Genomic DNA, 99,817 nt, shown 5'->3' with positions numbered 1-99,817 from the left:
CCGGTGGTCGCCGTACCCGCCGGCTGGACACCGCAGCCGGACGGCGAAGTGGTCGTCGGGGTCGACGGTTCGGAACGGTCCACCGCAGCGATCGACTTCGCGTTTCGGCACGTCGACCGGAGCGGCGCGCGGCTGACCGCCCTGCTGGCCTGGCACGACCCGGTGAGCATCGGCCCGGGCGACATGGTCCCCGTGGTCTTCGACCTCGATGCCCTCGAAAAGGAGAGCGCAGTGGTGCTCGCCGAGGCGCTCGGCGGCCACCTGGCCGACTACCCGGACATCAGAGTGACGCAGAAGCTTGTCCACGCGGCCGCGGCCGACGCGCTGCTGGATGCGTCCAGGTCCGCCCAGTTGGTGATCGTCGGGTCGCGCGGACGCGGGGCGGTCCGCGGCCTGCTGCTCGGGTCGGTCAGTCGCGCTGTCCTCCACCACGCCCACTGCCCGGTCGCCGTCGTCCGCTGACCGGGGCCGAGAGTCCCTGTGTTTCAAGGCCATCCAGCCCCAGCGGACAACGCGACGACGTGCCCACGATGAACTAGGAGCACTGTGCCGCGGAGAGGATACAGATGATGTCCGGGAAGGTGCTGGTGGCGTACGCCACCAGGATGGGCGCGACCGCCACCATCGCGGCGGCGATCGGCGCCGAACTGCGAAGAGCCGGTCACCAGGTGGAGGTCCACGAGGTCACCGACGTCAAGGCCGTCAGCGAGTACGGCGCCGTCGTACTGGGAAGCGCCATCTACTTCGGCCGCTGGCGCCCCGAGGCCGTAAGGTTCCTCCGGGACCACGCGCGCCAGCTACGCAGCCGGCCGGTCTGGTTGTTCCACAGCGGCCCGATCGGGCCTGGCCGGGATGTGCCCCAGACGGTCCCGGCCGACGTCGCGCGGCTGGCCGCGAAGCTCGGCGCGCCGCCCGTGAAGACCTTCTCCGGAAACCTCCAGCCGGACACCGCTGCCGGACGCCTCGCGCACCGGGCCCGGGTCGACACCATGGTCGGCGACGCCCGCGACTGGCCCCAGATCCGCATCTGGGCCGACGAGATCGCAGCCGCCTTGTCATGACCGACGTGCTGGTGGTCGGTGCTGGGCCGACCGGGCTCACCACCGCTCTGCAGGCTGCCGCGCACGGAGCCACTGTTCGCGTGGTGGAACGACGACCGGACGCATTCCGTCCGTCGCGGGCCCTCATCGTGCACCCGCGGACACTCGAGTGTCTCCGGCCGCTCGGCGTGACTGGCGAACTGCTCGACCGCGGCGACAGCTCTCCGCGCGCCGAGCTCCACCTGGGCCACCGGCGGGTGTCGGTCGAGCTGTCCGGCCTCGACCTGCCCGACACCTCCTTCCCGCATCTCACGTTGGTACGGCAGGCCGATGTCGAGGCAGTCCTGGCGCAGGCGTTGACCCTGCGGGGCGTGGAGATCGAGCGCGGAGTCGAGCTGACCGACGCCGCGTTCGACGGCGACGGCCTGGTACGGGCCACGCTCTGCTCGGCGGCCGGCACCGAGGAGACCACGTGCCGGTTCGTGGCGGGCTGCGACGGCCCGGACAGCACGGTACGGGGCCTGGCCGGGATCGGCTGGCGTGGTGCGTCGTACCGGCAGGAGGTCGTGCTCGCCGACGTCGAACTGACCGGCGGCCTCTCCCCCGGCGTCGTCCATGTCGCCGCCGGACGCAATGGGCTGCTGTTCGTGTTCTCGCTCGGCGAAGGCGCGACGTGGCGGCTGCTCGCAACCCGCCCGGTCCGCGGCGCACCCGATGCCGCGTTCGGGCAGCCAGGTGGGGACGTCCCGGCGACAGAGCTCCAGCACGTGATCGCCGACTCAGGTCTGCCTGCCACCATCGAGGAGCTCAGGTGGTCCGCCAAGATCCGGCTACAGCACCGGCTGGCCGCGGCGTACCGGTACCGGCGGCTCTTCCTGGCCGGTGACGCCGCGCACACGCACTCGCCGGCCGGCGGGCAGGGCATGAACACCGGGATCCAGGACGCGGTCAACCTCGGCTGGAAGCTCGCGTACGCCGCCGGTAGCGAACCATCCTCCCAGTTGCTGGACTCGTACGACCGGGAGCGCAGACCGGTCGCCCGCAAGGTGCTGGCGATGACGCATCTCATCTTCTTCGCGGAGGCCTCGACGCACCCGCTGCCGGCCTTCCTCCGAGGGACATTGGCTCCGTTGGCCGCGCCGGCGGCGCCTGTGCTGATGCGGCAGCGGCGGCTCCTGGCCGAAGGCGTCCGCACACTGTCCCAGCTCCGGGTGAACTACCACGGCAGCCCTCTGTCGCGGACCGGTACAGCGCCGGCGGACCGGCACCTCCAGCCGGGCGATCGATTGCCGGACGCAACGGTGACCTGTGACGGCCGGACAGTCCGGTTGCACGAACTGACAGCCACTCCCGGAGTCCACCTCCTGCTCTCCCGCGACGCCCAGCAGCCCGATCCTCTCGGCCCGCGGGTCCACGTTCATCGTCTGACCAGCCGAGCGGGTCACGACGTCGTCGCGGTCCGCCCCGACGGGTACGTCGGCCTGCACACCGGGCCGGCCGATCCCGCCGTCCTCCGGTCCTGGCTCCAGCTCGTCGGAGCGAGCTCGCGCTGACCGACGCCGGTCAGGTCGGCCGGCGTCGGAAGTCCCGGTCCGCTCCGGGACCAACCGCCCTTGCGGGCACCCGGGACCGCGGCGGATCGTCGTACTGACCGATGACTCGTAGGCAGGCACCTTGGGGAGGCGCGGATGACCTCGGCGATCGCGGTGACCGGGTTGGTGAAAACGTTCGGGCCCACGCGGGCGCTGGACGGGCTGGACCTGGAGGTGACGACCGGCGAGGTGCACGGATTCCTCGGGCCCAACGGTTCGGGCAAGACGACCACGATCCGGATCCTGCTCGGGCTGCTGCGCGCGGACGCCGGCACGGTCCGGCTGCTCGGCGGCGATCCCTGGACAGAAGGCGTCGCGCTGCGGGCCCGGCTCGCGTACGTGCCGGGTGACGTGACCCTGTGGCCCGGGATCACCGGCGGCGAGGTGATCGACCTGATGGGAAAGCTGCGCGGCCGGCTGGACCGGCGCCGGCGCGACGACCTGCTCGAGCGGTTCGACCTGGATCCGCGGAAGAAGGCCGGCACCTACTCCAAGGGCAACCGGCAGAAGGTCGGGCTGATCGCCGCGCTCACCTCGGACGCGGAGCTGCTGCTGCTCGACGAGCCCACCTCCGGCCTGGACCCGCTGATGGCGGCGGAGTTCCAGCGCTGCATCGAGGAAGTGAAAGCCGAAGGGCGCACCGTGCTGCTGTCCAGCCACATCCTGGCCGAGGTCGAGGCGCTGTGCGACCGGGTCAGCCTGATCAGACTCGGCCGGACCGTGGAAAGCGGCACGTTGACCGAGCTCCGGCACCTGACCCGAACCTCGATCTCGGTCGAGACGATGCGTCCGCTCGACGGGATCACGACGCTGCCGGGTGTGCACGACCTGGCCGTCGATGGCAACCGGGCGGCGTTCGACGTGGACACCGCGCACCTCGACGAGACCATCCGACATCTGTCTGCCCTGGGCGTCCGCAGCCTGACCAGTACGCCGCCGACGCTGGAAGAACTCTTCCTCCGGCACTACGACAGCCAGGCCACGTCGTGAGTGCGGCCGCGGGGACCGGCACTCTGCTGCGCTTCATGCTGTGGCAAGAACGCCGGAGCCTCCCGTGGTGGCTGCTCGGAGCGGGCCTGCTGCTGGGGTTCCAGTCGGTCGGCAGCCAGGACCTGTACGACACACCCGAGAAGCTCGCCGCCCTGCGGCAGACGATGACCGGGAACACGGCGCTGCTCGCGATGAGCGGTCCCGAACGGCTGCTCGGCACGATCGGTGGCGAAGTCGTCTTCGAGGTGTTCGCGTTCCTCGCGATCGTGATTGCGTTGATGAACATGTTCCTGGTCGGGCGGCACACCCGGACCGACGAGGAGACCGGCCGTGGCGAGCTGATCAGATCGACCCGGATCGGCCGGCGCGCACCGCTGGCGTCCGCGCTCTGTCTCGCCGTACTCGCCGACCTGGCCGTCGCGCTGGTGCTCTTCGGCGCGGCCGCCGGCACCGGTCTGCCACTGTCCGGTTCCGTGGTGGTCGCCGCCGCGGGCGCAGGGGTCGGCATCGCCTTCGCCGGCCTGACCGCGGTGGCCGTGCAAGTGTTCGAGAATCCCCGGTCGGTGTACGGCGCGGTCGGCGTCGCGATCGGCGTCGCCTTCGTGCTGCGAGCCGCCGGCGACGTCGGCAATCCTTTCTGGTCATGGTTGTCTCCCATCGGCTGGGGTCAGCGCACCTTTCCCTACACCGGCGACCGGTGGTGGCCGCTGGTGGTGCCGGTGGCCGTCGCCGCCGTCCTCGTGACGGTCGCGGTGGCGTTGCTGGAACGGCGCGACTTCGGCGACGGCTTGCTGCCGTACCGGCGCGGCCGGGCCACGGCCTCCTGGGCACTGGGCTCCCCGCTCGGACTGGCCTGGCGCCTCCAGCGCGGTTCGATCATCGGCTGGACGGCGGGCCTGCTCGTGCTCGGCGTCGCGTACGGCTCGTTCACCGACTCCATCCAGGACTACGTCGCCGACAATCCCGAGATCGCCGACTTCCTGCCCGGCGGCGCCGCCGACGTGGTGAACTCCTACCTCGCCCTGGTCATCCTGTTCTGCGCGCTGCTCGCGTCGGCGTCTGCCGTGGCCGGCGCGATGCGGGCCCGGCACGAGGAGACGTCCGGACGGGCCGAGCCGGTCCTGGCTACCAAGGTCAGCCGCTGGTCCTGGCTCGGCGGACACGTCGTCGTCGCGCTGGCCGGCAGCGCACTCGCCCTGGCCGCTGCAGGCTTCGGCCACGGCCTGGCGTACGGCGTCGCCATCTCCGACCCTGGCCAGCTCGCCCGGCTGACCGGAGTCGCCCTCGTTCACCTGCCTGCCGTTTGGCTGGTGGTCGCGATCGCCGTGCTGGCGATCGGCTGGCTACCGCGAGCCGCCGGAGTGGTGGCCTGGACAGTGGTCGGCTACTGCGGTGTGGTCGCGGTCTTCGCCGAGTCCTTCCATCTGCCTGCCTGGTCACGCCAGGCCTCGCCGTTCGTCCACCTCCCGAACGCCCCACTGGACAACGTCACAGCCACTCCCCTTGTGGCCGTGGGCGCCTTGGCAGCGGCCGTCCTCCTCGCCGGCTTCCTGGGCCTCGCCCGCCGCGATTTCGGATACTGATCAGAGCACCCGGCGTTCAGGGCAGGAAGTCCCGGTGGCGGCGGGTTGTTCGGCACTGCTGGATGTCGTTGTCCTGCGGTGTAGTTGACTCATGACGGACGCTGCCGGGTGGATCGAGGTCTCCGCCCTGACCAAGGAGTTCGGGACGGTGCGCGCCGTCGACGACCTCAGCTTCGCTGTCGCTCCGGGCACGATCACCGGGTTTCTCGGGCCGAACGGCGCCGGCAAGACCACGACTTTGCGCTGCCTGCTCGGGCTGGTGGCCCCGACCGCCGGCACCGCCACCATCGGTGGTCTGCGGTACGCCGAGCTTCCGGATCCGTCCGGCACGGTGGGCGCCGTACTCGAGGCATCCGGCTTCCACCCGGGGCGCACGGCCAGGAACCACCTGCGGATCCTCTGCGCCGCGAACGGGTATCCGGTACGGCGAGCCGACGAGGTGCTGGACCTGGTCGGACTGCAGCCGGCCGCGCGACGCAAGACCGGGGAGTACTCCGCCGGTATGCGGCAACGGCTCGGACTCGCGGCCGCACTGCTCGGTGAGCCTCAGGTGCTCCTGCTGGACGAGCCCGCGAACGGTCTGGACCCGGAGGGGATCGCCTGGCTGCGCAAGTTCCTCCGGCGGATGGCGGCCGAGGGCCGCACGATCCTGATCTCGAGCCATGTGCTCAGTGAAGTCGAGCAGACGGTCGACGACGTCGTGATCATCGACAAGGGCTCGCTGGTCCGCCAAGGCGGCCTCGCCGAGCTGGCCGCCGGGCAGGCACGACCTGTCGTGGTCCGCGGGCCGGAGCTCGACCGGTTGGCCGCGGCGCTGCCCGATCGGGCGGCCCTGGCGCGCCGCGACGGCGCGTTGGTCGTCACCGGTCTGCGCCCCGAAGAGATCGGGCACGTCGCCTTCACCGAGCACGTCGAGCTGCACGAGCTGACCGCCGAGCGCAGCGACCTGGAAGACATCTTCTTCGCCCTGACCGGTGGCGGTGGGTCCCGATGACGAAACTCGTTCGTGCCGAGTTCACGAAGCTGTTCAGCACCCGGCTGTGGCTCTGGATGCTCGTCGGCGCGGTCGGCCTGACCGCGTTGTTCATCGGCCTGACCATCGGGCTGGAAGGGCGGCCCGAGAACCCCGGCCCGCCGCTCGACTCGGCGCAAGGACAGCAGTCGCTGTTCAGCTCGGCCGGCGCCGCGACGGTCTTCACCGTCGTCCTGGGCATCATCGCGATGACCGGTGAGTACAGGCATCAGACCATCACCGCCACGTTCCTGGTCACTCCGCGACGCGGCCGGGTGGTGGCCGCGAAGGTGATCGCGTACGCGCTGGCCGGCCTCGGGATCGGCCTCGTCAACGTCCTGGTGGCCGTCGCGATCGCCGTACCCTGGCTGCGGGCCAAGGACATCGGCATCTCGCTCACCACGAACGGCATCCCCGCGACCCTGCTGGGGGTCCTGCTCGGCTTGGCGATCTTCACCGTGATCGGCGTCGGTATCGGCGCCCTCGTTCGCAATCAGGTCGCCGCGGTGACCGCAACGCTGGTGTACTCGCTCGTCGTCGAGTCCTTCGTCGCGTTGCTGCCGACGATCCGCGACTACTTCAAGTACTTCCCCGGCGGCGCCTTCAGCGGGCTGACCAACAGCTACCAGCCGGACGTGAGCTTCCTCGGCGCGTGGCAGTCCGGCCTGCTCCTGCTCGGGTACGGCGTCGTGTTCGCGGTGCTCGGCGGCGTCCTGACAACGCGCCGAGACATCAGCTGAACAGCACCGGCCCGGCCGGGGCGCCCCGGCCGGGCGGGTTCGGGTGGAGTCACTCGGTCCGGTCGATGGTGATCGTGCGCGCCTCGGCGGGCTTCGCCGTGATCGGCACAGTCACCTCGAGGATGCCGGCCGCGTACTTGGCCGCCACCGCGTCCTCGTCGGCTCCGTCGGGCAGCATCACCCGGCGGGTCAGCGAGCCGTAGTGGAACTCGGACCGGGATCCGTCGCGCTCCTCCTGTTGACGAGTCGCCGCGATGGTCAGAATGCCGTTCGCGACCTCGACCTTGATGTCCTTGTCCGGGTCCATCCCGGGCAGCTCGGCGCGGACGACGTACTTGCCGTCCTCGGTGAACTCCTCGATCCGGACGCCACGCAGCGTGGCCGGCCAGGTGAACATGCTCGGCAGGCTCTCGGCCCAGTCGAACAGGTCCACGAACTGGCGCCGGTTGTCCCGGTGCTGGAGTGTCGTCATAGTCTCTCCTCTCCGCTGTACCTCCTCCTGCTTCCACCACAGCGCGCCGGCCCGTCCTGCCCCAGGGGCCTAGGCACCGTGCGAAACGGACCTTCGGCCCTGACCGGGCGCTCGCCCGACTCCTACCGTCGGAGATGACGGAAGGGGTGGAGATGCGGGTCAGGCTGCGGGATCTGCTGGCCACGGGACTGATCGTCGCCCTCGTCCTGCCCTATCTCGCCTTTCTGGCGGTGGGGGAACTGCCGTTGATCGACACCACCCGGGACATGACCGCCGTCGCGCTGATACTCGGCGGAGCCGTCATCTACATGCTGGTGAGCGCCGAGCAGTACGACGCACTGGGCTGGTTCGTCATGGCCCTGGCCGGTGCGGGCGCGCTGGCAGGCCTGCTGGCGCTCGGCCTCACCGGTTCGCCGGTCGCCGGCGTCCTGCTCGCCGTCTTCGTTGCCCTGGTCATCGTGATCTGGGCGGTCGAGCTCGCCGAGCACACCACGTTCCCGGCCCAGCCCGGCGGTCGGCTGGAAAGGGGTTCGAGACGGAACACGATCCCGGCGAGGAGGACGTGATGACCAGCAAGGAGCCCACCATGAAGGCCCAACCGAACACGACACCGGAGCAGACCGGCAGTCGAGTGCAGCTCACCGTGCGCGGCCCGGTGCCGCGCACGGTCGCGGCCTACGCCACCACGAAGATCGACCACGTCCTGAACTGGACGCCGGACCGCGTCCAGCACCTGCACGTCGTCGTCACCCTGGCGAACGAGGAGCACGACGAGGCAGCCGGGATCGAGGTCGAGGCCGTCGTCGACGGGACGCCGATCCACGTGCACGCGAAAGCCCCGACTCTGACCGAAGCCACCGACGCGGCCAGTGACCGGCTCCGCCGCCAACTCACCGACCGCCGCGAGCGCGCGCGGTCACGGCGCCGGCGCGGCGTGCCCAAGCACGCCGTCACGACAAACCTCGCCGACTGAGGAGCTTGGCGGTCGTGTCGGTGAGCAGGAGAACGATCGCGGCGCCGCCGGCGAACAGCCAGCCCTGGTACGACGGCCAGTCGCCGCCGAGCAAGCCGGACAGTTGTGGTACGCCAAGGAAGGCGGTCAGCAGGGCCAGCTCGGCGAGCACGGCGACGAGCAGGGCGCGGTTGTGGGTCGGCGGGATCTCGAACACGGTGTTTCGCTCGCTCCGGCAGGCGAACGCGTTGCCCAGTTGCGCGAGGCCGATCACGGCGAACGCCGTACCGGACGCGATCGCGAGTCCGGCGCTGGTCGGCTCCGCGCCCAGCTGCCAGCCGTGGCCCGTCAGCACCACCAGGAAGGCCGTCATCGCGAGCAGGGCCTCGACTGGGCCGAGGAGACCGAACGCCCGCACGAGCAACGCCCGGTCGACGATCCGGCGATGTCTTGCCGGGCCGTCCAAGGTACGCCGGCCCGGCGGTTCCACACCGAGCCCGAGGGCCGGCAGCATGTCGGTCCCGATGTCCAGCGCGAGCACCTGCAGCACACCGATTGCCAACGGAATCGACCCACCGGACAGCGCCCACACCGCGAACGGCGCCAGCTCGGCGACGTTGTCGGTGAGCTGGTAGGTGAGGAAGCGCCGTACGTTCGAGAACGTGGCCCGGCCCAGCCGGATCGCGGTGACGATGCTGGCGAAGTGGTCGTCGAGCAGCACCAGGTCGGCCGCGGCCCGGGCCACATCGCTGCCCGAGGCGCCCATCGCCACACCGACGTCCGCTTCGCGCAGCGCGGGCGCGTCGTTGACCCCGTCACCGGTCATCGCCACGACATGACCGCGGGTCCGCAACGACCGCGCGATCCGCAGCTTGTCCGCAGGTGTCACCCTGGCGACCACCACCCCGTCGGCACGGTCGAGCAGCTCGCCGAGTTTCTCGTCGTCTGCCGGCAGGTCCTCGCCTGTGACCACCAGTCCGCCGGAGCCGAGCAATCCGACCTCACGGGCGATCACCTCCGCGGTGGCCGCGTGGTCGCCGGTCACCATCGCAATCCGGACACCCGCCCGGCGACAGGTGGTGAGCGCCTCGTGCACGTCCGTCCGTGGTGGGTCCTCGAGACCCACCACGGCCAGCAGCTCCAGAGTGTCCGGGCCGAGCTCCAGCCGACCGTCTCGAACCAGTATGCCGCTCGCCTCGGCCACCGCGAGCACTCGACGCCCCCGCCTCGCCAACTCCTCGACGGCGCCGGCTGCGTCCGGCCCACGCTCGACTCTGCAGTACGGAAGCAACGCATCGGGGGCGCCGATCACCGCTGTGTTGCCGTTGACAACTACCGCGCTGTACCTGGTTTCACTGGTGAAGGTGACCCGGTGGCTGACGGTGGCGCGGTCGACGGGCGGTACTGCGAGGCGCCGGGCGAGCACGTCGAGGGCGACCTCCATCGGATCGCCCTCGGCGACCCAGCGATCGCCTGCACGCACCGCACGGCCGCGAATGCAGGCGCCCGCGGACGCGGCGGCTCTGGCAGCGGCACTCATCGCCCTCGGATCGCCCGCGGCCGCGCCGGACGGGTCGTAGCCGTCACCAGTCATCGACACTGTCCCGCTCGGGGTCCAGACGTCCAGCACCTCCATCTGGTTCTTCGTCAGGGTCCCCGTCTTGTCCGTGCAGACGAACGTCGTCGCGCCGAGCGTCTCGACCGCGTCCAGACGACGGACCAGGGCGTTTCCGTGCGCCATCCGCTGCGCGCCGCGCGCCAGCGACAGCGTCACAGTCGGCAGCAATCCCTCCGGAACCAGCGCGACCATCACCCCGACGCCGAACAGCAACGCCTCGGTGAAGCCCAGGCCGAGGGCCAGCGACACGGCGGCGAGTGAGACACCGACTGCCACCGCGATCGTCGCGATGATCCGGATCAGCCGATGGAGCTCGAGGGTCAGTGGGCTCGGCGGCCGGTCCGCACTCTCGGTCAGCGACTGGATCCCGGCGAGCCGGGTGTTGCCGGCCACCCCGGTCACGACCGCCTCACCCTCGCCCTGCACGACGTACGTCCCGGCGAAGACGCCGGCCCCGGCCGACGGGCGCACCGGGACCGATTCGCCGGTCAGCATCGACTCGTCGACGGCCAGCCCGTGGACCGTGGTGAGGCGCAGATCGGCGGAGATCCGGTCGCCCGCGGTCAGCAACACGAAGTCGTCCCGCACCAGCTCGGCGGCCCCGATACTCGTGACCTGCTCGTCACGGATCACCTGGACCCGGGTGGGGAGGAGGTCGCGCAACCGTTCAGCGGCGCGGTCCGCGCGGTACTCCTGGGCGAACGCGAAGACGCCGTTCAGGACGACGATCACCACGATCGCCGCGGCCAACGGCGCAAGGCCGGCAGCCAACGCCAACGCGGCGGCGACCCACAGCATCACGGCGAACAGATGCGTCAGCTGCCCCGCCAGCAGCCGCCACGCCGGCACGCGCCGGGCCGGCGGCAACTCGTTCGGCCCCTCGGCCGCTAGTCGCCGGGCGGCCTCGGCCGACGACAGGCCTCGGGCACTCAGGGTCTTCTGCGAGCTGGGCATCACCACCTCCGCGTCGAGCATCCCGGTCCGGGGACTGCCGGCAGCAGGGCCCAACGTCCCGATTTCGGAGCCGAACGGATCTGCACCGCGACCGCCCGGGATGCCAGCCTGCAAGTGAGAGAAAGGAAACCGCCATGCGAGCATCACCAGGCGACTGGCTGGTCGTTCCCGGACCGGGCGCCCACATCCTGACCGCGGAGCAGATGCACCACCTGCGCGACCGCTGAGCCGGGCAGCCGTGCTGACCCCGTCGGCCCCGCGGACGAGGTGGCCCACCCTGCTGCGGTCGGCCGCTTCGTTGCTGATCCTGGTCGTCCTGGTGAAGTACGTGGTGCTGCCGAAGCTCGCCGGTGCGGAGGACTCGCTGCACCTGCTCGCCGAGATCCGGCCCGGATGGGTGGCTCTGGGTGTCGGGCTGGAGGCCTTGAGCCTGCTGTGCTACTCACTGTTCACCCGCGCCCTGCTGCGGACCAGCCCGATCCGGTTCTCCTGGATCCTGCGCTCCGACCTGACCGGCTTCGGAGCCAGTCATGTCCTGCCCGGAGGCGGAGCGACCGCGACCGCCATCCGCTTCCAGTTGCTCGTGTCCGGCGGCGCTCGCACACCCCAGGTGACCGCCACCATCGCGGCGGAAGGAGTCGGAACCTGGCTCGCGCTGGTCCTCGTGACCTGGCTGACCGCAGGCGCCGCCCTGCTACTGCTCGATGCGGCAGCCGGCTATCTCGCGGTGGTCCTGATCGGCACGTTCGCTATCGCCTGCGGGCTGCTCGCCGTACGGGAGCGGTCGATGGTCGAGCGACTCGCGGGCCGGCTGCTGCGCTGGACGCTCCGCCGGCTCCCCCAGCGGGTTCGGCCGTGGACCGTGTCCGTTGCGCTGCGCCTGCGGGAGCTGCTCGCCGATCGCGAGGTGCGGAAGGCCTTCCTGGTGTGGGCCACGGCCAACTGGCTGATCGACGCTGCCGCACTGTGGGTCTTCCTCGCCGCGTACGGCGAGCGAGTCCAGCCCGTCGTCCTGCTGCTCGCCTACTGCGCGGCGAGCCTGGCCGCAATCCTCCCGATCACTCCGGGCGGCCTCGGCGTGGTGGAAGGCGTGCTGATCTCCACGCTGCTCGGCTTCGGGGTGCCGGCCGACGCCGCGGTACTCGGGGTCCTCTCCTGGCGACTCGTCCAGTTCTGGGTGCCCGTTCCGGTGGCCGGCCTCTGCTACCTCTCGCTCCGCGCGGAGTCCCACACGCGCTGGTTCCGGCGCCGCACCCGTTGAGCACGGCGCCGGGTGCCCGTCAGGGGACTTGGACAGGAGCGGTGTCGTCGAAGACCCAGGACAGGCGGTTGACGACCCCGACCACACCGTCGACCTCGGTGGTCAGTTTCTCGGCGACCTCGGCCATGCTACGGCGATCCACCTCTCCGGAGAGCGTGACGACACCGTCCTGCACGCTGATCTCGAGTCCGATCGGGTCCTCCCACAGCGCGTGCTGGACGACGTCACGCCGAACCCGCTGCTCGATCCGCTCGTCCGGCGCCAGGAACGCCTTCAGCAGGTCCGACCGGGTGACGATGCCGGTCAGGAAGTCGCCGTCAGCGTCGGTCACGATCAGCCGGGTGATCCCCCGCGCCGCCATCAGCCGCGCCGCCTCGGGAATCGTCGCTCCCTGCTCGATCATCACAGCGGGATGCGACATCAGGTCGGCCGCCCGCAGGCCGGCGGCCTTGGACCGGGCCCGGTGCCGCCACCACCGCAGCGCCCAGGGCGGGCGTACGGAACGCTGGAACTCCTCCTTGCGCAGCAGGTCCGTCTCGGAGACGACCCCGCCAACGCCGCCGAACCGGTTGATCACCGGCACTGCGCTGATGTGGTGCTCGGCCATCAAGGTCACGATGACCTTGTACGGCGTGTCCTCGGGGACCGTGACGACGTCGGGCGTCATCACGTCAGCGACGGTCAGCAGATGCCTCATCGCCCGCTCCCATCGACTCAGCCATGTCCTGCTGGCGCATCAGGCCACCGCCGATACCGGGACCACTGTCGTCTGCCATCACCAGCGTGTAGTCCGGGCCCGCGGGCTGCAGCCGCCAGCCGAACAACTGGCCGTAGAACGACGTCATCCGCGCGAGATCGCGGCCGCCGATTTCGAAGTGGATCACCGGATTGGTCATTCTCCTCACCTCCACGGTTCCTCTCACTTCCACCGAACGCCCGCGTCCGTCGCCGGCCCAGGGCCGAAGTCCTTCCAGCAGGCAGCGAAGGTCCTGCCGCAGGCTCAGGGGCGGGGCTCGGTCTGCTCGCGGAACGCCTCGACCGCGGTCGGGAGGGTGTAGAAGATGCGTTCCGGACCGAGGCGGTCGACGAAGCCGACGGCGGTCAGGACGTCGCGGAGGTCCTGCTTGACCCGGGCCATGGCAAGGACGATGCCGCGCTCGGCGAGCTCCTCGCGCAGCGAGTCGAGGGCGTCGATGGCGGTGATGTCGACCTCGACGTTCGCCTCGGCGTTCAGCAGGAGCCACCGGACCGGGTCCTCGGCGGCGTCGACCGCGGCCAGGGCCCGGCGGCGGAAGTCCTCGGCGTTGGCGAAGAACAGCGGCGAGTCGTACCGGTAGACGACCAGCCCCGGCACGGGGCGCGCGTCGGGGTAGTCGTCGATGTCGTGCATCCCGGCGATCCCCGGGACGTAGCCCAGGATCCCGTCGTGCGGCCGGGCGACGCGGCGCAGGAGGTCCACGACGGACAAGGCGACCGCGACGAGCACGCCGTACAGGACGTCCAAGGCGATCACACCGGCTGTGGTTGCCAGCGCCAGTACCAACTCGCTGAGCCGGAAGGTGGCGATGCGCCGGAACTCGGCCAGGTCGATCAGCCGCAGCGCCGCGAAGACCACGAGCGCGCCGAGGGCGGCGGCCGGGAATGTCGACAGCAGCGGGCCGGCGAAGAGCAGCGTGGCGACGATGCAGGCCGCGGTGACGAGGGAGTACACCTGGCTCTTTGCGCCGGAGGCTTCCGCGACCGCGGTCCGGCTGCCGCTGCTGCTGAGCGGGAACCCGCGGACCAGCCCGGCCGAGACGTTGGCCAGCCCAAGGACCAGGAACTCGCGATCCGGGTCGATTCGCTCGCCACCTCTCGTGGCGAACGCACGGCCGGTCAGGACCGTGTCGGTGTAGCCGACCAGGGCGATCCCCACCGCCGGCAGCGCCAGCAGGCCCACGTCGTGCGCGCTGATGTCCGGAAAGGCAGGCACCGGCAGCCCGCTCGGCACCTCGCCGACCAGGGCCACACCCTTGTCCGCCAACCCGGCTGCCCAGGTGACCAGGGCGGCCAGCGCCACCATGATCAGGGGACCCGGGAGCCGCGGCGTCCAGCGCGCCATCACCAGCAGCAGAACCAGCGCGGCTGCCGACAGCACGACCGGCGCCAGCTGCCACTCACCGAACAGGCGGACCGCTGACACCACCTCCGCAACCGGCGTGTCACCACTCACCGGAGCGCCGGTGAGGCGTTTGAGCTGGCTCGTCATCATGATCACCGCAATGCCGGCCATGTACCCGACCAGCACCGGTTTCGACAGCAGATCTGCCAGGAAGCCGAGTCGGGCGAGCCAGCCGATCACGCAGATGACTCCGACCAGCAGTGCCAGTACGGCGGCCAGCGTCGCGTAGCGCGCAGGATCGCCGGCGGCCAGCGGGCCGATCGTCGCGGCGGTCAGCAGCGCGGTCGTCGACTCCGGCCCCAGCGACAACAGGCGCGACGTACCGAGCAGGAAGTACAGCACCAGTGGAGCCAGCGCGACCCACAGCCCGGTCACCGGAGGCAGACCGGCCAACTGCGCATAGGCCATCACCTGCGGCACGAAGTACGCCGCTACCGTGACGCCCGCGACCACGTCCGACCGCAGCCACTCCCGCTTGTACTGCCGAAGCAGCGCGACTCCGGGAGCCGACAACGTCCAACCGGCCACTCGTCCCTCCCCCTCGCCGAACCGTCCCTGTCCACAGTCTCCAGAGTCAGGGACCTTCGACCCTACTGACGCGCCCGTCCGGAAGCGATTGTGAACACATGGACGCCCCGTCCACCGTCCGGAGGATTCGATGACCACGATCAGCCTGTTCGACCACTCACGCCTGGAGATCATCAGTACGGCGGAGTGCTTGCGCTTGCTGAGCTCCGTCCCGCTCGGGCGGCTCGTCTACACGTACGGCGGCCTCCCGGCGATTCGCCTGGTCAACTTCGTCGTCGACGACGACACGCTCGTGTTCAGCACGGGCCCCGGCGACAAGCTCCGGGCCGCCGAGCGGGGCGACGTGGTGGCATTCGAGGCAGACGACGTGGATCTGGAGCGCCACCTCGGCTGGACGGTGACCGCGGTCGGCCACCTCTCGGTCGTCACCCCGGACGAATCCACCGCGCTCCGCCGTACTCTGCCCCTGCACTCGTGGCTGCCGATGGACGACCCGCACCTGGTCCGGCTCGGCATCGAGTCCCTCCACGGCCGCCGCCTCGTCCCCTGGGGCAAGCGCCCACGCACCGGCTGACCGCCGCTCGACGCTGCGGTGGGCACACGGTCGGCTTCGCACCGCGACCGTTCACAATCGGCCCGGACCTTTCGTATGGTGGACCCGTGGCTCAAGACGCGCGGCCGGGGCGGGGCAGCTGGGACGAGGGGGCGCTGGAGTTCGCAGGGCTCTCCCGTGTACGGCTCGATGCCCTGCTACAGGAACTGCTCGGCCGGGTCGACGAGATCATGGAGTCCCAAGAGCGGCTCCGCGCCCTCCTGGACGCCGTCGTCGGCATCGGCGCGGACCTCGACCTGAACAGCACGCTGGACCGGATCGTCACCGCCGCCTGCGAGCTCGCGAACTCCCGGTACGGCGCGCTCGGCGTCGTCGGGCCGGACGGCAAACGACTCGTCCGGTTCATCACGCACGGTGTCACCGACGAGCAGATCGCCGCGATCGGCCCGTACCCCGAGGGGCACGGCATCCTCGGCCTTCTGATCGACCACCCCGAACCGATCCGCCTGGCCGACCTGGCCGAGCATTCGCGGTCGTACGGCTTCCCGGCCAACCACCCGCCGATGAAGACGTTCCTCGGCGTGCCGATCCGCACCAGGGAACATGCCTTCGGCAACCTGTACCTGACCGAGAAGACCGGCGGCGCCGAGTTCACCGAGGACGACGAACGCACCGTCACCGCACTGGCGGCCGCGGCCGGCGTGGTGATCGACAACGCCCGGCTGTACGCCGACACCGAGCAGCGCCGCCGGTGGCACGAGGCGAACGCCGAGATCACGCAACTGATGCTGGGCCAGTTCGACTCCGACGAGGCACTCCACCTGATCACGCGGAGATCCCGCGAGGTGTCCGGCGCACACGTCGCGGCCGTCCTGCTCGCCGATGCGGAGCAGGACCTCGTGGTGCGCGCCGTCGACGGCCCACCCGAGTTCCAGCGCTTCCGCGGCCGCCGCGTCCCCGCCGACGGCATTCCGGTGATCAGCCGGGCCGCCTCGGGCAGCGGCGAGCAGGTGGTGATCGAGGACCTCGCCCAACTCCTCAAGGACACCGGCGGCGTGACCGAGTTCCCGGAAGGCGCCAATCTCGGCCGTACGACGATCGCGCCGCTGCCGCCCGGCTCCTCCGGCACCGGCGGCCTACTCGTGGTGGCGGCCGAGCAGGGGGCGAACTTCCGGGTGACCGAGGGCGCCGACCTGGTCCAGTTGTTCGCCGGCCAGGCCACCCTCGCACTCGAACGCGCCCAGGCGCAGCGTGACCGCGACATGCTCGCCGTCCTCGAAGACCGCGACCGGATCGCCCGGGACCTGCACGACCTCGTGATCCAGCGCCTGTTCGCTACCGGGCTGCAACTGCAAGGCATGCAGCGGCTCGCCCGGCCCGAGCACCAGCAACGACTCCACCGCGCGGTCGAGGACATCGACACCACCATCCACGACCTGCGCGCCGCGATCTTCGAGCTCCAGCAGGCACCGGACACCAGCTCGCTGCGGGGTGACCTCCACGCCCTGGTCGCGGAGTACACCGAGCCGCTCGGGTTCCGGCCGCAGCTCACCTGCACCGGGCCCATCGACACCGTCGTGCCGGCCGCCGTCCGGCCGCAGATCCTCGCCACCGTCCGCGAATCCCTGTCCAACGTGGTCCGGCACGCTCAGGCGTCGCACGTCACCGTCGAGATCGTGGTCGACTCCGAACTGGTCGTTGCCCGGATCGCCGACGACGGCGTGGGCATCGGAGGCAGCCGCCGGTCGAGTGGTCTGCGCAACCTGACCGAGCGCGCTCAGGCACTGAACGGGACCGTGCAGGTCACCGACAACGAGCCACACGGCACTGTGGTCGAGCTCCGAGCGCCCGTCAGCGACGACTGACCGCCGAACGGCCTCCCAAGTCGGGACTCTTGACCGCAGCGAGGCCCTCTTCCGAGGGGTCAGGCTGGGGTAAGAGCCAGTGGGAGGAGCCTCCGGTGTCTGACCAGCAACTGCCGGCGAAGGACGTCGACATCCTGCTCGCCGCGGCCGTCGCCGCGCCGAGTATGCACAACACCCAGCCGTGGCGGTTCGCGGTGAAGGGCCGCGTGATCGACGTCTTCCTCGACGACTCACGCACCCTGCCGGCCGAGGACCCGACCGGCCGGGCGATGCGGATCGCGGCCGGCGCCGCGACGTTCAACCTGCGCTGCGCGGCCGAGTCGCTGGGCTACGGGACCTGGCTCGGACTCGCGCCGTACCCGGAGGAACCCGACCTGCTCGCCCGGATCGTCGTCGAGCCCACCGGCACGCCCGACGAGGAACTGCGCGACCTCGCCGAACAGATTCCGAAGCGCCACACCGGTAGGGGCCCGTCCGGCGCCGATCCGTTGCCGCAGAGCATCCGGGTGGCGCTCGTGCGGGCGGCGTACGCCGAGGGCGCCGAGCTGACCTGGCTCGACGAGCCGGAGGTCCGCGCCGTCCTCGAGATGGTCGTCGACACCGACCTGCGCGAGATCCACGACTGGCGTCGGCGCGCCGAACGCGCCCGCTGGGTCGGCGGCGAGCGCCCGGACGACGGCGTGCCCAGTACGGCGCTCGGACCACGGTCCACCAGCTACCCGGCAGCCGTCCGCGACATGGGTACCCGACCGGTCGACCGGATGCGTCAGGAGACGAGCTTCGAGGCTCATCCGGACCTCGCCGTACTGTCCACCAGAGGCGACGAACCCGCCGACCAGGTCGCGGCCGGACTGGCGCTCGAGCGCGTGCTGCTCACCGCGACCCGGGACGGTGTCACCGCGTCCTTCCTCAACCAGCCGCTCGAGTTCGACGACCTGCGCAGAAAGGTGCAGCGCCTCACCCAGCAGCCGGGACACGCCCACATGATCATCCGCTTCGGCCATGGCCGTCCGTCCGAAGGGACCGCGCGCCGGCCTGTCGCCGACTTCCTCGACAAGGAGCAGTCATGACCACCTCACTGCAGCACGAGATCGAGCACTGGGAGGCCGAGCTCGACCGCCTCGCCGAGACCAGCGCTTCCGAGAGCTGGCTGGTCGAGGAGCGCCGCCTGGCCGAAGCGCAGTACACCCTCACCGCGTACCGCAGCCGCATCCTGCCGCTGTTCGCCTGCCGGCAGCAATACGACGCGATCGTCGCCGACGAGATGATTCACCTGCTCGACCGGCTCGAGGACCTCCGCGACGACCTCTTCAGGACCGTTCACCCGGTCGACTCGCACGAGCACGTCGCCGAGACCGTCGCGGCTCTCCGCGTCCTCGGCCACATCGCCTACCGCTTCGACCAAACCCTCGAAGCCGCCCGATGACCAGCCTCACCTTTCTCGGCGCCGCCGGGACGGTGACCGGCAGCAAGTTCCTGCTCGAGCACGACCGGCACCGGGTGCTGGTCGACTGCGGCCTCTTCCAGGGCGACGCGCGCTGGCGCCGGCGCAACTGGGACCCGTTCCCGGTCGATCCGGCCACCATCTCCGCCGTCGTCCTGACGCACGCCCACCTGGACCACTGTGGGTACCTGCCCGGCCTGGTCAGGCAGGGCTTCCGCGGCCCGGTGATCTGCACACCGGGTACGGCGGAGGTGGCAGCGATCGTGCTCCGCGACGCAGCCCACCTCCAGGTGGAGGATGCGCAGCACGCGCGGCTCGAAGGCTACTCGCGGCACGATCCGCCGCTGCCGTTGTTCGACACCGACGACGCCGAACGGGCGATCCACCTGTTCCGGCCGGCCACCGACCGGGTCGAGCTGCCTGGTGGCATCACGGTCGCCCTGCACCGGGCCGGCCACATCCTCGGCTCCGCGTTCGCCGTACTCGAGCTGGACGGTCGCCGGCTCCTGGTCAGTGGGGACCTCGGCCGCCAGGACCACCCGTTGCTGCTGCCGCCCGCGACTCCTCCGGCGGTCGACACGGTCCTGATCGAGGCGACGTACGGCGACCGCCGCCACCAGCCGCTCGACCACGCCCGGCTCGGACGGCTGATCAGGACGACAGCAGAACGCGGCGGCGTGGTGCTGATCCCGGCCTTCGCCATCGACCGTACGGCGGTCCTGCTGCACGAGCTGACCGCACTCGCCCGAGACGGCCTGATGCCCAGGCTCCCCGTCTACGTCAACAGCCCGATGGCACTCGCCGCGCTGAACGTCTACCGCTCGGCCGTCAGCAACAAGGCTCCCGAGCTGCGGCCGGAGGTCGTCGGCGGCCCGGATCCGTTCGATCCCGGCGATCTGCGCCTGGTCCACTCGGTGGAGGAATCCATCCGGATCAGTGACCCCGGTCGCCCGTCGGTGGTGATCTCGGCCTCCGGGATGGCGACCGGTGGCCGCGTCCTGCACCACCTCGCCCGACTGTTGCCCGGGGCGCGCAACACCGTCGTGCTCCCCGGCTTCCAGGTCCCCGGAACCCGCGGCCGGGCGCTCCTCGACGGTGCCCGCTCGGTCAAGATCCACGGCCGGTACGTCCCGGTGCGGGCCCGCATCGTCGGGCTGTCCGAGTTCTCCGCGCACGCCGACTCCGGCGAACTGGTGCAGTGGCTCTCCGCAGCTCCGCAGCCGCCCGAGCTGGTGTACGTCGTCCACGGTGAGGACCACGCCCGCGCCGAGCTCGCCGCGCGGATCCAGGACGAGCTCGACTGGACCGCCGTGACGCCCGGCCACCTGGAGCGGGTCAGGCTCTGATCAGGGGCGCATCCGGCGCGCGTACCAATCCGGCTCGGGAGTTGCCGGGGTGAGGCGCATCCGGACGTCGACCGCGAACGCGCCGGCTGCGCCGGCGATCAGCGGGTTGATGTCCAGCTCGGCCAGCTCGGGGACCAGCTCGGCCAGCCACGCGATCCGATGGATCACGTCCAGCACAGCCGCCTGGTCCGCGGCTTCCGCACCTCGGTAGCCGGCCAGCAGCACCGCACACCGCAGTGATCGCACCATGTCGGCCGCGTCCAGGTCCGTCAGCGGGAGGCCTCGCCACTGGCGATCGGCCAGCAAGTCTGTCAGGACACCACCGCTTCCGGCCATGACCAGCGGGCCGAACAGCGGGTCTCGCACCACACCGACGAGCAGTTCGGTCCCACTCGGGGCCATCGCCTGGATCACGACGTTCGGGTCCTGGGCCGCCGCGGTGACTTCGTCGTACGCGGCCGCCAGTTGCAACTGGTCGGCCAGCCCGATCCGCACTCCCCCGATGTCGGTCTTGTGCAGGGCTGTCGGTGACGCGGTCTTCAGCGCGACCGGGTAGCCGATCGACTTCGCCACCCGGATCGCCTCCGCGCGGGTCGACACCCCGGTGACCGGGATCGCGGCAACGCCTGCGCACTGAAGCAGCCGACCGACCTCCACCTGGTCCACCCAGCCGCCCTCAGGACGATTCCCGAGGAAGTCCCGAACCACCGCTCGCGCGCCGGCTGCATCGACCCGGGCAAGCTCCGGTACGGCGCCCTGCGGACGAGCCCGCCACTCGGCGTACCGGACGGCATGGGCCAACGCCCGAACCGCGCTCTCCGGGAACGGGAACACCGGCAGCCGCCGCCCACCCACCACCACGATCTCCGGAGCAGCGTCGAGCGCACCGACGCAGTTCACCAGGATCGGCAGCCCGGAACCGGCGGCCGACTGGGCGATCGCGTCGTAGATCTCGTCGACATGCCCGGCGCGGGTGGCCGCATAGTTGACCAGCACCGCGTCGACCTCACCGCTGTCTGCGATGAGGTGCAAGGCCCGGCCAAGGCTGCTCGGTGACGCAGCCGCACCGAGGTCGACGGGATTCACACTGCCGACCGCGCCGAGCCCCATGAGCTCCCGCTGTACCGCATCGCTCAGCTCGGGCAGGTCCAGACCCAGCCGTCCGGCCGCGTCCGCGGCCAGCACCCCGGCACCGCCGGCGTTGCCGACCACAGCCAGCCGGCGGCCGCGCGGCAGCGGCAAGGCAGCCAGGACGCGAGCCGTCTCGACCAACTCCTCGAGGGTGTCCATCCGCAGTACGCCGGACTGCGCGAACAACGCATCGACCGCGGTCTCCGGGGTCGCCGCGGCGGCGGTGTGCGAGGCACCAGCCCGCCGGCCCCCCGCGGAACGGCCGCCCTTGACGACGAGGATCGGCTTCGTCCGGCCGACCAGCCGCGCCAGCCCGCCGAACTTCCGCGGGTTGCCGAACGACTCCAGGTACAGCCCGATCACCGCGGTCCGTGGATCACCCCACCAGTGCAGCAGCAGATCGTTGCCGCTCACATCGACCTTGTTGCCGAGCGAGACGAACTCCGAGACGCCGAGCCCGCTCCGGCCGGCCTGGTCCAGCACCGCGACTCCGACCGCTCCGGATTGTGCCGCGATCGCCAGCGCGCCGGGCGTCGGCGACACCTCCGCGAAGGTCGCGTTCAGGTTCACGGCCGGGTCGGTGTTCACCAAGCCGATGCAGTTCGGGCCGATCAACCGGATACTGTGCCGGCGCGCGACCTCCAGGATCTCCTGCTGGGCCGCATGACCCGCCGTCCCCAGCTCGGAGAACCCGGCGGTCAGGACCACGGCCCCGGCGACGCCCTTGGCTCCGCAAGAGCCCAGGACGTGTCGCACCTGCTCGGCCGGAACCGCGATCACCGCGAGGTCGACGAACCCCGGCACATCCTCGACCGAGGGGTACGACGGCAGGCCGGCAACCCGGTCGGTGTGCGGATTCACGGCGTACACCGGTCCGGTGAAGTTGCCTCGGACAAGGTTCTGGAGCACTTCGTGACCGATCCCACCGGGTGTGCGGCCGGCCCCGATCACCGCGACCGCGCGCGGGGCGAAGACCCGGTGCAGCGATCTGTCCTCGGCCGCACGTTCACGATCGGCCATCCGCTCCAGCGTCGACGGCCGGTACGCCGTGTCCAGCACCAGTTCGACGACGCCACTCTCCAGGCGCCGTACCTGCTCGAAGCCCGAGTCGGCGAACACCCGCAGCATGCCGGCGTTCTCGGCCAGGGTGTCGGCGCGGAGCCGCTGGACCCCGTTCTCCCGCGCGGTCGCGGCGAGCTGCTCCAGCAGCAGTGTCCCGATCCCCCGTCCCTGCACCGAGTCCTCCAGCAGGAAGGCCATCTCGGCCTCGCCCGGCCGCAGCGGCTCGTAGCTCGCCACACCCACCACTCGGTCGTCGTACTCGGCCACCAGCGCGACGTGACCGTCGTGGTCGGCCACCAGGTGGTGCATGTGCTCGTCGGCCATCGACCGGCTGATCCCGAAGAACCGCAGGTACATCGACCGATCCGACACCCGCTCGTTCATCGCTCCCAGCGCCGGTTCGTCGTCCGCCCGCACCGGCCGGATCCGCACCACCGACCCGTCCGAGGCCAGCACGTCCCATCCCGCCAGGAGCCGGGCACCCGGCCGCTCGACCGTCGTCATGACGTCTCCTTCCGATACCCCACCAGCTCACCCCGGCCGGGCAGGTCCGGGCCAGAGCCGTAGGGACCCGCCGGGGCGGGACCTTCGACTCTGGGGGCGGGCGCCGGCCGGCCGTCAGGCTGAGGGCCATGGATGCGATCGACCTCGCCCGGTGGCAGTTCGGGCTGCGGTACGCCGAACGGCTGGTCAGGCACGACGCCGCCGTTCGGGTTCTCGGCAGAACCCGGGTCCAGGCCTGGATCGACATCGACCGTGCCGCGCCCTCCGGCCTCGGCAGGACCCGCGCCCGGGGACCTGCTGAGCCGGACGACCCGCGACAATCTCCTGATCGGCACACCGGACGCCACCGACGACGAACTGCTGGCGGTCCTCGACCGGGTCCGGCTCGGCGCCTGGGTACGGCGGCAGCCGGCCGGCCTGACCACAACGGTCGGCGAGCTCGGAGTCTCCGGCGGCGAACGGCAACGACTGGCGCTTGCCCGGGCGTTGCTCGCCGATCCGGCCGTGCTCGTGCTCGACGAGCCCACCGCCCATTTGGACACCGCGACCGCGGACGCGCTGATCGACGACATCACCGCGGCGACCGACGGGCGCACGACCCTGCTCATCACCCATCGCCTGCGTGACCTGGCCGCCGTCGACGACGTCCTCGAACTCGCCGACGGCCGCCTTCGCCCACCCCGGAAGAGGAGAAACCATGCATGAGCTGACCGGCAAGCCGCTGGCCGACGACGAGATCGCCGGACTCGACGCGTACTGGCGCGCCGCCAACTACCTGTCCGCCGGCCAGATCTACCTGCTCGGCAATCCACTGCTCGCCGAGCCGCTGCGCCCAGAGCACGTGAAGCCGCGCCTGCTCGGGCACTGGGGCACGACCCCCGGCCTGAACATGCTCTACGCCCACCTCAACCGGGTGATCCGCCGTCGCGAACTCACCATGATGTACGTCATCGGTCCCGGGCACGGCGGACCCGCGATCGCCGCCAACACCTGGCTCGAAGGGAGCTACAGCGACACCTACCCGGACGTCTCCCGCGACGCCGCCGGTATGGCGCGTCTGTTCCGCCAGTTCTCCTTCCCCGGTGGCATCCCCAGCCACGTTGCGCCCGAGCTGCCCGGATCGATTCACGAAGGCGGTGAGCTCGGCTACTCCCTCAGCCACGCGTACGGCGCCGTGCTCGACAACCCGGATCTGGTCGTCGCCTGTGTCATCGGTGACGGCGAGGCCGAGACCGGCCCGCTGGCCACCTCCTGGCACTCGAACAAGTTCCTCGATCCGCGCACCGACGGCGCCGTGCTGCCGATCCTGCACCTCAACGGCTACAAGATCGCCAACCCCGCGGTGCTGGCCAGGATCGGCGACCACGAGCTCACCCGGCTCTTCGAGGGCTACGGCTACCGCCCGTACCTTGTCGAGGGCAACGATCCGGCACACGTCCACCAGGCGCTCGCGCTGACCCTGGACCGGGCCCTCGACGAGATCGCCGAGATCCAGGCCGAGGCCCGGACCGGGCCAGGAGCACCACGCCGCGCCTGGCCGATGATCGTGCTGCGCACCCCCAAGGGCTGGACCGGTCCGCAGGAGGTGGACGGCGTGCCGGTCGAGGGCACCTGGCGTTCGCACCAGGTGCCGCTGACCCAGGTCCGGACGTCACCTGACCATCTGCGCCTGCTCGAGAACTGGCTGCGCAGCTACCGGCCGGAGGATTTGTTCGACGCCGACGGCCGGCCGGTCCGGCAAGTGCTCGCCCAGGTCCCGTCCCCGCACCACCGAATGGGCTCCAGCCCGCACAGCAACGGTGGCCTGCTCAGCCAGGACCTGAACCTGCCGGACCTTCGCGAGTACTTCGTGGACGTGCCGAGCCCGGGCGGCACCGACCACGAGCCGACCCGGGTGCTGGGGACTTATCTGCGCGATGTCATGCGCGACAACCTCACCCAGCGGAACTTCCGGGTCTTCGGTCCGGACGAGACCGCCTCCAACCGGCTGGACGCGCTCTTCGAAGTCACCGGCAAGGCATGGCACGCCGAGGTACTGCCGACCGACGAACACCTGAGCACCGACGGCAGGGTGATGGAGATCCTCAGCGAGCACACCTGCCAGGGCTGGCTGGAGGGGTACCTGCTGACCGGGCGGCACGGCTGGTTCTCGTGCTACGAGGCCTTCGTGCACATCGTCGACTCGATGGTCAACCAGCACGCCAAGTGGCTCAAGGTCACTCGTACGCTGCCTTGGCGACGGCCGATCCCGTCGCTCAACTACCTGCTCACCTCCCACGTCTGGCGGCAGGACCACAACGGCTTCTCCCACCAGGACCCCGGCTTCATCGACCACGTGGTGAACAAGAAGGCCGAGGTCATCCGGGTCTATCTGCCGCCGGACACCAACACCCTGCTGTCGACCGCCGAGCACTGCCTACGCAGTCACGACTACATCAACGTCGTTGTCGCAGGCAAACAGCCGCAGGCGGACTGGCTCGCCCCTGAGGCCGCCGCCCTGCACTGCGCCCGGGGCCTGGGCATCTGGGACTTCGCGAGCAACGACGACGGTACGCCGGACGTCGTGATGGCCTGTGCCGGCGACGTACCCACCCTGGAGACCCTCGCAGCCGTGAGTCTGCTGCGCGAACACCTCCCGTCGTTGAAGATCCGCGTCGTCAACGTGGTGGACCTGATGCGCCTCCAGCCGCAGTCGGAGCACCCGCACGGCTTGCCGGACGCGGACTTCGACGCGCTGTTCACGACGGACCGGCCGATCATCTTCGCGTACCACGGCTACCCGTGGCTGATCCACCGGCTCACCTACCGGCGGACCAACCACCGCAACCTGCACGTCCGGGGCTACAAGGAGGAGGGCACGACGACGACTCCGTTCGACATGGTGGTGCGCAACGACCTGGACCGGTTCCACCTGGCCCTGGATGTGATCGACCGGGTCCCCGGCCTCGGTCAGCAGGCCGCCGCCGTCCGGCAGTGGCTCATCGACCAGCGGGCCCGGCACCACGCCCACATCCTCGCGTACGGCGAGGACCTGCCCGAGATCCGCGACTGGAGCTGGAAAGGTGGCTCGTCATGACCGCTGGAAGAGTCGTCGTCGGCATCGACGGCGCCGAGGACTGTGAGAACGCGATCCGCTGGGGTGCGGCCGAAGCCACTGCCCGGGGCGCCGGACTGCAGCTCGTCCACGCGTTCGTGTGGGCCGAGTTCCGGGTGCCGCTGGGGCCGGGCGCGTTCGCTCCCGGCCTGCGGGCGGCTGCCGACAAGATCGTCGCCGACGCGGTGGAGCTGGCCCGCAAGTTCGAGCCCGGCGTGGCCGTCACGGCCCGCCGGGTCGACGGGTTTCCCGCGCCGGTGCTGCTGGTCGAGTCGATCGATGCCGAGCTGGTCGTGATCGGCAGCCGGAACGCCGGCCGGGCGCTGGGGCTCTTCGTCGGCTCGACCGGCCTCGAGCTCGCCGCGCACGGACGCTGCCCGGTGGTCGTGGTCCGGCCGGGAGAAGATGCACTGGTCGGCGGCACCGTCGTGATCGGGTACGACGGCTCCCCGGCGGCGGACGCCGCGGTCGGCTTCGGCCTCGGCTACGCGCGGCGGCACGGACTGGTCGCCCGGATCGTCACGGTCCAGCGGGAGGACCAGGACGACCATCACGACGTCACCGCGGCACTTCGGGCGCACGACCTGCGCACGGCCGAGGTCGTCGAGGTCACCGGGCACCCCGCAGAGCTCCTGCTCGAATGGGCGGCCGACGCCCGCCTCGTGGTCGTCGGATCCCGCGGCCGCGGCGGCTTTACCGGCCTCCTGCTCGGCTCGGTGAGCCAGACGCTGCTGAGCCAGTCGCCGTGTCCGGTCGCCGTCATTCCGCACGCCGCGGTCGAAGGCCGTCCGGCCCGTTAGCCGGGGTCGTTGGGCACTGCCGCGGACCGCCTGACGGCTGGTGTGCTGGAGCTGACCAAGAGGGAGGAACCCATGTCCAGGAAGGTACTGGTCGCCTACGCCAGCAAGATGGGCGCGACTGCCGAAATCGCCGAGGCCATCGGCGCCGAACTGCGCGCCCACGGTCATCAGGTGGACGTTGCCGACGTCACGTCAGTCGGCAGCATCGAGTCGTACGACGCCGTCGTGCTCGGCAGCGCGCTCTACATCCGGCGCTGGCGGCCGGAGGCCGTCCGGTTCCTTCGCCGGAACGCCGGCCAACTCGGCGGCCGCCCGGTCTGGCTCTTCCACAGTGGACCTGTCGGCCCGGACAAGGACCAGGCCCAGGACCTGCCGCCCGCCGTACGGCGCCTCGCCGAAGAGATCGGCGCCGAGCCGGTGGTGACCTTCGCCGGCCGGCTCGAGCGCGACACCGCGAAGGGATTCCTCGCCCGGCGCCTTGCCACCGGCAACCTGGCGGGCGACTCCCGCGACTGGGACCGGATCCGCACCTGGTCCGCCGAGATCGGCGCGGCGCTCTCCTCGACCCCGGACGGTCCGCAGAGTCCTCCGGACGGCCGCTACTTCGGCTGAGAGTTCTTCGCGTGTTCGAGGGCGAAGATGGCGGCCTCGGTGCGCCGTTCGACGTTGAGCTTGCGCAGCAGGGAGGAGACGTAGTTCTTGACCGTCTTCTCGGCCAGGTAGAGGGACTGGGCGATCTGGCGGTTGGTCTTGCCCTCGGCGATCTCGGCGAGGATGCGGCGTTCCTGCTCGGTGAGCGAGGCGTACCGGGGATCCTCCTCGACCACTGGGTGCCGGAGGCGTTCGAGGACCTTCCTCGTCATGGCCGGGTCGAGCAGCGACTCGCCGGCGGCCAGTCGCCGTACCGCGCCCACCAGGTCGCTCGCGTGCACCTGCTTCAGCAGGTAGCCCGACGCGCCGGCCATGATCGCCGTGAACAGGGCGTTGTCGTCGGAGTACGACGTCAGCATCAGGCAGGCGGGCGGCTGGTCCATGATCGAGCGGATCTCCCGGCAGACGGTGATGCCGTCGCCGTCGGGCAGCCGGACGTCCAGCAGCGCCACATCCGGCCGTACGGCGGGAATCCGGGCGATCGCCTCCGCGGCCGTGGACGCATCCCCGACCACCTCGATATCGGGCTCGTCCTCGAGCAACTGGTGCAGTCCCAACCGGACCACCTCGTGGTCGTCGAGCAGAAACACCCTGATCGTCATCACCATCTCCTTCGGTTTCACCTGCCAGCCTGCATGTCTCGCGCGCCGTGCGGAAGGGGCAAACGGTCCCGGCCCGGCCGGGACCTTCGGCACTGCGCGCCCCGATCAAGCAGGGCGGCTGTCGGGTCCTCGTGCCCTGCCGCCCCAGGCCGGTTGATGGTTGCCTGGAGTTACCGGAACAAGGGAAGGGAAGACCGATGGACGCCAGGACGCAGTCCGTGGAAGTGCCGGGTGACCTCGGCAACCGGGTCAGGCACCGCCGAACCGAGCTCGGCCTGACGACGTCGGAGGTCGCCGAGCGCACCGGGATGAGCACCCGTCGTATCGAGCGGATCGAGACCAGCCCGATCGCGTTGACCGCCGGCGAGCTGGCCAGGCTGGCCCACGCGCTCAACACCACGATCAGCGAGCTGAACGCACCGCTGCAGCACCGGACGACTCGACGGTCCCGGATGATGCCGCTGCTCGAACCGATGCGCTGGGACGAGTGCGTCAAGCTCCTGGAGTCGGCCGTCGTCGGCCGGATCGCCTTCACCGGCGCCGACGGCCTGATCGTGATCCCGGTCAACTACTGCCGCGTGAACGACCTGATCGTCTTCCGGACGGCGGCCGACAGCGCCGTCGCCCAGTACGACCTGGCCCCGGTCGCGTTCGAGGTCGACTCCGTCGACGAGGGCCTGCGGGACGGGTGGAGCATCCTGGTGAACGGCATGGTCCGCCCGGCCACCGGACCGGAGGCCGCGGCCGCCCAGGACCGGGTCGAGCCGTGGGCCGGCGGAGTCCGCGAGACGTACATCGCCATCGAGCCGCAGCGCATCACCGGTCGGCGCATCCGCTCTTGGTGAGCCGAAGGGCGAGGGGCTCACCGTCGATCGGTGAGCCCCTCGTCGTGTGGTCAGACATCCAGTTCGTGCTCCCGGAGCCGGGCCCGGGCTTCGTCGAAGTCCTCGCGAGTGAGCTGCCCCGCGGCGAACCGGCGCTCGAGAATGTCGAGCGGCGACGGAAGTCCGGCCGGCCTCGGCGGCGGCCGGTGGATCAGCCGGACCGTGCCCCACACCGCGATGCCGACGGCCAGCACCCACAGCGCGAGCCCGAACACCATCCAGCCCATCCCGGCGCCCATCGAATGCATCATGGCTCCTCCCCGGTCAGGACGCGGTCACGGAACCGCTGACCATCCGGCCGAGCTCCTCGCCCCACGCGCGGGCACGCTCGATCTCGTCCGCGCCGATGGGACCGGTGGTCTCGTCCAGGTAGAAGCTTGCCGGAGCAGTCAGCAACTTGAAGCCGTGGTGCCGCAGCACCTTCGCGGCGGACTTCGCCGCCGAACCGGGCAGCCGCCGTACCTTGGTGATCCGGGTGTCGAAGGTGGCCGCGTCGAGCCGCTTGCCGTCAGCAAGCGTCTCCAGCCACTCGCGGATCCCGGCCTCGACGGGCATCACCACCTCATGCTGGTTACGGGCGTCCCGGCGGGTCGACGCGCGGCTCATCGAGAACGCGTGCGTCGGTCCCCCGACGACGAGCAACCGCACGTCGCCCGGAATCTCCTCGGGGGCCCGGTAGGCCGGCACGGTCTCGGTGGGCAGCGTCCGCCGCAGCCCGTCGCGGATCGCGGTCGCGATCTTCTCCGTGTTCCCGTACATCGACTCGTACACGATCAGTGCACGTGTGGCCTCGGACATCATCAACCTCCGTTCAGGTTCAGTACGTCGGAGCCACGAGCTCACGACGCCGCGCGTCGCGCTGCTGCTGCAGGCGCTCGTGCTCCTCGGCCGTAAGGTGGTGCGGCACGATCGCGACCGGGCAGGTCATCGCGGCGACCGAGCGGCGCGCCACCGGATCGATCGGCAACGGACCGCTGTGCGAGCCGACGACGACCAGACCGACCTCCCCGCTCTCGTGCACCAGCGCCGCGGCCGGCGGCCGGCTGCTCAGGAAGCGAGTCACCGGCACGTCGCCGTACAGTCTCGTCCACGGTGCGAGCGACTCCGACAACAAGTGATCGGCCCGGCTGATCCACGAGTGCTCCGGATCCTCGTCGTTGAACGCGCGGTCCGCCGGCAGGCCGGCGTGCACCACGATCAGGTTCGCCTTCCGTCCGGCCGCGACCGTGAAGGCGAACTCCAGCGCCTCCGCGGACAGCGCCGTACCGTCGATGCCGACAGCAACCTTCCGGTCGGTCAGGGACGGCCTCCAGGTGGCGGGTACGACGACCAGCGGGCAACCGGCCCGGGCGGCCAGGGTCAGGTTCGCGTGCGTGTTCACCAGGCGCTGCGGACCGCGGTTGCGGGTTCTGCCGACCACCAGCATCCGCGCGTGCCGCGCCGCGTGGGCGAGCACGCGCACGCGCGGGCCTTCGGCGGTGACCGCGGCCATGTCCATCGCGTAGCCGTTGTGATGCCGTACGTGCGCCACCGCCACGCGCAACGCGTCGTCCGCGAGCTCGGCCGGAGACTTCGGCGAATAGGCAGGCATCATCGGCGAGAACGACCCGTGCAGCGCGTACGGCGCCACCAGCACGAGTTCGGCTCCGGATCGCAGCGCCTCCCCGCACGCGTAGTCCACCACGTGCAGGTTCTCGACGCTTCCGTCGACCTCGACCACGACCGGCCCGCCCCGGTTCCAGGTACTCATCTCTGCCAACCTCTCCTGTTGTCTTGCTAAGCCCGTGCCGCCGGGACGATGGCGAGCGGGCAGGGTGCGTGGTGCAGGACGCCACGCGTGACGGGGCCGAGCAGGAACGACGCCAGCCGCGTGTGGTGGCGGGTGCCGACGACCAGCAGTTGCGCGTCGGCTTCCTCGGCAGCGGTCACGACGCCGTCGACCACATGGCCGCGCCGGACGTCGACCTGAATGGTCGCCTCCGGGTGCTTCGCGCGCGACTCGGCCGCCACGTTCTCGAAATGCCGCTCGGCGTTGTCCATCCACTCGCCACCCACGCCGGCGACGTTCATCGCGTCCCAGCTGTAGATCACCGGCAGGTCCCAGACGTGCACGAACCGGACCGGCAGCTGCCGCTCGGCCGCTGCGGCGATCGCGAACTCGATCACCGCGGCGTTCTCGTCGGAGTCGTCCAGCGCGACGAGCACCGGACCGGCGTGATCGGACGGCTTCCAGCGCTCCGGCACGATCACGACCGGCACCTTCGCCTCGACCGCGACCGCCTCCGAGGTGGAGCCGATCAGCAGCCGCCGGAACGTCCCCACTCCACGGCGGCCGACCACCAGCATCCGGCTGTCGGCAGCGACGTCGGCCAGGGTCCGGGCCGGCGGCCCGACCACGAGCCCGGTGCCGTGCTCGAACGGGCCCGGACTCGCGTCCAGGTACTTCTGGACGTCATCGACCAGATCCCTCGACGCGGAGTCGACTGCGTCCGGCTCCCAGCCCGGCGCGTGCCGGGCCTTCTCCTCGATCACGTGCACCGCCTGGAGGGGCGCCTGCAGGAGCGTGGACTCCTGCAGGGCCCACTCCAGGGCGCCGGTGTCCCGCCAGGAGCCGTCGACTCCCACGTGGATGACCGGCTTCCTGGTCATCGAAATCACCGCAGCCACGGGTACCGGCGGACCGGGTTCAGGCCGCTCCACCACTTGCCGAGTCCCCACACGTTGCCAGCGGCAACCAGCGCGAGGACGACGAGGGTGATGGCGCCGAGGATGTGGTCGTCCAGCACCGGGTTGTTCTCCGGCGGCAGGACAGCGGTCCACATCAGCACGTACAGCAGGGCGCCGGCGCCGGCCGCGATTCGCATCCCGATCCCCAGGGTCAGCGCGAGACCGATCCCGGCCAGGCCGACCATGAACAGCGGAGTGACCCACCAGTCACCGACCAGCGACTGGTAGAAGTCGGCGAACGGGCCGCTGGTGCCCTTGCCCAGGAATCCGGCGGTCGGGTCGCCACCGTCGATCCAGCCCTTGCCGGACGGGGTGGCGTAGCCGAAGCCGAACAACTTGTCGAAGAAGGCCCACAGGAACGTGAGCCCGTAGGCGACCCGGAGTACGGCGATCGCCCGTCCCGCCATCGTGGTGATGACCGGGTACTGGCCGCCGTCAGGTTGCATCGTTGGCGCCGGCAGGTCCCGCCGGTGCGGCGTGGTGGTCATGGTGTCGTCCTTTCCTTGTGATCCGACACCTTGATCGTCGATCCGTGGCCCCGAAACGGTCAGGGCCGTTCTCACCTCAGCCCGAAGAGTCGAAGGGCCCGCCTGCTCGGGACCCTTGGCGCTGGGCGCCGCGCGCTGCCGGAGCGACTCTGTGAAGGGACGAAGTCCGTGCCGTGTCCGGCCGAGGAGGCCCTGATGCTCGACGAGCAGCTGACGACCGAGGCGCTCGGCGTCCTGCTCGACGCCGCCGCTCCGGCTTGCGGTGCGCACCCGTGGCGGCTCGAGGCCAACGGTCATCTGATCGACGTCTACCTCGACGGCTCACACGCGCTGCCGGCTCACGATCCGGCAGCGCGCGCACTGCGGATCACCACCGGCGCCGCGGTCTTCGACCTGCGCTGTGCAGCAGCGTCGCTGAGCTTCGACAGCTGGGTCAGTCTCTGCCCCTACCGGCAGGACCCCGACCTGCTCGCTCGCATGGTGATCGAGCCGACCGGCATCCCCGACGAGGAACTGCGGCGGCTGTACGTCGCGATCCGCTCTCGCCACCACCTCCGCCCGCGGCCGGCAAGTTCGAACCACGCAGTCCGGTTCGCCCTGACCCGGGCAGCTGAGCTCGAGAACACCGCGCTGAGCTGGCTCCCCGACCCGGTGCTGCCGCTGGCGGTGCTGACCACCGATCGCGACGACCCCGCAGACCAAGTCGCGGCGGGTATGGCCCTCGAACGCGTCCTCCTGACCGCGGCCACCCACGACGTCGCGGCGCCGTACCTCCTTCACCTGCCGAGGACGGACCTCTCGTGAACATCACCCTGACCGACGACGAGGTGGGCATCCTGCTCACCGCGGCGGTGCACGCGCCGTCGCTGCACAACATCCAGCCGTGGCGTTTCGAGGTGCACGGACCGGTCGTCGACGTACTGCTCGACGCCGAACGCACGCTCCCGGCCACCGACCCATTGGACCGGGCGGCCCGGATCGGCATCGGCGCGGCGGTGTTCAACATCCGGGTCGCGGCAGCCGTGCTCGGCCACGACGCCCGGGTCGTGGCAGAACCCGATCCAGGACGTCCAGACATCGCGGCGCGCGTCTTCCTCGGTGCCCGAAGTACCCCGGTGCCGAGGCTGGGCGGCCTGTACGGCGATCTGACCCGGCGCCGCACCTATCGCGGACCGCTGCTCGACCAGCCCGTCCCGCCCCGCGTGCAGGCACGGCTTGACGATGCCGCACGGGCCGAGGGCGCGACGCTGCGGTGGCTCGACCAGGACGCGAAGACCGGGCTGGCCTCGCTGCTGCGGCGTACCGACGCCGAAGACCTCCAGGACGAGGATCGCCTGCACGAGCGGCTGACCTGGATCGGCGGCGACCGGCGGAGCGAAGGCGTCCAGGAAAGCGCGCTCGGCCCGATTCCGGTCAAGCCCGCGCTGGTCCGCAACCTGTCCGCCGGCTTCGACAGCACGCACCGGACCCAGGCGGTCTTCGAGCACGACCCCGCCATCGCGGTGCTCTGCACCCGGCACGAGGACGCGGAGGCCTGGCTCAAGGCGGGCATGGCTCTGCAGCGCATCCTGCTTGTCGCGACGTCGTACGACCTCGCCGCCTCGTTCCTCAACCAGGTGCTGGAGCGCCCCAGCCGTCGCACGCAACTCCGCGAGCTGCTCGGCGGCCGGTCCTGGCCGCAGACAGTCATCCGCATCGGCTACCCGGCACAACCCCACCCCGTCACGTCCCGGCGGGACTGGCACGACTCCTACGACCACTGGTTCTGATCTCAGACAAGGAGACCGAGATGTCCACACAGCTAGCCCCGATCGTCGTCGGGTACGACGGCTCGCCGTCGAGTCTCGACGCGTTGCGCTGGGCGACCACCGCGGCCGCCCGCGCGATGGCCCCGCTGAGGATCGTCGAGGCGTTCGAACTCGTCGTCTACTCACGGCCGTCGCCGGGACAGGTCGTGCCGCTCGAGGCCCTGCGCACCGCTCGCGAGAAGGGGCTCAGCGCACTCGCCGAGGGCATCCGCCTGCAACAGCGCGGACTGACGGTCGACACAGTTCTGGCCGGCGGCCCTGCGGCCGAAGCGCTGCTCGCCGAAGCCGAGCAGGCGCGGCTCGTCGTCCTCGGCTCCCGTGGGCTCGGCGGCTGGAGCGGGCTGCTGGTCGGTTCGGTCGCAGTACAGGTCACCACGCACGCGCAGTGCCCGGTGGTCGTCATTCCGCCCGATCTGCGGCCGCACGCGCACGAGGGCCCCACGGTGGTCGTCGGTGTCGACGGGTCGAAGGCTTCGGCGCGGGCGATCGAGTTCGCGTTCGACCAGGCCGAGGCGATGCACGCCCAGGTCGTTGCCCTGCACATCTGGACGAGCCCGTTCCTCACCTACGCCAACGGAGCGTCCATGCTCCAGTTCGATGCGCACAAGGTCGAGGACGAGAGCCGGCTGCTGGTCGCCGAGTCCGTCGCCGGCGCCGCCGCAGACCATCCGGACGTCGTTTGGACGACCGAGCTCGCCAGCGGCTCCGCCGCCCAGGCACTCGTCCGCCGCTCGGAGTCCGCCGATCTGGTCGTCGTCGGCTCCCGCGGCCGCGGCGGGTTCACCGGACTGCTCCTGGGCTCGGTCAGCCAGAGCGTCCTCCACCACACCCAGTGCCCGATCGCCATCGTCCGCTGACGCCATGTTCACCTGGCAGACGACGTTCGCTGACCAGACGACTGCTGTCCGGCGCGCGGTCGTGTCTACGGACCGGTTGACCGAGTGGATCCCCGGCGCCTGCGCGGAGGTCGGCGGCTATCTGTATCGCCATGGGATCGCGCCGGGTGGCTACCCGTTCGCCCGATGCCACCCGCTGCTCGGCGGACTGGTCGACGTGGAGGCGGGCTTTCCGGTCGCCGTACCCATCACTGCTCACGGGCTGATCGAGCCGTCGGCGCTGCCCGGCGGCCCGGTCCTGGTCGTGCGGTACGCCGGGCCCTACGAAAAGATCGGCATCGTCCAGCAGACCATCGACGACTGGCTGCACGAGGAGGGCGCGGACCGGGCGGGTGACAGCTGGGAGGTGTACCGCCAGTTGCCGGCCTCCGAGCGGCTCGGCCGGCGGATCGAGGTCGTCCAGCCGGTCACGTTCGCACCCGTGCTGGTCTGACCCACAGCAAGTCCGCGGCCCCGCACCGATCGATCGGTGCGGGGCCGCGGATCTCGTCGAGCTACTCGATGCCCTGCTCGCTGAACAAGGCAACCTTCAGGGCCCCGGTTTCGGCCGGGCGGGAGAAGACGTCGTACGCGTCCTGCATCTCGTCGATGCCGAACCGATGGGTGATCAGACCGGGCAGCTGCAGCTTGCCGGCCGACAGCATCGACAGCAGCCGTGGGGTCGTCGACGTGTCGACCAAGCCGGTGGTGATCGTGACGTTCTTGATCCACAGGTCTTCCAGGTGCAACGTCGCCGGCGCACCATGGACACCGACGTTGGCAACCGTGCCGCCGGGACGGACCACCCGGGTGCACAGCTCGAACGTGGCCGGGATGCCGACCGCCTCGATCGCGACCTCCGCGCCCAGACCGCCGGTCAGCTCGCGCACCGTCGCCTCGACGTTCTCCTCCGGGCCGAGGGCGAGGTCGGCGCCGCGCTCCATGGCAGCCTTGCGCCGCGAGTCGGCGGCGTCGACCACGATGATCCGCGCCGGGCTGAACAGCTTCGCCGTGGCGATCGCGGCCAGGCCGATCGGCCCGGCGCCCACGATGACCACCGTGTCGCCCGGCGAGACCCGGCCGTTGAGCACGCCGACCTCGTACGACGTCGGCAGGATGTCGGCCAGCAGCACCGCCGCCTCGTCGGAGACGTTGTCCGGCAGCTTGTGCACCGACCGGTCCGCGAACGGCACCCGGACCTGCTCGGCCTGGACGCCGTCGATCAGGTGACCGAGGATCCATCCGCCGCCGCCGAGGCACTGCCCGTAGTGACCCTGCCTGCAGTACTCGCAGCGGCCACACGACGTGATGCAGGAGATCAGCACCCGGTCCCCCACCGCCACGCCTCGAACACCGGAGCCGATCGCCGTGATCGTGCCGACCGCCTCGTGTCCCAGGATGCGGCCCTTCTGCACCGTCGGCACGTCACCTTTGAGAATGTGCAGATCGGTGCCGCAGATGGTGACCGCGTCGACGCGGACGATCGCGTCCTCGGGGTCCTGGATCACCGGGTCCGGCACCTCGTGCCAGCTCCGCTGACCCGGACCGTTGTAGACCAATGCCTTCATCGCAGACCTCCCTCGGCGAGACTTTCCACTCTCGACGATGGCCCTCCGGACGCGCGCCGGCTGCGGCCGAACCACCCCAGCCGGCGGGACCTTCGGAACCCGCGGCCCGGGACCTTCCACCCTCCCGGCAGCGTCCGCGGGTGGCTTGACTGGAACTGCGGAACCGCGAGCCCGGAAGGTGTCACGATGTCAGCGCAGAGCCCGGTCCTGGTCGGAATCGACGGATCACAAGACGGCCTGATCGCCCTGCCGTGGGCGGCGCGCTTCGCAACGCTGCACCACGCATCTCTGCATGCGGTCTACGTGCTCGACGACGACTCCGGACTCGTGGCGGTCGCGCCGCCGACCGGGCCGGACGACGGCAGCGAGGTACTGGCCGCCGCGGCCCGCGAGCTCGATCGGATCGGCTTCGGGAACGCCTCGCTCGAGGTATGCCACGGCCACCCCGGCAAGGTGCTGCCGGAGCAGTCGGAGCGCGCCCAGGCCCTCGTCGTCGGTCGCCGTGGCCTCGGTGGCTTCGCAGAGCTCGTGCTGGGGTCGTCGCCCCAGGTCAGTGCGGCGCTGAGCACCGACGTGCCGCTGATCGTCGTACCCGGCAGCTGGGATGCCGCCGCTCCCCAGCACGGGCGGATCGTCGTCGGTGTCGACGGGTCACTGGAGGGCCGAGACGCGGTCCGCTTCGCCTTCGAGCTGGCGGAGGCGACCGAGGCCGAGGTGCACGGCGTACACGCGGCAGACGTCCCGGATCCCGGCCGGCCGGCGCGGACCGCCGCAGCCGACGAACTGCTGACCCATAGCCTCGGCCGGTGGCGGGCCAAGTACCCGCAGGTCGTCACGCGCCAGCGAAGTGTGGTCGAGCATCCGGTCCGCCTCCTCGCGCGGGAGTCCGAGCACGCCGATCTGCTCGTGGTCGGCGGACTCGGCGAGACCGCGTTCTCCGAACTGCGGATGGGATCGGTGGCCCGCGGCCTGCTGTACCACTCCCGTTGCCCGGTCGCCGTCGTCCGTCCTGGCTGAGGACTCGTCGCCATGGAGAACATCGTCGTCCGGACCCGGCGCCTGACCAAGCGGTTCGGCCGCCGGACCGCGCTCGACGACCTCGACCTGGACGTCCCGGCCGGCACCGTCCTCGGGTACGTCGGCCCGACCGGCGCCGGCAAGACCACCACGATCCGGCTGCTCGCCGGACTGCTCCGCCCGACGTCGGGATCGGCGATGGTCTTCGGCTTCGACGCCGCCGACCAGTACGACGCGGTGCAACGGCGGATCGGCTACCTGCCCGGTGAGTTCGTCGCCTATCCCGAGCTGACCGGGACGCAGTACCTGAGCTACTTCGCCCACTTGTACGGCGGGGTCGCCCGGGAGCGGATCGACTTGCTGGCCAAGCGGTTCGACCTGGATCTCGGCGTCCGCATCGGCGCCCTGTCCCGCGGCGACCGACAGAAGGTCGGCATCGTCCAGGCGTTCATGCACGACGCCGACCTGCTGATCCTGGACGAACCGACCAGCGGCCTCGACCCGATCATGCAGCGCGAGTTCCGCGACCTGCTGCGCGAGACCCGGAACGCCGGGCGAACCGTCTTCCTCTCCTCGCACGTGCTGTCCGAGGTGGAGACCGTCGCCGACACCGTGGCCATCTTGCGCGCCGGGCGCCTGGTGTCGATCCAGTCCGTCCAGGACGTCACCGTCGACGGTCGCACCGCGCTCGTGTTGTCGCCCGATGAAGGGTGAACAACATGTTTCGCAACGTCTTCCTGAAGTCGCTCTACGACGCCCGCCGGGGGCTGACCGGCTGGTCGATCGCCATCGGAACGCTCGTGCTGCTCGTGTGCGCGTTGTGGCCGTCGGTCCGGGACATGCCGGACCTGACCGAGCTGTACCGGTCCTTCCCGGAGGAGTTGCGCAAGTTCTTCGACGTCGAGGCAATGACCACTGGAACCGGCTTTCTCAACGCCGCGCTGTTCACGCTGATGCTCCCCGGGCTGTTCCTCGTCTACGGCATCGACCGCGGCGCCCGCGCGATCGCCGGCGAGGAGGAGCGCGGAACGCTCGAAATGCTGCTCGTCACACCGGTCTCGGGCGCCCGGATCGTTGTCGACAAAGCCCTCGCGCTGGCGGTGTCGATCGCCGTACTCGGGATCGCGCTCTTCGCGGCCACCATCCTCGGCAGCCTGGTCTTCGGCCTCGGCATCAGCGTCCCGGACGCGGCCAGTGGCGCCCTCGCGATGACGCTGCTCAGCACGGAGTACGGCGTACTCTCACTGGCCGTCGGCGCACTCACCGGACGACGGGCCGTCGCGATCGCCGCGGCTTCGGTGGCCGCCGCGGCCGCCTACGTCGTCTATGCAGCAGGCCTCATCCTGCCGCGCTTCGAGTCGTGGCAGCCGTACTCCCCCATCCACCAGGCCTTCGACGGCGGCCCACTCGGCGCCGGCCTCCAGCCCGGCTACCTCTGGCTGCTGACCGGATCGGCAGTCCTGGTCGCAATCGCGCTGCCCACCCTCGACGGCCGCGACATCTCCACGGCCCACGGCGGCTGACTCCGGCTAGCGATGCAGTCCCGTGGCGCCTGGGGCGGGAGCGGTGTCGTCGAAGGTCCAGGTGAGGCCGTTGTGGACTCCGACGACGCCGTCGACGTCGCGGACGGAGCGCTCGATCAGGGCGACCGTGCTGCGGTTGTCGACCTGCCCGGCCAGCGTGACGACGCCCTCGGTCACACTGACCTCCACCGCGTACGGATCGTCCCAGAGACCGCGGTCGACCACAGCACGCCGTACCCGGGCGAGCACCTCTTGGTCCGGGGACAGGAACGCGCTGAGCAGATCCGACCGCGTGACGATGCCGACGGGCTCGTCTCCGGCCACGACGATCAGCCGGGTGATGTCCCGGTCTGCCATCAGGCGCGCCGCCCGGTCCAGCGTGCAGGTGCTGTCCACGGTCACCGCAGGACGACTCATCAACTGTTCCGCGGTGAGCGCCTCGGCCTTCGACCGGCCGCGGGAACGCAACCACGGGTACAGACGCCGCCGCTGGAACTCCTCCTTGCGCATCAGGTCCGTCTCCGACACGATGCCGGCGAGTCCACCGAAGGCGCTGCGCACCGGAACCGCGCTGATGTGGTGATCCGCCAAAGTGGCGACCACCGCCTTGTACGGCGTGTCTTCGGCCACGGTGACGACGTCGGTCGTCATCACGTCCGCGACCGTCAGATAGTGCTTCATCATCGCTCCTCACTCCTTCGTACGATGGCGACCGGACAGGCCGCCTTGGCCGAGACCGACGTCGCCACCGAACCGAGCACCGCGGCGGACAGCCGGTTCCGCAACCTGGCGTGTCCCTTCACTTGCTCGGATGCTGGGCGAGAATCCTCTGCAGCGAGTCGACGAACCGCATCGACTCGTCGTACCCGCGCTGCCACACGTTGCGGCCGAAGATCAGGCCGAGGCCGCCGGCGTCCATCGCCTGCTCGGCCTTGCGCAGCATCGCCTCGTCGCCGGCCTTCTCACCGCCGGACACCAGCACCAGCGTGCGGTTGGCCGAGCGGACGACCGCGTCGATGGCCTGCTGCGGAGTGAACACCTCGCGGTACTGCGGCTTCACGCCGTCGCGCTTGTCCGGGTGCGGGAAGTTCACCTTCACCACGTCGGCACCCAGTTCACTGGCGACCCGGGCCGCGTAGTCGACCGCGTAGAACGAGTCCTTGCCGCCCTTCGCCTCGATCGCGGCACCGCGCGGGTACGCCCAGACGACCAGCGGCATGCCGAGCCGTTCGGCGTCGGCGCGAATCCGCCGGTACTGCGCGAAATCCGCTTCCTGCGCCGGAGATCCGACGTACAAGGTGTAGCCGACAGCGTCCGCGCCCAGCCGGACGGCGTCCTCGACACTCGCGTGCACCGGCGACAGCGCAGCCTCGTCGGACGGGACGTCGGTCTTGCCGTTCAGCTTCAGGATCAGCGGGATCTCGCCGGCGTAGTCCCAGTAGAACTTCTCCGCCAGACCGATCTGGATCGCGATGCCGTTGAACTGCCCGGCGATCGCGAGGTTCACGATGTACGCCGGGTCGGCCGCCTGCGGGTTCGCGAAGAAGTCCCGCGGGCCGTGTTCGAGACCCTGGTCGTACGGCAGGAAGAACGCAGTGCCGTTGCGCAGGCCGTGGTCGAACAGGATCCGCCGCAACCTCGTCTTCTTGCCACTGCTCAGACCGAGCTCACTCAACGCCGGCCGTGTCTGCATGAAGATCACCTCCTGCTGGAACTCGAACTGCCGGCCGCCTGTCGGCGACCGCAGGCTCACTGGGCAGCTCCGGCGTCAGGTGGACGAAGCCGTTGGTGCGCTCCGCCTCGGCGACGTTGGTCTTCACCGCCAGGAAGCTGTCCGGGGTGACCGAGATCGAGTCGATCCCGCTGTGCACGAGGAAGGTCGCGAACCCGGGGTCGTCACTCGGCCGCTGGCCGCACAGGCCCACCTTGCGGCCGGCCCGGTGCGCGGTCCGGATCAGGTGCTCGATGCTGCGGGCAACGGCCGGGTCGCGCTCGTCGAACAGCGGCGCGAGGATGTCGGAGTCGCGGTCGACGCCCAGCGTCAGCTGGGTCAGGTCGTTGCTGCCGATCGAGAACCCGTCGAAGTTCTCGGCGAACTCGTCGGCCAGGACGATGTTCGACGGGATCTCCGCCATCACGTAGACCTGCAGGCCGTTGTCACCTCGGCGCAGGCCTTCGGCCTCCATCACGGCGAGCACCCGGTGGGCCTCGCCGAGGGTCCGGCAGAACGGGATCATCACCACGACGTTGGTCAGGCCCAGCTCGTCGCGGACCCTGCGCAGGGCCCGGCACTCCAGCGCGAAGCCCTCCTGGTAGCCCGGGCTGTAGTAGCGGCTCGCGCCGCGCCAGCCGATCATCGGGTTCTCCTCGGCCGGCTCGAACCGCCGGCCGCCGACCAGCCGTGCGTACTCGTTGGTCTTGAAGTCGCTGGTCCGGACGATCACCGGATCCGGCCAGCGAGCTGCCGCGATCCGCGCGACACCTTGCGCCAGCCGATCCACCAGGTACGCCTCGCGGTCGGTGGACCCTCCGGTGAGCGCGTCGACCTGCTGCTGCTCGCCGGGGTCCAGGTCGTCGTAGCGCACCAGGGCCATCGGGTGCACCTTGATGTGGTTGCTCACCACGAACTCGATCCGGACCAGGCCCACGCCGTCCGCCGGCAGTCGCCACCACCGGAAGGCCGCGGAGGGATCGGCGAGATTCAGCATCACCTTGGTCCTGGTCTCGGGCAGGCCGGCCAGGTCGAGGTCCTTCACCTCGTACCGCAACTGTCCGTCGTACACCTTGCCGCGCTCGCCCTGGGCACAGGACACCGTGATGTGCTGCCCGTCGCGGAGTTCCGCCGTCGCCGAGCCGGTGCCGACGATGGCCGGCACGCCGAGCTCGCGGCTGACGATGGCCGCGTGCGAGGTCCGGCCGCCGTGGTCGGTGACGATCGCGGCCGCGCGCCGCATGATCGGCTCCCAGTCCGGATCGGTGATCCGGGTGACCAGAATCGAACCGTCGACGAACCGGGCGATGTCGGCGGCCGATTCCAGCCGGCAGACCCGGCCGTCGGCGATCGCCTCGCCGACCGCGAGTCCGGTGACCAGCTCCGAGCCGGTTTCGAGCAGCCGGTACGAGCGCAGCGAGCTGGCCTCGCGCCGGGTCTGTACGGTCTCCGGCCGTGCCTGCACGAGGAACAGCTCCCCGGTCCGGCCGTCCTTGGCCCACTCGATGTCCATCGGCCGGCCGTAGTGCTCCTCGACCGCGACCGCCCACCGAGCCAGCCGCAGGACGTCGTCGTCGTCCAGGACCAGCCGGTTGCGCTCCTCCTCGCTGGTCGGGACCGACGTGGTGCCGCCGGCCTCGGCGTACACGATCTTCAGCTCCTTGGCGCCGCAGCGGCGCGACAGGATCGGACGCAGGCCGTCCTCGACCAGCTTCGGTTTGAAGACCACGTACTCGTCGGGGTCGACCTGGCCGCTGACCACGGACTCCCCCAGCCCCCAGGCCGCGCTGAGCTGCACGACCCCCGGGAAGCCGCTGTCACTGTCCAGGGTGAACATCACCCCGGCACTGCCGAGGTCCGAGCGCACCATGCGCTGGACACCGATCGACAGCGCGACGGCCTGGTGGTCGAATCCGCGCTCCTCGCGATAGCTGATGGCGCGGTCGGTGAACAGCGACGCGTAGCAGCGCCGGCAGGCGGTCAGCAGCTCGTCCAGGCTCCGGACGTTCAGGAACGTCTCCTGCTGTCCGGCGAAGCTCGCGTCGGGCAGGTCCTCGGCCGTCGCGCTGCTCCGTACGGCGACCTCGGTGCCGTCACCGCCGAGCTCGGCGTACGCCGTGGCGAGTTCCGTCACCAGCGGCGGCGGCAGCTCCGCCTCGAGGAACGCGGCCCGGATGGCCGAGCCGACGGACGCCAGGTCGGCCTTGCCCCGGTAGCGCCGGATCTGCCGGGCGATCACCGGGTCGATGCCGGCGGACCGGACGAACTCCCGGTATGCGGCCGCGGTCGTCGCGAAGCCGTCCGGGACTTTGATGCCCTCGGCCCCGAGCTCACGCAGCATGACGCCGAGCGAGGCGTTCTTGCCGCCGACACTGGCCAGGTCGGTGCCGGCCTCGTCTTTCAGCCAGGCGATCCTCGCCTGATCCATGGCAGTCTCCTTCGTCGTTGGCTCAGTAGCGTTCACGGACCATCGAGATGGCGCCGCTCGGGCACTCGGCCGCGCACAACCCACACCCCTTGCAGAAGTCGAGATCGATCTCGTAGCCCTCGCCGGGACCGCGTTTGATGACCGCGTTGTCCGGGCAGACGCCGAAGCAGTTGTCGCACTCCAGGCAGTTCCCGCACGACATGCAGCGACGGGCCTCGAACACCGCGGTCTCCGCGGTCAGCCCACCGGTCACCTCGTCGAACGTCGTGATCCGCCGGGCGACGTCGAGCTGCGGCCGCACGGTCGCCGGGGCATCCGCGTAGTACCAGGTGTTCAGCCGGTCCAAGGTCGCGAGCCCGGGCCGATCCGCCTGCCGGTACGCCGTACCGCGCAGCCAGGCGTCGATGTTCCGGGCGGCCTTCTTGCCGTGGCCGACCGCCACGGTGACGGTCCGCTCGCCGGGCACCAGGTCGCCACCGGCGAACAGGCCGGCGCGGCCGGTCATCATCGTCTGGTCGACCTCGACGACACCGTCGGTGATCCGGACCTCCGCAAGGTCCTGAACCAGCGCCAGATCGGCCTGCTGGCCGAGCGCGAGCACGACCGAGTCGACGTCCAGCTCCTCGAACTCGCCTGTCGGCTGTGGGGAGCCGGTGTCGTCCAGCCGCATCTTCTCGATCAGCACCTGGTCGGCGCCGGCGTAGGCGATCGTCGACAGCCACCGCATCCGGACGCCCTCCTCGAGCGCCTCCTGCACCTCGATCTCGTGCGCCGGCATCCGGTCCCGGGTCCGGCGGTAGACCACCACGGCATCGGTCGCGCCGAGCCGGCGAGCGGTCCGGGCCACGTCCATCGCGGTGTTCCCACCGCCGTAGACGGCGACCCGGCGCCCGAGCAGCGGCTCCTCGCCGTCCTCCAGCCCGGCGAGCAACGACACCGCGTCGACGATCCGCGCCGAGTCGCCGGCCGGGATGTCCGCACGCCGGCCGATGTGCGCGCCGACCGCCAGGAAGACGGCGTCGAAGTCTTCCAGTGCCGCGGAGAGGTCGGTGACCGGGGTGCCGAGCTCCAGCCGCACGCCGAGATCGACGACGCGCTGGATCTCGGCGTCCACCACGTCCCTGGGCAAGCGGTACGACGGGATGCCGTAGCGCATCATGCCGCCCGCCTGCGCGGAATCGTCCCGCACCGTCACCTGGTGACCGAGCCGGCGCAGGTGGTAGGCCGCGGACAGCCCGGAGGGACCGGCGCCGACGACCAGCACATGCTTGCCGGTGGGCGATGCCCCGACCGAGATCGACCAGCCCTGCCTGATCGCCTCGTCACCCAGGAACCGCTCGACGGAGTTGATCCCGACCGGCTGGTCGAGCGCGGCCCGGTTGCACGCGGTCTCGCACGGCCGGTAGCAGACTCGGCCCATGATCGCCGGGAACGGGTTGTCGGCCATGATCTGCCGCCAGGCCGCCTCGTAGTTGCCTTCCTCGGCGTCGGACAGCCACTGCTGGATGTTCTCGCCGGCCGGACACGCGTCGTTGCACGGCGGCATCCGGTCGAGGTACACCGGGCGCTCGGTGCGCCACGAGCCGGTCTTGTTCGCCAGGCTCGATCCGACGTCGAGCGTGATCGCGAACGGCCGCGGTGCGGGCTTGTTTGCCTCAGGCATCTAACTCACCTCGTCGGGTTCGGTCAGGCCGAACGTGCGGATGTTGCGGTCCGCCTCCGCCTGGATCCGGGTGATCAGGTCCGCGCGCGGACGGTCGCCGTACAGGTGGCCGAAGCGGCCCTGCGGCCGCAGGTAGTCCGTCACCGGGAGAAGCCTGCGGATCCGGGTCACGTCGGTCACCTCGCCGTCGACCGCCTCGAACACCGGGAAGATTCCGGTCTCGGTGGCCAGCCTGGCCATCCGGATCGTCTCCGCCGGGCCGAAACGCCAGCCGAGCGGACACGGCACGAGGACGTGCAGGTACCGCGCGCCGTGGAACTCCATCGCCCGGCGGGCCTTGTACTCGAGGTCGCGCAGGTCCGCGACGGTCGCGGTGGCGACGTACGGGATCCGGTGGGCCATCGCGATCAGCGGCACGCTCTTGCCCTGCCCGAACGAACTGCCCGCCGGTGTGGTCGTGGTGGCCGCTCCATGGGGGGTCGCTCCGGACCGCTGGACGCCGGTGTTCATGTAGCCGCCGTTGTCGTAGCACACGAACAGGACGTCGTCGTTCCGCTCGAACATCCCCGACAGGCAGGCGAGCCCGATGTCGACCGTACCGCCGTCGCCGCCCTGGCCCAGCACGCGAACACCGGCGCGGCCCTTGGCCTTCAACGCCGCCGCGACACCGGTCGCGACCGCGGGCGCGTTGCCGAACAGCGAGTGCAGCCACGGCACCCGCCACGAGGACTCCGGGTACGGCGTGGAGAACACCTCCAGGCAGCCGGTCGAGTTCACCGCCACCATCTGGTTGCCGGTGGCACGCATCACCGTGTCGAGCACGTACCGGGCGCCGAGCGCCTCACCACAGCCCTGGCAGGCGCGGTGCCCCGAGTTCAGCGAGTTCGTGCGCCCGCTGTCGGCCTGGATCGATCGCCGCTCGGGATCGAGCAGGCGGTTGCCCACCGCGAAACTTCCGGTCTGGTAGAACTTCACGCGCTCGGCCGGCATGGTCGACTCCTCTCAGCCCGTCCGCCGCAGCTCGCGCTCGACGAGGTCCTGCTTCAGATCGAGGAACGTCAGTGGTTCCAGCCGGTCCGCGACGGCGTCGGCGAACAGCGCGCGCAACGACTTCTTGGTCACCGGCCGGCCACCGAGTCCGGCGATGACCGTGAACGGCTCACCGGACCAGGCCGTCCGGACGTCGGCGGTCACGATCCCGCCGATGCCGACCGCGAGCGCCCGTTCCAGTACGACGACCCGCCGCACCCCGCGCAGCGCCGTACGCAGCGCTTCGGCCGGGAAGGGCCGGAAGGTGGTGACGCCGACGACGCCGATACTGACGCCTTCGTCGCGCAACTCGTCGACGGTGTCCTTGATCGTGCCCAGCACCGAGCCGAGCGCGACGACGACGGTCTCGGCGTCGCCGCACCGGTACGGCCGGATCAGCCCGCCGGAATCACGGCCGAACGCCGCGGTGAAGTCCGCCGCCACCTGAGGAATCACCTCGAGGGCGCGCAGCTGCCGCCGATGCGCCAGGTAGCGGACCTCGGTGAAGGCTTCCGGCCCGACCATCGCGCCGATCGTCATCGGATCGGCGGGATCGAGCACCTGGCGGGGCACATAGGGCGGCAGGAAGTCGTCCACCTGGTCCTGACTCGGCAGATCCACACCTTCGACCGCGTGGGTGAGCACGAACCCGTCCATACACACCATCACCGGCAGCGACAGCTCCTCGGCGATCCGGAACGCCTGGACGTGCAGGTCGGCCGCTTCCTGGTTGCTCTCCGCGTACAGCTGCAGCCAGCCGGAGTCGCGCTGGGACATCGAGTCGCTGTGGTCGTTCCAGATGTTGATCGGGGCGCCGATCGCGCGGTTGGCGACCGTCATCACGATCGGCAGGCCGAGCCCGGAGGCGTTGTAGAGTGCTTCGGCCATGTACAGCAGGCCTTGACTCGCGGTCGCGGTGTAGGCGCGGGCGCCGGTGGCGGACGCCCCGATGGCGACCGACATCGCGGCGAACTCCGACTCGACGTTGACGAACTCACACGGTGACAGCTCGCCCGAAGCCACCAACGCGCTGAGCGCTTCGACGATGTGTGTCTGCGGCGAGATCGGATAAGCACAGACCACCTCGGGCCGGCTTCGCGCGACCGCCTCCGCCACTGCGCGGGACCCCTCAACCTGCTTGAGCACGACAAACCCCCTCGAGTTGCCGGCTGACCCGGGCGTACGCGTCCTCGACCGCGGAGATGTTGCCAGCGGCAACCGAGCCGGCGAACCGCTCCCGGACCGCCGCGACCACGGACTCGAGCCGGAGCCGGCCCGTGAGCGCCGCGAAGGCGCCCAGCAGCACGGCGCCCGGCAACGGGCGGCCCAGATGGGTCAACGCCAGTTCGGTGGCGGGAACCGCCATCACCCGCTCCGGCCGGAACCGCCCGACGACCGAGTCCAGGCCGAGCTTGGGCAGGGACCGGGAGGTGTTCACCAGCAGGTAGCCGTCGTCCTGCAATCCGCTGAAGACGTCGACCTGGTGCACCAGACTCGCATCCTGAACGATCACGGCGTCGGGTTTCGCCACCGGTTCGTGGGATCGGATCGGCAGGTCGTCGAACCGGCAGAACCCGACCACCGGAGCTCCGGTCCGCTCCGAACCGAACGTGGGAAACGCCTGCGCCCGCCGGCCTTCGGCGAAGGCGGCGACCGACAGCAACTCCGCGGTCGTGACGACCCCCTGGCCGCCGCGGCCGTGAATCCGCACCTCGAACATCGCAGCCTCTCAGTGCCGGGGCACCCGGACACCCGGGGCCGGTCTCGGGATGGTCACCCTGGGCATCGCCCGGTGCCGGACCTCGACCAGGTAGAGGTCGCCGGAGCACCCGTCCTTGGCCCACTCCAGCTCCATCGGGCGCTTGAAGTGCTTGTCGACCTCGACCGACCAGCGGGCGAGCTCCTGGAGCTCGTCATCGTTCAGCACCAGCTGCGAGCGCTCCTGCGGAGTCGTCGGAATCGTCTTTGTTCCGTGCGGATCGGCGTACACGGTCTTGGTGCGCTTGGCGCCACGGTGCCGGACGATCATCGGAACGGCGCCCGGGTGCACCGAGTACTGGTCCGGATCCTCGGCGGGCGGCTCGCCCAGGCCCCAGGCCGCACGGACGCGCACGAAGGTGTTCTCACCGCGGGCCGTCCCGGACGCGCCGAGGTCGGAGCGCACCATCCGCTGCACGGCAACCGGCATCGCCGCGGCCAGGTGGTCCGGTCCGCGCAGCTCACGATTGCCGACGGCCACCGAGCTGAACAGCGAGGCGAAGCAGCGGCGGCAGGCCGCGAGGACGTCCGCGCCACTCCGGAGATGCAGGAAGACTTCGTCGCGGATGTCGTCGTGCGAGTCGACCGGGCTGCAGCGAACGGCGACTTCGGTGCCGTCACCGCCGAGCTCCTGATACGCGTCGAGGATCTCGGCGGCCAGGGCCGGAGGCAACGAGGCTTCGCGGAACGCGGTCCGGATCGCGGCCGCGACAGCGACCACGTCCCGGCCGGCCCGGTACCTGCGCAGCTCACTCGCGATGACCGGTCCGAGGCGGGACTCGCGGACGTACTCCTGGTAGGCGGCCGCCGAGACCACGAAACCGGCCGGCACCCGGATGCCTTTGCGCGACAGCTCGGACAAGCCGGCACTCTTCGCGCCGGCCTGCGCCGGGTCGGTTCCGCCGGCGTCCTCGGGCCGCAGGACCCACTCGCCGTTCATCTCGCACTCCCGTCAGAGTGAGCGGGCCACGAGCTCGGTCAGGTCGACCAGACGGCTCGTGTAGCCCCACTCGTTGTCGTACCAGCCGAAGACCTTCACCAGGTGGTCCTGGACCTGCGTCAGCGGCGCGTCGAAGATGCAGGACGCCGGATCGCCGACGATGTCGCGGGACACGATCGGATCGGTCGTGTAGCGCAGGATGCCCTTCAGAGGACCGGCTGCCGCGTCGGCGAAGGCCTGGTTGACCTGTTCGACGGTCACCGGTCCGGACAGCTCGACCGACAGATCGGTCAGCGAGCCGTCCTCGACCGGGACCCGCACCGCCACGCCGTCGATCTTCCCCGCCAGTTCCGGGATGACCAGGCCGACCGCTCGCGCCGCACCGGTGCTGGTCGGGATCAGGTTGGCCGCGCCGGAGCGCCCCCGGCGCAGGTCCTTGTGCGGCGAGTCGAGCAGCACCTGGTCGTTGGTGTAACTGTGGATCGTCGTCATCAGCCCGCGCTCGATGCCGAAGGCCCGGTGCAGCACGGACACCATGGGCGCCACGCAGTTCGTCGTACACGAGGCGTTCGAGATCACGTGGTGAACGGCCGGGTCGTAGTCGTCCTCGTTGACTCCGAGGACGACGGTCGCGTCGACGTCCTTGCCGGGCACGGACAGGATCACCTTGCGGGCGCCCGCGGTGAGGTGCGCGCCCGCCGCCTCACGGGTGCGGAACTTGCCGGTCGACTCGATCACGATGTCCGCGCCGACCGCTGCCCAGTCGAGCCGGGCGGGGTCACGCTCGGCGGTCGCACGCAGGGTGCGGCCGCCGACCGTGATCGTGTCGTCGGAGTAGCCGACTTCCTCCTTCAGCGGGCCGTACGTCGAGTCGTAGCGCAGCAGGTGCGCGAGTGTCGCCGGTGCCGCGACATCGTTGATCGCGACCACGTCGATGCCGCTCGATCCGCGGTCCAGCACGCAGCGCAGGTAGTCCCGCCCGATGCGCCCGAATCCGTTGATCCCCACTCGTACGCTCATGATCGGCCCCTCCGGTCAGTGGATGTCGTCCCCTTCATTCGACCGGCCGGGCGAGGCCGGCTCCAGGGTCGAAGGTCCCGGGCCGGACCGCCGTACGACCGCCAGGACGACGGCCAGCGTGCCGAGCAGGAGAACCAGGCCGGAGGTGGCCAGCACCGCGATCCACACCTCGGTCAGGGCCGGCGCGGTCGCGCCGAAGTCGGCCTGGACGGCGACTTGGCCGGAGGCGTCCGCCGCCATCACCACGAGCATCCAGTCGCCGTTCTCGACCGGCCACGTGATGGTCTGCTCACCGGGGCCGACCGCCTGGGTCCGCCAGATCGCCAGCTCGGTCGGCGGCGTCGATGGCGCGCTCCCGGCGTGGTCGTCGTACGTCGTGCTGTACGGACCGGCCGAGGTCACCGTGGTGTACGCCACGCCGGCCAGGTACGCACGTACGTCGGCGCTGGCGGCGATACCGACGAACACCGGGACGCCGTCGTCGGGCAGCACCCGCACCCGGGCGTCACCGAACAACTTGCGCGGCAAGTTCGCACCATCGGCGTGGATCGTCAGCTCCTCGCTGGCCAAGGCGTAGCCGGAGGTCTGCAACGTCACCTTGTCCGTGGTGACGTACCCCGCGGAGTCGCGCATGCCGAGATCGAGCCACGCGAGCCCGCCGCCGACGGCCAGGCCGACGATCGACGCCAGCGTCGCGACGATCCCGAGCAGCATCGTGATCGTCCGTCCCGCGGACATCCGCAGCGTGGGCTCGCGCGGCGGTGGCGGCGGCAGGGCCGCTGAGGACGAGGGCTCGGGCGAACGCTGCTCGAGTCTGGTCGACCCAGGGTCGTCACCGCCCATGTCGAGCCGGAACGGCGGGTACTGGTCGACCATCAGCCCGGCGTACGCCGCGACCCGCAAGGCCCACCGGTCCATGCCGAGCACCAGGTCGAAGATCGGCCGCGGGTAGCGTCCGGTGAACAGCAACGCCACCGCCGCGAACAGCACCAGCAGTCCGACCAGACCGGAGCCCCACTCCCACGCATCGTCCTGGGTCGCGAACCACGCGCCCCCGCCGATGAAGAAGGCGAGCACGATGTAGTGCGGGATCGCGAGCAGCCACCACTTCACCAGCACCAGGCCGCGCGACAGGTGCTGCGGGTACTCCACCTCCAGGTGGGCGGGGTACGACGGCACGTCCCGCAGCGTGAACGGTGGGTACTTGTCGGTGCCGAGTGCGCCGTACGCGTAGAACTGCACCCGCCACGTCCAGCGCAGTACCCCGACGTTGAACTCGAAGAACGAGCGCGGGTAGTGCCCGCTGAACAGGATCGCGAAGAACGCCACGAAGCTCAGCACCGCGAACGCGATCCACAAGAACGCGAGAACGAACAGGTGCGGGATCACCAGCACCCATTTCACCAGCCACAACCAGCGATTCAGCCGGTCGTCGAGGGCCCCGTCGACTCTGACGGGGTACGTCGTCGTAGTCATCACAAGCCTCCTCTGTCACCGCCAGCCTCTGCCCGGGGCGACCTGACCTGCAGAGCCAAAGGTCCTGCACTCGGCACCCGCAGGACGGGACCGACGGCTCTAGGGGGCCGCAGAGCGCCGCACGACGGTGGAAGTGACGAAGAAGGAGGCAGTCATGGACGAGCAACCACTGGATCCGATCCAGACCAAGGACTCGTTGCGCGAGCAGGCGGTGGGGGAGCTCCGGCGGCGCCGGGAGTTCACCGGACATCTCCTCGCCTACCTGACGGTGAACACCTTCCTGGTGGTCATCTGGTTCATGACCGGCGTGGAGTTCTTCTGGCCGGTCTTCCCGATCTTCGGCTGGGGGATCGGCGTGGCCTTCCACGCCTGGGACGTGTTCTCGCCGCAACCGACCGAGACCGACGTACGGGCCGCGATGGACCGCATCGCCCACCGCAGGTGAACACGCAATCCAAGAGCCGGCCCGTCCGCGGGCCGGCTCCGGCGGTCTAGCGCATCCAGCGCGGGGCGACCGAGTCCCACTCGCTCGCCCAGTCCCGGGCCCGGCGGCGGTCCAGCGGAATCCGGGCCAGCCGGACCAGACCCCACAGCGCCAGCCAGGATCCGGCGATGACGAACATGCCGATCATGCTGCCGACCGCGGCGCTGTCCAGACCGGAGCGCGGCGCGGGGACGACGTCACCTTCCTTGTCGAGCCAGACCGGTACCTCGTCTCCGGCCTTCGTACCGATCACGACACTCGTGATGCCTTCACGCTCGACACCGCGCTGGTCGACGTAGGCGATCCGCACGTGCGAGAGCGTGTCACCGGGCGCGGACGGCACGTGGCGTTCGGTTCCCTCCACGGCCCGCGCCGTCACCTCGTGCAGCACCGCCCGCTTCGCGGCTGCCGCCGCGTCGCTGGAGTTCCGGTACGACGTCCCGGCGGCCGCGCCGACCGGGATCAGCAGCAGCCCGGCGATCAGCGCGCACCACAGCACGACGGACTCGACCCGGTCGACCGGGCGTCGCAGCGGGTTCCGGCCGAACCCCAGCCGGCGTGCCTGCATGAGCACCCACTGCTCTCCCGAACGCTCCTTCACGGCGCTCATGGAATCCTCCTCGGTCCTGGTTCGACGATGCAGAGGACCGGCCCGCCGGACCGGATCCGTCTTGATGACGGCGGATCTTGTGACGCTGTGGTCACCTGTTCTCAGTCCGATCCCGGCGAGCCGGTCTCTTCCCCGCAGCTCCAGACTCCTGCGTCGCGCCGGTGCCGGTCAGGGTCGAAGGTCCTGCTGCTCGGGACCACCCGTCCCGTCTGCGCCGGCTCGATCGTCCGGTACGACGACGTCGTCGAGCGGACGCCGTGGCGTGGCCGCAACCGCCTCGCCATAGCCGAAGCGAATGACCGCCTGGGGACGCAGCCAGGGCCCGAGCGGATCGATGACCTGGCGACGCAACTGCTCGTGCTCGATCGCCTGATTGAGCAGCGACGTGGACACGCCTCGGGCGGTTGCCTCCAGGAGCACCCGCTCCAGCGCCTGTCCGGCGCGCAACCATTCGATCGGTCCGTCGTGCCGGGTCACCAGCACCGCAAGTTGCGGCTCGGGCTCGAAGTCGGCCACCGGACGGGCCAGGTCGGCCTCAGTGGCGGCCAGCTCGCGCACCACCGCGTTGCCGCCGGCGACCCGTGGACCGAGCGCACTCGACGGAACCCCGTCGGCGGCCCGGTCGCCACCGACCCACCGCCGCCGCTCCGCCGTCCGCGCCTGGTCCTCGTCGTCGGCCGCCATCGCGTCATTGGTTGCCAGGCGCAACCACCACCGCCGGCCCGGCTTGTCGATCCACTGCAGTTCGGCGCCCTCGACCCGGGCGCTCAGGCCGAGCTCGGCCCGCAGCTGGGCCGGCAGGCGCTCCGCGCTGAACGGCCCTCGGTTCGACCGCCGATGGATCACGTACGGCGCCAGCAGCCCGAGCCGGTCGCTGCGCACCGGAGCGAGTTCCACCACCGCGACCAGATCCGGCCGGCGCAGATCCATCAGGTGCCGGACCCGGGAGCCGTAGCCGCGGGCCGCCGCCTCGACGCGCAGGTTCAGGATCGCCGCACCCAGCGACACGAACAGCATCCGCCGGTCCGGGTCCTCCGCCGGAAGCTCGCGCGACCGGTCCCGGTACACCTCGACCGCCCCGCCGTGGAAGCGGAACCGCCAGGGCTGTGTGTTGTGCATCGAAGGAGCAGCCACCGCCGCCCGCAGCAGCGCACCCCGATCCCCCGCCGACAGCTCAACCATCGAACTCACCGCCTTCGCCTCCACACCACGCTGACTCTCGACCCTGTCCGACGCACGGCTGGTCGGGCAGGGGCGACGTACCCGATCTCTCGGGACCTTCAGCACAACCAGCGGCCTACTGACGCCTCCGGTCCGGCTGCCCGAGCCCGGGCAGACTCAGTACTGGGAGTCGATATGGCTGGAACCTTGGTGCGGTGGCGGGACCGAATGGTGCTGCGGCTGATGAACAGCCCACTCGCGCCGGCGCTGCCCGCAAGCCTGATCGCGATCCGCTACACAGCCCGTAGTGGTGCAAGCGTCGTACTGCCGGTACAGGCAGTGCGGCATGGCCATCGCCTCGCCGTGCTCGTCGGCGACGCCGACGCCAAGCGCTGGTGGCATCATTTCGTCGGACCCGCAGCGCTCGACGTCCTCGTCGACCGTCGCTGGACCAGCGGCCACGCCGCGGTCAAGGTGGGCCCGTTGACTGCCCCGGCGCGGCTCTATCGCAGTGCCCACCCTGACCGGGTCCTCGACCACAACAGCGTGTTGCTCGGCATCGCCCTCGACCAAGCCCGGCCGGACGAAGCCGTCAGAACTGGAACACCACTCGCGCCGGGATTGCGCCGGACAGGACATCGCTGATCGACTGGTTGACCTCGTCGAGCTTGCGGTCGACCGCGATGATCCGCGTCCGCCCGGCGGCATGCAGCGCGAAGACGTCCGCGAGGTCGTTGCGAGTGCCGACGATCGAGCCGATCACGCTCTTGCCGCTCAGGACGGTGTCGAAGATCGGCAGGTTCAGGGCACCGTCGTCAGCGGGCAGCGCCACGCAGACGAGCCGGCCGCCGCGACGCAGCGAACGGAAGGCCTGGTCGAACGACCGCGGACTCGCCGCCAGCGCGACCGCGACGTCGGCCCCACCGAGCGCCTGAATCGCCTCGACCGGATCGGTCGTGGCGGCGTTCACGACGTGGTCCGCACCGAGCTCGGTGGCCATCTCGAGCTTCGAGTCCTCGATGTCGACGCCGATCGTGATCCCACCCGCGATCCGCGCGTACTGCAAGGCCAGGTGACCGAGACCGCCGACGCCGAAGATCGCCACCGTCTCGGCCGGCGCAACGCCGGCGACCCGGATCGCCTTGTACGTCGTCACGCCGGCGCACGTCAGCGGCGCGGCGTCCCGCGAGGACACCCCGTCGGGAACCGGGGTCGCGAAGGCGGCCGACACCACCGCGTACTCGGCGAAGCTCCCGTTGACCGAGTAACCGGAGTTGTGCTGCTCCAGACACAGCGTCTCCCAGCCGCCGATGCAGTACCGGCACTTCCCACAGGCGTACCCGAGCCACGCGATCGCGACCCGGTCTCCGACCGCGCGCGCCGTCACCCCGGCCCCCAGCTTCGTCACCACGCCAATGCCTTCGTGACCGGGAACGAACGGCGGAGTGGGCTTCACGGGCCAGTCGCCGTGCGCCGCGTGGATGTCGGTGTGGCAGAGACCACTGGTCACCATCCGCACCAGCACCTCGCCGGCGCCAGGCTCGGGAACGGGCAACTCCTGGATCTCCAGCGGGGCCTCGAAGTCGGTTACGACTGCTGCTTTCATGGCATGCCTCTCTCGGTTCGGGTGTGCCTGTCGAGCAAACCCCGGCCACAGCAGCGGTCCGTAGAGCCGAAAGTCCCGGCCCGCAGGGACCGATCGGCCGGTGCGGCGGGTGTCACACCGCACCGATGCTCGAAGCAGGTCGGTAGTGGAGGTGGACGGATGGCGCACTCGGACTCGAAGGTCGTCCGCAGGCCTTGGGTCCGGCGACTAGTCATCGACGCCGGACGCGCGGCGGGACGACGCCACGCCGTACACGGCCTCGTCGAGGTCGACGTCACGTCGGCACGGTCGGCGTTGCGTTCGCACAAGGTCTCGACCGGCGAGGACCTGTCGTTCACGGCGTTCGTCATCGCCTGCATCGCCCGTGCGGTCGCCGCCGACCCAAGTGTCCAGGCTTATCGCGATCTGCGTGGTCGCGAAGTGATCTTCGACCAGGTCGACATCGGCCTGCCGATCGAGGTCGACGTGGACGGCAGCCTGTTCGCCTTCACTCATGTCCTCCGCGACGCCGGGGCACGCGACGTGCGGGACCTGCAGGACGAGATTCACGCGGTCAAGGCGGATCCACACCTCAGCCCGTCGGTCGGCAAGGCGCCCTGGGTGCACGCCTACCTGCTCTTGCCCGCCTTCGTCCGGACGCGCCTGCTGGGATCATTGCATCGCTTCCCGCGTCGCCAACGGGCGCTCGCCGGGACCGTGGGCGTCACGGCTGTCGGCATGTTCGGCGCCGGCGGCGGCTGGGGTATCGCCTTCCAGCTGCACACGCTGAGCATCGTCATCGGCGGCATCACCCGCCGCCCCGTGCTGTGCCAGGGGCGCCTGGTCGACCGCGAGTGGCTGCACCTCACCGTCAGCGTCGACCACGACATCGTCGACGGCGCGCCGACCGCCCGCTTCGTCGGCCGCCTCCGCACCCTCCTGACCTCCGGCGACGGGCTCGCCGGTCTCACCGCCTCGACGAAGGCTTCATGACGACTACCGGCTACGCGTTCGAAGGAGGACATCATGGGCAGGCTTGACGGTCGGGTCGCGCTGATCACCGGCGCGGCCAGCGGAATCGGCAAGGCGACCGCTTGGCGGCTCGCCGCGGAAGGCGCCGCGGTACTGCTGACGGACATCGCGGTGGACGCCGGTGAAGCGGTGGCCGAGGCGCTTCGCGACTCCGGCGCGCGGGCGCTCTTCGCCCGGCACGACGTCGCGAGCGAGGTGGACTGGGAGACGGTGTGCAGCCTCGCCGTCGAGCAGTTCGGCGGCATCGACATCCTGGTGAACAACGCCGGCCTGGGCGACCTGGCGACCATCGAGGAGACCACGCTCAAGGACTGGCAGCACACGATCGACGTCGACCAGACCGGTGTCTTCCTCGGCATGCGCACGGCGGCGCCGTACCTGAAAGCCTCCGGGCACGCGTCGGTGATCAACATCAGCTCGATCTTCGGCACCAGCGGCGGCTTCGGCACCTCACCGGCGTACCACGCCGCGAAGGGCGCGGTGCGGACGCTGACCAAGAACGCCGCGCTGCACTGGGCGACCGAAGGTGTCCGGGTGAACTCGATCCACCCCGGCTTCATCGACACCCCGATCCTGGACGCGGCGCGCGGCACGCCGTTCTGGGACGTGATGACCCAGCTCACGCCGATGGGCCGGCTCGGACGCACGGAAGAGGTCGCAGCCGGAGTGGCGTACCTCGCCAGCGACGACGCCTCGTTCGTCACCGGCCTCGAGCTGTACATCGACGGCGGCTACCTGGCCCGCTGACCTGCGCGACCACTGCCACCCACCGGCGGGCCGGCGCAGGCGGGGCTCAGATGAACAGCAGCTGGGCGCCCGCGGTCTTCTCGATGAAGTCGGCGGCGCTGATGATGCCCTCGACGTCGTCGTACAGGTCGGACTCGTCCAGGTGCATCATGTCGGCGGACATCCGGCAGGCCCACAGGTGGCCGCCGGAGGCGACGATCTGCTCCAGGAACTCCGGTACGTCGGGAACTCCGGCCTCGTGGATCTGCTTCTTCATCTGGTGCGTGGCCATCGCGGTCATCCCCGGCAGGCCGCCGAGGCCCTGCGGGAGATGCGTCGCGGTGTTGCCGAGCATCGTGAACTTCAGGTCGCGCATCCGCGACTTGGTGATCATGTCGAACCCCCAGAAGGTGAAGAACAGATGCGTCTCCACCCCCTCGCCGAGGGCGGCGTTCGCCAGGATCAGGCCCGGGTAGGCCATGTCCAGGTTGCCCTTCGAGCAGATGATCGCCAGCTTGCGCCCTTCGGCCAGCTCGTCGCCGAAGTCCGGGACGAACAGCGGCGCGGTCTCGGCAGTGGTCATGACGGTGCTCCTCTCACACGCAGCCACGAGGTTTCGGCAGGCCGGCGATGTAGGCCATCTTCTTGGCCGGCTTGCTGGGGAACAGGGCGAAGAGCCGTTTGATCGGGATGCCGGCCAGGGTCGACACCCGCCGCAGCGTCGCGGTCTCCCCGTGGGCCGGGTAGTCCTCGCGCAGGAAGCGGATCGCCTGCCAGTGCTCGTCGGTGAGCTCGATGCCGATGTTCGCTGCCAGTTGTCCGGCGAGCTCCTCGGTCCACTCGCCGTACTCGGTGAGGAAACCCTCCGAGTCGACGTGGATGCGGGTGTCGCCAACGCTGACGACGGTCATGGTCGGACCTCCTCGTCCGGTCGGTGTTTGCCGCTCATGGACATCCGGGCCGGCACCGGCAGCGGGCGGCCGCGCACGAGCAGGTGCCAGTAGATCCAGCGGAACGCCACCTTGGCCCAGTGGTTCGCCCGCGTCTCCCGCAGCAGCGCCAACGGGCCGAAGCGGCCGAGCGGGAAGCGGCCGGGCAGCGGCTCGGTGTCGTAGTTGAAGTCGATCAGCAGTCCCTTGCCGCCGCCAGTCTCGACGAAGCAGTTCGCGTGCCCGTCGAAATGGTGGGTCATCGCGCACCCCTCGACGTACTGGCAGAAGTTCGCCACGAAGATCTCGCTGGAGAAGTGCGCGACCGAGCCGGCCTTGGAGGTCGGCAGGTCGTTGGCGTCGCCAACGGCGAAGATGTCCGGATGGGCGAGCGACTGCAGGGTGTGCTTGTCGACCGGCACGTAGTTCAGCTCGTCGCCCAGCCCGGACGCGCCGACGAAGGCGGCGCCCATGTTCAGCGGCACGGTGACCAGCAGGTCGTACCCGATCTCGCGCTCGTCGTAGCTGACCAGCGTCTTGCGCTCGGCGTCGACTCGCTCGACCAGGAAGTCGGTCTCGACAACGATCTTCCGCTCCGTCAGCAGCCGGCCGAGGTACCGCGCCGCGATCGGTTTGGTGAACGCGGCGTCGAGCGGCGTGACGTAGACGAGCTCGACCTGGTCGCGCATCGCGTTGGCACGGAAGTAGGACTCGGCCAGGAACGTGAACTCCAGCGGCGCGACCGGGCACTTGATCGGCTGGTCGACGACGTGCACCAGGAGCCGCCCGCCCGGGAAGGCGTCCAGCGCCTCTCGGAGCGCGAGCGCGCCCTCGTAGGTGTAGAAGTCGTGGATGCTCTTGCGCCACTCGGTCCCGAGCAGCCCGGGAGTCTGGTCAGGACGGGAACTGGTGCCGGTCGCGATGACGAGGTAGTCGTACGCCACCGCTCCCCCGTCGCTCAGCTGGACGACCTTGCGCTCCGGATCCACCGCCGCGATCTCCGCGGTCAGCAACTGGACGCCCCTCGGCAACAGACTCCGGCGCGGTCTCAGCACATCGGCGGCCGTGCCCTGGCCGAACGGTATGAACAAAAGCCCCGGCTGGTACAGGTGCTCGCTGTCGCGGTCGATCACGGTGATCTGCCACTCGCCGAACGCCAGCCGCCGCCGGAGCTTGTTGGCGATCGTCGTACCGGCGGTGCCGGCTCCCAGGATCACCACGCGTCTCATCACGGTTCTTCCCCTCCTCGTTGCGAACCGGCTCGGCCGGGCGCGCGCCCGGCCGGACCGGTCTCGGGGAGTCGGCCGGCACCGCGGGGGGCGGCGCCGTTCCTTCTCCACCTCCACGACACCGCAAACCCACGTCCGCGCAGCAGGGGCCTACGAATCGGAACGAGCGGACCTTCGACTCTCGGCGGTGGACAAGAAGCCCTTGGTACGGCCGCACGCGATCAGCAGGCCCAGCAGGGCGATGACGCCGCCGGCGAGGCCGTCGAAGAGGTAGTGGTTCGCGGTCAGGACGATCGAGGCGAACATGGCCAGCGGCATCAACCAGCCGAACAGGCGCATGACCCAGTGGCCGGCCAGGGTGGCGATCGCGATCCCCATCAGCAGGTTCCAGCCGAAGTGCAGGCTCGGTACGGCGGCGTACTGGTTCACGAACGCGGGCGGCTGCAACACCCGGTACGCCGACGTCTGCTCGGTCACCGTGTCGACGAAGCCGTAGGCCGGTAGGAAACGCGGCGGCGCGACCGGGAAGGTCGCGAAGATCACCAGCCCGATCGCCCCGGAGATGAGGATCGCGTTGCGGACCGTCCGATACGCCTGCCGATGCCTGATCAGCAGCCACACCAATGTGGTCAGCACCACCGGCCAGTGCCCGTAGATGTAGAAGTAGCTGGCCGCGTCGACCAGCCACCCGTGCCCGGCGACGGCGGCCTGCAGCTCCGGCTCGATGAACAGTCCCCCGAGACGCTCGAGCTCCACGACGTACTCGGCATTCCGGAAGGCGGCATCGATCCGAGTGTGAATCAGCCCACGGACAACGAAGTACAGCACGATCGCAGTCGTGATCAGCGCCACCTCAGTGGCGAACTGCGCGGTCCGGCGGGCAACGCGGACCTGGAACGTTCGGCTCTCGACGGCCATACCCGCACCCCCTCGTCATCCCAGCGTCGCCGAGCTGCCCGGATTCGCCAATGGGCAATGTCCCCCCACGACCGGGACCAAGGTCCACAGGACGAGCGTCGAGATGCGCACGTTGCGTACGGCGGTTACCGTCGAGGCAAGCGGTCGATCGGCACAGCCCCCGGTGCCGGCACCGATCGCTGTGGTGGAAGGACCCTCTCGTGCACCAACTCCCAGGGCACATAGCGCGCGTCGCGCACACAATCGTCACACATCGTGCACTTCAGATCACTGCTCTCGTGGCCGCGGTTGCTTTCTCACTGTGGAACGTCGATCGCGTTCCGCACACAGCAGTGCTGCCTGCCCTCGCCGGCCTGCTGCCATTCGCCATCGGCAAGTACGTGTTGTGCCCGCTGCGCTGGCACGCTCTGTCGGCCGGCGGACAGTCGCGGCGCTGGCATCTGCGCGCGTACGCGGAGAGTGAGGTTCTCGGCCTCATCTCGCCATGGCACGCGGGCGCTGACCTCTGGCGCGTGCACCGCCTGGAGACGGTCGGCCTGCGGCGGACGTCGGCCGTTGCCGAGGTCGCCCTCGACAGATTCGTCGGAGCGGTCGGACTCGTCGCCGCGGTGGTGGTCACCGGAGTGACGCTCCCCCCACTGGTGCTGGCGATCGCTCTCGGCGCGGCGGCTCTCGTGCTCGCGGTCGCGATCATCGTACGCCGCCGACGCCCCGGTCTGGCCGGTCGCTGGCCTTGGCCGTCACCGAGGGTGTTCGCGATCGGCGTTCTGCTGTCGATCGGTTACCAGGCCACGATCCTCGCTCTCCTGGTCGGAGCCATCCACGCGGTGGGCGGGACCGTGTCTGCGATCCAACTGGTCGCGATCTTCGGAGCCAGCCAGCTCGCCGGCGTGCTGCCCGGCGTCCACGGCGCAAGTCCACGTGACGGCGCCCTGGTCGCCGGACTGGCGTCGATCGGCGTGTCGTGGACCGCCGCGTTCGGCGCCGTCGCGCTGACCGCCTTGCTGTACTGGGTTCCCGCCCTCCTCGTGGGCGGCAGCTGCCTCTTCCTGCGCTGGCGTGGCTGGTTCACCGAACCCCGGCCAGGTACGTCGTGAACCGCCGGCTGCTGATCGCGCACCGCGCGGGCAACGACCTCGAGACCCTCCGCTCGGCACTCGACCTCGGCGCCGATCTGGTCGAGGCCGACATCCACGCGTACCGCGGCCGCCTCGAGGTGCGGCACCACAAGACCTTCGGTCCGTGGTGGCTGTGGGACCGCGGCGAGTTCGTCCGCCGGAACGCGCCGCTACTGGAGATCCGCGAGGTGCTGGCAGCGGCCGACGGCGATCCCCGGCTGCTGCTCGACCTCAAGGGCGTTCATCCCCGCCTCGCCGCCCGGCTCGCGACCGTCCTCGCCGAGGTCGCGCCAGACCTCCCGGTCACCGTCTGCACTCAGCACTGGTGGATGCTCGCCGCGTTCCGCGACCTCGCCAACGTCCGGCTGGTCCTGTCAGCCGGGAGCCGTCGCGGCCTGCGCCGGTTACGATCCCGCCTGCGTGTCCGGCCGGCGTACGGCGTCTGCGTCCACCGGCGCCTCCTGACGCCGGACATCGTCACCGAGCTACGGCAGCATGCCGAAGTGGTCTTCACCTGGCCGGTGGACACCGGCGCCGACCTCGCCGACGCGCACCGCCTCGGCGTCGACGGCGTCATCGGAAAGGACCTTCGCGTCCTGTCCGCCTGACAAGATCCTCCCACTTCGGGACGTACGGCCCATGTGCGCTGATCCCGGCCGACCGACGCTGAAGGCGACCGTGGCGGCACCTGCCGCCGCACTCCAGTTGCTGGGAGGCATCATGTCCAACCAAGTGACGACATCGCCCGACACTGCCGAACACCGGGCAACCACCACCGGCTCGAGGCTCTGGCTGCTCTTGATGGTCGGCCTGTGGATGGCGTTCTACCTGTTCCTCGGGGCGGACCGGCTGGACGACGTCGAGACCTGGATCCGCGACCTGCCGCTCGTCATGGAGCTGGGTGTCTGGCTGCTCGGCTTCCCCTGGGTGCTGGCCACCGCGGTGTGGACGAGCGACCTGTCCGAGACCGTCCGAGTCACCCTCGTGGTGCTCTTCACCGCCGCCTGGACGATCGTCTCGATCCCGCGGACCAAGCACACTCGGCAGGATCGGAACTGCGACGCGTGACGCATCACACCTAGGGACCTTGGGCCCTACTCGGGCCCGTGGGCCGACTGCTCTGCCCGCCTGCGGTACGACGGCGACTGCGTATTGCTGAGCCCCGCCGTGTGGGCGACGGGCTGGTGCGGTCAACTCGTCAGTCGGCGTTGGTGGACGGCGGAGGCCAGGGCGAGCATGGCGAAGGCGAAGCCGGCGAGAACGGCGAGCTCGGAGGCGATGTCCGCGACGCCGCCGTCCCGGGACAGCACGGTGATCCAGGCGTCCACCGCCCAGGCGTGCGGGGTCACGTGGCCGAGCGCGCGGACCGCGTTCGGGACGATCTCGAGCGGCCACATGCAGCCGCCGAGCATGGCGAACGCGATCCCGATGACCGGACCGATCGCGCCCGCCTGGTCCGGCGTCTTGAAGAGCGCACCGCTGAGCATGCCCGCTCCCGTTCCGACCAGCGCCCACGTCCCGATCAGTACGACGGCCGCCAGCGGGTCGCCCCAGCTCACCCCGAACAGCAGCGCGCCGACCGCGACGATCAGGACCGACTGCAGCAACGAGAACACCAGGTAGCACAAGGTCTCACCCAGCACGAGGCTCCGGGTCCGGATCGGCGCTGCCTGCGCCCGGTGATAGATCCCGAGCTGTCGCGTCTGCACGATCGAGGCCCCGCCCGCCAGCGCGTTGATGAAGACGAACAGGACGAGCATCGTCGGCGCGCTGTAGCTGAAGCCGAGCGGCAGGTAGTCGCTCCCGGTCGCGACGTTCTCACTGGTGATCACGATCCGCGGCGTGACGGCCTGCACCGCCGTTGCCCGGGGCAACTGCTGTGCGGTCGTCGTCCCCGTCTCGCGGGCGGCGAAGGCCGCTGCCTGGATCCGTTCGGCGTGCCGGGCCACCGCCGCGGCCACCGCCGACCGTACGGCGGCCTGCGTCGACTCGGCGCCGCCGGCCAGCACCGGGATCGCCACCTCGTCGCCGTTCAGCAAGCGGGCGTCGAGGCCCGCAGGGATCAGCACGACCGCATCGAGCTCGGCACGGCGCAGCGCCGTACGGGCGGTCGGCTCGTCGGTCATCGTGTGCAGTGGGCCGACCGTCTTCAGCTCGTCCACCAGACTCGAGCTGAGCGGCTCACCCGACAGATTCCCGGCCGGCACGCCGATTCGGAACCCGCCTGGATTCTGCACCACCGTCCCGATCACAGTGATGATCAGGACAGGCAGCACCACGATGAAGAACAGCGCGGTGCGGTCGCGCAGCATCCGGCGCAGCGACGCGCCGGCCACTGCCAAGGCGGCGGTCATGGTGCCCTCCAGCGCCCGACGACGGCGGCCAGCGCGGCGAATGCCGCCGCCATCCCGAGGATGACGAGGACCGGTACCACGGCACTGGTCGCCGTGGCGCCGGTGGCGAGGTCGGTGAATCCGCGCAGCGCCCAGCCGTTGGGCGTCAGCAGAGCGAGCCTGCGCAACACCTCCGGCGCCTGACTCAGCAGAACGAAGTTGCCGCCGAGCAGGAGCAGGACGAAGGTGACGATCGTCGCCAGCCCCTCTGCCTGCCGCTCGGTCCGCGCGGCGGCCACGACCAGCGCCGTCAGCGCCACCAGGACCGCTGACATCGCCAGGATCAACGCCGCGGCCGGAATCGGCGGTCCCCATTCGGCGTCGAACGCCACCGATGTCACGACTGCGAGGGTTCCCAGACTCACCACGCTGTAGACGAAGGCCGCGAGGGACTTGCCCAGCAGGACAACGCCCCGGCCCAGCGGCGCGGCGCCGATCCGTTCGAGGGTTCCCGTCCGTTGCTCGGTGAAGTAGCTTCGCGCGGTGAACCCGACCGCGAACAGGACGAACATGATCCCCATCGCCGGCGCGTAGTAACTCGCGGTCGTGAGCTGCCGGTAACCCGTCGGCTGTTCCTGGACCGACTCGGGCAGCTCGAGGCCCGCCACCGCGGTTGCCAGCTCCGCCGCGCGGCTGCGAGGTACGCCTGCCGCGAGAGCGGTGTGCACCGCGAGCCGGTCGGCGTTGAGCTGCGCGACGTACGCGTCGGCGATTGCCCGGGCCACCTGCGCCTGCAGCGGCTCGTCCGGATTCGCCAGCACCAGCAGACCGATCGGCTCGTCGCCGACTGCCGCGGCGCTGAAGCCCGCCGGCACGACAAGGCCGGCGCCGACGTCGCCGTCGTCCACCATCCTCCGGGCCGTCCCCTCATCGGGTACCTCCCGGATCGTCAGGATGTCGGAGACCTCGGGGCTGGTCAGCGCCGTGCGCAGGGCCACAGCGATCTGGCCCCGGTCGTTGTCGGCCAGCGCGAGGTCGGCGTGGAAGGACTCCACGGAGGAGAAGGCGAAACTCATCAGCGCCGCCACTGCCACCGGTGCGACGAACCCCAGGATCAGGGCGGACCGGTCCCGGAAGCGCTGGCGAAGATCCTTCGCGGCGATCACGACGGCGGCGAGCATGATCACTCCCGCAACGCCGTACCGGTCAGATGGAGGAAGACCGCCTCGAGATCAGGCTCGTCGACCTCCACCGACCGCACCGACAGACCGGACCGTTCGGCCGTCTCCAGGACGCCGGGCAGCAGCCGGCGAGCCTCACCGGCGAGCACCTGGACCTGGCCGTCCTTCACGTCGGCGCGGTCCACGCCGTCCAGCCTGCGGAGGCGATCGGCCAGCACGGCCAGGTCACCGGCCGCGGACAGCGTGATCCGATCGCGCTCGCCGAGCTCGGCGACCAGCTCCCGACGGGTGCCCTCGGCAATCAACCGGCCATGGTCGATGATGCCGACCCGATCGCACAGCCGCTCGGCCTCCTCCATGTAGTGCGTGGTGTAGAGCACCGCCATGCCGGCGGCGCCGAACGACCGCACGCTCTCCATCACGGCGTGGCGACTCTGCGGATCCACGCCCACGGTGGGCTCGTCGAGCACCAGCAGGGTCGGCTCGTGCAACAGCCCGGCGCCGATGTTGAGGCGCCGCTTCATCCCGCCGGAGAACGACTCGACCCGGTCGCCGCCGCGTTCCGAGAGCCCGATCAGGTCGAGCACCTTACCCACCCGACGACTGAGTGCCCGGCCCCGCAGGCCGTACAGGCGGCCGAAGAAGCTGAGGTTCTCGCGGGCGGTCAGATCCGGGTAGAGCGCGATGTCCTGCGGGACGTACCCGATGTACCTCTTGGCCGAGGTCGCGGTCGTCCCGAGCGGACGGCCGGCGACCCGCACCTCGCCCCGGTCCGCGCGCAGCAGGCCGCAGACCAGGCGGATCGTGGTCGTCTTGCCGGCTCCGTTCGGCCCGAGCAGGCCGTAGGTCTCCCCCGGCGCCACCTCGAAGCTGACGTCGTCAACGGCGACCCGGTCGCCGAACCGTTTGCCCAGGTGCGATGCCGACAGCACCTGTGCCGTGGTCACGGTGTCCAGCACGACAGCGGCCTCCTCTCCGGCCCTCAGCCCCGGCAGAACGTCAGCTGTGCAGCCGGACGTGCTGCTGGGTGATCTGCTCGATGTCGGACGCCGCGGCGTGGATCAACTCGTACGCCAGGTTGGACAGCGCCCGCGCGACCGCCAACTCGTCGCCGATCTCGGCGATGTCGGGATCCTTCGGGTTCCGCCGGGCCGAACCCCGGCCGACCAGGTGCGTCTTGTCGTTCGTGTGCAGCCGGGCCTCCGCGTGGGTGGTCCGCTCGGTGTCGTTCTCGTCGATGAAGATCTCGACGCTCCAGCGCTTCTCGGCGATCATGGCCTTTCCTTGTCTCGATCGGCTCCTGCCGCCAATCGTCCGCGGCCGGCGTCGGGGCCGACAGGGCCGTCAGGTCCCCCGCGGACGGGTCCTTCAGCCCTGTCGGGCGGCATCCGCGACGACGTGTGCTGGGAGAGCGAGAAGGGAGTCGGTCATGGGTGACATCGACAAGGCCCGCATCCAGCGGGACGCGCAGCGTGCGGTGGCCGGCCGGCGGACGAGCGGGACGGCTCCGGAGCAGGCCATCCTGCGCCACCTGAGCGTCGAGCTCTACAAGGACCGCCGGCGCGAGACGGCCAAGGCCGAGCCCTCTGGCGCCGGAAAGCAGGCTAGGGAACAGCCTGATCGCTGACGTTCGCCCCTGCCGCGGCGGTGCCTCGCGCACGGCACCGGCAACGCTGCCGCAGGGTCCTTCGGCCCGGTCGGCCGGGACCGTTGGTCCTGGACCCGAGCGGGTGCGAGGAGCACGATCGAAAGGTCGGGCGCGCAAACCGGGAGGATCGGGGATGAATCAGGCCGGAGCGGAGACGGTGCTGAAGACCGGGGGCCGGACTGCGTCGGCCTGGGTGATGCTGGCGGTCGCAACCGCCGGCTTCGCACTCAATTTCTGGGCCTGGGCGTTGCTGAGTCCGCTCGGGCCGTTGTTCCGGAGCGAGGGCACGCTCGGGCAGTTGTCGGAGTCCGATGTCGCGTTGCTGGTCGCCGTACCGGTGCTGGTCGGCGCGCTCGGCCGGATCCCGGTCGGGGCGCTCACCGACCGGTTCGGCGGGCGGCTGATGTTCCCGCTGGTCTCGGCGGCGACGATCGTGCCGATCCTGTTCATCGGGTTCTTCGCGCTGGAGTCGTACGTGGCGCTCCTGGTCGGCGGGTTCTTCCTCGGGATCAGCGGTACGGCGTTCGCGGTCGGCGTCCCGTTCGTGAACGGATGGTTCCCGCCTGAGCGCCGCGGGCTCGCCGTCGGCATCTTCGGCGCCGGAATGGGCGGTACGGCGATCAGCGCGCTGACCACCGTGACGCTGTACAGCAACCTCGGCCACCGGGCACCGTTCCTGATCACGGCCGCGGCACTGGCTGTCTACGCCGTACTCGCGTGGCTCGTGCTCAGGGACGCGCCCGGCCGGAAGCCGGCGACGGGGTCGTTGGTCAGCCGGCTGGTGGCGAACGCGAAGCTCCCGATCAGCTGGCAGGCATGCATTCTGTACGCCGTCGCGTTCGGCGGGTATGTCGCCTTCTCGGTGTACCTGCCGGCGTACCTGAAGACTGCCTACGACCTGTCGGCCGCCGATGCGGCCAACCGGATGGCCGGGTTCGTCGTGGTCGCCGTCGTGATGCGGCCGATGGGTGGATGGCTGTCGGACAAGTTCGGCCCGGTGCCGGTCCTGGCCGCCTGCTACGGAGTGGTCGTGGTCGGGGCGGGGGTTGCCGCGACGACCCCGCTGCTCGAGCCCGTCGGTACCATCGCCTTCTTGTCCATGGCCGCCGCGCTCGGCGGCGGCAGCGGCGCGACCTTCGCACTGGTTGCCAAGGTCACCGACCCGGCCCGGGTCGGCGGTGTGACCGGTCTGGTCGGCGCGGCCGGTGGGCTGGGAGGCTTCGTGCCGCCGCTGATCATGGGCTACGTCTACGGCCGGACCGAGTCGTACGGCATCGGGCTGGCGCTGCTGTCGGTCACCGCGGCCTTGACGCTGCTACTCACACTCACCATCGTGAGAAGGACCGCTCAACCGACCCGGACGTCGACCACCGAGGGAGTCGCATGAGCACTGGGGCTCATCACGACTACGGAATGGACGGAGGGCTGAGCGAAGCCCTGGTCAGGACCCGCCGCTACTTCACCAGGGGTGAGGTGTCGGACGACCTGCGGACCCTGCACAAGGCAGGCGGCCGCGACGCCGACGACTTCTACCGCGACCGTTGGAGCCACGACAAGGTGGTGCGCTCGACCCACGGCGTCAACTGCACCGGCTCCTGCTCCTGGAAGGTGTACGTCAAGGACGGCATCATCACCTGGGAGACCCAGCAGACCGACTACCCGTCGGTCGGTCCGGAGAAGCCGGAGTACGAGCCCCGCGGTTGCCCCCGCGGCGCGGCCTTCTCCTGGTACACCTACTCCCCCACCCGGATCCGCTACCCGTACGTCCGCGGCGTCCTGCTGCAGCTCTACCGCCAGGCGAAGTCCGAGTACGGCGATCCGGTCGAAGCCTGGGCGCACATCGTCGGCGATCCACGGCTCGCGGAGCAGTACAAGTCCGCCCGCGGCAAAGGCGGACTCGTCCGCGCGACCTGGGACGAGGCGACCGAGCTCGTCGCCGCCGCCTACGTGCACACGCTCAGGAAGTGGGGCCCGGACCGGATCGCCGGGTTCTCCCCGATCCCGGCGATGTCGATGGTGTCGCACGCGTCCGGCGCGCGGTTCACGTCGCTCATCGGCGGCGCCATGCTGTCGTTCTACGACTGGTACGCCGATCTCCCGGTGGCGTCTCCACAGGTCTTCGGCGACCAGACCGACGTACCCGAGTCCGGGGACTGGTGGGACGCCGGGTACCTGATCATGTGGGGTTCGAACCTGCCGGTCACCCGGACTCCGGACGCGCACTGGATGGCCGAGGCCCGCTACCGTGGGCAGAAGGTCGTCGCGGTCGCGCCGGACTACGCCGACAACGTGAAGTTCGCGGACGAATGGTTGCCGGCGGCACCTGGCACCGACGGTGCGCTGGCGATGGCGATGGGCCACGTCATCCTGAAGGAGTTCTTCGTCGACCGCGAGACGCCGTACTTCACCGGCTACGCCAAGACCTACACGGATCTGCCGTACCTGGTCCGGCTCGACACCGCGGGCGACGGCGAGTACCGGCCCGGCAAGTTCCTGACCGCGGCCGACCTGGCAGGCTTCGGCGACGAGGAGAACGCCGCGTTCAAGACCGTCGTCGTCGACTCGGCGACCGGTGAGCCCGTGGTGCCGAACGGGTCGCTCGGTCATCGGTTCGGCGAGAGCGGTCAGGGATTGTGGAACCTCGACCTGGGATCGGTCGATCCGCTGCTCTCGCTGGCCGGCGAGCAGAACGCGCTCGTCCGGCTGCCTCGCTTCGACGCCGGAGCGGACCCGCTCGTGCGCGGTGTCCCCGTGCGCCACGTCGGCGATCACCTCGTCACGACCGTCTACGATCTGCTGCTCGCTCAGTACGGCGTGGCCCGGCCGGGCCTGCCCGGCGAGTGGCCGGCGTCGTACGACGACCTCGCCCCGTACACGCCCGCCTGGCAGGAAGGGATCACCGGTGTCCCGGCGGCGGCCGCGGCCCGGATCGCGCGTGAGTTCGCGCAGAACGCCGAGGACTCCCGCGGCCGGTCGATGATCGTCATGGGCGCCGGGACGAATCACTGGTTCCACTCCGACACGATCTATCGCGCGTTCCTCGCTCTGACCACGCTGACCGGCTGCCAAGGGGTGAACGGCGGTGGCTGGGCGCACTACGTCGGCCAGGAGAAGTGCCGGCCGATCACCGGGTGGGCCCAACTGGCGTTCGGCCTGGACTGGTCGCGACCGCCCCGGCAGATGATCCAGACGGCGTACTGGTACCTGCACACCGACCAGTTCCGCTACGACCAGTTCGGCGCGGGCGGACTGTCGGCCACCGGACGATTCGCCGGGAAGACCACCGCGGACCTGATCGCCCAGAGCGCGCGGCTCGGCTGGATGCCGTCGTACCCCACCTTCAACCGCAACCCGCACGACCTCGCCGACCAGGCACGTGCGGCCGGCCGGTCCGCCGCCGACCACATCGTCGAGCAACTCGCGGCCGGTGACCTCCGGTTCGCCTGCGAGGACCCGGACGCGCCGGAGAACTTCCCGCGGGTCCTCGCGGTCTGGCGGGCCAACCTCCTCGGGTCCTCGGCCAAGGGCAACGAGTACTTCCTCGAGCACCTGCTCGGCGCCGGCTCGTCGTTGCGGGCGACCGAAGGCGTCCGTCCACAGGACGTGAAGTGGCACGACGAGGCGCCCCGGGGAAAGCTCGACCTGCTGCTCAGCCTCGACTTCCGGCAGACCAGCACCACGCTGTTCTCCGACGTCGTGTTGCCTGCGGCAACGTGGTACGAGAAGCACGACCTCAACACCACCGACATGCACCCGTTCGTGCACTCGTTCAACCCGGCGATCGCGCCACCCTGGCAGACCCGCACCGACTGGGACGCCTGGCAGACGATCGCGGAGAAGTTCAGCGAACTGGCCGAGACCCATCTCGGCGTACGCCGCGACATCGTCGCCGTACCGCTGCTGCACGACACCCCGGACGAGCTCGCCACCCCGCACGGCGTCGTCCGCGACTGGAAAGCCGGCGAGTGCGAGCCGATTCCGGGGGTCACGATGCCCAAGCTGGTCGAGGTCGAGCGCGACTACCCCGCCGTCGCCGCCAAGATGGCTGCGCTCGGGCCGCTGCTCGACAAGCTCGGGGCAACGACCAAGGGCATCACGTACGACGTGACGGAGTCGATCGACCACCTGCGCGCGAAGAACGGCGCGGTCCGCGGCGGACCCGCCGAGGGAAGGCCTTCGGTGCGCCGCGACGTGCACGCCTGTGAAGCGATCCTCGCGCTGTCGGGTACGACGAACGGCCGCCTCGCCACCGAGGGCTTCAAGACGCTCGAGACCCGAGTCGGGAAACCACTGCACGACCTCGCCGCCGAGCACGAAGGCAAACGCATCAGCTTCGCCGACACCCAGGCCGCACCGGTCCCGGTGATCACCTCACCCGAATGGTCCGGCTCCGAATCCGGTGGCCGGCGCTACTCGCCGTTCACGATCAACGTCGAACGGCTCAAGCCCTGGCACACGCTGACCGGCCGGCAGCACTTCTTCCTCGACCACGACTGGATCGCCGAGCTCGGCGAGAACCTGCCGGTCTACCGGCCACCGCTCGACATGGGCGCGCTGTTCGCGGAGCCCGCGATCGGATCGGTAACCGAACAAGGCCTGACCGTCCGCTACCTCACTCCGCACAACAAGTGGTCGATCCACTCCGAGTACCAGGACAACCTGTTCATGCTGTCGCTGAGCCGCGGCGGTCAGACGATCTGGATCAGCGACCAGGATGCGGCCAAGGTCGGGATCGCCGACAACGACTGGATCGAGGCCGTCAACCGCAACGGTGTGGTGGTGGCCCGCGCGATCGTCTCGCACCGGATGCCCGAAGGCACGGTCTACATGCACCACGCCCAGGACCGGCTGATCGACGTACCGATCGCCGAGACCTCGAAGAAGCGCGGCGGCATCCACAACTCGCTGACCCGGCTGCTGATCAAGCCGTCGCACCTGATCGGCGGCTACGCCCAGCTGTCCTTCGCCTTCAACTACCTCGGACCGACCGGGAACCAGAGAGACGAAGTCACGGTGATCCGGCGCCGCTCGCAGGAGGTGACCTACTGATGCGAGTCATGGCGCAGATGGCGATGGTGATGAACCTCGACAAGTGCATCGGCTGCCACACCTGCTCGGTCACCTGCAAGCAGGCCTGGACCAACCGCAGCGGCACCGAGTACGTCTGGTTCAACAACGTCGAGACCCGGCCCGGCCAGGGCTACCCGCGCACGTATGAGGACCAGGAGACCTGGAAGGGCGGGTGGGCGCTGAACCGGCGCGGCCGGCTCACGCTGAAGGCGGGCGGTCGGCTGAAGAAGCTGCTGACGATCTTCTCGAACCCGAAGATGCCGTCCATCCACGACTACTACGAGCCCTGGACCTACGACTACGCCACCCTGACCGACGCGCCGGCCCAGCAGCACACCCCGGTCGCGCGGCCGAAGTCGCTGCTCACCGGCGACGACCTGAAGGTGTCGTGGTCCGCCAACTGGGACGACGACCTGGGCGGGTCCGCGGCGACGGCGGCGCACGACCCGATCCTGAAGAAGGTCGGGGACAAGGTCAGGTTCGAGTTCGAGCAGACGTTCATGTTCTACCTGCCCCGGATCTGCGAGCACTGCCTCAACCCGTCCTGCGCGGCGTCCTGCCCGAGCGGCGCGATCTACAAGCGGACCGAGGACGGCATCGTGCTCGTCGACCAGGACCGCTGCCGCGGCTGGCGGATGTGCATCTCCGGCTGCCCGTACAAGAAGGTCTACTTCAACCACCGCACCGGGAAGGCCGAGAAGTGCACGTTCTGCTTCCCGCGTGTCGAGGTCGGGCTGCCGACGGTGTGCTCCGAGACCTGTGTGGGCCGGCTGCGCTACATCGGCCTGATGCTGTACGACGCCGACAAGGTCCTGGCCGCCGCCTCGACCCCGGACGAGCACGGCCTGTACGAAGCTCAGCGCGACGTCTTCCTCGACCCGGCCGATCCCGCCGTACGGCGGGAAGCCGAGCGGGCCGGGATCCCGAACGACTGGATCGAGGCGGCCGAGCGGTCGCCGGTGTACGCGCTGATCAACCGCTACCGCGTCGCGCTGCCACTGCACCCGGAGTACCGGACGTTGCCGATGGTCTGGTACATCCCGCCGCTGTCGCCGGTCGTCGACGTCGTCCGCGAGACCGGCGAGGACGCGGAGAAACGGGAGAACCTCTTCGCGGCGATCGACGCGTTGCGCATCCCGATCGAGTATCTCGCCGAACTCTTCACCGCCGGCGACGTCGCGCCCGTCGATCTCGTCCTGCGCAAGCTCGCCGCGATGCGCTCGTACCTGCGCGACATCAACCTCGGCCGCGATCCCGACCCCCGAATCCCGGCGACAGTGAGCATGAGCGAGGAGGATCTGTACGACATGTACCGGCTGCTCGCGCTGGCCAAGTACGACGAGCGCTACGTGATCCCAGCTGCGCACACCGAGCAGGCGCATGCCCTGGAGGAGCTGGCGTGCTCGCTCGACTACGAGGGTGGCCCGGGGATGGGCGGATCGGGTCCGTTCGGCGAGGGTTCCGGCGTACCGACACCGATCGCGGTCGAGAACTTCCAGATGCTGAAGGACCGCCAGACGAGTGAGCGCGTGAACCTGCTCAACTGGGACGGCAAAGGCCGCCCGGACGGTCTCTTCCCACCGAAGGGGGACGAATGACGCGGCAGCCTCACCTGTCCCCGGAGGAGCTCACCATCGCGTGGCAGGCGGCCTCACTCCTGCTCGACTATCCGGACGAGACCCTCCTCTCCCGGCTCCCCCTTGTCGAGCGGGCCGCGGCCGCACTTCGGCCCGCCGTCGGCGATCCATTGCACGCCACGGCTCACGAGCTCGGGTCGTCCGACCTGCCTGGACTCCAGCAGCGGTACGTCGACACGTTCGACAACCGGCGGCGACACAACCTCTACCTCACCTACTTCCTCCACGGAGACACCCGTCGCCGCGGGGTCGCACTGCTGCGCTTCAAGCAGACCTACCTGCGCGCGGGCTTCGTGCTGGACGGGTCCGAGCTGCCCGATCATCTGTGCGTCGTGCTGGAGTTCGCGGCGACCGTGGACCAGCGGCTGGGATGGCGTCTGCTCCTGGATCACCGGGCCGGTCTGGAGGTCCTCCGGCTGGCTCTGACCGACGCCGAGTCGCCTTGGCTGGGCGCCGTACAGGCCGTGACCGCGACCCTCCCGGCACTGGCCGGCGACGACCGCGACGCCGTCACACGGCTCGCCGCCGCGGGCCCTCCACAGGAGGAAGTCGGGCTCACGCCGTACGCGACCCCTGGCTTCGACCCCGCCACGCAGCCGTTGCCGATGCCAACCTTCCCCGGAGGCCGCCGATGAGCGACTTCCTGTGGGTGGTCTTCCCGTACGTCTGCCTGACGGTCTTCGTGGTCGGGCACGTCTGGCGGTACCGGTACGACAAGTTCGGGTGGACGACGCGGTCGTCGCAGCTGTACGAGGACCGGCTGCTGCGCTGGGGCAGCCCGCTGTTCCACTTCGGCATCCTGGCGGTCTTCCTCGGTCACGTGATGGGTCTCGGCGTACCGAAGTCGTGGACCGAGGCCGTCGGCGTCTCCGAGGGGGTCTACCACTTCCTTGCCGTCTCGGTCGGGGCGATCGCGGGCTTCGGGACCGTCGTCGGGTTGACGATCCTGATCTACCGGCGGCGTACCGTCGGGCCGGTGTTCTCCGCCACGACGCGGATGGACAAGCTCATGTACGTGTTCCTCGGCGCCGTGATCCTGCTGGGGCTGTACAACACGGTGGCGGCCAACATCTTCGGCCACTACGACTACCGCGAGGGCGTCTCGGTCTGGTTCCGCGGCATCTTCCGCTTCGACCTGCACCCCGGCCTGATGGCCGAAGCCCCGCTCGGCTTCCAGCTCCACGGCCTGGTCGCGATGGCCCTCTTCGCCCTCTGGCCGTTCACCCGGCTCGTCCACGTGTTCAGCGCCCCACTCGGCTATCTCACCCGGCCCTACATCGTCTACCGCAGCCGCGACGACCGCCTGACCAGCCACACTCCCCGGCGCGGCTGGCCCGATCGCTGACGCCGGGACCTTCGCCGCCCACCACCGGACCTACGGCCCTGGGATCAGCGCAGGAATCGCGCTCGACTGGACACATGAAGCTCACCGAGTCCAGAGGCCTGGTCGTCGCCCTCGTCGACGCGTCCCCCATCGCAGGCGACGTGATCGGCCAGGGTTTCGAAGCAGCCCAGGAACTCGGCACGGAGCTCATCCTGCTCCACATCCCGACCACCACCGACCCGCGCACCTGGGACACGATCAGCGACGCCCCCTGGTACCGCCCCGCGCGCCAACTCGTCACCACCGCCCTGAACGGCTGGCCGGACAAGTTCCCGGACGTCGTCTTCCGCACCCACTACCGTCTCGGCGATCCCACCGAAGTCCTCGCCGGCTACGCCCAGATCGCCGATCAAGTCGTCACCGCCAACACCACCGAATCGCTGCACCCCAGGCTCGTCTCGCATCGATGACCAGCGGACGATCGTGCTCGGAGGCGAATCCGCGTACCGAGTTCCGTCGCAGGTCAGGCCAGGGCGAGGAAGAGCTTCTCCATCTTCGCCGCGTCGACGTCGCTGTTCTCGTCGGTGAGGCAGCGCTGCAGTCCAGTGCTCACGACTGCGTAGCCGGCCCGCGAGAGGGCCTTGTTCACAGCGGCCAGCTGGGTCAGGACCGACTCGCAGTCCGCGCCCTCCTCCATCATCCGGATCACGCTGCCGAGGTGCCCGTGCGCGCGCTTCATCCGGGTGATGATCGGTTTGATCTCATCGGGTTCGAAGTCCATCGAAGCTCTTCCGTTCGGGATTCAGGGATGCGCCGAGTCGGCGTCGACCTCGATCCTATATCCCCCCGGGGGGATCTGCTACAGTCGATGGCGAACCCCGCGGGGATCCAGAAGTGAGAGCGCGATGAATGACCCCAGCATCCTCAGCACGGCCACCGACATACGCGACCGGCGCCCGTCCGGCGGTGGCCTGACGGTCCGGACCGTCGAGACCGCGTCCCTCGGTGATCGCAGCTATCTCGTCCACGACGGCCAGGTGGCGTTCGTCATCGATCCGCAGCGCGACATCGACCGCATCCTGGAGCTCCTCCGGACCGACGGCGTACGCCTGACCCATGTCTTCGAGACACACCTCCACAACGACTACGTCACCGGCGGGCTCGCGCTGGCGCGGGCCACGGGAGCGTCGTACCTGATCAACGCCGACGACACCGTGTCGTTCGACCGCACCCTGATCCAGGACGGCGAGACCGTGCGGATCGGTGACCGGATGCGGCTCCGCGCCATCCACACTCCGGGCCACACTTTCACGCACCTGTCCTACGCGCTCACGGACGACGACGAGCCGATCGCGGTCTTCACCGGCGGTTCATTGCTGTACGGCGCAACCGGCCGGCCCGACCTGCTGGGTGCCGACCACACCGACGCCCTGGTACGCCATCAGCACGCCTCCGCCCACAAGCTCGCCCGGACGCTGCCCGACGAGACCCAGGTGTACCCCACGCACGGGTTCGGCTCGTTCTGCTCCGCAACCCAGTCCGACGCGACCGACTCGACCATCGGCCGGGAGAAGCGCACCAATCCGGCCCTGACCCAGGACGAGGAGGACTACGTTCGCGAACTGCTCGACGGCCTGGGCGCATGGCCGGCGTACTACGCGCAGATGGCACCGGCCAACAGCGCGGGTCCTGCCGCGCCCGACCTGTCCCTGCCCAAGCCCGCCGACGCCCGAGAGCTGCGCCGCCGGATCGAGGCAGGCGAATGGGTCGTCGACCTGCGCAACCGCACGGCGTTCGCCGCCGGGCACGCCCAGGGCACGCTGAACTTCGGCCTCGACGGCGCGTTCTCGACCTATCTCGGCTGGTTGATCGCATGGGGCACACCGTTGACCCTCCTGGGCGAGACGGTGGAGCAGGTCGCGCAGGCGCAGCGCGAGCTCGTCCGGATCGGGATCGACCGGCCCGCGGCGCACGCCACGGGAGGACCGGAGAGCTGGAGCCTCGATCAGCCGGCGTCGTTCCCGACCGCCACCTTCGCCGACCTCGAGCAGGTCCGGCACCATCGCGACGTCGCCGTCTTGGACGTACGCCGTACCGAGGAGCACGACTCCGCCCGGATCGCGGGTGCGGTCAACATCCCGATCCACGAACTGCCGCAACGGCTCGCCGAGGTTCCGGCCGGCGAGGTCTGGGTCCACTGCGCGGCCGGCTACCGGGCGTCGATCGCGGCTTCGTTCCTCGACGCCGCCGGGCACGCGCTCGTCGCGATCGACGACCAGTTCCAGAACGCATCCACGGCCGGACTTCCGCTGGTCGGACCGGAAGCATCATCATCCCAACCCGACTGAGGGGAACCACCATGTGCCGACCCGTCACCTGCAAGACCTGCGCCAAGACCACCTGGTCCGGCTGCGGCCGGCACGTCGCCCAGGTCAAGGCGATGGTCCCCGCCGACCAGTGGTGTTCCGGGCACCCGAAGTCGGAACGCCAGGGCGGCAGCTGGCTCGACAAACTGCTGGGCCGCTGAGACGACCTTCGATTCACACGGGCTCGCTCCCGTTGCGCCTGGTGGCGCAGCGGGAGCGTGTTGCAGCTTCGGACTAGGGCTTCTTGGCGACAGCGCCGTACGCGGAGATCGGTCGCGCCTCGCTCAGCTCGCGGTCGTCCTCGTGGGCCCACCACTGGGTGATCGACACGAAGCCGGGTTCCACCATCTCCAGGCCGTCGAAGACCGCGCGGATCTCCTCCCGCGGCCGCGGGACGTAGGGCACGCCACCGGTCTTGGCGTAGTTCTCGCACAGCGTCACGTACGCCTGGCTGTCGGTCGTGCCGTCCCACATCGTCAGGTAGCTCCCCGACGGGACGGCGTCCATCACAGTGGAGACGATGCGGCGCAGGTCGTCGTACGTCTTCGCGTGGCCGAGCACGCCCATGAACATGACGCCGATCGGCTGGTTGAAGTTCAGCACGTTCTTCGCGTCGGCGACGATCTGCTCGGGGTCGTGGTAGTCGCACTCGACGTACGTGGTCACACCCTCGGGCGTGGTGTTGGTCAGCAGGGCGCGGGCGTGCGCAAGCACCATCGGGTCGTTGTCGACGTAGACGATCTTCGCGTCGCCGGCCACGCTCTGGGCGACCTCATGGGTGTTCTGCATCGTCGGCAGGCCGGTGCCGATGTCGAGGAACTGGCGGATGCCGGCCTCGGACGCCAGGTGGCGCACGGACCGAACGAGGAACTGCCGGGACTGCACAGCCATGGTCGTGATGTCCGGGTCGACCTGCGCTCCGGCGTCTCCCGCGAGGCGGTCGACCTCGAAGTGGTCCTTGCCCCCCATCCAGTAGTTCCAGATCCGCGCCGAGTGCGGAATGTCCGTCCGGATCAGGGGACTGATGTCTTCTGGCATAGTCGAGAACTCCTCGGTCATCAAGCAGTCAGGCATCACACATCGTGCCTGCCGATTCGGCAGACTGTGACACTACAAGATCCGGCGAATGAGGGGCCACAGACAATGTCATCCAGCGCGGGAGAGCTTGTCACCGAAACGTTCGAGTACGACGGCGGCCGCCAGGTCACGGCGTACGTCCCGTCCGAAACGCCTGAGGCGGTCGTGTTCGCCGGCGACGGTCAACTGATCTCGCAGTGGGGCGAATTCCTCAACGAGGCGGACGACGTACCGCCGACCATGCTCGTCGCCGCACACCGGCTGGACGACGAGATGCAACGGATCCACGAGTACTCGCCGAGCTTCGACGCGGAGCGCTTCGCGGCGCACGAGACGTTCTTCGTCGAGGACGTCCGCGAGTGGACGCGGACGCGCTTCGACGTCGCACTGCCCGCCGAACGCACCGCCGTCTTCGGTGTCTCCGCGAGCGGCGAGCTGGCGCTCGCCACCGGGCTTCGCCATCCCGACATCTACGGCGCGATCTTCTGCGCGTCCCCCGGTGGCGGCTACCAGCCGCCCGGCGACATGCAGTCCTCGCTGCCGCGCACCTACCTGGTCGCGGGCACCGAGGAACCGTGGTTCCAGGAGAACGCAACCCGCTGGGCCGAGGCCCTCCAAGCCGCCAACGCCGACGTCGTCATCACCGAACGCCCCGGCGACCACGGCGACCCTTTCTGGCGAGAAGAACTCCCCCTGATGGCAGCCTGGGCGTTCGGTCGCTGAAGCCGGCATGTGACCGGCGTCACACTACACCTTCATGACAGCTGTGTAGTGTCCGGCGGTCCTCGATCGACGCAGTGACGACCGCACACCAACCGAACCAAGGAGCATGAGATGCGTACCCTGATCGCCACTGCCTTCGTCTCGCTGGACGGCGTCGTCGAGGCGCCGGGCGGAGAGCCCGGCTACCGCAACTCCGGCTGGACGTTCAAGGACATCGCGTTCGACGAGTCCGCGTACGAGCTCAAGGGCCGCGAGCAGGACCAGGCCGCCGCCATGATGATGGGCCGCGTCAGCTACGAGGCGTTCTCGCCGGTGTGGCCGAACATGACCGAGGACTTCCCGCGGTACATCACGATGCCGAAGTACGTCGTGTCCACCACCCTGCAGGACACCGACCTCGTGTCCAACTGGGGCGACATCACCATCCTGCGCTCACTCGACGATGTCGCCGCACTCAAGGAGACCGACGGCGGGCCGATCATCATCCACGGCAGCGCCACCCTGAACCGCAACCTGTCCGACGCCGGCTTGATCGACCGCTACCACCTGCTGGTCTTCCCGGTCCTGCTCGGCGCCGGCAAGCGCCTGTTCAGCGACACCGACAAGGACAAGCAGAAGCTGACCCTGGTCGAAAGCCAGTCCTACCCCAACGGCATCCAGAAACTGGTCTACGACACCACCTCCTGACCTCACCCTCGTACACGGACCCCGGGCCGCTCCGGTTCAACCTCGGCCCGGGGTTCCCCTTAGGTGCCCTAGGCAACTTCCAGGAAATTGCCGTGAACCGGTTGGCGATGCCACCCGTGTAGGCCCCAACAGCGCGGCACGTCGACCGAGGCGGCCGCGACGAATGGGAGGGGCCCAATCATGAGCAGCACGACAAGACGACTCCGGCGAGGACTGAGCGCGGCAGCTGTCGCCGCCGGCATTGCCGTGAGCTTCGCCGGTACGGCGTCCGCGGCGCCCGCGGGCGGCGTCGTGATCGACACCGGACAACTGGTCGTCACCGGGACGAACCACGCCGACAACCTCACCCTGCGCGTGCCGGCCACCGACACGTCGGTCCTCGAGGTCGACTTCGGCAACGGTACGACGCGCACCGTCAAACGCAGCGACTTTGTCCAGATCCAGGTCAACAGCCGCGGCGGCAACGACGTCGTACGGATCGACTACGGCGCCGAGGTGCAGCCGTTCACGGTCATCGACACCGGCAACGGCAACGACTCCGCGTTCGGCGGCAGTGGCAACGAGCTCTTCCGCACCGGTAACGGCAACGACACCGTCGACGGAAACCGCGGCGCCGACACGGCGTTCCTCGGCAACGGCACCGACACCTTCATCTGGGACCCGGGCGACGGCAGCGACGTCATCCAGGGTGGCCGCGGCCCCGACACCATGCTCTTCAACGGGTCAGCCGCCGCCGAGCGATTCGCCGCGACCGCCAACGGCCCCCGCCTGCGCTTCACCCGCGACGTCGGCAACATCGTGATGAACACGGACAACGTCGAACGCGTCGAGCTCAACGCCCTCGGCGGCGCGGACAGCGTCACCGTCGACGACCTCCGCGGCACCGACGTCCGGAAGGTCGACATCGACCTGGGCGCCCAGATCGACACCAGTGGCGGAGACTCCGCCGTCGACGCCGTCACCGTCACCGGCACTCCCGGCAGGGACCACATCCGCCTCTCCGGCTCCGCCGGCACCGTCCGGGTCTCAGGCCTCAAAGCAGCCGTCACCGTCTCTGACGCCGAACCCACAGACCAGCTCACCGTGAACACCCTCACGGGCAACGACCGAGTCTCCACCAACCGACTCGCCCCGGGCACCATCACCCTCAACATCCTCTGACCACCACGGCCAAGTGCTGGAAGCGCCCGCTCACCCAACCCGAGCGGGCGCGCTCCAGCCTTGGACGTGTTCTGGCCCGGCCGGCCCTTACCTGCTCGACGGTTCAGTCGCCGGGGAGCAGCACATCGGCGAGCGGGCGGCGCGGCGTCGGGGGCACCCGCGGGCCGTAGCCGAACCGGATCACGGTCTGCAGACAGCTCCATGGACCGAGCGGATCGTCGATCTGCCGGCGGAGGTCCTCGTGCTCGATCACCTGGTTCAGCAACGACGTCGACACGCCATGGGCAGTCGCCTCGAGAAGGACGCGCTCGAGCGCCTGCCCGGCCCGCAGCCATTCGGGCGGTCCGTCGTACCGGGTCGTCAGAACCGCGAACTGCGGCTCGTGCTCGAAGGAGGCGACGTCGCGGGTCGCATCCGCCGCGGTCGCAGCCAACTCGCGCACCACTGCCACGCCTCCTGCCGGCTTCGGCCCGAGCGCACCGGACGGGACGCCGTCGACGTCGCGGTCACCGCCGACCCACCGCCGCCGTTCCGTCGTCTTCGCCTCGTCCTGGTCATCCGTTGCGACCACGTCGTTCGTTGCCATTCGCAACCACCAGCCGCCGTCCGGCCGGTCGAGCCAGCGCAACTCGGCGCCCTCGACCCGGGCGCTCAGTCCGAGTTCCGCCCGCACCTGGGCCGGTACTCGCTGACCCGTGAACGGCCGGCGATTCGTCCGCCGATGGATCAGGTACGGCGCCAGCAGTTCGAGCCGGTGCGATCGCGGACCACCCAGCTCGATCACCGCCACCAGGTCCGGCCGCCGCTGATCCGTCAAGTGCTGGACCTGCGAGCCGTACCCTCGTCCAGCCGCCGCCACCCGCACGTTGAAGATCGCGGCGCCGAGGGACACGTACAGCATCCGGCGATCCGGGTCCTCCGCCGGAAGCTCGCGCTCCCGATCGCGGAAGACCTCGACTGTCCAGCCGTCGAACCGGAACCGCCAGGGTTGCGTGTTGTGCATGGACGGCGCCGCCACCGCCGCACGCAGCATCGCGTCCCGGTCACCCGCCGAGAGCTCGACCACCGGACTCACCACCTTCAGCACGACACCGCCTGACTTTCGACTCTCTCCCGTGAGCGAGCCGCTGAGCAGGGTCGTCGTACCCGAACCCGAGGGACTTTCAGCCAGCTGACGCCGCCTGCTCCTTCGTCGGGCGTACGACGGCGATCGGGCAGGTCGCGTGGCGCAGCAGGCTCTGGCTGACGGAGCCGAGGAGGAGACCGGTGACGCCGCCGCGACCGCGTGAGCCGACCACGAGCAGCGAACTGCCGCTGCTGCGTTCCGCCAGGACGGCAGCCGGCTTGCCGGCCACGACCTCGGCCCGGACTCGCACGCGCGGGAACTTGTCCCGGTACGGCGCCAGGCTCTCGGCCAGCCAGTTCCGCAGCAGCCCCTCCGCGTCGTCGATCGCCGCCTCCTGCCGAGCCAGTGGGTGCCAGCAGTAGACGACCTCGAGCGGGTTGCCGGACCGGGCCGCCTCCTCGAAACCGAAGAGCAGAGCGGCCTCGGAGTCGGTAGAACCGTCGGTGCCGACCAGCACCGGACCGGTCGCGGTGACTCCGCGCACCACGACCACCGGGCACGGCGCTTTGGCCGTCACCGCCGTCGCTGTCGACCCCAGCAAGACAGCTCCGAGCTTGCTGTGCGCTCGCGAGCCGAGCACGACCAGCTCCGCGTCGGACGACTCCTTCAGGACCGCGTTCGCCGCCGTGTCGCCGGCCAGCCAGCCAGATCCGTTCTCGTAGCCCAGGCGATCGCGCACGAAGTCGACCGCGGCGTCGAGGGCGGACTGGTACGGGGCTACCTGGACCTCGGGAACATAGCCCTCGGCACCGATCGCCGGCCATTCGATGGCCTGGTCCAGGTAGGCGTACACCACCCGCACGGCCCGGCCGCGCGCAGCCGCCGCGTCGACCGCCCAGCGCAACGCGACCTGACTCTCCGGCCCACCGTCGACCCCGACGAGGATGAACTTCCCTGCACTCTCCATGACCCGCCCTTCAGCTCGCTGCTTCGTGCCCATCGGCCTGCAGTACCCGAACCTCCATTCCACCCTGGCCCGATCACTTCCTGAAGGGCCGAAGGTCCCGGAGGGTACGAATCGACGGTTGGCGTCGGCCGTACACGAAGTAGGCGATCGGCACCATGCCGACCGAGTTGGTCATCGTGATCGCGACTGCCCAGCCCACCTTGGAGCCGCGCACCTCGGCAGCTGACCGCCGCGCCAGGTCGACCAGCGCAGCGGTCTTCAGCACACTGTCGAACGCGCCCGCGGTGATGACGATGCGGCGCGTCCTGGGACTCAGCTCGTCCCATCTCGTCCAGGCCACGTCTCCACTGTGCCCCGACAAGCGGCAGGGCCGCCAGCCACACAGGAGGAGGACGTTGCTGCCCGCGCGAGGCCGGTCAGACGAGGGCGAAGCCGCCGGTCCAGGAGATCTTCTCGCCGACCGCGAGGGTGAGCTGGAGGAAGCCGAGCGCCTCGAGCTCGCGAGCGCGGCTGAGGGGCCCGGCGTCGACGGCGCGCAGACCGCCCGCGGTGACCACACCGGCCAGCAGCGCCTTCGCGTCGGCGTCGTCGCCGGCGATGGACACCGTCGTCGGAACGTCGCCGACCGCGGTCGATGCCAGGGTCGCGGCGAAGTTGGTGTTGAAGGCCTTGAGAACCCGTGACCGGGGCAGCGCCGCCGCGATCTCGGCGGCCGCGGAACTGTCGGCCGGTACGACGAGCGAGTCGAAGGTCTCGAAGTTCAGCGGGTTCGTGATGTCGACCACGATCTTGCCGGCGAGCTGGTCCCCGCGCTCGGCGATGACGCGGGCCACCGCCGGGTACGGCACAGCCAGGACGACGATCTCCCCGGTGATCCGCTGGTCCTGGTCGGCGGAGCCGAACAGCTCGACCGTGTTGCCGCCCTTGACGACGATGCTCGCGATCGCCTGACCCATGGTGCCGGTGCCGATGATGCTGACGTGTGCCATGACTACTTCTCCTTGATGATGATCGTCGATTGGTTGTCGCTACAACTATTACTGTAGCAGAAGATAGTTGTAGCGACAACCAATCGGTGCGAGGATGGTCTCCGTGACCACGCAATGGCTGAACAAGACCCAACTGAGCGCGTGGGTGCGGCTGGCCGCCGTACTCGAGCTCCTGCCCGGAGTCCTCGATTCGCAACTGCGCCGGGACGCCGGACTGACACACTTCGAGTACTACGTCCTCGCCATGCTGTCCGAGGCCCCGGACCGCACCCTGCGGATGACGTCCCTGGCGCTGCAGACGAACGCCACTCTCCCCCGGCTGTCCCACGTCGTCAGACGACTCGAGGACCGCGGCCTGATCGAGCGCTTCCCGTGCCCGGAGGACGCCCGCGCCACCAACGCAAGACTGACCGCTGAAGGCTGGGACAAGGTACGCGAAAGCGCACCAGGCCATGTCGCCACCGTCAGGCAGCACGTGATCGACGCCCTGACTCCCGAGCAGATCGCCCAACTCAACGCGATCGCCGACTCGATCCTCAGCACCTTGGATCCCGACGGCACCATGGCCCCGCTCTACCGCCGCTACGACACCGCACCCGACCGCTGACGAGCCCGCCGGCGGGTGCGTCCGGCAAATGGGTGTCAGCCCCGATGGTCTCCGGTGCGGGCTTCGGTCATGGTGATCATTCCCAGAGTGTCTGGCATACCAGATCAGGAGAGGAAACATGACCGCGCTTCCGCAGCTCGGACGAGCGCGACGCCATCGCGGCCCGTCCAGCCGCCGGTGCCTCGCGCTCGACCTCGGTAGCGCGCAGACCCGGGCCTGGATACCCGGCCGCGGCCTGGTCCTGGACGCACCCACGATCACACCCACCGAACTCGACTCCCCCGTACGCCGAGGAGGCATCGTCGATCCTGCCGGCGCGGCACGCATGCTCGACCGCCTGCTCAACAGCCGCGGAGCTCCCGGTTATCGCCCGGCGCTCATCATCACGACCATGCCAGTCCTGTCGACCGACGCCGACCGACGCGCCGCGCTCACGGCGATCGACGTACTCCAGCCGGGCGCCGTACTGACCATCGAGACTGTCAAAGCCGCTGCTCTCGGAGCCCGCGCCGACCTCGTCAAACCTCTCCTCGTCGTCGATCTCGGAGCCGACCTGACCGAAGTAGCAGTCCTGAGCAACGGCTCGCTGATCGACGCACGTCGAGCCCCACTCGGCATCAGCGACTTCGGTCGAGGCATCACAGTCGAAGACCTCGCCGCATCCGTCGGCGACCTGGTGACCGACCTCCTGCGCCAGGATTGCGGCCCGCAGCTGGCCGACGCACTCGACAGAGGTCCACTCCTCACTGGCGGCGGCGCGCTGCGCCCGGCCATCACCTACCGAATCGCCCAACGACTGTCCACACCGATCCGGACAGCTCCGGCGCCGCAGACCGCCGCCGTACGCGGCGCCTGCGCGGCCGCGCTCGCCGTGAACCGGCATCCGGCTTCATAAGGCCGGGCAGCGGGTGCTTTCACCTAGGGTGGGTTCGAAGCGTGTTCGCGATCGACCCGGCCGCGGGAGGACGCCTAGGTGCTAGTTCTGGTGCTCGCTCACTTCCTGGCCGCGGCCGTGGCGCCTGCCGTCGTCGGCCTCCTCGGCAGGCGGGCGTTCCTGGCTCTGGCGCTGGTTCCCGCGAGCGCGTTCGGGTGGGCGCTGACCAAAGCTGATTCGATCTCCGACGGAACGGTGCGGACCGAGGTGGTCACCTGGGTCCCGGCGTTGAATCTGGACCTGGCCTTCGCATTGGGGCCGTTGCAGTGGGTGATGATGCTGCTGGTCACCGGCATCGGCGCTCTGGTCCTGGTCTACTGCGCGTGGTACTTCCCGGCCGACGAGCCTGGACTTGCCGCGTTCGCGGGCCATTTCGTCGCCTTCGCCGGAGCGATGCTGGGTCTGGTCCTCGCGGACGACCTCCTGGTCTTGTACGTCTTCTGGGAGCTGACCACGGTCTTCTCCTACCTGTTGATCGGCCACGACCCCACGAAGCGTGCGAGCCGGGCTGCCGGGATGCAGGCGCTGATCGTGACCACGTTCGGTGGCTTGGCGATGCTGGTCGGCATCTTGTTGATCGGGGCGACCGCGGATACCTTCCGAATCAGCGAGATCCTGGCAGCTCCCCCGGCGGGGCCGACGATCACCGTGGCCGTCGTACTGCTGCTGCTCGGCGCGGTCAGCAAGTCGGCGTTGTTCCCGTTCCACTTCTGGCTGCCAGGAGCCATGGCGGCGCCCACGCCAGTGAGCGCCTATCTGCACGCTGCGGCCATGGTCAAGGCGGGCGTGTATCTCGTCGCGCTGCTCGCGCCTGCTTTTGCGGGGGTGCCGGGCTGGCGTGGCGTGCTGCTGTCATCGGGCCTGTTCACGATGCTGCTCGGCGGCTGGCGTTCGTTGCGCCAGCGGGACATCAAGCTCCTGCTCGCCTACGGCACGGTCAGTCAGCTCGGTTTCCTGCTGGTCATTGTCAGCCTCGGCACCCGCGCCGCAGCGCTGGCCGGCCTGGCGATGCTGGTCGCCCATGCGCTGTTCAAGGCAGCGCTCTTCCTGGTCGTCGGAATCGTCGACCGCCAAACCGGTTCGCGGGATCTTCGCAAGCTCTCCGGGGTCGGCCGTTCGGCACCCGCCCTGGCGGTCACGGCGGTGCTCGCCGGTGCCTCGATGGCCGGGCTGCCACCGCTCGCCGGCTTCGTCGCCAAGGAGAGTGTGTACGGCGCTCTCATCGAGGTCGCCCGCCACGGCGACGAAACCGGGCTCGGACAGCTCGCGGGCTGGGTCGTGCTGATCGGCGTGGTTCTCGGATCGGCGCTGACAGTCGCCTACACCGCGCGGTTCCTGTGGGGCACCTTCGCGACCAAGCCTGGTGCCCGGCGTACGGAGATGACGCCGATCGCCGTGGGGTTTCTGGCCGCACCCGCTCTCCTCTCCGGGCTGTCCCTCGTCCTCGGCTTCCTCAGCGGAGCCCAGAACGCGGTGTTCGGGCGCTACGTCGAGCAGTTCTCTCTTGGCAAGGCCCCCGCGGAGTTGGCCCTGTGGCATGGGCTGAACCTCGCGCTCGCCTTGTCGCTGGCCTCGCTCGCGCTGGGCTTGATCCTGTTCTGGCGGCGGGAGGCGTTCGCCGCCCTGCAATCCGTGTTCGCCGGATCGTGGAGCGCGGAAAGGGCATATCTCGGGGTGATGCGACGCCTGGACCGGGCCGCGGTCGAGATCACCGGTCTCACCCAACGCGGGTCGGTCGCGATCTACCTGAGTGTGATCCTCGTGGTTGTCTTGCTGCTTCCGGGTTCCGCCGTACTCGCCGCGGATCGGGGCGGGCTGGACCTGGTCCTGTGGGACAACCCCGGACAGTTGCTGGTCGCCGTAGTGGTCGTCGTCGCGGCGGTCCTCACCACCAGGTCGCGGCGCAGGCTGAAGGCGGTCGTCCTGGTGGGCGTCACCGGCTACGGGACAGCGACGTTGTTCTTCCTGCACGGTGCTCCGGATCTGGCGTTGACCCAGGTGCTCGTCGAAACGGTCAGCCTGGTGGTGTTCGTGCTGGTGCTCCGGCGGCTACCGGAGTACTTCACCGACCGCCCGCTGAGTCGGAGCCGCTACTGGCGGATCGCCATCGGAGCGCTGGTGGCGGCCGCGGTCGCGGGGTTCATGGTGGTCTCCACCGGGGCACGCACTGCCGTCCCGGTCTCGGCCGGCTACCCGGAGGAGGCGGTGGCGTACGGCGGCGGCCGAAACATCGTGAACGTGACACTCGTCGACATCCGCGCGTGGGACACCATGGGTGAGATCGCCGTCCTCGTCGCCGCGGCGACGGGAGTGGCCAGTCTCGTCTTCCTCCGGACACATACCTCGGTCATCCGCCGGGTCAGGGATCTCTCCACGCCGGCCCTCGAGAAATCGCCGGGAGCCGGTCCCGGCAGACCGGTGTGGCTGCCCGGTGGAGTGACGCTCACCCCGGAACGACGCTCGATCATCTTCGAGGTGATCACCCGGCTGGTCTTCCACACCATCGTGGTGTTCTCGATCTACCTGCTGTTGTCCGGCCACAACAACCCCGGCGGAGGATTCGCAGCGGGCCTGGTCACAGGTCTTGCCTTGATGGTCCGCTACCTCGCCGGCGGTCGGTACGAGCTCGACGAGGCCGCACCGGTGGATGCCGGCGCGCTGATGGGACTGGGACTGTTCGTCGCGACCGGCTCCGGCCTCGCTCCGCTGGCCTTCGGAGGCGCGGTACTGCAGAGCGCCGTCGTCGACCTTCACCTGCCGTTGCTCGGGGACGTCCACCTGGTCACCTCGGTGTTCTTCGACGTCGGCGTCTACGTGGTCGTTGTCGGCCTGGTGCTCGACCTGCTGCGCAGCCTCGGCTCCGAGATCGACCGGCACATCCTCCGCGAGGAGTCCCAGGAAACCACGGCGGAGGAGGTGGTTCCATGAGTGCGAGTCTCTCCCTGATCCTGGCCGCCTCGGCGATGATCGGCTGCGGCGTCTACCTGTTGCTGGAGCGAAGCCTCACCCGGGTGCTGGTCGGGCTGGTGATGCTGGGCAACGGAGTGAACCTGCTGTTCCTCATCTCCGGTGGTCGCGCCGGCCGGGCCCCGATCGTAGGTCTGGGCGACCAGTCCGGGATGAGCGACCCACTTCCGCAGGCGCTGGTCCTGACCGCGATCGTGATCAGCCTCGGTACCGTCGCCTTCGTGCTCGCGATGGCCTACCGCAGCTGGCAGCTCACCGGCCACGACGACGTACAGGACGATGTCGAGGACGCGGCGATCCGGCGCCTCGCCGCGAGCGACGAACCGTCGGACAGCTTCGACCTCTCCTCCACGGACGACTCGGACGACTCGGACGACTCGGACGACTCGGACGACTCGGACGACGAGGCTCAGGCAGCTCAGGAACGAGGGCGGCCGGCATGAACGCCCTCGTCCCGCTGCCCGTGATCCTGCCGCTCCTCGGCGCCGGCCTGACCTTGCTCCTCAGCAGGCGCCCGGGCCTCCAGCGAGCCGTGAGCACGACAGTGCTGGCGATCGTCGTCGCGGTGGCCGCGACCCTGATGTACCAAGCCGACCGGCACGGGCCGCAGACGACCTGGATCGGCGCGTGGAAGGAACCACTCGGAATCTCCCTCGTCGCGGACCGGCTCGCTTCGCTGATGCTGCTCGTGTCGGCCGTGGTGACACTCGCGGTCCTTGTCTACTCGATCGGCCAGGGCATGACCGGGGACGAGCGCGACACCCCGCTGACGATCTACCACCCGACGTACCTCGTCCTCACCGCCGGCGTCTCGAACGCGTTCCTCGCCGGTGACCTGTTCAACCTGTTCGTCAGCTTCGAGATCCTGCTGTTCGCGAGCTACGTGCTCCTCACCCTCGGCGGCACCCGGGCCCGGATCCGGGCCGGGACGATCTACGTCGTGGTCAACATGCTGTCCTCGATGTTGTTCCTGATCTCCCTCGCCGCGATCTACGCCGCCACGGGCAGCCTCAACCTCGCCCAGTTGGCAGGCCGGCTCAGCGACCTGCCTCCCTCGGTCGGCTTGGTGCTTCAGTTGCTGCTGCTCACCACGTTCTCGATCAAGGCGGCCGTGTTCCCACTGTCGTTCTGGCTGCCCGACAGCTATCCAACGGCTCCGGCACCGGTGACCGCCGTCTTCGCCGGCCTCCTCACCAAGGTCGGCGTGTACGCGATCATCCGGACCCAGACCCTGCTGTTCCCCGACAGCCCGCTCACCGACCTGCTGCTGTGGGCCGCGCTGCTCACCTTGGTCATCGGCATCCTGGGTGCAGTCGCGCAGTCGGAGCTGAAGCGGATGCTGTCGTTCACCCTGGTGAGCCACATCGGCTACATGGTGTTCGGCGTTGCCCTCGGCACCATCGCCGGCTACTCCGGCGCGATCTTCTACGTGGCGCACCACATCACCATCCAGACGGCGCTGTTCCTGGTGCTCGGGCTCGTCGAGCGGCGCGCCGGAAGCACCAGCCTGATCAAGCTCGGCGGACTGGCTCGCCTCGCCCCGCTGCTCGCCGTGCTGTACTTTGTGCCCGCGATGAACCTTGCCGGAATTCCGCCGATGTCGGGCTTCCTGGGCAAGGTGGGGCTCACCGAGGCGGGTTTACGCGTCGGAACACCCCTGGCCTACTCGGTGGTGGCCGCGGGCATGCTCACCAGCCTGCTGACGCTGTACGCCGTGGCGAAATCCTGGAACCTGGCGTTCTGGCGCACCCCGGCTGAGGCCCACCAGATGGCCCTGGAACTGTCAGAGGCCGACGCCGAGCACGCCCGAGGGGCGACCCGGCGCCAGGCCCACCTGCGGCTCGGCGCAAGCACCTTCGAAGCGCGTGACATGGACGAGGCGCGCAGCATCGCCGACGAAGGCGACGGCAGCAGCCAGGACCTCCACCAGTTGATCCAGTCCGGGTCGTTGCCGTCACGTACCCCGCGGACCATGGTGGGGGCCACCGCCGTGCTGGTTGCCTTCAGCCTGGCGCTCACCATGGTCGCCGGCCCGCTGTTCAACTACACCGGGCGCGCGGCGGACGACCTCCTCGACCGCGGGATCTACATCTCGTCGGTGCTCACCCAAGGATCCCGGTGAGGCGGCGATGAACAGGCGGCGTGAAGGTTCGAAGCATCCGGAGCGGCTGCGGGGGCTACAGCTTCCGATCATCGTCTGGTTGACGGTGGTCTGGGTCGCCTTGTGGGGTGACCTGTCGATCGCGAACGTCCTGTCCGGACTGCTCGTGGCGCTGGTGGTCTGCCTGGTGTTCCCGTTGCCGCGGTTGGAGATGCACCTGCGTGTTCGGCCCGTCTGGCTGGGCTGGCTCGTTGTCCGGTTCCTGGCAGATGTCGTCGCGGCGAGCGCCGAAGTGGCCTGGAAGACCCTTCAGTTCCACCGGCAGCCGCGCAATGCCGTGATCGAGGTCGACCTCCGGACCCACTCGGACTTCGTCCTCACGGTCGTCGCCGAGATGGTGTCCCTGGTCCCGGGCAGTCTCGTCGTCGAGGCTCGACGGTCGACCCACACCCTCTTCCTGCACGTCCTCGATGCCCGGGACGCGGCGGGAGTCGCCAAGATGCGCGCCCAGGTCTTCGCTCTCGAACGTCGGGTCGTCCTCGCGCTCGGCGTCGAGACCAGTCAAGTCAACGAGTCACCGGGAGGACAACGATGACCGTCGTACTCACCGTTTGCGTCAGCATGCTGGGAGTGTCCGCGCTGCTTCTCGTCATCCGCATGGCGTTGGGCCCCACGATGCTCGACCGGGTCGTCGCTCTCGACGTCCTGGTCGCCGTGGTGATCTGCGGGCTGGCGCTGGAAGCCGCGGTCAACCGGCACACCACGACCCTTCCGATCCTCGGGGTCCTGTCCCTGCTCGGGTTCGTCGGATCGGTCAGCGTTGCCCGGTTCACCCGCGGCAGTGACGACGTCGAAGCGGAGAAGTCATGAACTGGACCGGCGTCGCTGACGTCACCGCCGCAAGCTGCCTGGTGCTCGGCGCACTCCTCACGGTGATCGCGGCGATCGGTATCCTGCGCTTCCCCGATGTGCTGACCCGGATGCACTCGGCCACCAAGCCGCAGGTCCTCGGCCTGCTCCTGGTGTTGCTGGGACTCGGCCTCCGGCTCCGCGAAGTCGGCCCTGTCGGCCTACTGGCCCTGGTCGCGCTGTTCCAGCTCATCACCTCGCCGATCGCCAGCCACATGGTCGGCCGAGCGTCGTTCCGGGCCGGACAGGTACGCCACGATCTGCTGGTCGTCGACGAGCTCAGCGACGTACTCCCCGCCCGGCAGGAACCTCCTCGACCGTAGCCGCGGCTCACTTGCCGGTGCCCTGGATCAGCCCGTCCCAGTCGATCGTCGTGCGACTGAAGGCTCCGTCACCCGTCACGAATCGTGTCGGGTTGCCGGCGGCCCGGGCGCCTGACGCAAGCCATGCGGCCACGCCTGGCGGATTGCGCCGCTCCAACTCGTCGAGGTACGCGTGGCGAGCCTCGACGATCTGTGCGGACTCCGCCGGCGACGTCGCCCGCTGGAGCGCGGAGAAGCTGGAGCGCCACGCCAGAACCAAGGCGTCGTCACTCAACTCGGCAGCCTCAACCGCCGGCAGGTCGATCGACTCCAACTGCTGGACCCTGGCGGCAGCAGTCGCCACTGACTCAGCCTCGCCAGGATTCTCCGGAGCCGGCAGGTGCTCGTGATCTCTCAACCGGCCGATCCAGCGGCGTACGACGTACGGCGATCCGCCGACAGCCAGCGCCAGCACGAGCACCGCCATCGGTCCGCCCAGCAAGGTCCCAAGACCGACGAACGCTACGGCGCCCGCTCCAGCGACGACCACACTCGTGGCGACGACCGGCCACCGATCCCGGTCGAATGGCGTGTTGTCTGCTGGGGTGAGGGCGATCATCGCAGCCATGCCACCTGTCAGCGCAGCAAGGACGAACAGCAGCCCCACCGTCGAAAGCGACCACGTGACGGCAACCAACGCGCCCGCCACCCCGACGACGCCGCAGAAGCCGAGCCACGCGACCCGATACGCCCTCATCGTTCCTCCTCCACCTGCGAGGTTCGTACAGCTCCAACGTTGCCCCGGGACAGTGCCGATCCGTAGGGCCGCAACCGGTCAACATGAGACCTCGCAGATCGCCGACGGTCGGCAACGAAGACAGCGCCGGCTAGGTAACGGACGGAAGGTCCTGCGCCGGCCAGTCCAGCAGGCGGGCGCCAAGTACTGCGGTGTGGAGGATGAACCGCTGGGTGGGGTCACTCGGGTCGTGTCCCGTCAGGTCCTTCACCTTGGTCAACCGGTACGTGACCGTGCGGACGGAGATGTGCAGCAGGCGCGCTGCCTCGGTGGCGACCTCGCCAGTCTCGAAGTAGGCCTGCAGAGTCCGCAGAAGCGGCTCGGCGCCGCCGCGGGACCGGGTCAGCGGCACGAGCACGGCCTGGATGAGATCCACGATGGCTGCCTGGTCACGGATGATCACCCGGTACACCAGCATGTCGTGCGCATCGACGACCGGCCCGTCGAGGTGCAGCCGATCGGCAAGCGTCAGCGCTTCCCGTGCTTCTTCATAGGAGCGTGCGATGCCGTACGCGCCGGGATACGGCCGGCCGGCCGCGACGCGCCACTCACGGCCGGCTCGATGCCGAACCAGTTCCTCATGGATGAGACTCCCCGCGCGCTTGGTGACGGTTCGCGGCACCGTTGTGGCCGGGGGCGGGATCAGCACGACCAGAAGGCCCTCCTTGGTCGCAACGAGCACCTCGCGGTCCCCGAAGCGGTCGAGGATGAACCGTTCCAGCCGCCCGGCGCTGACATCGCCTTCGGCGAGTCCGTCGGCGGGCCGGGCAAGCACCACCTGGTGTGGACGGCCGAGGTCGAGCCCGAACGGCTCGGCGCGCTCGACGATCCCGGATACGTCGGGGTCTCCCCGCAGCAGATCGTCGACGAGTTCGCGGCGAAGGGACTCCTCCTGCCTGATCAGTTGCTTGGTGGCGGCCTGGTAACTGTCCACGAGGATGGCGATCGCCTGGCCGACCGCGAGCAGCACGGACTGGGCCGAGGCGCGCACGGTGTCGCGGTCACGGTACGGAACGACGTCCGGCAGTTCGCGCCACATCCGCCAGGCCGCGGACAGGTACAGGTCCACGACTCGGCCGGCGGGGATGCCCTGCTCGGCGGCACGGCGGCCGAGTTCTCGCACGATCGCCAGTTCGTGCTCGTGCGGACGCCGTCCGGAGATGGCGGCATCGGCAAGGAGCGTGAGGTACTCGACGAGCAATTCCAGTGGGGCCTCGGCATCGCCTGCGGCAGCCTGCGCGATGGCCGTCAGCCAGGCCTCGTCCGCGCTGCTCCCGGACTCGGATCCCGGCCACGGCAGCCCTTCGGATGCGCTCATGTCCCTCCCCTTCCGCGCTGAACCGACGCGAGGTTGGGCGTTGCCCCAGTACACCATCCTTACCGCCGGTCGGCCATGAGATGCCGAGCCGGCGCCGGCGCACGTCAGGTAGGACGACGAGTTCTCCGGTCATGTTGGCAGGACAGGCAGAGGCCGGCCATGGGTATGACCTCGAGCTGGCCCGCAGGCAGCTGGCGGCCGCACCCCTCGCAGACGCCGAAGGAGCCGATCGCCAGCCGGAAGAGTGCGGCGTCGATGTCCGCCAGGACGGCTTCTGCTCCCGCCGTCAACGCGTGGATCACCTCGCGATGCGCATCGTCGAGGGTGCCCGCCGCCTGGTGAGAAAGCTCGGTGAGCTGGTCGAGGCGGAACCGACGCTGTTGTTCGAGCTCACGGCGGAACCACGCCAGGTCGAGCGCACGCAAGCTGTGCGGTCGGCTGGGTGCCGCCAGTTGATTCAGCTGACTCATCGAACCTCCTCGAGAGACAGGCCGGCCGGCCGCGAGCAGCGGCCTGCCGGTCTGTACAGAGTCACCATCGCCCGTGATGGGCAGACTCAGTAGTGTCGTGGTCGGCGAAGACCGGACGCGCTGGTTGCCGAGCACCGGCAATCTCGCGGTCAGGGTTCGATCAGACCGGCGCGGATCGCGTAGCGGGTGAGTTCGAGGCGGTCCCGCAGTCCGAGTTTCTGCAGCATGTTCGCCCGGTGCCGTTCCACGGTCTTGAAGCTGATGAACAGCAGGTCGGCAATCGCCTTCGACGAGTGCCCCTCCGCAACCAGCTTGAGCACTTCCTCCTCGCGCGCGGTCAGCACCTGTTCGGGGAGGTCCTGCCCGTCGCGGACCCGGTTCAGGTAGTTGCGGATCAGCGCCTTGACCGCCCCCGGGTACAGGAACGGCTCTCCGCGCATCGCCGCCCGGCAAGCCTCCACCAGGTCCCGATCGGCGACCGACTTCAGCACGTAGCCGGCGGCCCCGGCCTTCAGTGCCTGGAAGAAGTACTGCTCGTTGTCGTACATCGTCAGCATCAGGATGCGCAGCTCGGGCCGGGCGGCCGAGAGTTCCCGGGCAGCCTGCAGACCTGTCATCCGCGGCATGGCGATGTCCAGGATCGCGAGGTCGACCTCGACCGATCGCGCCAGGTCGACGGCTTCCTTGCCGTCGGACGCTTCGGCGACCACGGTCAGATCAGGCTCACCGTCCAAAATGAGCCGTACGCCGCGACGAACCAGCGCATGGTCGTCGGCGAGCAGAATGCGGGTCCTGCCACCTGGTTCAGGCATGCTCGTCCTCCGCGACTCCGACAGGCACCACAAGACTCAGCTCGGTGCCTCCGTACGGCGCGGCACCAAGGTCGAGCGACGCCCCGACCAGCAGCGCGCGCTCCCGCATGCCTCTGATCCCCGCCCCTTCGTGACTGAGCCCAAGCCCCCGCCCGTTGTCGCGGATGCACAGGCTCACGGCCCCGCCATCGTGGTTCAGGAGAACCTCGGCCTCGGTCGCGTCGGCGTGCCGTGCGACGTTCGTCAGTCCTTCCTGGGCGACCCGGTACAGCACCAGCTCGACGGGGGCGTCCAGCGGAGGCAGACCGGGCTGGAAGCGGTGCTGGATCGCCAGCCCGGTGTGCGTGGACAGTTCCTCCGCCAGAGCCATCAGTCCGCTGATCAGGCCGAGGTCCTCCAGCACACCTGGCCTGAGCCGATGCGCCAGTCGCCGTACCTCGTCCAAACTCGCGCGAGTCGTCTCCTGGGCATGCTGCAGGTCGGCGCGCACCTCCGGCTCGTCGACCCGATCGGATGCCCGCTTGAGCTCCAGCAACACCGCCGTCAGGCTCTGTCCGACCTCGTCGTGAAGTTCCTGCGCGATTCGGCGTCGCTCGGACTCCTGAGCCGACAGCGCCCTGGCATTGCTGGTTGCCCGCTCGGCCTCCAGCCGCGCAAGCATGTCGTTGAAGGCCCGGATCAACTGCGACACACCACCCTGTCCCGCAATCGGCAGCCGCTGGCCGGGGCGAAGGAGATCGACGGTCGCCATCCGCCGGGTCAACCGGTCCAACGGAGCCAGCCCGATCTGCAGGAGTACGGCGTTGGCCACCAACATCACCGCGAGGCCACCCACCAGGACAACCGCCTCGGTGAACAGCACCGGAACCGACACCGTGACCGGTGCCCACAGCAGCAGCGCCGTCGCGGCAACGAGCACCATCGCGTTCAAACTGAAGATCCGCCAGAACAACGGCACCGGACGCGGCCCGTTCTCGACTGTCACCGCTACTCCACTAGGTCTCTGCAGGCGCCCATCCGAAGTTGCCCACCGTACAGCCTGCGGCCAAGTCGACTCTGGGGCTGTAGGCAACGGCTGCCGCGGTCTACAGCCCCACGGCCTGTGGAAATGGGTGGTGACACCGATGGTGAAGGTCCCGGCCGTCGGCCATGGTGATGGCACGACGTAGTCACCAGCCCGAGTGCGTCGAACCCCAGCCGGCGTGCGCACTACCTCCTGCGCACGCCGGCTCTCATCATTGCCTAGCAGTTCGAAAGGACCCGGATCCAGATGACCACGGATGTGGGCCGGACCACGCACCTCACCGAGCACGAGGCACGGCAACGCCTGGCGCACGAGCGCAACTCGCGACTTGCCCAGCTCCGCGCGATCGAAGACAGCGCCCCGCACGCAGACGCGGGCCTGCAGGCGGCGCAGACCGCGGCGATCCGACGCGTCCTCGAAGAGATCGACGCAGCGGGACTGCGCCTCGAGGACGGGTCCTACGGGACCTGTAAGACCTGCCAGCGGGCCATCCCTGTCGAACGACTGGAGATCCTCCCGTACGTCGCCCTGTGTGTCAGCTGCCAGCAACGCTCTCTCTGATCGCTCCAGCTGCCCTGTTGGCCGCTGTGCCGGCGGGTCAGGTGGTCGTTGCGGGTGGTGGCGGCCAGGCGTCGGCTACCGCCTCCCCGCGTACGACGGCCGCGTCGTGGCTGGCGCGGGCACGGTCGACGAGGCTCATCAGATCCTGTTCGCTCCGGGCCATCTGCCGGTACTGCGGGCCGAGAGCGATGATCTGGTCGCGCTCGTCGAGCAGCCGCCGGTAGATCCGCTCGCGTTCGGCCGCGTCGGCGGTGTACTCGGAATCGAGGTACGCGGCCGCGTGCCGGCGGGCGTTGGCGATCGCGGTCTGCGCCTTGCCCTTGGGGCTGACCAACGAGGCGACGACAGTGACGACCAGGACACCCAGGATCACGGTCAACGACAGCCCGGTGCTGATCTCGACCACGTCGACCGGTTCGCCGTTGCTGATGAACGGCAGGTTGTTCTCGTGCAGGGCGTGCAGGATCAGCTTGACGCCGATGAAGCCCAAGATGGCCGCCAGGCCGTAGGCGAGGTAGATCAGGCGGTCCAGCAGCCCGTCGATCAGGAAGTACAGCTGGCGCAGGCCGAGCAGCGAGAACGCGATGGCCGTGAACACCAGGTACACGTTCTGCGTCAGGCCGAAGATCGCCGGGATCGAGTCCAGGGCGAACAGCAGGTCTGTGCCTGCGATCGCGACCATGACCAGCAGCATCGGGGTCATCGCCCGCTTGCCGTTCTGAACGGTGAACAACTTGTCGCCGTCGTACCGGTCGGTGGTGTGCACGAGCCGCCTGGCGACCCGCACCATGACGTTGTCCGCCGGTTCCTCGTCACCACCACGCGGTTTGAGCATGTTGCCGGCGGTGATCAGCAGAATCAGGCCGAACGCGTAGAACACCCACGAGAACGCGTTGATCGCCGCGGAGCCGAGAAACACCAAGCCGGTGCGCGCGATCAGCGAGAACGTGATCCCGAACAACAGCGCCTTCTGCTGGTCCTCGCGAGGCACCCGGAAGCTGGTGAAGATGACCAGGAAGACGAACAGGTTGTCGACCGACAGCGCCTTCTCGGTCACGTATCCCGCGAAATACTCCGCACCCATCGCCGGCCCGCCGAAGATCAGGACACCGACTCCGAACGCGAGCGCCAGACCGACGTACAAAGACGACCAGACCGCGGCTTCTCTCAGCGTCGGAACATGGGCCTTACGGACATGGAAGACGTAGTCGAACACCAGCAGCCCGACTATCCCCAGGACCGTGAGACTCCACACCCACCCCGGCACGTCCATCACAACGACTCCAGACCGGCCCACGCGTCAAGCCGATCGGCTGCCGGCGGCCTTGCATGTGCTCTTGGCCCGCCCTGTACCCGAGGCGATGGCCGCCATGAAGGCTGGGCCATCAGTGACCGACCCGGTCATAGGCCTGGTGCGCGTCGGACGCCGCACTGATCGAGTCGTCACTGCTCCGAGCAGGTGTGCTCACCATCTCGCGCTGCTCAGCGCCCGGCTCGGTCGCGCGACGGCCTGCCGGCGCCCTTTTGGCCGAGCCACGCTCCTGCGCCAGGTAGGCCAACCCGATGCCGCCGAAGCAGATCAGGGGCGTCGCCACCCCGATCAGGATCAGAAGTGCCAGGTCGATCGCGTCGAACGTCGCCGTACTCATGCTTCCTCCTAGGTTTTATCGATGCAGTATGTGTAGCGTAAATGAGCAGGCAACTACTCCCGGAGGAACAGACGCGCCCGCGCCGACTTGGCCGGAGCTCGCCGCTCGGTCCGCTGAGAGCGGATGACAGCCTGGAAACTCAGGACCACCACCGCCACCCCGATCAGAACCCAAAGGACGAAGTCAACTCCGTCGACCGTCACCGTGCTCACCCTTCCCGGATGCTCGAATTATCGCTACATTCTATGTAGCGTAAATTGGATGCGGATCTATTCCCGGCAAACTGAACCCTTGCCTCACAGCACGAAGCTCCGGTGGGTGCTCGACCGGATCAGCGACCTCCTGGAGAACCGGCTCGGTCCCGGCGCCACCGCCGCGATCATCGCCAACAGCGATCCCGCATTCACCACCGCCGTACGCACCCCCTCCGGGACTCCCGGCTCCGCGGAGCCGGGCCGCGGATCGGGCACGCGTTGCGTGGAAACGCGGTCAGTCCGAGGGAACGTCATGCCTGACCGGCGTGCTCGATGCCTTCCACGCGCACGCCGGTCTGCGATCCGTCCTTGAAGGACCCGCGACGGCTCAGGAGTCAGCCTGCTGCCGGGCTGCTTCCCGTCCCGCCAGGTAGCCGAAGACCAGGCCGAGGGAGATGGTGCCTCCGGCGCCTCCGTAGAAGCCCTTGGTGGGGGCACCTCCGGCGTTGCCGGCGGCGTACAGGCCTGGAATGGCCTTGCCCTCGGTGGTCAGCGCGCGCCCGAGCGCGTCGGTCTTCGGACCACCCACAGTGCCGAGCGCGCTGGCCTCGACCTTGAGCGCGTAGTACGGCGCGGTGTCGACCGGCCCCAGCACGCTCGACTTCGGGCTCTTCAGCACGCGCCGGATGATCTTCGCCAGCGGCCCGACCACGAGCGAACGCACGCGTTCGGGGTCATCCTTCTTCGCCACCCGGCCCGCGAGTTTGCTCACGACGGGTCCGATCGCCGCGGCGATGGCCATCCGCGCCTTGGCCGTGGCAGCGGGGAACCGCGCGTCGGGCGAGTTCTTGCCCAGCCGGGGATAGAAGGCGCCGAAGTAGCGGTCGAACAAGGTGTCACCGCGGTTGAACTGCGGGTCGCGAGCACGTGCCGCCTCGGGGTTGAACCGGTCGACCGTGCGGAGCAGCCCCACCTCATCGACCCCGATCTTGGCCGCGAGCTCGGACAGAGTGCCGGCGCGGTGCAGGTAGTCGGGCACCTCTCCGCCCGGGACGACGCCGAAGATCCCGAACTTCGTCCAGTAGTTCTGGTCGAAGATCAGCCAGGCCGTGGCGTTCGGCATCGCGCCCGTCTCCGGGTCGACCTCGCGCATGATCTTCCCGAGCTGGTCGTACGGGAGGGCCTCGTTGGCGAAGCGCTCACCCTTGCTGTTCACCATGATGCTGTGCGGCAGCGCACGCTCCCCGAGGAACACACGGCTGAGCGGGCGGCCCTCCAGTTCCTCGCCGGGCAGCTGTACGCCGGGCATCCACCAAGCGTCCTCCACACCGGTCAGATCAGCGCCTACCTCCTGGGCCAACTGGACCGCGATGCCGTCATGGCCCTTGGGCGAAACCTGCACTCCGAAGGGCGCGCCGAGGTAGGTGCTGGTGATTTCGGGCGAGCTTTCGAACCCGCCGCTGGCCAGCACGACCCCCTTGGTGGCACGCACCGTGTGCTCGACGCCATCGGCCCGGACCACCACACCCTGCACTCCCGATCCATCCGTGACGAGCCGCACCGCAGGAGCCTCGACGCGTACGTCGACACCGTTGCGCAGCCCGGCCTCGAGCAGGGCTCCGACCAAGGCCGGGCCGGCGAGCCAGACGTCATCGACGCCGATCCCACCCAGCAGCCAGAACGGGAGCGGGTTCTTGGCCATGCCCGTCGTCAGGGCCGGCCGCACGAAGCCGGCGGCCTCCCCCAGCCCCTCGGGCGAGTACGGGCCGGGAAAGAGGGCGCGGCCGACCGACGCGCCGTCGATGTCCGAACGGTAGTCCGGCCAGATCGTCGGGATCCACCCGAACGAGGTGTGCTCTTCGATGAACCGGGCGACCTGCGGCCCGGTCTGCAGGAACTGCTCCACCAGGTCGTGGTCGAGGATCTTGTCCCGGCCCTCGCCGTAGATGTACCGCCGAGCCTGCTCCAGGTCGTCACTGACCTTCAGGTCGTCGGTCGAGAAGCCGTGGTTCGGGATCCACGCCGCACCCGCGGAGATCCCGGTGGCGCCACCGACGAGCTCGCGGGACTCCACGACGAGGACCCGCGCCCCCTCCTTCGCGGCGGCGAGTGCCGCCATCAGCCCGGCCCCGCCGGAACCGACGACTGCCACGTCGACCTCGTCGGGGATACCGCGCTGTGCGACGCTCCCGATGGAGCCGAGGTGCTGCGTCGGCCTGGATCTCGGTGTTCTGCCGGGCGATCCGGGCGGCCGCGTGACCGTTGCCGGCGCGGATCGCGTC

General features: G+C 69.8%; 103 protein-coding genes. 55 read left to right on the top strand and 48 right to left on the bottom strand.

Annotated elements, in window-relative coordinates; all coding sequences use genetic code 11:
- From ACWCOV_RS25870 to ACWCOV_RS25840, 7 genes are all read left to right on the top strand, one after another.
- Positions 1-462: universal stress protein (locus tag ACWCOV_RS25870; protein ID WP_449831889.1), on the top strand; the 462-nt coding region annotated here is incomplete at its 5' end.
- A 107-nt stretch (positions 463-569) separates the two neighbouring features.
- On the top strand, positions 570-1,061 hold the full coding sequence (locus ACWCOV_RS25865) for a flavodoxin domain-containing protein (RefSeq protein WP_449831888.1): 492 nt from the start codon (positions 570-572) through the stop codon (positions 1,059-1,061).
- Positions 1,058-2,593, top strand: a complete 1,536-nt coding sequence (locus ACWCOV_RS25860) for an FAD-dependent oxidoreductase (RefSeq protein ID WP_449831887.1) — start codon at positions 1,058-1,060, stop codon at positions 2,591-2,593. Before ACWCOV_RS25865 ends, ACWCOV_RS25860 begins: the two co-directional genes overlap by 4 nt.
- 135 nt (positions 2,594-2,728) lie before the next feature.
- Positions 2,729-3,622: an ATP-binding cassette domain-containing protein gene (locus tag ACWCOV_RS25855; protein ID WP_449831886.1), complete on the top strand. Its 894-nt coding sequence runs from the start codon at positions 2,729-2,731 to the stop codon at positions 3,620-3,622.
- Positions 3,619-5,205 (top strand): ABC transporter permease, encoded by a 1,587-nt coding sequence (locus ACWCOV_RS25850; protein ID WP_449831885.1) that lies wholly within the window; start codon positions 3,619-3,621, stop codon positions 5,203-5,205. The genes ACWCOV_RS25855 and ACWCOV_RS25850 overlap by 4 nt, the downstream gene beginning before the upstream one ends.
- 91 nt (positions 5,206-5,296) lie before the next feature.
- Positions 5,297-6,199: an ABC transporter ATP-binding protein gene (locus tag ACWCOV_RS25845; protein WP_449831884.1), complete on the top strand. Its 903-nt coding sequence runs from the start codon at positions 5,297-5,299 to the stop codon at positions 6,197-6,199.
- Complete coding sequence (locus ACWCOV_RS25840) at positions 6,196-6,957, top strand: ABC transporter permease (protein WP_449831883.1); 762 nt, start codon at positions 6,196-6,198, stop codon at positions 6,955-6,957. The genes ACWCOV_RS25845 and ACWCOV_RS25840 overlap by 4 nt, the downstream gene beginning before the upstream one ends.
- Before the next feature lie 49 nt (positions 6,958-7,006).
- Here the strand turns inward: ACWCOV_RS25840 and ACWCOV_RS25835 are convergent, their stop codons facing one another.
- Positions 7,007-7,429 (bottom strand): Hsp20/alpha crystallin family protein, encoded by a 423-nt coding sequence (locus tag ACWCOV_RS25835; RefSeq protein WP_449831882.1) that lies wholly within the window; start codon positions 7,427-7,429, stop codon positions 7,007-7,009.
- Positions 7,430-7,563: 134 nt separating this feature from the next.
- On the opposite strand from ACWCOV_RS25835, the gene ACWCOV_RS25830 reads away from it, so the two are divergent.
- Positions 7,564-7,995, top strand: coding sequence for a hypothetical protein (locus ACWCOV_RS25830; RefSeq protein WP_449831881.1), 432 nt, complete (start codon positions 7,564-7,566; stop codon positions 7,993-7,995).
- Positions 7,995-8,402 (top strand): HPF/RaiA family ribosome-associated protein, encoded by a 408-nt coding sequence (locus tag ACWCOV_RS25825; RefSeq protein ID WP_449831880.1) that lies wholly within the window; start codon positions 7,995-7,997, stop codon positions 8,400-8,402. Before ACWCOV_RS25830 ends, ACWCOV_RS25825 begins: the two co-directional genes overlap by 1 nt.
- On the opposite strand, the gene ACWCOV_RS25820 is transcribed toward ACWCOV_RS25825, so the two are convergent.
- Positions 8,380-10,953 carry a cation-translocating P-type ATPase gene (locus tag ACWCOV_RS25820; protein ID WP_449831879.1) on the bottom strand — a complete coding sequence of 858 codons (2,574 nt, stop codon included), beginning with the start codon at positions 10,951-10,953 and terminating at the stop codon, positions 8,380-8,382. The two genes, ACWCOV_RS25825 and ACWCOV_RS25820, sit on opposite strands and share 23 nt — an antisense overlap.
- 238 nt (positions 10,954-11,191) lie before the next feature.
- Between ACWCOV_RS25820 and ACWCOV_RS25815 the strand changes: the two genes are divergently transcribed.
- A complete protein-coding gene (locus tag ACWCOV_RS25815; RefSeq protein WP_449831878.1) occupies positions 11,192-12,214 on the top strand; it encodes a lysylphosphatidylglycerol synthase transmembrane domain-containing protein in 1,023 nt (340 codons plus the stop codon).
- Between the two features lie 19 nt (positions 12,215-12,233).
- Here the strand turns inward: ACWCOV_RS25815 and ACWCOV_RS25810 are convergent, their stop codons facing one another.
- The 3 genes from ACWCOV_RS25810 to ACWCOV_RS25800 form a co-directional block, all read right to left on the bottom strand.
- Positions 12,234-12,911, bottom strand: a complete 678-nt coding sequence (locus tag ACWCOV_RS25810) for a CBS domain-containing protein (RefSeq protein ID WP_449831877.1) — start codon at positions 12,909-12,911, stop codon at positions 12,234-12,236.
- A complete protein-coding gene (locus ACWCOV_RS25805; protein WP_449831876.1) occupies positions 12,886-13,110 on the bottom strand; it encodes a hypothetical protein in 225 nt (74 codons plus the stop codon). Before ACWCOV_RS25805 ends, ACWCOV_RS25810 begins: the two co-directional genes overlap by 26 nt.
- A 104-nt stretch (positions 13,111-13,214) precedes the next feature.
- The gene (locus tag ACWCOV_RS25800) at positions 13,215-14,903 is read right to left on the bottom strand and encodes a SulP family inorganic anion transporter (RefSeq protein ID WP_449831875.1); all 1,689 of its coding nucleotides are present in this window, start codon (positions 14,901-14,903) and stop codon (positions 13,215-13,217) included.
- A 130-nt stretch (positions 14,904-15,033) separates the two neighbouring features.
- On the opposite strand from ACWCOV_RS25800, the gene ACWCOV_RS25795 reads away from it, so the two are divergent.
- From ACWCOV_RS25795 to ACWCOV_RS25775, 5 genes are all read left to right on the top strand, one after another.
- On the top strand, positions 15,034-15,477 hold the full coding sequence (locus tag ACWCOV_RS25795) for a pyridoxamine 5'-phosphate oxidase family protein (RefSeq protein WP_449831874.1): 444 nt from the start codon (positions 15,034-15,036) through the stop codon (positions 15,475-15,477).
- A gap of 86 nt (positions 15,478-15,563) precedes the next feature.
- On the top strand, positions 15,564-17,321 hold the full coding sequence (locus tag ACWCOV_RS25790; protein WP_449831873.1) for a GAF domain-containing protein: 1,758 nt from the start codon (positions 15,564-15,566) through the stop codon (positions 17,319-17,321).
- Between the two features lie 95 nt (positions 17,322-17,416).
- A complete protein-coding gene (locus ACWCOV_RS25785) occupies positions 17,417-18,391 on the top strand; it encodes an Acg family FMN-binding oxidoreductase (protein WP_449831872.1) in 975 nt (324 codons plus the stop codon).
- Complete coding sequence (locus ACWCOV_RS25780) at positions 18,388-18,747, top strand: hypothetical protein (protein WP_449831871.1); 360 nt, start codon at positions 18,388-18,390, stop codon at positions 18,745-18,747. The genes ACWCOV_RS25785 and ACWCOV_RS25780 overlap by 4 nt, the downstream gene beginning before the upstream one ends.
- Entirely contained in the window at positions 18,744-20,111 is a 1,368-nt protein-coding gene (locus tag ACWCOV_RS25775) for an MBL fold metallo-hydrolase RNA specificity domain-containing protein (RefSeq protein ID WP_449831870.1), read from the top strand. Before ACWCOV_RS25780 ends, ACWCOV_RS25775 begins: the two co-directional genes overlap by 4 nt.
- Here the strand turns inward: ACWCOV_RS25775 and ACWCOV_RS25770 are convergent, their stop codons facing one another.
- Positions 20,112-22,808 carry a bifunctional acetate--CoA ligase family protein/GNAT family N-acetyltransferase gene (locus ACWCOV_RS25770; protein WP_449831869.1) on the bottom strand — a complete coding sequence of 899 codons (2,697 nt, stop codon included), beginning with the start codon at positions 22,806-22,808 and terminating at the stop codon, positions 20,112-20,114.
- Positions 22,809-23,060: 252 nt separating this feature from the next.
- On the opposite strand from ACWCOV_RS25770, the gene ACWCOV_RS25765 reads away from it, so the two are divergent.
- From ACWCOV_RS25765 to ACWCOV_RS25750, 4 genes are all read left to right on the top strand, one after another.
- Entirely contained in the window at positions 23,061-23,513 is a 453-nt protein-coding gene (locus ACWCOV_RS25765; RefSeq protein ID WP_449831868.1) for an ATP-binding cassette domain-containing protein, read from the top strand.
- Entirely contained in the window at positions 23,506-25,884 is a 2,379-nt protein-coding gene (locus ACWCOV_RS25760; protein ID WP_449831867.1) for a phosphoketolase family protein, read from the top strand. The genes ACWCOV_RS25765 and ACWCOV_RS25760 overlap by 8 nt, the downstream gene beginning before the upstream one ends.
- Positions 25,881-26,702, top strand: a complete 822-nt coding sequence (locus tag ACWCOV_RS25755; protein ID WP_449831866.1) for a universal stress protein — start codon at positions 25,881-25,883, stop codon at positions 26,700-26,702. Before ACWCOV_RS25760 ends, ACWCOV_RS25755 begins: the two co-directional genes overlap by 4 nt.
- 72 nt (positions 26,703-26,774) lie before the next feature.
- Positions 26,775-27,314, top strand: coding sequence for a flavodoxin domain-containing protein (locus ACWCOV_RS25750; protein WP_449831865.1), 540 nt, complete (start codon positions 26,775-26,777; stop codon positions 27,312-27,314).
- On the opposite strand, the gene ACWCOV_RS25745 is transcribed toward ACWCOV_RS25750, so the two are convergent.
- Positions 27,302-27,955: a response regulator gene (locus ACWCOV_RS25745; protein WP_449831864.1), complete on the bottom strand. Its 654-nt coding sequence runs from the start codon at positions 27,953-27,955 to the stop codon at positions 27,302-27,304. The genes ACWCOV_RS25750 and ACWCOV_RS25745 overlap by 13 nt on opposite strands.
- A 197-nt stretch (positions 27,956-28,152) precedes the next feature.
- Here ACWCOV_RS25745 and ACWCOV_RS25740 point away from each other — a divergent pair, with 197 nt between their 5' ends.
- On the top strand, positions 28,153-28,800 hold the full coding sequence (locus ACWCOV_RS25740) for a helix-turn-helix domain-containing protein (protein ID WP_449831863.1): 648 nt from the start codon (positions 28,153-28,155) through the stop codon (positions 28,798-28,800).
- 50 nt (positions 28,801-28,850) lie between these two features.
- On the opposite strand, the gene ACWCOV_RS25735 is transcribed toward ACWCOV_RS25740, so the two are convergent.
- From ACWCOV_RS25735 to ACWCOV_RS25715, 5 genes are read right to left on the bottom strand one after another with little or no spacing between them, the layout of a single operon-like run.
- Positions 28,851-29,090 carry an SHOCT domain-containing protein gene (locus tag ACWCOV_RS25735; RefSeq protein ID WP_449831862.1) on the bottom strand — a complete coding sequence of 80 codons (240 nt, stop codon included), beginning with the start codon at positions 29,088-29,090 and terminating at the stop codon, positions 28,851-28,853.
- A gap of 13 nt (positions 29,091-29,103) precedes the next feature.
- Entirely contained in the window at positions 29,104-29,637 is a 534-nt protein-coding gene (locus ACWCOV_RS25730) for a flavodoxin family protein (protein WP_449831861.1), read from the bottom strand.
- Positions 29,638-29,656: 19 nt separating this feature from the next.
- Complete coding sequence (locus ACWCOV_RS25725; RefSeq protein ID WP_449831860.1) at positions 29,657-30,589, bottom strand: universal stress protein; 933 nt, start codon at positions 30,587-30,589, stop codon at positions 29,657-29,659.
- A gap of 26 nt (positions 30,590-30,615) precedes the next feature.
- Complete coding sequence (locus ACWCOV_RS25720; protein ID WP_449831859.1) at positions 30,616-31,488, bottom strand: universal stress protein; 873 nt, start codon at positions 31,486-31,488, stop codon at positions 30,616-30,618.
- A 5-nt stretch (positions 31,489-31,493) separates the two neighbouring features.
- Positions 31,494-32,054 carry a hypothetical protein gene (locus tag ACWCOV_RS25715; protein WP_449831858.1) on the bottom strand — a complete coding sequence of 187 codons (561 nt, stop codon included), beginning with the start codon at positions 32,052-32,054 and terminating at the stop codon, positions 31,494-31,496.
- A 195-nt stretch (positions 32,055-32,249) separates the two neighbouring features.
- Here ACWCOV_RS25715 and ACWCOV_RS25710 point away from each other — a divergent pair, with 195 nt between their 5' ends.
- Genes ACWCOV_RS25710 through ACWCOV_RS25695 form a run of 4 tightly spaced genes read left to right on the top strand, consistent with a single transcriptional unit; the run spans position 32,250 to position 35,191 of the window.
- Positions 32,250-32,858: a hypothetical protein gene (locus ACWCOV_RS25710; protein WP_449831857.1), complete on the top strand. Its 609-nt coding sequence runs from the start codon at positions 32,250-32,252 to the stop codon at positions 32,856-32,858.
- On the top strand, positions 32,855-33,823 hold the full coding sequence (locus ACWCOV_RS25705; protein ID WP_449831856.1) for an Acg family FMN-binding oxidoreductase: 969 nt from the start codon (positions 32,855-32,857) through the stop codon (positions 33,821-33,823). Before ACWCOV_RS25710 ends, ACWCOV_RS25705 begins: the two co-directional genes overlap by 4 nt.
- 20 nt (positions 33,824-33,843) lie before the next feature.
- A complete protein-coding gene (locus ACWCOV_RS25700; protein WP_449831855.1) occupies positions 33,844-34,719 on the top strand; it encodes a universal stress protein in 876 nt (291 codons plus the stop codon).
- A gap of 4 nt (positions 34,720-34,723) precedes the next feature.
- Positions 34,724-35,191, top strand: coding sequence for a GyrI-like domain-containing protein (locus ACWCOV_RS25695; protein ID WP_449831854.1), 468 nt, complete (start codon positions 34,724-34,726; stop codon positions 35,189-35,191).
- 61 nt (positions 35,192-35,252) lie between these two features.
- Here ACWCOV_RS25695 and ACWCOV_RS25690 read toward each other — a convergent pair whose 3' ends face one another.
- Positions 35,253-36,305 (bottom strand): zinc-dependent alcohol dehydrogenase family protein, encoded by a 1,053-nt coding sequence (locus tag ACWCOV_RS25690; protein ID WP_449831853.1) that lies wholly within the window; start codon positions 36,303-36,305, stop codon positions 35,253-35,255.
- A gap of 186 nt (positions 36,306-36,491) precedes the next feature.
- Here ACWCOV_RS25690 and ACWCOV_RS25685 point away from each other — a divergent pair, with 186 nt between their 5' ends.
- The 3 genes from ACWCOV_RS25685 to ACWCOV_RS25675 are packed head-to-tail and all read left to right on the top strand — an operon-like array spanning position 36,492 to position 38,845.
- Positions 36,492-37,322, top strand: a complete 831-nt coding sequence (locus ACWCOV_RS25685) for a universal stress protein (protein ID WP_449831852.1) — start codon at positions 36,492-36,494, stop codon at positions 37,320-37,322.
- A gap of 12 nt (positions 37,323-37,334) precedes the next feature.
- Entirely contained in the window at positions 37,335-38,036 is a 702-nt protein-coding gene (locus ACWCOV_RS25680; protein ID WP_449831851.1) for an ABC transporter ATP-binding protein, read from the top strand.
- 5 nt (positions 38,037-38,041) lie between these two features.
- Positions 38,042-38,845 carry an ABC transporter permease subunit gene (locus ACWCOV_RS25675; RefSeq protein ID WP_449831850.1) on the top strand — a complete coding sequence of 268 codons (804 nt, stop codon included), beginning with the start codon at positions 38,042-38,044 and terminating at the stop codon, positions 38,843-38,845.
- Positions 38,846-38,851: 6 nt separating this feature from the next.
- Here ACWCOV_RS25675 and ACWCOV_RS25670 read toward each other — a convergent pair whose 3' ends face one another.
- From ACWCOV_RS25670 to ACWCOV_RS25625, 10 genes are all read right to left on the bottom strand, one after another.
- Positions 38,852-39,526, bottom strand: coding sequence for a CBS domain-containing protein (locus tag ACWCOV_RS25670; protein ID WP_449831849.1), 675 nt, complete (start codon positions 39,524-39,526; stop codon positions 38,852-38,854).
- A gap of 118 nt (positions 39,527-39,644) precedes the next feature.
- Positions 39,645-40,538 (bottom strand): class I fructose-bisphosphate aldolase, encoded by an 894-nt coding sequence (locus ACWCOV_RS25665; protein WP_449831848.1) that lies wholly within the window; start codon positions 40,536-40,538, stop codon positions 39,645-39,647.
- Entirely contained in the window at positions 40,513-42,984 is a 2,472-nt protein-coding gene (gene ppsA / locus ACWCOV_RS25660) for a phosphoenolpyruvate synthase (protein WP_449831847.1), read from the bottom strand. The genes ACWCOV_RS25665 and ppsA overlap by 26 nt, the downstream gene beginning before the upstream one ends.
- Positions 42,985-43,006: 22 nt before the next feature.
- Positions 43,007-44,647, bottom strand: coding sequence for an NAD(P)-binding protein (locus tag ACWCOV_RS25655; RefSeq protein ID WP_449831846.1), 1,641 nt, complete (start codon positions 44,645-44,647; stop codon positions 43,007-43,009).
- A complete protein-coding gene (locus ACWCOV_RS25650; RefSeq protein WP_449831845.1) occupies positions 44,648-45,637 on the bottom strand; it encodes a thiamine pyrophosphate-dependent enzyme in 990 nt (329 codons plus the stop codon).
- 12 nt (positions 45,638-45,649) lie between these two features.
- Positions 45,650-46,822 carry a transketolase C-terminal domain-containing protein gene (locus ACWCOV_RS25645; protein WP_449831844.1) on the bottom strand — a complete coding sequence of 391 codons (1,173 nt, stop codon included), beginning with the start codon at positions 46,820-46,822 and terminating at the stop codon, positions 45,650-45,652.
- Complete coding sequence (locus ACWCOV_RS25640) at positions 46,806-47,396, bottom strand: 2-oxoacid:acceptor oxidoreductase family protein (protein ID WP_449831843.1); 591 nt, start codon at positions 47,394-47,396, stop codon at positions 46,806-46,808. The genes ACWCOV_RS25645 and ACWCOV_RS25640 overlap by 17 nt, the downstream gene beginning before the upstream one ends.
- Positions 47,397-47,405: 9 nt before the next feature.
- The gene (locus tag ACWCOV_RS25635) at positions 47,406-48,374 is read right to left on the bottom strand and encodes a PEP/pyruvate-binding domain-containing protein (protein ID WP_449831842.1); all 969 of its coding nucleotides are present in this window, start codon (positions 48,372-48,374) and stop codon (positions 47,406-47,408) included.
- A gap of 12 nt (positions 48,375-48,386) precedes the next feature.
- Positions 48,387-49,394: a type I glyceraldehyde-3-phosphate dehydrogenase gene (gene gap, locus ACWCOV_RS25630; RefSeq protein WP_449831841.1), complete on the bottom strand. Its 1,008-nt coding sequence runs from the start codon at positions 49,392-49,394 to the stop codon at positions 48,387-48,389.
- A gap of 15 nt (positions 49,395-49,409) precedes the next feature.
- Entirely contained in the window at positions 49,410-50,870 is a 1,461-nt protein-coding gene (locus ACWCOV_RS25625; RefSeq protein WP_449831840.1) for a DUF4389 domain-containing protein, read from the bottom strand.
- Between the two features lie 154 nt (positions 50,871-51,024).
- Between ACWCOV_RS25625 and ACWCOV_RS25620 the strand changes: the two genes are divergently transcribed.
- Positions 51,025-51,315 carry a 2TM domain-containing protein gene (locus ACWCOV_RS25620; RefSeq protein ID WP_449831839.1) on the top strand — a complete coding sequence of 97 codons (291 nt, stop codon included), beginning with the start codon at positions 51,025-51,027 and terminating at the stop codon, positions 51,313-51,315.
- A 46-nt stretch (positions 51,316-51,361) separates the two neighbouring features.
- On the opposite strand, the gene ACWCOV_RS25615 is transcribed toward ACWCOV_RS25620, so the two are convergent.
- Entirely contained in the window at positions 51,362-51,964 is a 603-nt protein-coding gene (locus ACWCOV_RS25615) for an Rv1733c family protein (RefSeq protein ID WP_449831838.1), read from the bottom strand.
- 168 nt (positions 51,965-52,132) lie between these two features.
- Positions 52,133-53,146 carry an Acg family FMN-binding oxidoreductase gene (locus ACWCOV_RS25610; RefSeq protein ID WP_449831890.1) on the bottom strand — a complete coding sequence of 338 codons (1,014 nt, stop codon included), beginning with the start codon at positions 53,144-53,146 and terminating at the stop codon, positions 52,133-52,135.
- Positions 53,147-53,353: 207 nt separating this feature from the next.
- On the opposite strand from ACWCOV_RS25610, the gene ACWCOV_RS25605 reads away from it, so the two are divergent.
- On the top strand, positions 53,354-53,770 hold the full coding sequence (locus ACWCOV_RS25605) for a hypothetical protein (protein ID WP_449831837.1): 417 nt from the start codon (positions 53,354-53,356) through the stop codon (positions 53,768-53,770).
- Here the strand turns inward: ACWCOV_RS25605 and ACWCOV_RS25600 are convergent.
- Positions 53,718-54,731: a zinc-dependent alcohol dehydrogenase gene (locus ACWCOV_RS25600; protein ID WP_449831836.1), complete on the bottom strand. Its 1,014-nt coding sequence runs from the start codon at positions 54,729-54,731 to the stop codon at positions 53,718-53,720. The two genes, ACWCOV_RS25605 and ACWCOV_RS25600, sit on opposite strands and share 53 nt — an antisense overlap.
- A 159-nt stretch (positions 54,732-54,890) precedes the next feature.
- Here ACWCOV_RS25600 and ACWCOV_RS25595 point away from each other — a divergent pair, with 159 nt between their 5' ends.
- Positions 54,891-55,703 carry a 2-oxo acid dehydrogenase subunit E2 gene (locus ACWCOV_RS25595; protein WP_449831835.1) on the top strand — a complete coding sequence of 271 codons (813 nt, stop codon included), beginning with the start codon at positions 54,891-54,893 and terminating at the stop codon, positions 55,701-55,703.
- Between the two features lie 33 nt (positions 55,704-55,736).
- The gene (locus tag ACWCOV_RS25590) at positions 55,737-56,489 is read left to right on the top strand and encodes an SDR family NAD(P)-dependent oxidoreductase (protein WP_449831834.1); all 753 of its coding nucleotides are present in this window, start codon (positions 55,737-55,739) and stop codon (positions 56,487-56,489) included.
- Between the two features lie 46 nt (positions 56,490-56,535).
- Here ACWCOV_RS25590 and ACWCOV_RS25585 read toward each other — a convergent pair whose 3' ends face one another.
- The 4 genes from ACWCOV_RS25585 to ACWCOV_RS25570 form a co-directional block, all read right to left on the bottom strand.
- Complete coding sequence (locus ACWCOV_RS25585) at positions 56,536-57,051, bottom strand: DsrE/DsrF/DrsH-like family protein (RefSeq protein WP_449831833.1); 516 nt, start codon at positions 57,049-57,051, stop codon at positions 56,536-56,538.
- A 13-nt stretch (positions 57,052-57,064) separates the two neighbouring features.
- Positions 57,065-57,379 carry a TusE/DsrC/DsvC family sulfur relay protein gene (locus tag ACWCOV_RS25580; protein WP_449831832.1) on the bottom strand — a complete coding sequence of 105 codons (315 nt, stop codon included), beginning with the start codon at positions 57,377-57,379 and terminating at the stop codon, positions 57,065-57,067.
- The gene (gene sqr, locus ACWCOV_RS25575; RefSeq protein ID WP_449831831.1) at positions 57,376-58,626 is read right to left on the bottom strand and encodes a type III sulfide quinone reductase, selenoprotein subtype; all 1,251 of its coding nucleotides are present in this window, start codon (positions 58,624-58,626) and stop codon (positions 57,376-57,378) included. The genes ACWCOV_RS25580 and sqr overlap by 4 nt, the downstream gene beginning before the upstream one ends.
- A 150-nt stretch (positions 58,627-58,776) precedes the next feature.
- Positions 58,777-59,544, bottom strand: coding sequence for a phosphatase PAP2 family protein (locus tag ACWCOV_RS25570; protein ID WP_449831830.1), 768 nt, complete (start codon positions 59,542-59,544; stop codon positions 58,777-58,779).
- Positions 59,545-59,822: 278 nt separating this feature from the next.
- Between ACWCOV_RS25570 and ACWCOV_RS25565 the strand changes: the two genes are divergently transcribed.
- From ACWCOV_RS25565 to ACWCOV_RS25555, 3 genes are all read left to right on the top strand, one after another.
- Positions 59,823-60,641, top strand: coding sequence for a hypothetical protein (locus ACWCOV_RS25565; protein ID WP_449831829.1), 819 nt, complete (start codon positions 59,823-59,825; stop codon positions 60,639-60,641).
- On the top strand, positions 60,638-61,270 hold the full coding sequence (locus ACWCOV_RS25560) for a glycerophosphodiester phosphodiesterase (protein WP_449831828.1): 633 nt from the start codon (positions 60,638-60,640) through the stop codon (positions 61,268-61,270). Before ACWCOV_RS25565 ends, ACWCOV_RS25560 begins: the two co-directional genes overlap by 4 nt.
- 112 nt (positions 61,271-61,382) lie before the next feature.
- Entirely contained in the window at positions 61,383-61,730 is a 348-nt protein-coding gene (locus ACWCOV_RS25555) for a hypothetical protein (protein ID WP_449831827.1), read from the top strand.
- A gap of 122 nt (positions 61,731-61,852) precedes the next feature.
- On the opposite strand, the gene ACWCOV_RS25550 is transcribed toward ACWCOV_RS25555, so the two are convergent.
- The 4 genes from ACWCOV_RS25550 to ACWCOV_RS25535 are packed head-to-tail and all read right to left on the bottom strand — an operon-like array spanning position 61,853 to position 65,451.
- Positions 61,853-63,016 (bottom strand): ABC transporter permease, encoded by a 1,164-nt coding sequence (locus ACWCOV_RS25550; RefSeq protein WP_449831826.1) that lies wholly within the window; start codon positions 63,014-63,016, stop codon positions 61,853-61,855.
- Positions 63,013-64,176, bottom strand: a complete 1,164-nt coding sequence (locus ACWCOV_RS25545; RefSeq protein WP_449831825.1) for an ABC transporter permease — start codon at positions 64,174-64,176, stop codon at positions 63,013-63,015. The genes ACWCOV_RS25550 and ACWCOV_RS25545 overlap by 4 nt, the downstream gene beginning before the upstream one ends.
- A gap of 2 nt (positions 64,177-64,178) precedes the next feature.
- Positions 64,179-65,135 carry an ATP-binding cassette domain-containing protein gene (locus ACWCOV_RS25540; RefSeq protein ID WP_449831824.1) on the bottom strand — a complete coding sequence of 319 codons (957 nt, stop codon included), beginning with the start codon at positions 65,133-65,135 and terminating at the stop codon, positions 64,179-64,181.
- A 40-nt stretch (positions 65,136-65,175) separates the two neighbouring features.
- The gene (locus ACWCOV_RS25535) at positions 65,176-65,451 is read right to left on the bottom strand and encodes a DUF1876 domain-containing protein (RefSeq protein WP_449831823.1); all 276 of its coding nucleotides are present in this window, start codon (positions 65,449-65,451) and stop codon (positions 65,176-65,178) included.
- Between the two features lie 154 nt (positions 65,452-65,605).
- Between ACWCOV_RS25535 and ACWCOV_RS25530 the strand changes: the two genes are divergently transcribed.
- The 7 genes from ACWCOV_RS25530 (at position 65,606) to ACWCOV_RS25500 (ending at position 74,325) form a co-directional block, all read left to right on the top strand.
- On the top strand, positions 65,606-65,803 hold the full coding sequence (locus tag ACWCOV_RS25530) for a hypothetical protein (RefSeq protein ID WP_449831822.1): 198 nt from the start codon (positions 65,606-65,608) through the stop codon (positions 65,801-65,803).
- Positions 65,804-65,957: 154 nt separating this feature from the next.
- The gene (locus ACWCOV_RS25525; protein ID WP_449831821.1) at positions 65,958-67,211 is read left to right on the top strand and encodes an MFS transporter; all 1,254 of its coding nucleotides are present in this window, start codon (positions 65,958-65,960) and stop codon (positions 67,209-67,211) included.
- The gene (locus ACWCOV_RS25520) at positions 67,208-70,873 is read left to right on the top strand and encodes a nitrate reductase subunit alpha (protein WP_449831820.1); all 3,666 of its coding nucleotides are present in this window, start codon (positions 67,208-67,210) and stop codon (positions 70,871-70,873) included. The genes ACWCOV_RS25525 and ACWCOV_RS25520 overlap by 4 nt, the downstream gene beginning before the upstream one ends.
- The gene (gene narH / locus ACWCOV_RS25515) at positions 70,873-72,492 is read left to right on the top strand and encodes a nitrate reductase subunit beta (protein ID WP_449831819.1); all 1,620 of its coding nucleotides are present in this window, start codon (positions 70,873-70,875) and stop codon (positions 72,490-72,492) included. Before ACWCOV_RS25520 ends, narH begins: the two co-directional genes overlap by 1 nt.
- Entirely contained in the window at positions 72,489-73,166 is a 678-nt protein-coding gene (narJ, locus tag ACWCOV_RS25510; protein ID WP_449831818.1) for a nitrate reductase molybdenum cofactor assembly chaperone, read from the top strand. The genes narH and narJ overlap by 4 nt, the downstream gene beginning before the upstream one ends.
- On the top strand, positions 73,163-73,876 hold the full coding sequence (gene narI, locus ACWCOV_RS25505) for a respiratory nitrate reductase subunit gamma (RefSeq protein WP_449831817.1): 714 nt from the start codon (positions 73,163-73,165) through the stop codon (positions 73,874-73,876). The genes narJ and narI overlap by 4 nt, the downstream gene beginning before the upstream one ends.
- Positions 73,877-73,950: 74 nt before the next feature.
- Positions 73,951-74,325, top strand: coding sequence for a universal stress protein (locus ACWCOV_RS25500; RefSeq protein ID WP_449831816.1), 375 nt, complete (start codon positions 73,951-73,953; stop codon positions 74,323-74,325).
- Positions 74,326-74,378: 53 nt separating this feature from the next.
- On the opposite strand, the gene ACWCOV_RS25495 is transcribed toward ACWCOV_RS25500, so the two are convergent.
- Complete coding sequence (locus ACWCOV_RS25495) at positions 74,379-74,636, bottom strand: metal-sensitive transcriptional regulator (protein ID WP_360526892.1); 258 nt, start codon at positions 74,634-74,636, stop codon at positions 74,379-74,381.
- Positions 74,637-74,760: 124 nt separating this feature from the next.
- Between ACWCOV_RS25495 and ACWCOV_RS25490 the strand changes: the two genes are divergently transcribed.
- Positions 74,761-76,203, top strand: coding sequence for an MBL fold metallo-hydrolase (locus ACWCOV_RS25490; protein ID WP_449831815.1), 1,443 nt, complete (start codon positions 74,761-74,763; stop codon positions 76,201-76,203).
- An 11-nt stretch (positions 76,204-76,214) separates the two neighbouring features.
- On the top strand, positions 76,215-76,382 hold the full coding sequence (locus ACWCOV_RS25485) for a hypothetical protein (protein WP_449831814.1): 168 nt from the start codon (positions 76,215-76,217) through the stop codon (positions 76,380-76,382).
- 73 nt (positions 76,383-76,455) lie between these two features.
- Here the strand turns inward: ACWCOV_RS25485 and ACWCOV_RS25480 are convergent, their stop codons facing one another.
- Positions 76,456-77,259 carry an SAM-dependent methyltransferase gene (locus tag ACWCOV_RS25480; RefSeq protein WP_449831813.1) on the bottom strand — a complete coding sequence of 268 codons (804 nt, stop codon included), beginning with the start codon at positions 77,257-77,259 and terminating at the stop codon, positions 76,456-76,458.
- A gap of 105 nt (positions 77,260-77,364) precedes the next feature.
- On the opposite strand from ACWCOV_RS25480, the gene ACWCOV_RS25475 reads away from it, so the two are divergent.
- From ACWCOV_RS25475 to ACWCOV_RS25465, 3 genes are all read left to right on the top strand, one after another.
- Positions 77,365-78,021, top strand: coding sequence for an alpha/beta hydrolase (locus tag ACWCOV_RS25475; protein ID WP_449831812.1), 657 nt, complete (start codon positions 77,365-77,367; stop codon positions 78,019-78,021).
- Between the two features lie 111 nt (positions 78,022-78,132).
- Complete coding sequence (locus ACWCOV_RS25470) at positions 78,133-78,708, top strand: dihydrofolate reductase family protein (protein ID WP_449831811.1); 576 nt, start codon at positions 78,133-78,135, stop codon at positions 78,706-78,708.
- Positions 78,709-78,888: 180 nt separating this feature from the next.
- Positions 78,889-79,869, top strand: coding sequence for a calcium-binding protein (locus ACWCOV_RS25465; protein ID WP_449831810.1), 981 nt, complete (start codon positions 78,889-78,891; stop codon positions 79,867-79,869).
- 103 nt (positions 79,870-79,972) lie between these two features.
- Here the strand turns inward: ACWCOV_RS25465 and ACWCOV_RS25460 are convergent, their stop codons facing one another.
- From ACWCOV_RS25460 to ACWCOV_RS25445, 4 genes are all read right to left on the bottom strand, one after another.
- Complete coding sequence (locus tag ACWCOV_RS25460; protein ID WP_449831809.1) at positions 79,973-80,956, bottom strand: Acg family FMN-binding oxidoreductase; 984 nt, start codon at positions 80,954-80,956, stop codon at positions 79,973-79,975.
- A 76-nt stretch (positions 80,957-81,032) separates the two neighbouring features.
- Positions 81,033-81,902: a universal stress protein gene (locus ACWCOV_RS25455; protein ID WP_449831808.1), complete on the bottom strand. Its 870-nt coding sequence runs from the start codon at positions 81,900-81,902 to the stop codon at positions 81,033-81,035.
- Positions 81,903-81,975: 73 nt separating this feature from the next.
- Complete coding sequence (locus ACWCOV_RS25450; protein ID WP_449831807.1) at positions 81,976-82,242, bottom strand: DUF5652 family protein; 267 nt, start codon at positions 82,240-82,242, stop codon at positions 81,976-81,978.
- 76 nt (positions 82,243-82,318) lie between these two features.
- Entirely contained in the window at positions 82,319-82,891 is a 573-nt protein-coding gene (locus tag ACWCOV_RS25445; RefSeq protein ID WP_449831806.1) for an NADPH-dependent F420 reductase, read from the bottom strand.
- Between the two features lie 94 nt (positions 82,892-82,985).
- On the opposite strand from ACWCOV_RS25445, the gene ACWCOV_RS25440 reads away from it, so the two are divergent.
- The 8 genes from ACWCOV_RS25440 (at position 82,986) to mnhG (ending at position 90,732) form a co-directional block, all read left to right on the top strand.
- Entirely contained in the window at positions 82,986-83,498 is a 513-nt protein-coding gene (locus ACWCOV_RS25440) for a MarR family winged helix-turn-helix transcriptional regulator (RefSeq protein ID WP_449831805.1), read from the top strand.
- 118 nt (positions 83,499-83,616) lie between these two features.
- Positions 83,617-84,393, top strand: coding sequence for a rod shape-determining protein (locus ACWCOV_RS25435; RefSeq protein WP_449831804.1), 777 nt, complete (start codon positions 83,617-83,619; stop codon positions 84,391-84,393).
- Between the two features lie 78 nt (positions 84,394-84,471).
- Positions 84,472-87,360: a Na+/H+ antiporter subunit A gene (locus ACWCOV_RS25430; protein WP_449831803.1), complete on the top strand. Its 2,889-nt coding sequence runs from the start codon at positions 84,472-84,474 to the stop codon at positions 87,358-87,360.
- Complete coding sequence (locus ACWCOV_RS25425) at positions 87,357-87,842, top strand: Na(+)/H(+) antiporter subunit C (RefSeq protein WP_449831802.1); 486 nt, start codon at positions 87,357-87,359, stop codon at positions 87,840-87,842. The genes ACWCOV_RS25430 and ACWCOV_RS25425 overlap by 4 nt, the downstream gene beginning before the upstream one ends.
- The gene (locus ACWCOV_RS25420; RefSeq protein WP_449831801.1) at positions 87,839-89,521 is read left to right on the top strand and encodes a Na+/H+ antiporter subunit D; all 1,683 of its coding nucleotides are present in this window, start codon (positions 87,839-87,841) and stop codon (positions 89,519-89,521) included. The genes ACWCOV_RS25425 and ACWCOV_RS25420 overlap by 4 nt, the downstream gene beginning before the upstream one ends.
- 7 nt (positions 89,522-89,528) lie before the next feature.
- On the top strand, positions 89,529-90,095 hold the full coding sequence (locus ACWCOV_RS25415) for a Na+/H+ antiporter subunit E (RefSeq protein WP_449831800.1): 567 nt from the start codon (positions 89,529-89,531) through the stop codon (positions 90,093-90,095).
- The gene (locus ACWCOV_RS25410) at positions 90,092-90,370 is read left to right on the top strand and encodes a monovalent cation/H+ antiporter complex subunit F (protein WP_449831799.1); all 279 of its coding nucleotides are present in this window, start codon (positions 90,092-90,094) and stop codon (positions 90,368-90,370) included. Before ACWCOV_RS25415 ends, ACWCOV_RS25410 begins: the two co-directional genes overlap by 4 nt.
- On the top strand, positions 90,367-90,732 hold the full coding sequence (gene mnhG / locus ACWCOV_RS25405) for a monovalent cation/H(+) antiporter subunit G (RefSeq protein ID WP_449831798.1): 366 nt from the start codon (positions 90,367-90,369) through the stop codon (positions 90,730-90,732). The genes ACWCOV_RS25410 and mnhG overlap by 4 nt, the downstream gene beginning before the upstream one ends.
- A gap of 7 nt (positions 90,733-90,739) precedes the next feature.
- Here the strand turns inward: mnhG and ACWCOV_RS25400 are convergent, their stop codons facing one another.
- The 5 genes from ACWCOV_RS25400 to ACWCOV_RS25380 form a co-directional block, all read right to left on the bottom strand.
- Positions 90,740-91,468 carry a hypothetical protein gene (locus tag ACWCOV_RS25400; RefSeq protein ID WP_449831797.1) on the bottom strand — a complete coding sequence of 243 codons (729 nt, stop codon included), beginning with the start codon at positions 91,466-91,468 and terminating at the stop codon, positions 90,740-90,742.
- 130 nt (positions 91,469-91,598) lie between these two features.
- On the bottom strand, positions 91,599-92,825 hold the full coding sequence (locus tag ACWCOV_RS25395; protein ID WP_449831796.1) for a PucR family transcriptional regulator: 1,227 nt from the start codon (positions 92,823-92,825) through the stop codon (positions 91,599-91,601).
- A 104-nt stretch (positions 92,826-92,929) separates the two neighbouring features.
- The gene (locus tag ACWCOV_RS25390) at positions 92,930-93,295 is read right to left on the bottom strand and encodes a TraR/DksA family transcriptional regulator (RefSeq protein WP_449831795.1); all 366 of its coding nucleotides are present in this window, start codon (positions 93,293-93,295) and stop codon (positions 92,930-92,932) included.
- Positions 93,296-93,444: 149 nt separating this feature from the next.
- Positions 93,445-94,107, bottom strand: a complete 663-nt coding sequence (locus ACWCOV_RS25385; protein WP_449831794.1) for a response regulator — start codon at positions 94,105-94,107, stop codon at positions 93,445-93,447.
- Positions 94,100-95,092, bottom strand: a complete 993-nt coding sequence (locus tag ACWCOV_RS25380; protein ID WP_449831793.1) for a sensor histidine kinase — start codon at positions 95,090-95,092, stop codon at positions 94,100-94,102. The genes ACWCOV_RS25385 and ACWCOV_RS25380 overlap by 8 nt, the downstream gene beginning before the upstream one ends.
- Positions 95,093-95,377: 285 nt before the next feature.
- On the opposite strand from ACWCOV_RS25380, the gene ACWCOV_RS25375 reads away from it, so the two are divergent.
- On the top strand, positions 95,378-95,692 hold the full coding sequence (locus ACWCOV_RS25375) for a TraR/DksA family transcriptional regulator (RefSeq protein ID WP_449831792.1): 315 nt from the start codon (positions 95,378-95,380) through the stop codon (positions 95,690-95,692).
- 37 nt (positions 95,693-95,729) lie between these two features.
- On the opposite strand, the gene ACWCOV_RS25370 is transcribed toward ACWCOV_RS25375, so the two are convergent.
- The 3 genes from ACWCOV_RS25370 to ACWCOV_RS25360 all read right to left on the bottom strand — a co-directional run bounded on the left by ACWCOV_RS25370 (position 95,730) and on the right by ACWCOV_RS25360 (position 99,687).
- Positions 95,730-96,965: a TerC family protein gene (locus ACWCOV_RS25370; RefSeq protein WP_449831791.1), complete on the bottom strand. Its 1,236-nt coding sequence runs from the start codon at positions 96,963-96,965 to the stop codon at positions 95,730-95,732.
- A gap of 112 nt (positions 96,966-97,077) precedes the next feature.
- Complete coding sequence (locus ACWCOV_RS25365; protein ID WP_449831790.1) at positions 97,078-97,341, bottom strand: hypothetical protein; 264 nt, start codon at positions 97,339-97,341, stop codon at positions 97,078-97,080.
- Between the two features lie 582 nt (positions 97,342-97,923).
- Positions 97,924-99,687, bottom strand: coding sequence for an FAD-dependent oxidoreductase (locus ACWCOV_RS25360; protein ID WP_449831789.1), 1,764 nt, complete (start codon positions 99,685-99,687; stop codon positions 97,924-97,926).
- Between the last annotated feature and the right edge of the window lie 130 nt (positions 99,688-99,817).

The organism is Kribbella sp. NPDC002412, assembly GCF_053592935.1.
Note: the sequence above shows the minus strand (reverse complement) of the source record. Positions and strands in the feature narration are given on the sequence as shown.

What these genes read in the sequence shown, in the direction of transcription:
- ACWCOV_RS25445 (WP_449831806.1), bottom strand. Translation starts at nt 82,891, where the DNA reads ATGGCACACGTCAGCATCATCGGCACCGGCACCATGGGTCAGGCGATC.
- ACWCOV_RS25710 (WP_449831857.1), top strand. Translation starts at nt 32,250, where the DNA reads ATGCTCGACGAGCAGCTGACGACCGAGGCGCTCGGCGTCCTGCTCGAC.
- ACWCOV_RS25675 (WP_449831850.1), top strand. Translation starts at nt 38,042, where the DNA reads ATGTTTCGCAACGTCTTCCTGAAGTCGCTCTACGACGCCCGCCGGGGG.
- ACWCOV_RS25550 (WP_449831826.1), bottom strand. Translation starts at nt 63,016, where the DNA reads ATGACCGCCGCCTTGGCAGTGGCCGGCGCGTCGCTGCGCCGGATGCTG.
- ACWCOV_RS25700 (WP_449831855.1), top strand. Translation starts at nt 33,844, where the DNA reads ATGTCCACACAGCTAGCCCCGATCGTCGTCGGGTACGACGGCTCGCCG.
- ACWCOV_RS25695 (WP_449831854.1), top strand. Translation starts at nt 34,724, where the DNA reads ATGTTCACCTGGCAGACGACGTTCGCTGACCAGACGACTGCTGTCCGG.
- ACWCOV_RS25420 (WP_449831801.1), top strand. Translation starts at nt 87,839, where the DNA reads ATGAACGCCCTCGTCCCGCTGCCCGTGATCCTGCCGCTCCTCGGCGCC.
- ppsA (WP_449831847.1), bottom strand. Translation starts at nt 42,984, where the DNA reads ATGGATCAGGCGAGGATCGCCTGGCTGAAAGACGAGGCCGGCACCGAC.
- ACWCOV_RS25670 (WP_449831849.1), bottom strand. Translation starts at nt 39,526, where the DNA reads ATGAAGCACTATCTGACGGTCGCGGACGTGATGACGACCGACGTCGTC.
- ACWCOV_RS25465 (WP_449831810.1), top strand. Translation starts at nt 78,889, where the DNA reads ATGAGCAGCACGACAAGACGACTCCGGCGAGGACTGAGCGCGGCAGCT.
- ACWCOV_RS25780 (WP_449831871.1), top strand. Translation starts at nt 18,388, where the DNA reads ATGACCACCTCACTGCAGCACGAGATCGAGCACTGGGAGGCCGAGCTC.
- ACWCOV_RS25525 (WP_449831821.1), top strand. Translation starts at nt 65,958, where the DNA reads ATGAATCAGGCCGGAGCGGAGACGGTGCTGAAGACCGGGGGCCGGACT.
- ACWCOV_RS25750 (WP_449831865.1), top strand. Translation starts at nt 26,775, where the DNA reads ATGTCCAGGAAGGTACTGGTCGCCTACGCCAGCAAGATGGGCGCGACT.
- ACWCOV_RS25715 (WP_449831858.1), bottom strand. Translation starts at nt 32,054, where the DNA reads ATGACCACCACGCCGCACCGGCGGGACCTGCCGGCGCCAACGATGCAA.
- ACWCOV_RS25370 (WP_449831791.1), bottom strand. Translation starts at nt 96,965, where the DNA reads ATGGACGTGCCGGGGTGGGTGTGGAGTCTCACGGTCCTGGGGATAGTC.
- ACWCOV_RS25375 (WP_449831792.1), top strand. Translation starts at nt 95,378, where the DNA reads ATGACCACGGATGTGGGCCGGACCACGCACCTCACCGAGCACGAGGCA.
- ACWCOV_RS25535 (WP_449831823.1), bottom strand. Translation starts at nt 65,451, where the DNA reads ATGATCGCCGAGAAGCGCTGGAGCGTCGAGATCTTCATCGACGAGAAC.
- ACWCOV_RS25865 (WP_449831888.1), top strand. Translation starts at nt 570, where the DNA reads ATGTCCGGGAAGGTGCTGGTGGCGTACGCCACCAGGATGGGCGCGACC.
- ACWCOV_RS25650 (WP_449831845.1), bottom strand. Translation starts at nt 45,637, where the DNA reads ATGCCGGCCGAGCGCGTGAAGTTCTACCAGACCGGAAGTTTCGCGGTG.
- ACWCOV_RS25385 (WP_449831794.1), bottom strand. Translation starts at nt 94,107, where the DNA reads ATGCCTGAACCAGGTGGCAGGACCCGCATTCTGCTCGCCGACGACCAT.
- ACWCOV_RS25860 (WP_449831887.1), top strand. Translation starts at nt 1,058, where the DNA reads ATGACCGACGTGCTGGTGGTCGGTGCTGGGCCGACCGGGCTCACCACC.
- ACWCOV_RS25485 (WP_449831814.1), top strand. Translation starts at nt 76,215, where the DNA reads ATGTGCCGACCCGTCACCTGCAAGACCTGCGCCAAGACCACCTGGTCC.
- ACWCOV_RS25690 (WP_449831853.1), bottom strand. Translation starts at nt 36,305, where the DNA reads ATGAAGGCATTGGTCTACAACGGTCCGGGTCAGCGGAGCTGGCACGAG.
- ACWCOV_RS25680 (WP_449831851.1), top strand. Translation starts at nt 37,335, where the DNA reads ATGGAGAACATCGTCGTCCGGACCCGGCGCCTGACCAAGCGGTTCGGC.
- ACWCOV_RS25475 (WP_449831812.1), top strand. Translation starts at nt 77,365, where the DNA reads ATGTCATCCAGCGCGGGAGAGCTTGTCACCGAAACGTTCGAGTACGAC.
- ACWCOV_RS25555 (WP_449831827.1), top strand. Translation starts at nt 61,383, where the DNA reads ATGTCCAACCAAGTGACGACATCGCCCGACACTGCCGAACACCGGGCA.
- ACWCOV_RS25685 (WP_449831852.1), top strand. Translation starts at nt 36,492, where the DNA reads ATGTCAGCGCAGAGCCCGGTCCTGGTCGGAATCGACGGATCACAAGAC.
- ACWCOV_RS25825 (WP_449831880.1), top strand. Translation starts at nt 7,995, where the DNA reads ATGACCAGCAAGGAGCCCACCATGAAGGCCCAACCGAACACGACACCG.
- ACWCOV_RS25440 (WP_449831805.1), top strand. Translation starts at nt 82,986, where the DNA reads ATGGTCTCCGTGACCACGCAATGGCTGAACAAGACCCAACTGAGCGCG.
- ACWCOV_RS25595 (WP_449831835.1), top strand. Translation starts at nt 54,891, where the DNA reads ATGGCGCACTCGGACTCGAAGGTCGTCCGCAGGCCTTGGGTCCGGCGA.
- ACWCOV_RS25840 (WP_449831883.1), top strand. Translation starts at nt 6,196, where the DNA reads ATGACGAAACTCGTTCGTGCCGAGTTCACGAAGCTGTTCAGCACCCGG.
- ACWCOV_RS25590 (WP_449831834.1), top strand. Translation starts at nt 55,737, where the DNA reads ATGGGCAGGCTTGACGGTCGGGTCGCGCTGATCACCGGCGCGGCCAGC.
- ACWCOV_RS25740 (WP_449831863.1), top strand. Translation starts at nt 28,153, where the DNA reads ATGGACGCCAGGACGCAGTCCGTGGAAGTGCCGGGTGACCTCGGCAAC.
- ACWCOV_RS25520 (WP_449831820.1), top strand. Translation starts at nt 67,208, where the DNA reads ATGAGCACTGGGGCTCATCACGACTACGGAATGGACGGAGGGCTGAGC.
- ACWCOV_RS25530 (WP_449831822.1), top strand. Translation starts at nt 65,606, where the DNA reads ATGGGTGACATCGACAAGGCCCGCATCCAGCGGGACGCGCAGCGTGCG.
- ACWCOV_RS25410 (WP_449831799.1), top strand. Translation starts at nt 90,092, where the DNA reads ATGACCGTCGTACTCACCGTTTGCGTCAGCATGCTGGGAGTGTCCGCG.
- ACWCOV_RS25755 (WP_449831866.1), top strand. Translation starts at nt 25,881, where the DNA reads ATGACCGCTGGAAGAGTCGTCGTCGGCATCGACGGCGCCGAGGACTGT.
- ACWCOV_RS25795 (WP_449831874.1), top strand. Translation starts at nt 15,034, where the DNA reads ATGACCACGATCAGCCTGTTCGACCACTCACGCCTGGAGATCATCAGT.
- ACWCOV_RS25805 (WP_449831876.1), bottom strand. Translation starts at nt 13,110, where the DNA reads ATGACCAATCCGGTGATCCACTTCGAAATCGGCGGCCGCGATCTCGCG.
- narH (WP_449831819.1), top strand. Translation starts at nt 70,873, where the DNA reads ATGCGAGTCATGGCGCAGATGGCGATGGTGATGAACCTCGACAAGTGC.
- ACWCOV_RS25390 (WP_449831795.1), bottom strand. Translation starts at nt 93,295, where the DNA reads ATGAGTCAGCTGAATCAACTGGCGGCACCCAGCCGACCGCACAGCTTG.
- ACWCOV_RS25605 (WP_449831837.1), top strand. Translation starts at nt 53,354, where the DNA reads ATGGTGCTGCGGCTGATGAACAGCCCACTCGCGCCGGCGCTGCCCGCA.
- ACWCOV_RS25655 (WP_449831846.1), bottom strand. Translation starts at nt 44,647, where the DNA reads ATGCCTGAGGCAAACAAGCCCGCACCGCGGCCGTTCGCGATCACGCTC.
- ACWCOV_RS25760 (WP_449831867.1), top strand. Translation starts at nt 23,506, where the DNA reads ATGCATGAGCTGACCGGCAAGCCGCTGGCCGACGACGAGATCGCCGGA.
- ACWCOV_RS25400 (WP_449831797.1), bottom strand. Translation starts at nt 91,468, where the DNA reads ATGAGGGCGTATCGGGTCGCGTGGCTCGGCTTCTGCGGCGTCGTCGGG.
- ACWCOV_RS25810 (WP_449831877.1), bottom strand. Translation starts at nt 12,911, where the DNA reads ATGAGGCATCTGCTGACCGTCGCTGACGTGATGACGCCCGACGTCGTC.
- ACWCOV_RS25820 (WP_449831879.1), bottom strand. Translation starts at nt 10,953, where the DNA reads ATGCCCAGCTCGCAGAAGACCCTGAGTGCCCGAGGCCTGTCGTCGGCC.
- ACWCOV_RS25735 (WP_449831862.1), bottom strand. Translation starts at nt 29,090, where the DNA reads ATGATGCATTCGATGGGCGCCGGGATGGGCTGGATGGTGTTCGGGCTC.
- ACWCOV_RS25745 (WP_449831864.1), bottom strand. Translation starts at nt 27,955, where the DNA reads ATGACGATCAGGGTGTTTCTGCTCGACGACCACGAGGTGGTCCGGTTG.
- ACWCOV_RS25830 (WP_449831881.1), top strand. Translation starts at nt 7,564, where the DNA reads ATGACGGAAGGGGTGGAGATGCGGGTCAGGCTGCGGGATCTGCTGGCC.
- ACWCOV_RS25845 (WP_449831884.1), top strand. Translation starts at nt 5,297, where the DNA reads ATGACGGACGCTGCCGGGTGGATCGAGGTCTCCGCCCTGACCAAGGAG.
- sqr (WP_449831831.1), bottom strand. Translation starts at nt 58,626, where the DNA reads ATGAGACGCGTGGTGATCCTGGGAGCCGGCACCGCCGGTACGACGATC.
- ACWCOV_RS25665 (WP_449831848.1), bottom strand. Translation starts at nt 40,538, where the DNA reads ATGCAGACACGGCCGGCGTTGAGTGAGCTCGGTCTGAGCAGTGGCAAG.
- ACWCOV_RS25395 (WP_449831796.1), bottom strand. Translation starts at nt 92,825, where the DNA reads ATGAGCGCATCCGAAGGGCTGCCGTGGCCGGGATCCGAGTCCGGGAGC.
- ACWCOV_RS25435 (WP_449831804.1), top strand. Translation starts at nt 83,617, where the DNA reads ATGACCGCGCTTCCGCAGCTCGGACGAGCGCGACGCCATCGCGGCCCG.
- ACWCOV_RS25455 (WP_449831808.1), bottom strand. Translation starts at nt 81,902, where the DNA reads ATGGAGAGTGCAGGGAAGTTCATCCTCGTCGGGGTCGACGGTGGGCCG.
- ACWCOV_RS25365 (WP_449831790.1), bottom strand. Translation starts at nt 97,341, where the DNA reads ATGAGTACGGCGACGTTCGACGCGATCGACCTGGCACTTCTGATCCTG.
- ACWCOV_RS25470 (WP_449831811.1), top strand. Translation starts at nt 78,133, where the DNA reads ATGCGTACCCTGATCGCCACTGCCTTCGTCTCGCTGGACGGCGTCGTC.
- ACWCOV_RS25545 (WP_449831825.1), bottom strand. Translation starts at nt 64,176, where the DNA reads ATGCTCGCCGCCGTCGTGATCGCCGCGAAGGATCTTCGCCAGCGCTTC.
- ACWCOV_RS25580 (WP_449831832.1), bottom strand. Translation starts at nt 57,379, where the DNA reads ATGACCGTCGTCAGCGTTGGCGACACCCGCATCCACGTCGACTCGGAG.
- ACWCOV_RS25730 (WP_449831861.1), bottom strand. Translation starts at nt 29,637, where the DNA reads ATGTCCGAGGCCACACGTGCACTGATCGTGTACGAGTCGATGTACGGG.
- ACWCOV_RS25610 (WP_449831890.1), bottom strand. Translation starts at nt 53,146, where the DNA reads ATGGTTGAGCTGTCGGCGGGGGATCGGGGTGCGCTGCTGCGGGCGGCG.
- gap (WP_449831841.1), bottom strand. Translation starts at nt 49,394, where the DNA reads ATGAGCGTACGAGTGGGGATCAACGGATTCGGGCGCATCGGGCGGGAC.
- ACWCOV_RS25495 (WP_360526892.1), bottom strand. Translation starts at nt 74,636, where the DNA reads ATGGACTTCGAACCCGATGAGATCAAACCGATCATCACCCGGATGAAG.
- ACWCOV_RS25620 (WP_449831839.1), top strand. Translation starts at nt 51,025, where the DNA reads ATGGACGAGCAACCACTGGATCCGATCCAGACCAAGGACTCGTTGCGC.
- ACWCOV_RS25835 (WP_449831882.1), bottom strand. Translation starts at nt 7,429, where the DNA reads ATGACGACACTCCAGCACCGGGACAACCGGCGCCAGTTCGTGGACCTG.
- ACWCOV_RS25480 (WP_449831813.1), bottom strand. Translation starts at nt 77,259, where the DNA reads ATGCCAGAAGACATCAGTCCCCTGATCCGGACGGACATTCCGCACTCG.
- narI (WP_449831817.1), top strand. Translation starts at nt 73,163, where the DNA reads ATGAGCGACTTCCTGTGGGTGGTCTTCCCGTACGTCTGCCTGACGGTC.
- mnhG (WP_449831798.1), top strand. Translation starts at nt 90,367, where the DNA reads ATGAACTGGACCGGCGTCGCTGACGTCACCGCCGCAAGCTGCCTGGTG.
- ACWCOV_RS25770 (WP_449831869.1), bottom strand. Translation starts at nt 22,808, where the DNA reads ATGACGACGGTCGAGCGGCCGGGTGCCCGGCTCCTGGCGGGATGGGAC.
- ACWCOV_RS25625 (WP_449831840.1), bottom strand. Translation starts at nt 50,870, where the DNA reads ATGACTACGACGACGTACCCCGTCAGAGTCGACGGGGCCCTCGACGAC.
- ACWCOV_RS25720 (WP_449831859.1), bottom strand. Translation starts at nt 31,488, where the DNA reads ATGACCAGGAAGCCGGTCATCCACGTGGGAGTCGACGGCTCCTGGCGG.
- ACWCOV_RS25415 (WP_449831800.1), top strand. Translation starts at nt 89,529, where the DNA reads ATGAACAGGCGGCGTGAAGGTTCGAAGCATCCGGAGCGGCTGCGGGGG.
- ACWCOV_RS25600 (WP_449831836.1), bottom strand. Translation starts at nt 54,731, where the DNA reads ATGAAAGCAGCAGTCGTAACCGACTTCGAGGCCCCGCTGGAGATCCAG.
- ACWCOV_RS25490 (WP_449831815.1), top strand. Translation starts at nt 74,761, where the DNA reads ATGAATGACCCCAGCATCCTCAGCACGGCCACCGACATACGCGACCGG.
- ACWCOV_RS25425 (WP_449831802.1), top strand. Translation starts at nt 87,357, where the DNA reads ATGAGTGCGAGTCTCTCCCTGATCCTGGCCGCCTCGGCGATGATCGGC.
- ACWCOV_RS25775 (WP_449831870.1), top strand. Translation starts at nt 18,744, where the DNA reads ATGACCAGCCTCACCTTTCTCGGCGCCGCCGGGACGGTGACCGGCAGC.
- ACWCOV_RS25500 (WP_449831816.1), top strand. Translation starts at nt 73,951, where the DNA reads ATGAAGCTCACCGAGTCCAGAGGCCTGGTCGTCGCCCTCGTCGACGCG.
- ACWCOV_RS25570 (WP_449831830.1), bottom strand. Translation starts at nt 59,544, where the DNA reads ATGGCCGTCGAGAGCCGAACGTTCCAGGTCCGCGTTGCCCGCCGGACC.
- ACWCOV_RS25855 (WP_449831886.1), top strand. Translation starts at nt 2,729, where the DNA reads ATGACCTCGGCGATCGCGGTGACCGGGTTGGTGAAAACGTTCGGGCCC.
- ACWCOV_RS25640 (WP_449831843.1), bottom strand. Translation starts at nt 47,396, where the DNA reads ATGTTCGAGGTGCGGATTCACGGCCGCGGCGGCCAGGGGGTCGTCACG.
- ACWCOV_RS25615 (WP_449831838.1), bottom strand. Translation starts at nt 51,964, where the DNA reads ATGAGCGCCGTGAAGGAGCGTTCGGGAGAGCAGTGGGTGCTCATGCAG.
- narJ (WP_449831818.1), top strand. Translation starts at nt 72,489, where the DNA reads ATGACGCGGCAGCCTCACCTGTCCCCGGAGGAGCTCACCATCGCGTGG.
- ACWCOV_RS25635 (WP_449831842.1), bottom strand. Translation starts at nt 48,374, where the DNA reads ATGAACGGCGAGTGGGTCCTGCGGCCCGAGGACGCCGGCGGAACCGAC.
- ACWCOV_RS25725 (WP_449831860.1), bottom strand. Translation starts at nt 30,589, where the DNA reads ATGAGTACCTGGAACCGGGGCGGGCCGGTCGTGGTCGAGGTCGACGGA.
- ACWCOV_RS25585 (WP_449831833.1), bottom strand. Translation starts at nt 57,051, where the DNA reads ATGACCACTGCCGAGACCGCGCCGCTGTTCGTCCCGGACTTCGGCGAC.